81 protein-coding genes and 1 riboswitch (1 of these 82 cut by a window edge) are annotated in these 94,776 nt (G+C 44.7%); of the genes, 47 read left to right on the forward strand and 34 right to left on the reverse strand.

Features of this window, described 5'->3' with window-relative positions:
- From ACVBIO_RS05090 to ACVBIO_RS05120, 7 genes are all read left to right on the forward strand, one after another.
- Window positions 1-1,214, forward strand: the 3' end of a protein-coding gene (locus tag ACVBIO_RS05090) for a YhdP family protein (protein WP_447172128.1). 3,148 nt of this gene lie to the left of the window's left edge; 1,214 of the gene's 4,362 nt are visible here — the last part of the coding sequence; its start codon lies off the left edge, out of view; its stop codon occupies window positions 1,212-1,214.
- A complete protein-coding gene (locus tag ACVBIO_RS05095) occupies window positions 1,138-1,968 on the forward strand; it encodes a carbon-nitrogen hydrolase family protein (RefSeq protein ID WP_447172129.1) in 831 nt (276 codons plus the stop codon). Before ACVBIO_RS05090 ends, ACVBIO_RS05095 begins: the two co-directional genes overlap by 77 nt.
- A gap of 89 nt (window positions 1,969-2,057) precedes the next feature.
- Window positions 2,058-3,506, forward strand: a complete 1,449-nt coding sequence (gene tldD, locus ACVBIO_RS05100; RefSeq protein ID WP_447172130.1) for a metalloprotease TldD — start codon at window positions 2,058-2,060, stop codon at window positions 3,504-3,506.
- A gap of 113 nt (window positions 3,507-3,619) precedes the next feature.
- Window positions 3,620-5,011 (forward strand): TolC family protein, encoded by a 1,392-nt coding sequence (locus tag ACVBIO_RS05105; protein WP_447159755.1) that lies wholly within the window; start codon window positions 3,620-3,622, stop codon window positions 5,009-5,011.
- On the forward strand, window positions 5,001-5,972 hold the full coding sequence (locus ACVBIO_RS05110) for an HlyD family secretion protein (RefSeq protein ID WP_447159754.1): 972 nt from the start codon (window positions 5,001-5,003) through the stop codon (window positions 5,970-5,972). The genes ACVBIO_RS05105 and ACVBIO_RS05110 overlap by 11 nt, the downstream gene beginning before the upstream one ends.
- Window positions 5,973-6,002: 30 nt before the next feature.
- Entirely contained in the window at window positions 6,003-7,166 is a 1,164-nt protein-coding gene (locus ACVBIO_RS05115; protein ID WP_447159753.1) for an ABC transporter permease, read from the forward strand.
- 1 nt (window position 7,167) lies between these two features.
- Window positions 7,168-8,304, forward strand: a complete 1,137-nt coding sequence (locus ACVBIO_RS05120; RefSeq protein WP_447159752.1) for an ABC transporter permease — start codon at window positions 7,168-7,170, stop codon at window positions 8,302-8,304.
- 320 nt (window positions 8,305-8,624) lie between these two features.
- On the opposite strand, the gene ACVBIO_RS05125 is transcribed toward ACVBIO_RS05120, so the two are convergent.
- Both ACVBIO_RS05125 and yjgA read right to left on the reverse strand, forming a co-directional pair.
- Entirely contained in the window at window positions 8,625-11,219 is a 2,595-nt protein-coding gene (locus ACVBIO_RS05125; RefSeq protein WP_447172131.1) for an Ig-like domain-containing protein, read from the reverse strand.
- A gap of 187 nt (window positions 11,220-11,406) precedes the next feature.
- A complete protein-coding gene (gene yjgA / locus ACVBIO_RS05130) occupies window positions 11,407-11,949 on the reverse strand; it encodes a ribosome biogenesis factor YjgA (RefSeq protein ID WP_447159750.1) in 543 nt (180 codons plus the stop codon).
- Between the two features lie 217 nt (window positions 11,950-12,166).
- Here yjgA and pmbA point away from each other — a divergent pair, with 217 nt between their 5' ends.
- The 6 genes from pmbA to ACVBIO_RS05160 all read left to right on the forward strand — a co-directional run bounded on the left by pmbA (window position 12,167) and on the right by ACVBIO_RS05160 (window position 19,510).
- Entirely contained in the window at window positions 12,167-13,507 is a 1,341-nt protein-coding gene (gene pmbA, locus ACVBIO_RS05135; protein ID WP_447159749.1) for a metalloprotease PmbA, read from the forward strand.
- A gap of 214 nt (window positions 13,508-13,721) precedes the next feature.
- Window positions 13,722-14,066: a metalloregulator ArsR/SmtB family transcription factor gene (locus tag ACVBIO_RS05140; protein WP_447159814.1), complete on the forward strand. Its 345-nt coding sequence runs from the start codon at window positions 13,722-13,724 to the stop codon at window positions 14,064-14,066.
- A 58-nt stretch (window positions 14,067-14,124) separates the two neighbouring features.
- Window positions 14,125-15,168, forward strand: a complete 1,044-nt coding sequence (gene arsB, locus ACVBIO_RS05145) for an ACR3 family arsenite efflux transporter (protein WP_447159748.1) — start codon at window positions 14,125-14,127, stop codon at window positions 15,166-15,168.
- A gap of 182 nt (window positions 15,169-15,350) precedes the next feature.
- Window positions 15,351-16,361 carry an ArsJ-associated glyceraldehyde-3-phosphate dehydrogenase gene (locus tag ACVBIO_RS05150; RefSeq protein WP_447159747.1) on the forward strand — a complete coding sequence of 337 codons (1,011 nt, stop codon included), beginning with the start codon at window positions 15,351-15,353 and terminating at the stop codon, window positions 16,359-16,361.
- 249 nt (window positions 16,362-16,610) lie between these two features.
- Entirely contained in the window at window positions 16,611-17,828 is a 1,218-nt protein-coding gene (arsJ, locus tag ACVBIO_RS05155; protein WP_447159746.1) for an organoarsenical effux MFS transporter ArsJ, read from the forward strand.
- Window positions 17,829-18,130: 302 nt separating this feature from the next.
- Window positions 18,131-19,510 (forward strand): alanine/glycine:cation symporter family protein, encoded by a 1,380-nt coding sequence (locus ACVBIO_RS05160; protein ID WP_447159745.1) that lies wholly within the window; start codon window positions 18,131-18,133, stop codon window positions 19,508-19,510.
- A gap of 78 nt (window positions 19,511-19,588) precedes the next feature.
- Here the strand turns inward: ACVBIO_RS05160 and ACVBIO_RS05165 are convergent, their stop codons facing one another.
- The 5 genes from ACVBIO_RS05165 to ACVBIO_RS05185 form a co-directional block, all read right to left on the reverse strand.
- Window positions 19,589-19,768 (reverse strand): PA3496 family putative envelope integrity protein, encoded by a 180-nt coding sequence (locus ACVBIO_RS05165; RefSeq protein ID WP_447159744.1) that lies wholly within the window; start codon window positions 19,766-19,768, stop codon window positions 19,589-19,591.
- 330 nt (window positions 19,769-20,098) lie between these two features.
- The gene (locus ACVBIO_RS05170; protein ID WP_447159743.1) at window positions 20,099-20,791 is read right to left on the reverse strand and encodes a TorF family putative porin; all 693 of its coding nucleotides are present in this window, start codon (window positions 20,789-20,791) and stop codon (window positions 20,099-20,101) included.
- A gap of 241 nt (window positions 20,792-21,032) precedes the next feature.
- Window positions 21,033-21,305, reverse strand: a complete 273-nt coding sequence (locus tag ACVBIO_RS05175) for an HU family DNA-binding protein (protein ID WP_447159742.1) — start codon at window positions 21,303-21,305, stop codon at window positions 21,033-21,035.
- Between the two features lie 136 nt (window positions 21,306-21,441).
- A complete protein-coding gene (locus ACVBIO_RS05180) occupies window positions 21,442-22,239 on the reverse strand; it encodes a response regulator (protein WP_447159741.1) in 798 nt (265 codons plus the stop codon).
- Between the two features lie 120 nt (window positions 22,240-22,359).
- Window positions 22,360-22,752 carry a hypothetical protein gene (locus ACVBIO_RS05185; protein ID WP_447159740.1) on the reverse strand — a complete coding sequence of 131 codons (393 nt, stop codon included), beginning with the start codon at window positions 22,750-22,752 and terminating at the stop codon, window positions 22,360-22,362.
- A gap of 178 nt (window positions 22,753-22,930) precedes the next feature.
- Here ACVBIO_RS05185 and ACVBIO_RS05190 point away from each other — a divergent pair, with 178 nt between their 5' ends.
- Window positions 22,931-23,440, forward strand: a complete 510-nt coding sequence (locus ACVBIO_RS05190) for a DUF4240 domain-containing protein (RefSeq protein ID WP_447159739.1) — start codon at window positions 22,931-22,933, stop codon at window positions 23,438-23,440.
- An 82-nt stretch (window positions 23,441-23,522) separates the two neighbouring features.
- On the opposite strand, the gene ACVBIO_RS05195 is transcribed toward ACVBIO_RS05190, so the two are convergent.
- Together ACVBIO_RS05195 and ACVBIO_RS05200 are read right to left on the reverse strand one after the other, a co-directional pair.
- The gene (locus ACVBIO_RS05195; protein ID WP_447159738.1) at window positions 23,523-23,831 is read right to left on the reverse strand and encodes a hypothetical protein; all 309 of its coding nucleotides are present in this window, start codon (window positions 23,829-23,831) and stop codon (window positions 23,523-23,525) included.
- 402 nt (window positions 23,832-24,233) lie between these two features.
- The gene (locus tag ACVBIO_RS05200; RefSeq protein WP_447159737.1) at window positions 24,234-24,536 is read right to left on the reverse strand and encodes a hypothetical protein; all 303 of its coding nucleotides are present in this window, start codon (window positions 24,534-24,536) and stop codon (window positions 24,234-24,236) included.
- Window positions 24,537-24,827: 291 nt separating this feature from the next.
- Between ACVBIO_RS05200 and ACVBIO_RS05205 the strand changes: the two genes are divergently transcribed.
- Window positions 24,828-25,352: a DUF3016 domain-containing protein gene (locus ACVBIO_RS05205; RefSeq protein WP_447159736.1), complete on the forward strand. Its 525-nt coding sequence runs from the start codon at window positions 24,828-24,830 to the stop codon at window positions 25,350-25,352.
- 71 nt (window positions 25,353-25,423) lie between these two features.
- Here the strand turns inward: ACVBIO_RS05205 and ACVBIO_RS05210 are convergent, their stop codons facing one another.
- On the reverse strand, window positions 25,424-27,166 hold the full coding sequence (locus ACVBIO_RS05210) for an EAL domain-containing protein (RefSeq protein WP_447172132.1): 1,743 nt from the start codon (window positions 27,164-27,166) through the stop codon (window positions 25,424-25,426).
- A gap of 152 nt (window positions 27,167-27,318) precedes the next feature.
- On the reverse strand, window positions 27,319-27,630 hold the full coding sequence (locus tag ACVBIO_RS05215; RefSeq protein ID WP_447159734.1) for a prephenate dehydrogenase: 312 nt from the start codon (window positions 27,628-27,630) through the stop codon (window positions 27,319-27,321).
- A 45-nt stretch (window positions 27,631-27,675) separates the two neighbouring features.
- Between ACVBIO_RS05215 and ACVBIO_RS05220 the strand changes: the two genes are divergently transcribed.
- The 3 genes from ACVBIO_RS05220 to ACVBIO_RS05230 all read left to right on the forward strand — a co-directional run bounded on the left by ACVBIO_RS05220 (window position 27,676) and on the right by ACVBIO_RS05230 (window position 31,506).
- The gene (locus ACVBIO_RS05220; RefSeq protein WP_447159733.1) at window positions 27,676-28,560 is read left to right on the forward strand and encodes a TraB/GumN family protein; all 885 of its coding nucleotides are present in this window, start codon (window positions 27,676-27,678) and stop codon (window positions 28,558-28,560) included.
- Window positions 28,561-28,667: 107 nt separating this feature from the next.
- Window positions 28,668-29,534 (forward strand): MaoC family dehydratase, encoded by an 867-nt coding sequence (locus ACVBIO_RS05225; RefSeq protein ID WP_447159813.1) that lies wholly within the window; start codon window positions 28,668-28,670, stop codon window positions 29,532-29,534.
- A gap of 259 nt (window positions 29,535-29,793) precedes the next feature.
- Window positions 29,794-31,506 (forward strand): formate--tetrahydrofolate ligase, encoded by a 1,713-nt coding sequence (locus tag ACVBIO_RS05230; RefSeq protein WP_447172133.1) that lies wholly within the window; start codon window positions 29,794-29,796, stop codon window positions 31,504-31,506.
- 71 nt (window positions 31,507-31,577) lie between these two features.
- Here ACVBIO_RS05230 and ACVBIO_RS05235 read toward each other — a convergent pair whose 3' ends face one another.
- Window positions 31,578-33,194 carry a mechanosensitive ion channel family protein gene (locus ACVBIO_RS05235; RefSeq protein ID WP_447172134.1) on the reverse strand — a complete coding sequence of 539 codons (1,617 nt, stop codon included), beginning with the start codon at window positions 33,192-33,194 and terminating at the stop codon, window positions 31,578-31,580.
- Window positions 33,195-33,439: 245 nt separating this feature from the next.
- Here ACVBIO_RS05235 and ACVBIO_RS05240 point away from each other — a divergent pair, with 245 nt between their 5' ends.
- Window positions 33,440-33,709: a hypothetical protein gene (locus ACVBIO_RS05240; RefSeq protein ID WP_447172135.1), complete on the forward strand. Its 270-nt coding sequence runs from the start codon at window positions 33,440-33,442 to the stop codon at window positions 33,707-33,709.
- 230 nt (window positions 33,710-33,939) lie between these two features.
- Here the strand turns inward: ACVBIO_RS05240 and ACVBIO_RS05245 are convergent, their stop codons facing one another.
- Window positions 33,940-34,065 carry a hypothetical protein gene (locus tag ACVBIO_RS05245; RefSeq protein ID WP_447159729.1) on the reverse strand — a complete coding sequence of 42 codons (126 nt, stop codon included), beginning with the start codon at window positions 34,063-34,065 and terminating at the stop codon, window positions 33,940-33,942.
- A gap of 231 nt (window positions 34,066-34,296) precedes the next feature.
- On the opposite strand from ACVBIO_RS05245, the gene ACVBIO_RS05250 reads away from it, so the two are divergent.
- The 6 genes from ACVBIO_RS05250 (at window position 34,297) to rraB (ending at window position 39,162) form a co-directional block, all read left to right on the forward strand.
- Window positions 34,297-34,578 carry an ABC-type zinc uptake system zinc chaperone gene (locus tag ACVBIO_RS05250; RefSeq protein WP_447159812.1) on the forward strand — a complete coding sequence of 94 codons (282 nt, stop codon included), beginning with the start codon at window positions 34,297-34,299 and terminating at the stop codon, window positions 34,576-34,578.
- Window positions 34,579-34,655: 77 nt separating this feature from the next.
- Window positions 34,656-35,852 carry a hypothetical protein gene (locus tag ACVBIO_RS05255; RefSeq protein WP_447172136.1) on the forward strand — a complete coding sequence of 399 codons (1,197 nt, stop codon included), beginning with the start codon at window positions 34,656-34,658 and terminating at the stop codon, window positions 35,850-35,852.
- Complete coding sequence (locus tag ACVBIO_RS05260; protein ID WP_447172137.1) at window positions 35,836-36,762, forward strand: metal ABC transporter solute-binding protein, Zn/Mn family; 927 nt, start codon at window positions 35,836-35,838, stop codon at window positions 36,760-36,762. Before ACVBIO_RS05255 ends, ACVBIO_RS05260 begins: the two co-directional genes overlap by 17 nt.
- A 99-nt stretch (window positions 36,763-36,861) precedes the next feature.
- Window positions 36,862-37,665, forward strand: coding sequence for a metal ABC transporter permease (locus ACVBIO_RS05265; protein ID WP_447163269.1), 804 nt, complete (start codon window positions 36,862-36,864; stop codon window positions 37,663-37,665).
- 322 nt (window positions 37,666-37,987) lie between these two features.
- A complete protein-coding gene (locus tag ACVBIO_RS05270) occupies window positions 37,988-38,716 on the forward strand; it encodes a 1-acylglycerol-3-phosphate O-acyltransferase (protein ID WP_447159725.1) in 729 nt (242 codons plus the stop codon).
- Between the two features lie 29 nt (window positions 38,717-38,745).
- Window positions 38,746-39,162, forward strand: coding sequence for a ribonuclease E inhibitor RraB (gene rraB / locus ACVBIO_RS05275; RefSeq protein WP_447159724.1), 417 nt, complete (start codon window positions 38,746-38,748; stop codon window positions 39,160-39,162).
- 78 nt (window positions 39,163-39,240) lie between these two features.
- Here the strand turns inward: rraB and ACVBIO_RS05280 are convergent, their stop codons facing one another.
- Together ACVBIO_RS05280 and ACVBIO_RS05285 are read right to left on the reverse strand one after the other, a co-directional pair.
- Window positions 39,241-40,212 (reverse strand): GGDEF domain-containing protein, encoded by a 972-nt coding sequence (locus ACVBIO_RS05280; protein ID WP_447159723.1) that lies wholly within the window; start codon window positions 40,210-40,212, stop codon window positions 39,241-39,243.
- A gap of 13 nt (window positions 40,213-40,225) precedes the next feature.
- A complete protein-coding gene (locus ACVBIO_RS05285; RefSeq protein WP_447159722.1) occupies window positions 40,226-41,221 on the reverse strand; it encodes a response regulator in 996 nt (331 codons plus the stop codon).
- Between the two features lie 380 nt (window positions 41,222-41,601).
- On the opposite strand from ACVBIO_RS05285, the gene ACVBIO_RS05290 reads away from it, so the two are divergent.
- A complete protein-coding gene (locus ACVBIO_RS05290; RefSeq protein ID WP_447172138.1) occupies window positions 41,602-42,408 on the forward strand; it encodes a crotonase/enoyl-CoA hydratase family protein in 807 nt (268 codons plus the stop codon).
- 172 nt (window positions 42,409-42,580) lie between these two features.
- Window positions 42,581-43,072: a YqhA family protein gene (locus ACVBIO_RS05295; protein ID WP_447172139.1), complete on the forward strand. Its 492-nt coding sequence runs from the start codon at window positions 42,581-42,583 to the stop codon at window positions 43,070-43,072.
- A gap of 86 nt (window positions 43,073-43,158) precedes the next feature.
- On the opposite strand, the gene ACVBIO_RS05300 is transcribed toward ACVBIO_RS05295, so the two are convergent.
- Together ACVBIO_RS05300 and rapA are read right to left on the reverse strand one after the other, a co-directional pair.
- Window positions 43,159-43,965, reverse strand: a complete 807-nt coding sequence (locus tag ACVBIO_RS05300) for a DUF3530 family protein (protein WP_447172140.1) — start codon at window positions 43,963-43,965, stop codon at window positions 43,159-43,161.
- Window positions 43,966-44,192: 227 nt separating this feature from the next.
- Window positions 44,193-47,099: an RNA polymerase-associated protein RapA gene (gene rapA / locus ACVBIO_RS05305; RefSeq protein ID WP_447159718.1), complete on the reverse strand. Its 2,907-nt coding sequence runs from the start codon at window positions 47,097-47,099 to the stop codon at window positions 44,193-44,195.
- A 340-nt stretch (window positions 47,100-47,439) separates the two neighbouring features.
- Here rapA and ACVBIO_RS05310 point away from each other — a divergent pair, with 340 nt between their 5' ends.
- From ACVBIO_RS05310 to ACVBIO_RS05325, 4 genes are all read left to right on the forward strand, one after another.
- A complete protein-coding gene (locus ACVBIO_RS05310; RefSeq protein WP_447159717.1) occupies window positions 47,440-48,834 on the forward strand; it encodes a PhoH family protein in 1,395 nt (464 codons plus the stop codon).
- A gap of 181 nt (window positions 48,835-49,015) precedes the next feature.
- A complete protein-coding gene (locus ACVBIO_RS05315) occupies window positions 49,016-52,720 on the forward strand; it encodes a response regulator (RefSeq protein WP_447159716.1) in 3,705 nt (1,234 codons plus the stop codon).
- 258 nt (window positions 52,721-52,978) lie between these two features.
- Window positions 52,979-55,381 carry a zinc-dependent metalloprotease gene (locus ACVBIO_RS05320; protein ID WP_447163268.1) on the forward strand — a complete coding sequence of 801 codons (2,403 nt, stop codon included), beginning with the start codon at window positions 52,979-52,981 and terminating at the stop codon, window positions 55,379-55,381.
- Window positions 55,382-55,700: 319 nt separating this feature from the next.
- The gene (locus ACVBIO_RS05325) at window positions 55,701-56,012 is read left to right on the forward strand and encodes a hypothetical protein (protein ID WP_447159714.1); all 312 of its coding nucleotides are present in this window, start codon (window positions 55,701-55,703) and stop codon (window positions 56,010-56,012) included.
- A 129-nt stretch (window positions 56,013-56,141) separates the two neighbouring features.
- Here ACVBIO_RS05325 and ACVBIO_RS05330 read toward each other — a convergent pair whose 3' ends face one another.
- From ACVBIO_RS05330 to ACVBIO_RS05350, 5 genes are all read right to left on the reverse strand, one after another.
- Window positions 56,142-56,498, reverse strand: coding sequence for a DUF6677 family protein (locus ACVBIO_RS05330; protein WP_447159713.1), 357 nt, complete (start codon window positions 56,496-56,498; stop codon window positions 56,142-56,144).
- A 61-nt stretch (window positions 56,499-56,559) separates the two neighbouring features.
- Window positions 56,560-56,934, reverse strand: a complete 375-nt coding sequence (locus ACVBIO_RS05335; RefSeq protein WP_447159712.1) for a hypothetical protein — start codon at window positions 56,932-56,934, stop codon at window positions 56,560-56,562.
- Window positions 56,935-57,054: 120 nt separating this feature from the next.
- Window positions 57,055-57,453, reverse strand: coding sequence for a c-type cytochrome domain-containing protein (locus ACVBIO_RS05340; RefSeq protein WP_447159711.1), 399 nt, complete (start codon window positions 57,451-57,453; stop codon window positions 57,055-57,057).
- A gap of 205 nt (window positions 57,454-57,658) precedes the next feature.
- Entirely contained in the window at window positions 57,659-58,315 is a 657-nt protein-coding gene (locus ACVBIO_RS05345) for a Qnr family pentapeptide repeat protein (RefSeq protein ID WP_447172156.1), read from the reverse strand.
- A 66-nt stretch (window positions 58,316-58,381) separates the two neighbouring features.
- Window positions 58,382-59,743, reverse strand: a complete 1,362-nt coding sequence (locus ACVBIO_RS05350; RefSeq protein ID WP_447172141.1) for an MATE family efflux transporter — start codon at window positions 59,741-59,743, stop codon at window positions 58,382-58,384.
- A 246-nt stretch (window positions 59,744-59,989) separates the two neighbouring features.
- On the opposite strand from ACVBIO_RS05350, the gene ACVBIO_RS05355 reads away from it, so the two are divergent.
- From ACVBIO_RS05355 to ACVBIO_RS05365, 3 genes are all read left to right on the forward strand, one after another.
- Window positions 59,990-60,280: a co-chaperone GroES gene (locus tag ACVBIO_RS05355; RefSeq protein ID WP_220782516.1), complete on the forward strand. Its 291-nt coding sequence runs from the start codon at window positions 59,990-59,992 to the stop codon at window positions 60,278-60,280.
- Window positions 60,281-60,376: 96 nt separating this feature from the next.
- The gene (groL, locus tag ACVBIO_RS05360) at window positions 60,377-62,023 is read left to right on the forward strand and encodes a chaperonin GroEL (RefSeq protein WP_447159709.1); all 1,647 of its coding nucleotides are present in this window, start codon (window positions 60,377-60,379) and stop codon (window positions 62,021-62,023) included.
- 630 nt (window positions 62,024-62,653) lie between these two features.
- Complete coding sequence (locus ACVBIO_RS05365) at window positions 62,654-62,890, forward strand: hypothetical protein (protein ID WP_447172142.1); 237 nt, start codon at window positions 62,654-62,656, stop codon at window positions 62,888-62,890.
- A gap of 695 nt (window positions 62,891-63,585) precedes the next feature.
- Here the strand turns inward: ACVBIO_RS05365 and ACVBIO_RS05370 are convergent.
- The gene (locus ACVBIO_RS05370; RefSeq protein ID WP_447159706.1) at window positions 63,586-64,158 is read right to left on the reverse strand and encodes a recombinase family protein; all 573 of its coding nucleotides are present in this window, start codon (window positions 64,156-64,158) and stop codon (window positions 63,586-63,588) included.
- A gap of 506 nt (window positions 64,159-64,664) precedes the next feature.
- Window positions 64,665-66,041, reverse strand: a complete 1,377-nt coding sequence (locus tag ACVBIO_RS05375; protein WP_447172143.1) for a tyrosine-type recombinase/integrase — start codon at window positions 66,039-66,041, stop codon at window positions 64,665-64,667.
- 579 nt (window positions 66,042-66,620) lie between these two features.
- Between ACVBIO_RS05375 and ACVBIO_RS05380 the strand changes: the two genes are divergently transcribed.
- Together ACVBIO_RS05380 and ACVBIO_RS05385 are read left to right on the forward strand one after the other, a co-directional pair.
- Window positions 66,621-66,857 (forward strand): helix-turn-helix domain-containing protein, encoded by a 237-nt coding sequence (locus tag ACVBIO_RS05380; RefSeq protein ID WP_447159703.1) that lies wholly within the window; start codon window positions 66,621-66,623, stop codon window positions 66,855-66,857.
- Between the two features lie 3 nt (window positions 66,858-66,860).
- A complete protein-coding gene (locus ACVBIO_RS05385) occupies window positions 66,861-68,162 on the forward strand; it encodes a HipA domain-containing protein (protein WP_447163266.1) in 1,302 nt (433 codons plus the stop codon).
- A gap of 349 nt (window positions 68,163-68,511) precedes the next feature.
- Here the strand turns inward: ACVBIO_RS05385 and ACVBIO_RS05390 are convergent, their stop codons facing one another.
- A complete protein-coding gene (locus tag ACVBIO_RS05390) occupies window positions 68,512-69,582 on the reverse strand; it encodes a nuclease-related domain-containing protein (RefSeq protein WP_447172144.1) in 1,071 nt (356 codons plus the stop codon).
- A 446-nt stretch (window positions 69,583-70,028) separates the two neighbouring features.
- Window positions 70,029-70,697, reverse strand: a complete 669-nt coding sequence (locus ACVBIO_RS05395) for a hypothetical protein (protein ID WP_447172145.1) — start codon at window positions 70,695-70,697, stop codon at window positions 70,029-70,031.
- Window positions 70,698-71,408: 711 nt separating this feature from the next.
- Between ACVBIO_RS05395 and ACVBIO_RS05400 the strand changes: the two genes are divergently transcribed.
- Window positions 71,409-72,380 (forward strand): transposase, encoded by a 972-nt coding sequence (locus ACVBIO_RS05400; RefSeq protein WP_447159699.1) that lies wholly within the window; start codon window positions 71,409-71,411, stop codon window positions 72,378-72,380.
- Between the two features lie 454 nt (window positions 72,381-72,834).
- Window positions 72,835-73,749 carry a DnaJ C-terminal domain-containing protein gene (locus ACVBIO_RS05405; RefSeq protein ID WP_447172146.1) on the forward strand — a complete coding sequence of 305 codons (915 nt, stop codon included), beginning with the start codon at window positions 72,835-72,837 and terminating at the stop codon, window positions 73,747-73,749.
- A gap of 380 nt (window positions 73,750-74,129) precedes the next feature.
- Here the strand turns inward: ACVBIO_RS05405 and ACVBIO_RS05410 are convergent, their stop codons facing one another.
- The 3 genes from ACVBIO_RS05410 to ACVBIO_RS05420 form a co-directional block, all read right to left on the reverse strand.
- Entirely contained in the window at window positions 74,130-74,933 is an 804-nt protein-coding gene (locus tag ACVBIO_RS05410; protein ID WP_447169372.1) for a hypothetical protein, read from the reverse strand.
- A gap of 415 nt (window positions 74,934-75,348) precedes the next feature.
- Window positions 75,349-76,020, reverse strand: a complete 672-nt coding sequence (locus ACVBIO_RS05415; RefSeq protein ID WP_447172147.1) for an excalibur calcium-binding domain-containing protein — start codon at window positions 76,018-76,020, stop codon at window positions 75,349-75,351.
- A gap of 36 nt (window positions 76,021-76,056) precedes the next feature.
- Window positions 76,057-77,709, reverse strand: coding sequence for a SulP family inorganic anion transporter (locus ACVBIO_RS05420; RefSeq protein WP_447163263.1), 1,653 nt, complete (start codon window positions 77,707-77,709; stop codon window positions 76,057-76,059).
- Between the two features lie 238 nt (window positions 77,710-77,947).
- Between ACVBIO_RS05420 and ACVBIO_RS05425 the strand changes: the two genes are divergently transcribed.
- The 3 genes from ACVBIO_RS05425 to ACVBIO_RS05435 all read left to right on the forward strand — a co-directional run bounded on the left by ACVBIO_RS05425 (window position 77,948) and on the right by ACVBIO_RS05435 (window position 81,382).
- Window positions 77,948-78,325, forward strand: coding sequence for a hypothetical protein (locus tag ACVBIO_RS05425; RefSeq protein ID WP_447159694.1), 378 nt, complete (start codon window positions 77,948-77,950; stop codon window positions 78,323-78,325).
- 440 nt (window positions 78,326-78,765) lie between these two features.
- Window positions 78,766-80,373, forward strand: a complete 1,608-nt coding sequence (locus ACVBIO_RS05430; protein ID WP_447172148.1) for a BCCT family transporter — start codon at window positions 78,766-78,768, stop codon at window positions 80,371-80,373.
- A gap of 280 nt (window positions 80,374-80,653) precedes the next feature.
- Complete coding sequence (locus ACVBIO_RS05435) at window positions 80,654-81,382, forward strand: DUF6445 family protein (RefSeq protein WP_447169369.1); 729 nt, start codon at window positions 80,654-80,656, stop codon at window positions 81,380-81,382.
- A 41-nt stretch (window positions 81,383-81,423) separates the two neighbouring features.
- Here ACVBIO_RS05435 and ACVBIO_RS05440 read toward each other — a convergent pair whose 3' ends face one another.
- On the reverse strand, window positions 81,424-82,587 hold the full coding sequence (locus ACVBIO_RS05440; protein ID WP_447172149.1) for a tetratricopeptide repeat protein: 1,164 nt from the start codon (window positions 82,585-82,587) through the stop codon (window positions 81,424-81,426).
- Between the two features lie 294 nt (window positions 82,588-82,881).
- Here ACVBIO_RS05440 and ACVBIO_RS05445 point away from each other — a divergent pair, with 294 nt between their 5' ends.
- Window positions 82,882-83,868 (forward strand): tetratricopeptide repeat protein, encoded by a 987-nt coding sequence (locus ACVBIO_RS05445; RefSeq protein WP_447172150.1) that lies wholly within the window; start codon window positions 82,882-82,884, stop codon window positions 83,866-83,868.
- A gap of 153 nt (window positions 83,869-84,021) precedes the next feature.
- Entirely contained in the window at window positions 84,022-84,426 is a 405-nt protein-coding gene (locus ACVBIO_RS05450) for a hypothetical protein (protein ID WP_447163259.1), read from the forward strand.
- A gap of 118 nt (window positions 84,427-84,544) precedes the next feature.
- Here the strand turns inward: ACVBIO_RS05450 and ppnP are convergent, their stop codons facing one another.
- Both ppnP and ACVBIO_RS05460 read right to left on the reverse strand, forming a co-directional pair.
- Entirely contained in the window at window positions 84,545-84,826 is a 282-nt protein-coding gene (gene ppnP / locus ACVBIO_RS05455) for a pyrimidine/purine nucleoside phosphorylase (protein ID WP_447159688.1), read from the reverse strand.
- Between the two features lie 402 nt (window positions 84,827-85,228).
- Window positions 85,229-85,501, reverse strand: coding sequence for a DNA polymerase III subunit epsilon (locus ACVBIO_RS05460; RefSeq protein ID WP_447159687.1), 273 nt, complete (start codon window positions 85,499-85,501; stop codon window positions 85,229-85,231).
- Between the two features lie 280 nt (window positions 85,502-85,781).
- Here ACVBIO_RS05460 and ACVBIO_RS05465 point away from each other — a divergent pair, with 280 nt between their 5' ends.
- From ACVBIO_RS05465 to ACVBIO_RS05475, 3 genes are all read left to right on the forward strand, one after another.
- Window positions 85,782-89,030 (forward strand): HD domain-containing phosphohydrolase, encoded by a 3,249-nt coding sequence (locus tag ACVBIO_RS05465; protein WP_447172151.1) that lies wholly within the window; start codon window positions 85,782-85,784, stop codon window positions 89,028-89,030.
- A gap of 241 nt (window positions 89,031-89,271) precedes the next feature.
- Window positions 89,272-90,438: a BamA/TamA family outer membrane protein gene (locus ACVBIO_RS05470; protein ID WP_447172152.1), complete on the forward strand. Its 1,167-nt coding sequence runs from the start codon at window positions 89,272-89,274 to the stop codon at window positions 90,436-90,438.
- Between the two features lie 101 nt (window positions 90,439-90,539).
- Window positions 90,540-91,196, forward strand: coding sequence for a hypothetical protein (locus tag ACVBIO_RS05475; protein ID WP_447172157.1), 657 nt, complete (start codon window positions 90,540-90,542; stop codon window positions 91,194-91,196).
- 152 nt (window positions 91,197-91,348) lie between these two features.
- On the opposite strand, the gene ACVBIO_RS05480 is transcribed toward ACVBIO_RS05475, so the two are convergent.
- Together ACVBIO_RS05480 and ACVBIO_RS05485 are read right to left on the reverse strand one after the other, a co-directional pair.
- Complete coding sequence (locus ACVBIO_RS05480; protein ID WP_447172153.1) at window positions 91,349-92,719, reverse strand: NCS2 family permease; 1,371 nt, start codon at window positions 92,717-92,719, stop codon at window positions 91,349-91,351.
- A gap of 137 nt (window positions 92,720-92,856) precedes the next feature.
- Window positions 92,857-92,956: riboswitch (purine riboswitch) on the reverse strand.
- Between the two features lie 154 nt (window positions 92,957-93,110).
- The gene (locus ACVBIO_RS05485; RefSeq protein WP_447165758.1) at window positions 93,111-94,007 is read right to left on the reverse strand and encodes a DMT family transporter; all 897 of its coding nucleotides are present in this window, start codon (window positions 94,005-94,007) and stop codon (window positions 93,111-93,113) included.
- A gap of 161 nt (window positions 94,008-94,168) precedes the next feature.
- Between ACVBIO_RS05485 and ACVBIO_RS05490 the strand changes: the two genes are divergently transcribed.
- A complete protein-coding gene (locus tag ACVBIO_RS05490; RefSeq protein ID WP_447172154.1) occupies window positions 94,169-94,675 on the forward strand; it encodes a MarR family winged helix-turn-helix transcriptional regulator in 507 nt (168 codons plus the stop codon).
- Window positions 94,676-94,776 lie beyond the last annotated feature (101 nt).

Raw genomic sequence — 94,776 nt, forward strand, 5'->3', positions numbered from 1 at the left:
GAGCGTCATATGAGATCCAAACCGTCTCAATTACCACGCCCAACGTGCAGCTAAAAGGCCGTGGTGACTGGGATATGAATCAAGGCAAAAACCTCACCTCATTCAAGTTAACTTTGGATGCCACAAAATTTGATTATCTGTCAGAGAAACTGGGGATCGACCCCGGGCTTAAGAATGCACCGACAGCCGTTACCGCAGATATTTCATGGACAGGGGCGCCTTATGCGTTTTCGTTAGAGACGCTTAATGGTGACGTCAGTTTTGAGTTAGGCAAAGGGCATTTATCTGAGGTCAGCGACAAAGGCGCACGCATCTTCTCGTTGTTTAGCTTAGACTCCTTGCTGCGCAAATTATCGTTAGATTTTTCAGATGTTTTTGGTAAGGGGCTCTATTTTGACTCCTTTAACGGTACGCTAAAGCTTGATGACGGCGTGGTTAAAACGACCGACACTGAGATGAACGCCGTTGCTGGAAACATGCGAGTGCGTGGCTATACCGATTTAATGACCGAAAGCCTCAATTATGATATTCGCTTTGTGCCGCAATTGGCATCGAGTGTTCCGACTGTCGTGCTGTTGAGCACGGGCTGGACATTTGGATTAGGGGCGTTTGCACTGACTAAAGTGCTTGAGCCTGTGATTGAGGTGATTTCAGAGATCCGCTTTAGACTGACGGGCACTATGTCAGAGCCTAAGCTTGAAGAGCTTGAGCGCAAGAGCAAAGAGATAGAAATTCCGGAGTCTATTTTACGCAAGCAATCACCGCAGCCGGATGTTCAAGGTCAGCAAACATTGCCTGAAGCCAATGCAGTAATAGTTGGGGTCACTGAAACCCCAGCTCCTGTTGAGGGGAGCCACCAGAAAAGTGCTGCAGCAAGTACTGTTACGGCGTCAGGTAGCCAGTTATCGTCGGTGACAGCGCCAAATATTCAATTTAATAGCGCTGAGGTTGCCAATACTAACAAGCATACCAGCAACAGTAACAGCAAGGCTGATATCAAGCTTCCAGCACTTAAGGTTATTGAATCCAAGCCTGAAACCGCTCATGATGAGCAGGGCGAATCATCAGATTTACCGCAGCAAGATCTATCGAACGGCAGTTTGTTTGAGTCAGATAGCCGCCAACAGGGAGAGTTAGATGCAAGTCAGCCTACTGCAATGTCAAAGCAGTCGCAGCGTATCCGAGAATCTACAGTTTATCGAGTCGCAGCTTAAATCATTACCTCAAAAGGCCAATGAATCACAGTTGGTGGTATTGCCTGAGTGTTGCCTGTTGTTTGGCGGCGAAGAAAGTCAGCAACTGCAGTATGCGATGCCTACTGAAGATAGCAAACTCAAGCAAGATTTAGCTAAGCTAGCAGCACAATATAGGGTCGTTATGGTTGCGGGCAGTATCCCGATTTTAGCCGAAGATGATCGCGTTTATAATCGCTGCTATGTGTTTGATGTCGATGGCTGTGTCTTAGGCCAATACGATAAGTTGCATCTGTTCGATGTTGAGGTGACTGATGGCACTAAGCAATATCGAGAAAGTGATGCGTTTTGTCCAGGCAAGCACATTAGCGTGGTTGATACGCCAGTGGGTAAGTTAGGATTAGTGATCTGTTATGATCTTCGTTTTCCCGATCTGTTTAGAGCGATGCGAGAGGCGGGAGCCGAGCTTATTGCTGTGCCAGCGGCATTCACCAAAGTCACTGGTGAAGCTCATTGGCAGGTGCTGTTACAGGCTCGAGCTATCGAAACCCAATGTTTTGTCTTAGGTGCTGCGCAGTGGGGACAACATAATCAGGGTAGCCGAGAGACCTGGGGGCAAAGTATGATAGTCAGTCCCTGGGGAGAGATCCTTGCCCAAAAAGCACAAGGGACTGGCTGGGTTCAAGCTGAGGTTGATCTGCAAGGCTTGCAAGCGCTTCGGGCAAAAATGCCGGTGATGGCCCATAATCGATTTGTGTCACCACAGCTTAAATAGCTCAATAAATTTAGGGCGAACAGAAACTTGCTGTGAGCGAGATTCGGTTTGCCGACGTATTTTATCGAATTAATATAAAGAGAGAATAGATGTCATTTTTAACCCAAGTTGGACAAAGCTTATTACAAGATGGGCTAGCAATCGATGATCTACAAAGCTATTTAAAGCGTATTCATGAACATCAAATTGATTTCTCAGATCTTTATTTTCAAGGTAGTCGTCACGAGTCTTGGGTATTAGAAGATGGCATTGTTAAAGACGGCAGTTTTCATATTGAACGAGGTGTAGGTGTTCGTGCTATTAGTGGTGAAAAAACCGGTTTCGCCTATGCCGATGAAATTACACCTGCAGCATTAGAAGCGGCGGCAACCGCGGCGCGTGGAATCGCGACATCGGGCGGTAATGCTCAAGTTAACGCTTGGCAGCAGCAACAGAGTAAGGCGCTGTATATCAGTTCCGATCCGATTGCTGCGATGGAAGAAGTGAAAAAGATTGAGCTGCTTAAGCAAGCTGATGCCTATATCCGCAGCTTAGATAGCCGTATTATTCAAGTTGTAGTGAGCCTGTCTGGTGTTCACGAAGAAATTTTAGTGGCAGCGAGTGACGGTACTCTTGCTGCTGATATCCGCCCGTTAGTGCGCTTTAACTGTAGCGTTATTTTAGAAGAGAACGGCAAGCGCGAGCGCGGCGGCTCTGGTGGCGGTGGACGTCATGATTACAGCGTGCTATTAGAAGATGATAGCGACGGCTTACCTTATTGCTTTGGTTTTGCTCGAGAAGCGGTACGTCAAGCTCAGGTAAACCTGCACGCAATTGATGCGCCTGCAGGCGAGATGCCTGTGGTACTTGGCGCAGGTTGGCCTGGCGTGTTATTGCACGAGGCTGTGGGCCATGGCCTTGAAGGTGACTTTAACCGCAAGGGTAGCAGTGCCTTCAGTGGCAAAGTGGGCCAGCAAGTGGCGTCAGAATTAGTAACGGTAGTCGATGATGGCACTATGACTAATCGCCGTGGTTCACTGAGTATTGATGACGAAGGGGTGCCGACTCAAAAGACTGTGTTGATTGAGGACGGGATCTTAAAAGGCTACATGCAGGACAAACTTAATGCGCGCCTAATGGGCGAGCAGTCAACCGGTAATGGTCGCCGCGAGTCATATGCACATCTGCCTATGCCACGTATGACAAATACATATATGGAAGCGGGTGAGTCAGATCCTGCCGAAATCATTAAATCGGTTAAGAAAGGGGTCTACGCGCCTAACTTTGGTGGCGGCCAGGTGGATATTACCTCGGGTAAGTTTGTGTTCTCGGCATCAGAAGCCTATCTCATTGAAAATGGTGAAATCACCCAAGCCATTAAGGGCGCAACCTTAATTGGTAATGGTCCTGAGTCGATGAGCCAGATCTCAATGGTTGGTAACGATTTAGCGCTGGATAAAGGCGTGGGCGTATGTGGTAAAGATGGTCAAAGTGTTCCTGTTGGTGTTGGCCAGCCGACATTGAAGTTAGACAAGTTGACCGTTGGTGGCACCGCATAAAAGTTCATAAGCTAGGATTTAGCGAGTAAATAATCGACTAAGTCCTAGCAGGCAAGATGATGCAATGATAGTATCGACCCATTAAAAATAGAGTAAATACTCTAGAGGTGCTAATGAAACGTTCGCTGTGTGCTCTTTTGCTAGTGTTGCCGCTAACGGCCCAAGCTAAAACCATGGCCTTTGACGAGGCGTGGCAACAGCTAATTAAGGTCAGCGATAAGCTCCAGGCGGGGGCTCAAGAAGTTAACCGCGCTGAAGCTGAACGAAGAGCGGGTGAAGATATGAACCTGCCTTCTATCGACTTAAGGGGCAGCTATACTCGCTTGGAAAAACCGATAGAGCTAGATCTGCGCGATCTTAATCCTCTTGCATCTCTTGACCCTGCCACATTGCCTCCGGCTCTTGGCGGTGCGCTTGCGGGTATTCCAGGCTCGTTATTTGTCACTCCTTTCACCGAACAAGATATTTTCCGCTCAAGCCTACAGGCCATGTGGCCTATCTACACTGGCGGTAAGATCACGGCAGCACAGGCCATTCATGAAGCTGAAGTTGCCGAGAAAGAGCAAGAGCTCAAACTGACGACTCGCGATCTATTTCTACAATTAGTCGATCGCTATTATGCCGTTGCGGTTACCGAAGCCCTAACCAGTACGCAATCTGAGTTAGTTGATTCGCTGACCTTGCATGCATCACATGCTGAGAAACTTGAGCAGCAAGGCCAGATTGCCAAGGTCGAGCGCCTTAATGCGCAAGTTGCACTTGAAAATGCTCGGGTGAATTATGGCCGTGCTAAGCGTCAGTCAGAGATGGCAATGATCGCCTTATCTATGATGCTGCATGAGCGAAAAGTGGATACCACCTCGCCACTATTTATGTTGCACCAATCACCCTCTTTGCCGCAGTTAACCCAGTTGACCCTTAATCAACATCCAGCTTTAAAGCTGCTTGAAGCGAAAGAAGCGCAAGCACAGGGGTTGGTTGATGTAGAGAAGGGCAGCTACTTACCAACGGTATTTTTATATGGTAATTACACTCTTTATGAAGACGACAGTTTGTTTTCACAGATAGAACCAGACTGGATGCTAGGCATCGGGGTCAGCGTGCCTTTATTGAGCCGAGACGGACGCAGCGGAAAAGTCGAGGCTGCTAAGAGCGCACTACTACAGGCTAGATATACCAAAGCGCAGACTCAACAGGATTTGAACTTATTACTCGACCAGAGCTATCGCCAGTTGCTACAGGCACAAGAAGAGGTGGTGTCGTTAAACACTTCAATGAGCTTGGCTGAAGAGAATAAACGTCTTAGAGACATTGCGTTTAAGCAGGGGTTATCAACCTCAATCGAAAAAGTGGACGCAGAGCTTAAGCTCAATGCGGTTGCGACCCAACAGTTGGGCGCGCAATATCGCTACGTTCAATCCTATGCAAGACTGATGGCGATAAGCGGTCAGCTAGATGAATTTATTGGAAGAAGTATTAAGCAAGGGGACACCAATGCGCACTAACCGTATCTTAGCCGCCGCGGCATTTATCGTATTAATAGGTGCCTTGGTATACGGCTTAATCCTTGCTTACACACCGAAACCACAGCTACTACAAGGGCAGATAGAGGCGCGCGAATACAACGTTTCCTCAAAAGTCCCTGGTCGAGTTGAAGAGGTGTTAGTAAGACGAGGTGATCTTGTGACCGAGGGAGACCTGCTTTTCGCTATCAATAGCCCAGAGTTAAAAGCTAAATTGATGCAAGCAGAGGGCGGACGTGATGCCGCAGTTGCTATGCAAAAAGAGGCTGACAATGGTGCGCGTAAGCAGCAAATTTCAGCCGCAAGAGAAGAGTGGTTAAAAGCGCAAGCGGCAGCCAAGTTATATCGCACGACCTATGAGCGCTTAGAAGTGCTGTTCAACGAAGGGGTACTGGCAAGACAGAAGCGAGATGAAGCCTTTACTCAGTGGCAAGCGGCCAAATATACCGAGCAAGCGGCACTGGCTATGTACCAGATGACTGATGAAGGTGCGCGAGTTGAAACTAAAGCGGCTGCAGCAGGTAATACTCGAATGGCTGAAGGTGCAGTGAATGAAGTCTCTGCAATCTTGCTTGATAGTCAAATGCGCTCTCCAAAAAATGGTGAAATTAGCGAAGTCTTGCTCCAAGCGGGCGAGTTAGCACCCAGTGGCTTTCCTGTCGTCAGTTTGATCGATATGAAAGATGCTTGGGCGGTATTCCAGGTACGAGAAGATCTACTTAAACAGTTTAAACAAGGTGATGTGCTAAAACTGACGATTCCGGCGCTTGAGCGAGATGTTGAGTTTACCGTAACCAATATTGCGGTAATGGGCGATTTCGCAACTTGGCGAGCCACAGAAAGTGGTCATGACTTTGATATGCGTACATTCGAAGTGGAGCTGCGCCCGAATGAGACGATAAAAGATCTAAGGGTTGGGATGTCGGTGCTATTCACCTTATAGGTTAGCTGGAACGGATAAGAGGTTAAGTCTTTGATTAAGGCACTCAAAAGAGAGTTCTCAGCTCTGCAAGATGATCCATGGCAGTTGGCGTTGATAAGCTATATTCCGCTGCTGAGTATTATTGGGCTGTGGTTGCTGTTTAGTGCAGGCTTGCCAAGGCAGTTACCGGTTGCAGTGGTTGATTTAGACAATAGCCAAGTTAGCCGGGCCTTAGCGCGTCAACTACAAGCTAACCCCGTCACTAAGCCAATTAGTTATGCAGGCTTACCGAGCGCGGTTGAGGCGATGAAGCAGGGGGAGGTTTATGCCTTACTTGTGCTGCCTTACGGGCTCAATCGTGATCTGCTGACAGCAAAAACACCCATTATCGATATCCGTTATAACAGCCAGTTTTTGCTGGTCGGAAAATTATTATCGAGCCAATTAATGGCGACGATGGCAGAGGGGCTTAAGCCGTTAGGTGAGCTCAAAATGCTCGCGGCAGGTGTGCCTATGGAGCAGGTTGCGGTTAACTTAAGCCCAATCAGCGCTCAGACTACGGCATTGTTTAACCGCAATACCAACTATGTAGGTTTCCTTGTGCCTCCAGTGCTTATTGCGCTACTGCAGTTGTTGGCGATGATGGTCTTTGCTAACAGTCTTAACCGTGAGCTTCGTTGGAATACGACTGAGCAATGGTCAGAGCTTGGACTATGGAAAGTGATAGGGGCAAAGGTGTTATTTTACACCCCGCTAGTATTGCTCCACGGTAGCTTTATCTTAGCCCTTGTCTATCTTTTTCTAGAGTTACCCATCGCCGGCAGTATTGCAGTGATATTGCTCGCTCAAACGGTGATGTTATTAGCGGTGTGGTTAATGGTGTTAACCATCTTTTTTGCCCTACAAGACAGCGCCCGAGTTATTAGCTTTTGTACCGCAATGTTCGCGCCCGCGTTTGCATTTATGGGGGTGACATTCCCCGTGCATGAGATGCCCGCCCTTGCTCAGTGGTGGCGAGTGATTATGCCCACCAGCCATTATATTGAAACTCATATTGCGGTGGTAAGTTATGGCCAAGGCTTGATGGCGAGTTTATCGCAAATGACCAGTTATTGGGGATTCCTGTTGTTACTTATTCCAATCAGCATCTTGGCGAAAAGAGATTTTTCTGTGACTGAAGATCCAGTGCTAATCGCTACGGTTAAGGATCAATAACATGAGCTTCTTAGCGCTTATTTGGTCAGAGTTAAAAGCGGTTCTTGCCGATAAAACCATTGTTATTACTGTTTTTGGTGGTGTGCTGTTTTACTCGATTCTTTACCCTTTGCCTTATCTCAATGAAGTTCCGACAGAGCAGCAAGTGGTGGTGATCGATCATGACCACTCATCACTCAGCCGGAAACTTATCCGTGATGCTAATGCTAGCCCTAAAATTGAGGTGATAGCAGAGGTGGGCTCAATCGATGAGGCTAAGCGCTGGATTGAAACTGGCCGGGCCCATGGTTTGCTCGTGATCCCCGCTGACTTTAGGCAAGATCTGTTATTAGGCAAGGGGGTTACCTTAAGCTACGGCGGTGATGCCAGTTACTTCTTGATCTACTCCGCCGTCGTTGAAGGTTTGGTCTCGGCAGGTTTAGATATCAGCAAAGATATTCAGCGTATGGGGTTATTAGCGAAAGGGGGGAATGCTACAGCGGTAAAACAGAGCCTTAATGTGGTCAAACTCAATAGTATTCCAGCTTTTAACCCCAGTTTAGGTTATACGCCTTATGTGGTACCGGGATTGTTCTTATTGATATTGCACCAGACGTTGCTGATTGGCATAGGTATTTTGGGCGCAAGCCAATGGAAGCAACAAGGCTATTGGCGCGAGGTTAGTCCGCTTAAACTTATCTGTGGCCGTATGGTCGCCTTTATGTTGATTTATACCTTATTAAGCAGTTACTACGTTGGTTACTGTTACTATTGGTATGACGTTAGCTTACAGGCAAGTTTGGGGAAAGTCGCTCTGCTGATGTTACCTTTTTTATTGGCAACGTGTGCGGCAGGCATCGCCTTTAGTAGTTTGTTTACTCGGCGGGATTTACCGACTCAAGTATTACTATTGGTTTCTATGCCTATCCTGTTTGTTTCTGGCTTTGTGTGGCCAACAGCACTTATTCCTGAGGCAGTTGTAGCAGTATCACAAGTTGTGCCAGCGGTTCCCGCGATTATGGCCATGTTAGAGCTAAATCAAATGGGCGCATCGTGGCAGAGCATTATGCCGCAGTGGTTACAGTTATGGGCTATGGTAGCGGTTTACTTTGGCTTGGCTTATTGGGGCGCATCTAAGCGGTTAAAGCGGGCAGCTTAGCTCTAGGTTAATTTGAGTACGCTGTTAATTTGGATGCGATGTTAATTCTGATTATTAGCATCGCATTAATTAACGGCTCATCTTGATATTGACTCCGCAAGACGCCGTGAACTCATCAATGAGGGCTTAACCGTAGCATTTAAGCTGCAGAGACTTGCTCCCTCAATACCAAGCTGATCTTCATTGGACTGTAAGATTCATCGTGTATTTAATTAAATTGCAATTAGTTGATAGAATCGACGAACTACTGATAAATAAAAAGCCCGCTGTAACTTAAGTTACAGCGGGCTTTTTATTTGTGTGTTGAAAGTGGCTGGTTTTTAGGTGCCGCTTAACTCAACAATTAATGATATGCCTGACTTTACTGCTTTAGGAGTTTCTACATCGATAGAAATAGAGCTGCTCTTGGCGGCTTCGCCTGTGCTTGCAGGATCGATATCATTGGTCAGAGTGAAGCTGGTTGTAGTGCCACCAATGCTATTGGTGTTGGGGACTTCATAGTTTGAAGCATCTAATTCACCTTCACTGGCCGTAGTCGTCAGAGTGGTGCCAAATGGCATAATTTGATTAGCGCTATCGAAGAATTGAATATTGAAAGTCATCGATGCACCAGGATCGATAGTGAGAACATCCATGGACTGTTTGCCATTCTCAAAAATTGTTCTATTACCTTGAGTGATTTTAAAGTACGCCTTTGAGCCTGACATGGTCATGATCAAGGCTTTACGGATATAGGTTTTGTTGGCTTGATTTTCAACTTTGCCACATAAACCATTTTCATAATCTGATGTTTGGCATTGAGGACCATTAAATTTATTATCGCCACAGGTAGCATCAGTTGATTCATCTAAACAGATAAACTCAGAGGTGGAAGCTGTATTAAAGTAGGGTTCACCTTTGTCATATGTGCCACTTTCATTGTCATCACGATAGGCATCGCTTAGATCGATGAAGCCTTCCGAGTGATAAGTATCGATATCCATACCGTTGCCAGAGCAGACTTTCGCTTTACCATCTGCGCCTAAACACGCTGCGAAAATTTTACCTCCGTCATCAAGCTTAACTGGATCGGTTACCTTGTTATCAAACACGTTATTACCGTTGGTATCGAAGAAGGTTTCATGACCTAAGGCATAAGCCAGCACTGTGATGCGATGATCGGGTACGCGTGGGCTAGTTGACGTCCATTCAACGCTACAACTGCCATTTACTGTTACGCAGCTTGGCTCAATTTGACCACCTTCGGCTGTAAAGTTAATGGTGGTGTCATTCGGCGCTGGGTTACCAAAGCTGTCTGATGCGTAAGCCGTAATAGAGGCTGTCTCACCATTGTGATTACCCGCTTCTGGATTAAGTATGCTGCTTGATAAACTAAAGCCTAACTGCTGTGGCAAACCTGTATTGATGGTGAGCTGCTCAGATTGTGTCGTTACAGATCCGTCATCGCTGTTTTTAGCTGTAGCTAGCACACGCACAGGTGTCGGCATGGTGCCAGACAGTACAGTAGCGCTAACCAGACCGGCTGAGTTACTGGTATTGCTGGTGGTATTACTATCATTAGCGAACGTAATATCGCCAACTGTGGTATCTAGCGAGAAATCCACGTTTTGCTGGGCAATAGGTTGGCCATTAGCATCAGCCACTTTAAAGGTGATAAGTGATGATTCACTCGAACCAGTGCCGCCAGCACCTTTAATGCGAATTGATGTCGGCTCAGCAGAGATAAAGCTCAAATTAGCTAAGGTTTGGCTTTCCAGTGAAAAATCGAGCTCTGCTGTTAGGGTTTGGTTACCCGCAACAACTGATGCGATAATTTGGTCGTTACGCTGGCTATTGCCGCTACAGCTCGTGTTCTCAAAGGTTGAACTTGCAGTACCTGATAGTGTCGTTACTGGCGAGTCGATACTGGCATCGTTACTGAGTACGCAGCTAGAGCTAAAGCTGACGCTGGTGGGTGTTTGTAAAGGGGTGTAGGTGCCATCATCGTTTTTGGTCGCTACATCAGCAGTCACCCCAAATGTCCCGCCGGCACTGACAATATATTTATCCGCTTCAAGTGGTAGGGTGGTAGCTAGTTTATTTTCTGTAAACGTGCTGCGGTCTGCTGAGAAATGACCGATGACGATAATGCCATCGTCACTGACCGCATCTTTGGCTAGCACTTCATACAGACCTGAGCTTTGATAAGTTTTACCGTCATCATCTAAGGTTACAGATAAGTTGGCGGCGCCAAGTTCTGTGTCACTGGGGGTGTAGCTGACTTGGGCAATACCATTTTCTTTCGTGAGGGCAGAGCTTGGATTAAGACTGGCGCTGCCTGCGGTAAAACTAGCTAACTTACCAGCGACTCCTTGGCCCTGCTCATTGAGGAATGTAGCTTGCAGTTGTACGGTTTCACCCGCCTTAAACTGGGTCACAACGGCAGTGCCGTTGATAATGGCGCTATTTAGGCTGAATTTAGGCTCTGATGGCGCAGTTGTCGAAGTGAACTCAAAGTTGCGGTTGGCGTTGGCGCTGCTTTCACCTTCAGTGAAGCTTGCGGTTAATGTTCCCGCGCCTTCTGCACCTGCGGAGTTACTGACGATGATTTCGGCTTGTCCATTGGAGTTAGTTAGCTTGTTGGTAACAGAAAGCTCGCCAAAGGTTGCTGAGAAAGAGATGAGCTGGCCACTACGGTCGCGATTATCTTGCTTAAGATGCGTAACGGCGCAAAAAGCGCTATTAGCGGCAAAACTCAATGAATTGGTTGGCTCGGCACAGGCGCCATCAACAACGGTCTTATAACTTAGAGAGAGGCTGTAGGTACCACCATTGTCGGTATCACTATTATCATCCGATGCACCATTACAGCCACCGAGTAAAGAAAGACACATTAAAGACAGAGGGAGGGTAGCCAGTTTTGCGGTCAGGCGCATTTGCATATTCCTTTTGCTACAAATTTTTGCTGAATATAGTACCGATGGGTAACTTATATTAACCAATCAAAGGCGCGCTCTGCAGTATAAGCCTAAAAATAGACCCATAAAAAAGCTCCCTAAGTATGGTTAATACTAAGGGAGCTATTGTGTAGCTATATAGCGATGATGTCTATATATGTAACGATTAATCTTTGATCTCGTTACGTAAATATTTACTTAATTCTTTCGCTGTCTTTGACGCTTCAATATCAGGGTTTTTCGTTAGCTCTTTTTTAGTCTGACGAATGTACTGACGAAGTTTTTGTCTATCAAATTCAGGGTGCTGCTCAATTAAGGCTTGTACCGCTGAGTCGCCTTCAGCGAGTAGCTGATCACGCGTCTTATCAGCCATATTGGTTTTAGCACTTTCGTTGCTGTTTTGGTTCAGCACGTTCTTAATCGCGACATCTAACTCTTCGAGATCAACATAACGCATTAGTTTACCAATGTACTGAATGTGACGACGGTGCGCTTCGGTATTAATTTTGATTGTTTTGGCTTTCAAAATATTATCATAAAGCGTTTCATCAAGATTTAGCTTCTGTACTTGGGTCTTACTAAGTGCAACTAATCTATTGCCATATTCTTGATAGATAGCGATTTCGCGTTTAGCGTCCGCTCTACTTTCGTAGTTCTCATCTTTGTCATAGGGCTGGTGGAAGTGTTCTGAGTCACCGACAATCTTCATATCTACAATCTCTTACAAATTCTGTGCTAATAATAACATCTAAACTTGCTTATTTCCTTTCCTATTTTTGAGGCTGTAGACCTTTCTTAGTTCATTTAGTCGATATTTTTATTCTTGAGAAGCGAGCGATTGAGCCTCACATGGCAGGATTATTTAATGTGATTGGGTTTTGGGTTTGTTATGCTATCGCTATTGCCGACAAATAAAGAGTAGATCTGTGTCTTCACCTAGCATTGATATTGAATTGGATTCCTTGAAAGATGCCGTTTCGATGGCGCTGGAATATGCAAAAACATTAGGCACTTCTGGTGCAGAAGTTGCGATCAGTAAGCAACAAGGTTTGTCTGTTTCAACGCGAATGAAAGAAGTTGAAACCGTTGAGTTTAATAAAGATGGCGCTCTGGGCATTACCGTTTTTAGAGATGGATGCAAGGGGAGCTCATCGACTTCAGATTTAAGTCAAGCTGCGATTCAGCGAGCGGTGAAAGCGGCTGATGATATTGCTCGCTTTACCTCTGCTGATCCATTTAATGGTTTGGCTGAAAAGTCATTAATGGCGACTCGGTTCCCCGATCTTGATCTGTACCACCCAGAAGATATCTCTCCAGAGGAGTTAACTCGCCTTGCGGTATTAGCCGAAGAAGCGGCATTAGACACCGATAAGCGAGTGAAAACGTCTGATGGTGCGAGTGCAAATGCCCACTCTAGCGTTAAAGTGTATGGCAATAGCCATGGATTTTTGCATGGTTATTGCAGCTCACGTTACAGCCTAAGTTGTGTAGCTATTGGTGAGCTTGAAGGCAGTATGCAGCGCGACTATGACTATACCGTCGCTCGCAAATTTAGCGAGATGACGGCACCAGAAATTATCGGTAAGAAAGCGGCTGAAAAAACGGCTGGCCGATTAGGTGGACGTAAAATCGCAACCACTCAGCTTCCGGTGCTGTTTTCACCTGAAATAGCTACAGGCTTGATGGGGCACTTAGTTGGCGCTATCAGTGGTGGCAGCTTATACCGTAAGTCGAGCTTCCTGCTAGACGCTATCGATACACAAGTGTTCCCAGATTGGTTTAGCATTCATGAAGACCCATTAATGGTCGGTGCTTTAGCAAGCTCGGCATACGATAGTGAAGGCGTTGCCACTCAGGCGCGCGATATTATCGACAATGGGCGCTTAGCAACCTACCTATTAACCAGTTACTCGGCGCGAAAGCTTGGGTTGACCAATACTGGCCATGCGGGCGGTATCTATAACTGGACCTTATCAACCACAGGGCAAACTTTTGACCAGTTGGTTAAAGAGATGGGCACTGGTCTTATCGTGACTGAAGTGATGGGCCAAGGGGTGAATACCGTTACGGGTGATTACTCTCGTGGTGCGGCAGGTTTCTATGTTGAGAACGGCGTTATTCTGTACCCAGTAGAAGAGATCACCATTGCGGGTAACCTTAAAGATATGTACCAGAATATCGTCGCAGTGGCTAAAGACAGAGATCTGCGCTCATCGATCCGCACTGGCGGGATCTTAATGGATAAGATGAAGATCGCGGGTAACTAATACCCCATATACCTAACGCCTTATATACTTATCGTTACTTGCGGTATTAGGCTTAGCTGCAATCGACTCTTAAAAAAGGTTTCCAATAGGAAGCCTTTTTTATGGCTGTTTTTATTCCAAATAAAAAATGAAAACTTGAATATATGAAAAAACATATATATTATTTTCCATATGTACGGTGTTTCGTGCATAACCGCTGATTAGAGACATGATGATGACACCTTTACAGTTTTTTAAGGCGTTGGCCGATGACACAAGACTGCGTAGCTTGCTGCTGATCCAAGCGGAAACCGAGCTGTGTGTTTGTGAGTTAATGACCGCACTTGATGAGATCCAGCCTAAGATCTCACGACACTTAGCACAGTTACGTAAACTGGGTTTGTTAGTTGATAGGCGCCAGGGGCAGTGGATTTTCTATTGTATTAACCCTGAACTACCAACATGGGCTAACGACATATTACACACTTTGGCTAAGGATCAGGCCGAGCTAATAGGCAGTAATCTAGCCAATCTTATGCAGATGGGTGACCGTCCAGAAAGAGTTAAAAACTGCTGTTAACCATCAAATACTGACTTAGCTTGGTATGGGTAAGAATTTTATTATTAGGTCAAATATTATGGGTATTTTTGAACGTTATTTAAGTGTTTGGGTGGGGCTGGCTATTTTAGCGGGTGTTTTTCTTGGTAATTTAACCCCTGATACCTTTGCTGTGGTTGCAGGGCTTGAGTATGCCCATGTCAACTTAGTGATAGCAGTCCTTATTTGGGTAATGATCTACCCGATGATGGTGCAAATCGATTTCTCTGCCGTGAAAGATGTAGGTAAAAGCCCTAAAGGTCTGGTACTGACACTGGTGATCAACTGGCTGATTAAGCCGTTCACTATGGCGGCATTGGGCTGGTTATTCTTTAAGGTGTTTTTTGTTGATTGGGTTGACCCTCAGACTGCGAATGAATATATCGCAGGTATGATCTTGCTAGGCGTAGCACCATGTACAGCTATGGTATTCGTGTGGAGTCAACTGACTAAAGGCGATCCTAACTACACCTTAGTGCAAGTGTCGGTAAACGATCTCATTATGGTGGTCGCATTTGCACCGATTACGGCGCTGCTACTTGGGGTGAGCGATATCCAAGTCCCCTGGGCGACACTGTTATCTTCTGTGGGTTTATACGTCGTCTTGCCTTTAGTGGCTGGTGCTATAACAAGGCATTTTCTGCAGCAAAAGGGTGATGACACTAAGCTCAATACCTTTGTGGCGACATTAAAGCCGTGGTCTATGGTGGGCTTGCTGGCAACCGTTGTTTTACTGTTTGGTTTTCAAGCTGAAACCATAATTGCCCAGCCTCAAAACATTGTACTTATTGCGATACCATTATTAATTCAGACTTATGGCATCTTTTTTATTGCGTTTTATGCGGCAAAAAAAATGAAGCTTACCCATAAGATAGCTGCGCCAGCATGCATGATTGCCACCTCTAACTTTTTTGAGCTAGCAGTTGCAGTGGCCATCTCGCTGTTTGGCCTGCACTCGGGCGCCGCGCTTGCGACAGTTGTCGGGGTGTTGGTTGAAGTACCCGTGATGTTATCGCTCGTGGCAATTGCTAATCGCAGTCGTCACCTATTTGCTGATGATGAGGCTGCAGAGCCATCAAGGTAAATTTGGGTTATGGGGCCTATTGATAGGCTCGAGTGATATTGCCAAGATAGATAGATAGATAGAATTTAATAAAATATTCTAGTTCTGGGCTAGCTTAATTAAGTTAGGCAAGAGCAAAGTCGCGCAAGAATTTGAACAAGATCTATACCTTACACCATTCAATAACAGGTTAAGAAACGACTATGACAATCAAAATAGGTATCAACGGCTTCGGTAGAATGGGGCGTTTAGCACTGAGATCGGCTTGGAATAATAGTAATGTTGAGTTTGTACACATTAACGACCCTGCAGGTGATGCCACGACCTTAGCGCACTTGTTAACGTTCGATTCTGTACATGGTCGTTGGTCTGAAGAGGCCACCGCTGATGGCGACATTATTAACATTGGTGAACGTCGCATTGCAACGACACGTAACAAAGCCATTGCTGATACTGACTGGTCAGGCTGTGATGTGGTTATTGAAGCCTCTGGGGTGATGAAAACCAAGGCGTTATTGCAAGCTTATCTAGATCAAGGCGTTAAAAGAGTGGTTGTGACGGCGCCAGTGAAAGAAGAAGGTGTATTGAATGTGGTAATGGGTGTGAACCATGATCTTTATGATAAAGATATTCACCCTATCGTGACTGCAGCGTCGTGTACCACTAACTGCTTAGCGCCAGTAGTCAAAGTGCTCCATGAAAAAATAGGCATCAAGCATGGCTCAATGACAACGATTCATGACATTACTAATACTCAAACGATCTTGGATGCACCCCATAAAGATCTGCGTCGTGCCCGAGCCTGTGGTTTAAGCCTTATTCCAACCACCACTGGCAGCGCCACGGCAATTACCCATATCTTCCCTGAGCTTAAAGGAAAGCTTAACGGCCATGCAGTGCGCGTACCGTTAGCTAATGCATCGCTAACTGACTGTGTCTTTGAGTTAAACCGCGATACGACAGAAGCTGAGGTGAATCAGTTATTACGCGAGGCAGCAGAGGGTGAGCTTAAAGGTATATTAGGATACGAAGAGCGTCCACTTGTGTCTGTGGATTATAAAACTGACCCTCGTTCAAGCATTATTGATGCACCATCGACTATGGTCGTTAACGGTACTCAGGTAAAACTGTATGTCTGGTATGACAATGAGTGGGGCTATGCCAATCGCACCGCCGAGCTTGCGATTATGGTCGGACGAGCGGATCAGGCTTAAATAGAAGGTGCTAGGTGCTAGGTGCTAGGTTCTAGGAAAAGTAGGGCGCTTCGCTTCTAGGTTCTAGGTTCTAGGTCCTAGGAAAAACAGGAAAAGCCGGGCAGAGCTGCGATGGTTTAAGCTAAGACGGTGATAGTCTGAGTCAGCCTGCTGTTTTAGTTTTTGCCTTTGCTTTCCTAGCAGCGCAGCGTTCTAGTCGTGGCGCAGCCACGTCCTCGTATCCTAGTTCCTTTTTTAAAGGTGGTAAGCGTGTTAGCTAAATATCGTTCTTTGCCAGATAGCATTAAGCAATATCTATTGGTCACCGGTAACTACTGGGCATTTACCCTTACCGATGGTGCCTTGCGTATGTTGGTGGTGCTGCACTTTTATGACCTAGGTTACACGCCGTTGGCGATTGCTATGCTGTTCCTGTTTTATGAAATCTTTGGTGTGATCACTAACCTTGTCGGCGGCTGGCTAGGGGCGAGGCTTGGGCTGAATCGCACCATGAATATCGGTTTAGGTTTGCAAATTGTCGCGCTAGGTATGTTATTGCTGCCAGCAGCGATGCTCACAGTGCCTTGGGTGATGGCGGCGCAGGCGCTGTCAGGGATCGCTAAAGATCTGAATAAGATGAGTGCTAAGAGTGCGATAAAAACCTTAGTGCCCAAAGATGCTGAAGATAAGCTTTATCGTTGGGTGGCGATGCTGACAGGCTCTAAGAATGCCCTGAAAGGGGCTGGCTTTTTTCTTGGCGGGCTATTGTTATCGCTTACCGGTTTTACGGGGGCGATAGCCATTATGGCAGCGGCTCTTTGTGTCGTTTGGCTTGGCAGTATAGTTAGATTGAAAGCTGATTTAGGCAAAGCGAAATCTAAGCCTAAATTTACCCAGATATTTTCTAAGAGCGAGAGCGTTAATATTCTTTCCGCCGCGCGGCTGTTTCTGTTCGCCGCTAGAGACGTGTGGTTTGTGATTGCATTACCTGTGTTTCTTGCCAGCCAACTGGGTTGGGAGCACAGTAGCGTTGGTGCTTTTCTTGCGCTGTGGGTTATTGGCTATGGCATGGTTCAATCTATTGCGCCATCTTTAACGGCAAGAAAGGCGACGCCAGATGGACAGGTTGCCACGCGTTGGGCGGGGTTACTAACCTTAGTCACCTTGGTGCTCGCGGTGCTGCTCTTTACTGACTGGGTAGCCCCTCAAATCGCGCTTATTGCTGGCTTAATGGTGTTTGGTGGCGTCTTTGCCATCAACTCTTCACTGCACAGTTACTTGATTGTGAGCTATGCAAGCGATGATGGTGTATCGCTTGATATTGGCTTTTATTATATGGCTAATGCGCTTGGAAGGTTACTGGGCACGATTCTATCGGGTTGGGTGTATCAAGAGGCTGGGTTGTCTGCTTGCTTGTTTATTTCGGCGGCCATGCTGTTTGTGACCTTTGTTATTTCCTTTAAATTACCTCGAATACAGCTTAGATAAAGGCCTTCCTACAGCTAGTAATGACCACAATCGATTATTGTCGTAGCGCCGTTGTGCGCTACGGCAAACCTCGTTAGTTTATTTTTCAGTCTTTCCAAAGGTTAACAATTCGTTGTACTCTGTTTGAAAGTTTGAGTGTTTTTATCTTTTGGGTGTGAGCGTTCGCTTTATTAGGACCTTTTGATCTTGCTAATCTAATTCAAGATAAAAAATGACAGATCAAAAAGCCCTAAATACATGATTTTAAATATAAGTATAAATATAAATAATAACGATAAATTCTCTGTATCGACGAGGTTTGAATGGAAGCTATTACTGATTTTGTAGGCATGGTCAACGGCGTGGTCTGGGGGACACCAATGTTGGTTATGATTCTGGGAGTGGGCTTGTTCTTAACGGTGGGTTTGCGCTTGATGCCTATCCTAAAATTAGGCACAGGTTTTAAATTATTGTGGTCGGGTCGCATCCCTGACAAAGATAAAAACATGAAGGGGGAAATTAGCCCTTTTAATGCCTTAATGACCTCTCTGTCGGCCACCATAGGTACAGGTAATATTGCAGGTGTTGCCACCGCGATTTTTATTGGTGGACCCGGTGCACTATTTTGGATGTGGTGTACGGCGTTGGTCGGTATGGCAACAAAGTTTGCCGAAGCTGTATTAGCGGTTAAATACCGTGAAGTGGATGACAATGGTAACCACGTTGGTGGCCCAATGTACTACATTAAAAATGGTCTAGGTTCGAAGTGGGCCTGGTTAGGTACTGCTTTTGCACTGTTTGGCTCGCTAGCAGGTTTTGGTATTGGTAATACTGTGCAGGCTAATTCAGTTGCCGATGCGCTTAGCAGTAACTTTGGTGTGCCTAATTGGGTTACCGGCGTTGTGCTTATGGTATTGGTTGGTGCGGTGTTAATGGGTGGCATTAAGCGCATTGCTGATGTTGCAGGCAAATTAGTACCAATGATGACAGTATTTTATATTGCCGCAGGTATTGCTGTATTGGTGGTCTATGCCGCAGAGATCCCAGCAGCCATTGAGTTGATTTTATACAGCGCATTTAACCCCGTGGCGGCTCAAGGCGGCTTTGCCGGCGCAGCAGTTTGGGCCGCGATTCGCTTTGGTGTTGCTCGTGGTGTGTTCTCCAATGAGGCTGGTCTAGGTAGTGCGCCTATCGCGCATGCGGCGGCGCAAACTAATAATCCAGTTGCTCAAGGTTTAGTGGCGATGCTAGGTACATTTATTGATACCTTGATTGTCTGTAGCATTACGGGTTTGGCCATTATCGTATCGGGCGCTTGGACCTCAGGTGAAAACGGCGCGGCGTTGACCTCGTTTGCCTTTTCTCATGCATTCCCGCTTGGAAACTATGTGGTGGCGATTGCACTAACGGTATTTGCATTTACGACCATCTTAGGTTGGAGCTTTTACTGTGAGAAGTGTGTGCAGTTCCTATTTGGTGTGAAAGCGATTAAGCCATTTAGAATTGTTTGGACCTTAGTAGTGCCATTAGGTGCGGTGAGTTCACTGGAGTTTATCTGGCTACTTGCTGATACGCTCAACGCTATGATGGCGATCCCTAACTTGATTGCCTTAGCACTGCTAAGCCCTGTGGTATTTGCGTTAACTAGAGAGTATTTTCTGAAGAAGCGTGAGACTGATTTGGAATCACAAAAAGCGAAATAGTCGCTCATTGAGCGCTTAAAAACTAAAAAAGCTCCTGGATAATATCTCAGGAGCTTTTTTTATCACATGATTTTAAGCCTATGCCCAAAAGTCATCTTCACTTAAATCACGTTTTAATTGCGCTCTTTCAAGGTAGGCTTCGAGGCGTTTTTTTACCTCTTTTTTGTGCGCTAACTCGTCAGCGGCTTGCTGATTTTTAGGCGTTGTATACGCCTCCATCTCTACATCGTTGGGCACAAAATCAATAGTCTGAGCCATCACGAATTCCTCTTAGCTAGGTATCCATTGTTCCGAATCGCTTGCATAGCGTTAAAAGGGAATACTCTCGATACCATCGGGTTAATAACTAAACAATGTCTGCACTCATTGGCTTACTTGATTAAATCTATTAGTAAGTGCTTAATTTGGAATTTAGCAGGGTGTGATTTAAAAATATGCGATCCATGTAACAAAATTACATTTATAGTTGTTTTTTTATTATTTTGAATGGTTTTTAGCTACTTAATGAAATTAAGCAACACTTGTGGGGTTACGCATTATTGGCCATTTACTCTTAATTAATGAGTAAATGGCCTTTATTGCAGTGAGTTATAGAGCAAAACTGTAGCTGTAACCGAGTAAAACCTTGGCGTCGTCATTTTTAAGATCTGTGTCACTGACAGTAAAAGAGACACTGCCCAAATCGGTATCTTTACTCAGCGCAATGGAATAGTCGGCATAGTTGTTAGTGTCAAACCAAGCGGTGACGACATCGCCTGTAGAGTAGCCATAATGAGCGGAGATCGATAGCGTATCTGATAGTGGATAAGTCAGGGTCGTTTGAATGTAACCCATGTCGGTATTATCAAGATCTGCGGCGGTTACATCGTTGCCAGCATTGACTAAGTGAGAGTAACTCACGGCTATCCATCTCCAGCTCACCGCTGCGGTTATTTCGCCTAAGTCTATACTGGCATCGGCATCAGGATAAGCGTAATAGAGGTAGCTTAAGTCATACTCAAATTCATCGCCGATGGTCCCCGCAAAGCCTGCATAAAAATCAACTTCATAGCTCGTCTCATCGCCAAAATCGACATTCGATGCCCAAGTACCTGCATAGAAGCCTGAATCGTGGCTGTAATCGATTCCACCTTGCACGGCTACAGCATCATCTGTTTGTGTTACACCGCGCCATAGGTAGTTGGAAGTGGCGCCTATATTGGCCTCCACCGCGGCATGTGCAGTGGTGCTCAGTAGTGATGTAAGAAGGATTGCGGTGCTGTTAATTAGTAACTTGTTCATTCTATTCCCCTTTGCAGAAACATTATTGTGTTTTTTATGCTCACAATTTATTTAGCAAAGTCTAAGCCAAAGTTTTTAGTCATTTAAAACAGTTGGTTAAATATGTTGGTTCCGATGCTGATAGTCAGATTGAATCAAACTGGGGCAGGTAGCACCGTGATAGGGCAGAGGAGGGAGCAATGATACAGGCATAAAAAAACCTCCGTAAGGAGGTTTAGTTATCAACTGCGGAAACAGTGATTTAGTTAACGCTATCTTTAAGCGTCTTACCAGCTTTGAACTTCGGAACTGTAGCTGCTGGGATTTGGATCTCTTTACCTGTCTGTGGGTTACGGCCAGTACGCGCTGCGCGTTCTGTCGTTTCAAAAGAGCCAAAACCAACGATAGAGATTTTCTCTCCATTCTTCATTGCTTCTGCAACAGTTTCTTCAAAAGATTTTAAGGCGCGAGCGGCTTCAGCTTTAGTTAGTTCTGCAGATTCAGCCATTTTTGCAACAAGTTCAGTCTTATTCATTTGAATAGTCTCTTCTTTCCGTAGATTTATTTGTTAGTAGCGTTATGTAACATGCCACAAGCATTTGCATTTGAAAAGCGCTTTAACCCCATGAAATAAGCATTAAAGTCAAAAATAGGGGCAATTTCTCAGTTTTTTACTCTTCAAGCAGCTGATAAAGGATCTGTTTGACGACATTGGGCTCAAAAGGTTTGTCGCAAAGCGCATTCACTCCGGCTTGAGACACGTTACTTAAATGAGTTTCATTCGCTTCAGATGACACCATTAAAATCGGAATATGGGATTGTTGGCTGTCGTTACGAATAAACTGAGTCAGGGCTAAACCATCTACGCTGGGCATGTTGTAATCGGTAATCACCAAATCAAACATCTGCTGTTGCATCAGCTCAATAGCTTCTTGGCCATCTTGGGCCTCAGTGATCATCCTTAAGCCGAGATTGGTAATAGTACGCTTAATAATATTACGGGCCATTTTACTGTCATCGACCACTAACACTCGCAGATCTTGTACATCAAAATGAGTTAAATCTAATTCATCATGAGTTAGTAGATCGATGGTGGCATTGAGCGCCTTACCTAAATGCTCGCTAGAAAAAGGTTTAGGCAATATCGCAACGACCCCCGATTGACGATAGTGTTCTAACTGCTCGCGTCGACACTCACTTGAAACCAACATAAATTGGATTTCGTTAAAGTGAACCGATGCTTTAAGTTGCTGCAGTAATTCTAAAGCGGTTCCGTCTTCAAAGTGCATGGCACTGGCGACAAGATCTGGCTGGTGACGGTTGATAATATGCAGAGCTTCAGCAAGCGTGGTGGCTGTTTGTATGTTGCTAACACCTTCTTGCATTAAGCGCTGGCTGATAATTTTTCTTTGGGTATCTGAAGGCTCAACCAGCAAGATTGATAGTTCGCTGGGCTGTAAATGACTCATAAATTTATTACCGATCTTATTGCTATTATGGCGTTAACGTACGTTAAGCATTGTTGCTTATCAAGTAAGTAACAGGCTGTGTGCTTGGCTTAGTCTGAGATCTTGTTCGTCATTGCGCTGTTAACTCACAAGGTTGGGCTTTAAGTATTGTCGTGTCTTTGCACTAAAAGCGACCCAGTATTGGAATGTCATAGCGATGATTGCAGCAATGACGATGCCAATAATAGGAATATTCTGGCCGTTATATACGACTTTTACATCCTCAGGGGTAATTTGGTAGGCGATAACGGCAGCGGTTGCTAATGCAAGTAAGGCAACGGTTTGAATGGCTAGGTAGATTTTAAGTACCACACCGGCCCAAAATTGGCGCATGATTAAGCCATAAAGCACAGGAAATACACCTAAAGTTAATAGATCGAAGGCTTGGGTGGTAAAGGTTCGCCAGAGCGCGGCAACTGCGAGTAGAGCGTAGAAAAACATTAAAATGGCTAATAATGGGTGAGGTTTGGTCATGGGATATTTCAAGCCGTTATATTTTTATAGGTTTGTTGCTCGAAGTTTAAGAAAAACCGCTGTCCGCGTCTACAGCGCGTTGTTAATTGGCCAAGTCGATGAATGATATTGTTTAGCTAAGATGGCGAGTAATGCGATAGAATAGCGACTATCACAGCGTACAATTTTAGAGAATCCGATGACAGAGTCTGAGTTTTGGGAATTAGTCACCCGAACATCACCACAACAAGAGCAAACTGAACTTGCAGAAGCGCTTAAGCAAAAGCTGAGCCCGTTAACGAATGAAGAGTTGCGTGACTTTGACAAGATATTTGGTCAACAGATGCGTCGTTCATACTCTTGGTCAGTGTGGGGCGCGGCTTATATTATTACCGGCTGTGATTCTGAGTATGCCTTTGCTGAGTTTCGTTGCTTCTTAATTTCATTAGGTAAAGACTGGTACGACAAAGTGATTGAGTCGCCTGATGCGTTAGGCTCTCTAACGCTTTGGCCTGAAAAAGATGGCTCTGCCTATCCTTTCCTCGATGAATACGATCTTATTGCTGGCCAGCTTTATGAAGATCGTAGCGATGACGAGCTACCTTATGTGCCATCGGGCCAGGCTAACCCAGCAGGTAAGAAATTTTCTCATAAGAAAAAACAGCTTAAGGCTGCTTATCCACTATTGAGTGCCGCATTTCCTTTCTAAAGCAATCTCGTCGGCGCTAACAGCAATAAAAACGAGGCATGGCCTCGTTTTTATTGGGGATTCAATCTAATACCGATTGCTATTACTCGTAGCAAACTTCAGTTTCACTGTCGAAGTCTAGTCCGTAAGCTGTGCAAGTTAACTCCATAAACTCCTGTTCAGACTCCTGCACCTGCTCATCAAACTCAGATTGTAACTTAGACTCTAATGCTTGATCTGACTTAGCTTGATGTTGGTCTAAGATTTCATAGTGGCCTGCGATCGCTGCTTTCTCTTTGGCAGTAAACTCCTCTGCGCTGGCTTGGCCGATGAAGCTGAAAGAGATCAATATTGCAGCGATAAATGCCATGCGGCCAGAAAACGGAATGTTGGTAATATTCGAATAGTTCATAGTGACTCCAAACAATTAAATAGATGACCCAATTTAGGAACCGTTTGCTCTTAGCTGCACATTTGCTCTTATTAGCATTAGTGGCAAGCTTGCGAGTATTCCTCTGTGGTGCGTGTTAACTTGATACGTATGTTAGCGAATGCAACATGTACACAGGCTGAACAAAAAACGAACTACCGGCTTTTACATGTTAAGTTGCTAATCTAGGTGCTAATTCAGGTGCGAGTTAAGGCCTGGAGGTTGTTTTGCTGAAGGGGAGGTGTGTCAGACGGCTAATGATAGTGGTCTTAGTGATCCTAGTGATCTTATTGAGAAGCAAGTCTTAGTGAACTTATTGAAGAACAAGGTTTAAAAGTCTTCGATAATAAGGATTACCTTTTATTCATTCGTCAGGATTACATACTATTCATTTGTCATCGTTTCACAATGAAAGCCTTGACGCATTGAATCAAAACGACAGTTTAAGCCGCACTCCCAGGCTACACCGCCCAGTTTATCAGATGCTTGCTGAGCGTATGCTTTACAGCTTGGATAGCTGTCAAAGTCATCTTTCTTGTCATATTTACCAGAGTTGTATCCATTTTTATAGATAAAAGCTGACCATGTTTCAGACTCTGATGTCTCGGATTGGTTGATACTAAAAATGGCTGCAGCTAGGCCGGCAAATAATATTATGACAAACAAAATTGGAGTGAACTTCTGCATGGACTCGTTTCCAATAACTGGTTGGTAGTAATTGCACTGTAATAGCTTAATACTTAGTCTTTGTAGCTTAGTCTTTGTAGCTTATGAGCTGTGCCAAACAAAGCAAATCATAAGCTGATAAATGATGCTTTAATAGGGGAACACTGCAATTAACGCAACAAAGTGGCTTATCGCATTGTCTACTAATATTATCGTGGTAACGGTAAAGTGCAGAATTAAGCTTAGGTACAGGTGCTACATTGTATAGTTTACTTATTAATCATCCAGTCACGCTCGACTGTGGAGGCACATATGAAGGTTAAACATATACTGATCGCGGGGATACTTGCATCTAGCTCTGCTTGGGCCGCAGATGAAGCGATTGAAAACCCTATAACTGAAGATGGTGTTGTCAAAATTGAGTGGCAAGATCCCAACAGCTTTAGAGACATAAGATCGAGCGGAGAAATTCAATCTCGTTTTGAAAAACGCACCTTCGAACAACTGACTAAAAGCTTAAACAAGGAAGCGGTGAAGGTTCTCAAGCCTGAACAGAAACTAGAGATGGTTGTTACCGATCTCGATTTAGCTGGTGACGTTAGGCCCACATTTGGCGCGACTACTCACGACCTTCGGGTGGTAAAAAATATCTATCCACCACGTATTACCTTCAGCTACAAAATTCTACAAGATGATAAAGTGATTATGGCGGGTGACGAGAAGCTAACAGATATGAACTTTATGTATTCGGTTAATGCTAGGAATGACAAGCCCTATCGCTACGAAAACACAATGTTAGCCTCCTGGCTTAAAAAAACGGTAAAGCCTAACCTTTAACGCGTTTTATTATTAAAATATTAAATTTCAATTGGTTAAGCAGTTTTGCGGCTAAGTGTGAACGGCCAGTATTACGAACTCATTGCCGCTTCTTGTGTAAATAGGCTAAGTGAGCTTTCAGCTTGCTTCGCCTGTTTTTTTGCTTGAGCGCTGTAAAGAGACAGTTGATGCTCATTGCAGCCAAAGGTGATTGAGGGGGGAAGTATACCCGCCGTGAGTGAGATCAGCCCATGATAGCACTGAACACCATTTCTATCTTCAGCCAGCATCTGCTTATCTTGCCAATGTCGCTTTGAATAAAAAGAAGATTTTACGGTATCGAACTCGTCAATAATTTCTTTAGCCTGACGCTCTATATCAACACAAGTGCTGATTATCACAAAGTCATCGCCCCCTATGTGGCCGATAAAGTTACTGCTTGTTTGCTGGCATAAAAGTAACCGAGAAACCTCCATAATCACTTCATCACCACGACAAAAGCCATAGATATCGTTGTAAGGTTTAAAGTGAGACAGGTCAAAGTAGGCGAGATAAAAACGTTTTTTTTGTAGTCGTAGTCTTCGCAGCTCTTCTTGGATCGGAATATTGCCAGGTAACCCGGTTAGTGGGTTCGCATGCCTTGCGATTGCAATTTTTTGCTCAGTGATTTTAGCTAACAGCTCTTTGGTATGGCCGATACCTAAGAGCTTACCTTGCTTGAGAATAATAAATTGCTGGACCACTAAATCGGTCGACTCCATAGTCAGCCGTTGGCTGACTTGAGAAATGGGCATTTCGGCTTCAATACTAATGAGCTCGGTTGTGAGCACTTCATCTACAGCTCTATGTTCGTGCAATGCCCGTCCGTAAGGAGTGCTGAACAGCTCGATTACCTGACTTCTTTGTACCATGCCAATCACTTGTTCGCCGCGCATCACAACGATGGCTTGTAGGTTTGAGTGCTGGTTAAATGTCTCACCAATTAGCTTGAGTTTGTTATCGAACTGGCAGGTTATAGCCTTGCTAGACAGGCTTTCTGCCGATTCAGCAAAACGCACTCTGGGGATTACGGGTTCGATAGAGGGGCTAAATGGAATATGGCGGTTGGGGGTTGGTTCTGGTCGGCCGAGTAAAAATCCCTGACAATAAACAATCCCTAGCTGCTTTAGCACAGCTAACTCTGATTGGGTTTCTATCCCCTCGGCTATCACCTTACAACTAAGATTTTGACAAAGGGAGATGATGGAGCGAACAAACTCCTGTTTTACTGATGAGGTGTCTATCGACTCAATAAAATGCCGATCAATTTTTACATAATCTGGAGCCAGTTCGGACCATAGCCTTAAACCTGAATAGCCTGCTCCTAGATCATCAATCGCAGTCAGAAACCCCTGGCTTCGATAGTGGTTTAAGCAGGACTTTAACAGATCGATATCATCGGCAGGATACTGCTCTGAAAGCTCTATCACCACCTGGGATGGGTGTAAGCCTAATTCCTGTACTAGGCTCAGAGTGAGGCCTTTAGCGTGGTTAGGCTCTAAAAGTGCTTTAGGAGAAATATTTAAAAATAGTTTGCCGGGAAGTTGAGTATGTTTAAATTGTTGAATGGAAATTCGTCGGCATAAACTTTCGAGTTCTGAGAGACGTCCTTCATAGGCAGCGGTCTTAAATAATGGAACCGGTGAAAATAGTGGACTATGCTCAGGTCCTCGGCTTAAGGCTTCAAAGCCGTGAATTTGGTGAGTCGTTATATTGCATATGGGCTGAAAGACCGCTTTAATTTTTTCATTATCGATGATCTTTGATAGTTCATGTTGTAGATCAATTGCAGACATCTTTCCCAGCCAAATATGGATTATAAGAAAGAGTCTATGACATAGGTATTACATTGATATGACAGGTCGTTGGGGCGGAGTAGTAGAGGCTGTTTTTAAGCTAAATCAAGCACTAAAAAACACCCTCTCCTAATAACAAGCGGGCAGATAAACTATTTTGCGTTTGATTTAAACGCCAGCATGGTTTGCAGTAGCAAGCCAAGTTTTGGGATATAGCTTTCTAACGCCTTTGCAAGCGTCTCTGGCTCTTGAATAAACCCTTCCATATCGGCAGCAAGTTCTTGCACATATGGCGTGAAACGGTTGCTTGTGGTTGTAAATCCTTCTGATTCACTAAAGATGGCATCAAACTTTACGTGACCGGATTTTTTCAGTTCGTCCAGTCTAGCATCTGCATCAATGGCTTGGCGGTAGGCGGTTTGCAAACTGGCTTTTAGTTGCTCGATAACCTGTGTGTGTGGCATAACAGCCTCTCAATTTTAAATTTTGCTGAATTATAAGGGGCAAGCATGATAGCAACAAGTGTCGCTAGACGTTTATTCTCACTACTGGGGCTTAGTCTGTTATTTGTGTCAGTAACAATTCAAGCTGCACCGGATGATAAACCGCCGTTTTATCAAATATCTTATCAAGGTAAAACCGCTTATCTTCTAGGCTCTATCCATATTGGCCAGCAGAGCTTTTTCCCACTAGCAAAGCAAGTTGAGCAGGCGTTTCAAAAGTCGGCGGCGCTAGTTGTCGAGGCCGATGTGAGAGATGCGAATGTGCCAGCATTGTTGGCTAAATATGGCTCTGAGAAAATACCGATAGATGCACAGACCGAGAAGGTATTGACTCAGTATTGCCAAGATAAGCAGCAATTTTGTACCGCGATTGAAAACTATGCCCCCTGGTTACAGTCTATGCAGCTTAGTATTGGGCGTTATACCGCACTTGGCTATAGCGGTCTTTATGGCGTGGATTCGGTGTTAGTGAGTCAGGCTGGAAATCGACCCGTCTATGAGTTAGAAAGTACGGAGTTTCAATTTGAACTGCTATCCTCTTTTGACGCTGATACGCAGTGGAATATGGTCAGAGAGGCTATTGAAGCTCCCGATTCTGATATGCTCAAATTAATTTCAGCGTGGCGTAGCGGCGATGAAACAGAGCTTGCCGATCTCATGGAAGGTGAGATGCTGCGTGACGGTGAAACGCAAATGGTTGAGAAGATGCTCTGGGATCGCAATAAAACTATGGCTCAGGGAATTGTTGACTTGATGCAATCGCCCAATACATTACAGCCACTATTTGTCATCGTCGGTGCCGGACATTTAGTAGGACAAAAAAGTGTTCAATCTTACTTGCTCCCTTTGGGTGTTAAGGCTAAAAACTGTTGGCAACAAACCTGTAGCTAAGGTGTATCGAATCCGGTCGGTTAGGGCGATTATCGGGTTTGGGAGTTTTGATGTATAATAAGCCGCTTGTTTTGGCTCACTGTGTTACTGCAAAAGGTTCTATCGGTTTGAATAAAGAATACTGTATCGATTTAAAGGCGTTGCCTTCGCTATTCACCCTTTATCGCAAAATATTTTTTGGACGCAAGCCCGGTTGGGACCAGCAGCCATTGCCGATGGTCAAGGTGACGAGCCCGAATGTATCGATTTCGCCAGATAAAGTAGTCCAATATGCGAAAGTATGTGGCTTTGATTTTGACGGTAAAACGCTACCGCCGACCTATCTGTATGTGATGGCATTTCGATTACATGCGGTGATTTTTACCCATGAAGCGATCACCTTCCCACTGCTTGGCATGATCCATTTAAAAAACAGCATCACTGTGCACCGTAGTGCTCGCGTAGATGAAAAGTTCGAAATTCAATGCGCGTTAACCACGAGTTGTATGACTGACTCAGGCCTTGAGTTCGAGTTAGTTTCTAAAGCGTATGTAGGTAGTGAGCTAGTTTGGGAATCATTGTCGACTTATCTATACCGCATCGAAGGTAAGGCGAAGCGAATTCGTCCACCTAAAGCCAATGATATGACTTGGCAAGAGCCAATAAGCTGGAGCTTAGCCGAAGACTTAGGTCGTCGCTATGCTAAAGCCTCTGGTGACTATAATTTGATCCACTTACATCCCGTGATGTCTAAACGCTTTGGTTTTGATCGTGTATTGGCTCATGGCATGTGGTCAAAAGGGCGCTGTATTGCACAGTTAATGCCTAATATTGGCGATCGCGCCTGCCAGATTGATGTGGCATTTAAGCTACCGTTATTTATGCCAAGCAATGTGAGCTTTTCAGCTGAGGAGCAGGACGATAAAACGGTATTTGAATTGAGAGATCAAAAAGGCCGTCGTCCCCATTTAAGCGGTGAAATCACCTTTTTATAATCGTTTATTGTTGAATAATTAAAGGCGCTGAAAGCGCCTTTTTTGTTGCTAGAATCTAATGCAAACACGGTATTTTTGGCATTATAAAAAAGCCTTATATTGTAAAGTTGAACGTTAAATCGACAAAAAAATGACCAGTTTGTTGACGTAGATTACAAAAAGCTAAAATAACATCGGATTGTTATTTTCTAGCTATCAGAGATCACCTATATTGCAGCGGTAATTACCCTACATAATAATAGATTGTGGAGCCATAAGCATGCAGTCAGATATTGAAATTTCACGCCAACATACCTGTTTACCCATCACCAAGATCGCAAACGATCTCGGACTGAACCCAGATGAGTTTTCCCCTTGTGGCGTTAACAAAGCTAAAGTTTCCTTGTCCGTAGCTAAAAGGTTAGCTGATAAACCCAATGCCAAGTTAGTGATTGTAACAGCCGTTACGCCTACACCTTTTGGGGAAGGTAAAACCGTGACCACAATTGGCCTCACTCAAGCGATGAATCTCAATGGTGTTAAAGCTTGTGCCTGTATTCGTCAGCCGAGCATGGGACCGGTTTTTGGTACTAAAGGTGGCGCTGCAGGTGGCGGTTTTGCACAAGTCGTACCTATGGAAGAATTGAACCTGCACTTGACCGGTGATATCCATGCCGTGAGTAGCGCCCATAACTTAGCTGCGGCAGCAATCGATGCGCGTTTATTCCATGAAACTCGTTTAGGCGCTGCTGACTTTACTAAAGAGTCAGGCTTACCGGCGCTCAATATCGATGCGGATAATATCCTCTGGCGCCGAGTGGTGGATCACAATGAGCGTAGTCTACGACAGATAAAAGTAGGCTATGGCGCGATGAATGGCCCAGTGCATGAGTCTGGATTTGATATTACAGCGGCATCAGAGCTGATGGCTATCTTGGCGTTAAGCCAAGATCTAAAAGATCTTCGACAGCGTATTGGCCGTTTAGTATTAGCACTTAACACTCAAGGTGAGCCGATTACCGCAGAGAACTTAGGTGTTGCTGGTGCAATGACGGTGATTATGATTGATGCGATTGAGCCGACTTTGATGCAAACCTTATCTGGTGATCCTTGCTTTATTCATGCGGGTCCTTTTGCCAATATCGCCCATGGTAACTCTTCGATTACTGCCGATACGATTGCGGCCAAGTTGGCTGATGTTGTCGTCACCGAAGCGGGCTTTGGCTCCGATATGGGCTTTGAAAAGTTCAGTAATATTAAAGTCAGAGAGTCTGGTTATGCACCAAGTGCGTCGGTTGTTGTCGTGACGCTTAAAGCACTTAAGGCTAACAGCGGTATCGAGTCAGATATCGATATCAACCAGCCAGATATGGAGCGACTACAAGCCGGTTTTGCTAATCTAGAATGGCATATCAATAACGTTAGCCAGTATGGCGTGCCAGTTGTGGTGGCGATTAATCGCTTTCCAACGGATACCGACGAGGAACTTGAGTGGCTGAGCCAGCGTATTAAGCAAACTAAGGCTTTTGGTAGCGAGATCAGTGAAGCCTTTGGCAAAGGCGCAGAAGGCGCAAGCAAACTCGCTGATATGGTGTACCGCGCCACACAAACACCGTCAGACTTTAAGCTACTTTATCAAAGTGATACAAGTTTAGAGGCTAAGTTGATGACCTTAGCTGAGGTCGGATACGGCGCATCGAGTGTGACGTTATCGGATAAAGCGAGATCGCAGCTAAACTGGCTAACTAAGCATGACTATGCTGGTTTACCTATCTGCGTGGCTAAAACACCGATGTCGATAAGTCATGACCCTAATATTAAAGGGATCCCAACAGGGTTTGAATTGCCAATCACCGAGCTAAGGCTGAATGCCGGAGCGGGTTTTGTTACGGCATTCGTCGGACAAGTGATGACCATGCCGGGTCTTGGGGTTAAGCCGGGTTACCTTAATGTCGATATTAATGATGCTGGTGAGATCATTGGTCTGGCTTAAGGGCGATTATAAAATGAAAAAAGCCCCGACAACTTAGGTTGTCGGGGCTTTTTTCATTTTATCTTTGTAGCTTATTTTTCTACAGCTGTTTGATAAATATGTACATCGCGCTGCGGAAACGGAATGCTAATACCTTCAGCGTCAAAGCGCATTTTAACGGTACGAGTAATATCCCAGTAAACATCCCAGTAATCTTCTGGCTTAGTCCAAGGACGAACAATAAAGTCGACTGAAGACTCGCCAAGCGTGTGCAGTTTAATCGTAGGCTCTGGATCTTTTAATACTAAAGGATGCGCCATTACGATATCGCGTAACACTTTTTCAGCATGCTCAATATCATCGCCATAACCAATACCAAAAGTCAGATCAACACGGCGTTGATGCTCAACGGTGATGTTGTTGATGGTGTCACCCCAGATCTTATTGTTTGGAACGATAAGTCTTTGGTTATCTAAGGTCTTAATCGTAGTCGATACCAAGCTCATGTGGCTTACACGGCCAGTAACACCACCGGCATTGATCAGATCACCCACATCGAATGGGCGGTAAATCAAAATCATCATCCCAGAAGCGAAGTTTGATAGGGTATCTTGCAGAGCAAAACCGATAATCACACCAGCGATACCGAAACCAGCAAGCAGTGGCGCAAGCTCGAACCCAAGTTGCGATAAGGCAATCAGTAAACCAAGCGCAAATACCACTTTACCGGAAAGAGAGATAAAGAAGTCTTGCAGTAGCATGCTGAATTTAAGCTTTGAGTTGCTGACGGCTTTTTCTACTACACGCTTAACTATTTTGCCGACTAGGCTCGACAGGATAAGGATTAAGCAGAAAATGATCAGTTTAAACATGATCCCCGCACCATTTTCCATGGCTTGAGTTTTTGCAATCGTCATCCATTCAGTTAACAAGTTACTCGCAACATCAAAGTTCAACACGTCTTGAGTGATGTCACCCGATACGCTAAACAGAGTTTGCTTGTAAAGTGCAGTATCTTGGCCTAGATGATCCAATAGGCCAATCGTGGTTGAAAGGCTAGTAGAGCTTTGATCTAGGCGTTCTTTTAACTCAACGACCAAAGACTTTTGCTCTGCGCTAACATCAGCTCCAGCAATTTGCACATCTGCAACGGCTTGGTTTAGGCGTTCTTGGTTGTAGTAAACAAAACTGTTTAAGTCATCGGCACGAGTGATTAACGTCGAGATAAACACTTTCGTTTTTTCATCAACATTAATGCCTACGGCTTTTGCCCAAGTCAGCAGTTCACTTTCTGAACTAAATAACTTGTCTTGCTCGCGCTGGATCTGCATTAGATCGAGCATGATCTCTCGATCACCCTTGCTACCCACTTCACCCATGAGCGTCGCTTTTTGTTTGGCAAAATAAGCTTCAACTGCATCAGTAAAAGCAAGTTGCTTAACAATATAAGGCTTTAGATACGGAAGATCAGGCTCCGTCTTATCCATCTGTTCTTGTAACGTTTCTTGCAACAAGCTGGCATTGCGTCCAATACGATATTCAAGAAATGTCTTAATTTCGCCCTTAGCATGAGGCAGTGCATTTACATCGCTGTCGATTAAGCTTTGGAGTTTATTTAGATTGTTAGTTAATTCAGTATTTTGCGCATTTACTACAAATGAGCAAAAACACAAAACAAGCATCAAAATTTTGGGGAGCATTTTATGCATTTGGTATGTCCGTTAGTTCCCAGGATCTGGTAATAATATTACGCCTTTGGAAAACTGTCGATTTGTTATTGTGATAGTGATAAGCATGATAGCGAATACACGGCTAAATCTGCTAAACTTCGGCACCTTAATATTAGGCGAAAACTGCGCCAATATGCAGCTAAAGAGAGATAAGCTTAGTGATATGCGCCCATTGTTCAAAATCATTTGCGATAGATAAAATTGAAAACCAAAGAGGCAAAGGGTTGAGCACCGAGATCCAATGTCCGTTTTGTCAGGCTTGGTTAGGTAAAAGTGTTGTTTTATCTTGGGTCAAAATCGTTAGCTTTTATGCTGGGGTAGGGCTATTTGTGTGGAGCTATTTTGATAGCGATATTCGCTCGTTTGGTATTCCGCTCGCTATTTTTTCCGTCATGGTGATGTTAGTGACTCATCTAATGGATAATCTGAAAGTCATTGAAGCGCCCGAAGTTGAGCTGGTGGATAATAGCGAGCATCTTAAAAAGTATCGCTAATCCCGCCGTACGAGTTGTGCAAAAGACGTTTTTGATGAGTGACTGCAAAAGGTTTATCGCAGAGATAAACATCGCAGGGATAAACCTGGGCGAGCGCTTGTTAAGACTGTTTACGATAAACGTTTCAACGATATCCTAGATTCTCAACAGAACCGATACACTCCGATGGTATTTGGCCACCAGAGTGTTACTGAGCCGTGACTAAATAAATTGCTTAGTCGATAACTTAGTTAGTCAACAACCTGAACTTGCGCTTCTAACGCAGCTTCTACGTAGTAAATCCCGCCAAGTATTGCGACAAAAAATAGCGTAGTCATGATGATCAATTTTAGGTTTGAGCGAAGAACTTCAAGCATGATAGTTGCGCCTTTTAATGGGTCAAATCTTGTTAAATATCACTATGGATACCATTTCACGCTAGCAATATTAGTTGTTAGAGCTTAAGTCAGTATTAATTAGCATTCAAGCCAATGTGATCTGCCTCACAAACACTTTTTAACGCTTTGCCTGCATCAATACTTGACTTCAACTGTCAGCGCAATAAACTTGGTCACGTTTTAACACATAAGGTTAACACTGTGATTCGAATGAGTAGCGTAAAGCAGAAACTGGTAATAGGGCTTGTTGCCGTATTCCTGTGCCTGTCGTTTGCGGCGTCCGCTCATAGTCTGAGTCATTTGGACGATGGCGCTAAAAACCATTGTACTCTGTGTTATCACCAACACCAGGTCAATAACCTGCTGCCCAGTTGTGAACTTAAGCTTGCTATTGAGCGTCAGGGAATTGAAAGCCAAGAGTACATCCTGCCACCTTCATACTCACGTCATGTGAGTTTCTTTAATAGCCGCGCCCCTCCAGCTTCAGCGTAATTCTTCATACCAAACAATAACTAAGAATTTTTTAAAGTATTCCCACAGGGAAGGCTTAGCTGTATTTCGGAGAAAAGATGACTATTTCAACTATGCGCCTAACTGGCGTAGCAGCAGCGTGCGCACTATTTTCAACTCAAGCTTTAGCAAGCGATCCCAGTTTAACTAACCCGGCGATCAGTGCAGTACTTGATGGCTATTATCAAAGCGCCGAGCGACCGATGTCAGAGCGTGTTGAAGGGTTTGGCTTAGGCCATACTGAGGTCGCAATGAGCGCCAACATTGACGATATGTTTTACGGTAAATTAACGGCTGTCGTCGAGATGCATGACGGTGAAACTGAGCTGGGTTTAGAGGAAGCCTTTATTCAAACTCTGGCGATGCCCGCTGGTTTTTCGGTGCGAGCGGGTCGTTTTCTGTCTGACATTGGTTACTTGAACAATCAACATGTACATACGGATGCGTTCTCAGATAGACCCGCGGTTTATCGTGCTTTCTTGGGCAGCCACTATTTTGATGATGGTGTGCGCTTGAACTATGTTGCACCAACAGATCTCTACTGGACCATGGGAGTCGAGAGCTTTAAGGGTGACAAAATGCGCGCTGCTGATGAGCATGGCGAGCGCGATTATAAAAACCTTGGGGTTTACACCGCCTTCACCAAATTAGGTGGCGATGTGGGTGATAACGGTTCTTGGCAAGCAGGATTAAGTTACCTACGTAATGAAAATGGCCGTATGACAGCGGATGAACATGAGCACGTTGAAGTGCAAGATGACCATGGCCATGATCACAGCCATAACGCCCAATACACCGGAGAGAACACTTACATTGCAGACTTTGTCTATAAGTGGGCTCCTAATGGTAACTATAAGTACCAACACCTAACGTTAAGTGGTGAGTATTTCCGTGTCACCGATTTTGCCCCACTTGAAGAGCATCATGACGAGCATGAAGAACCGGGTCACGATGATTCAGGCAAAGATTATCAAGATGGATGGTACTTGAGCAGTGTTTTTCAATTCTCACCTCGTTGGTCTGCCGGGCTACGTTATGGCCAGATCGACACTCAAATGATGCATAGCGATCATTTTGACTCACAAAAATTGAAAGAAACTGAAGTGAGTCTAGCTTGGCATCATAGTCACTTCTCTACTGTGCGCTTGCAGTACACCAACCAGCAGGGGACAAACTTTGATGGGATCGAAGATGACAACGTCATCACTTTACAATATGTCATGACTCTGGGGGCTCACGGTGCGCATCAATTCTAAGCCGTTTTTATCAAAAGGGGTTCAAGCCCTAACATTAGCACTGGCATTAGGTGTGAGTAACAATGCCGTTGCTGCGTTAAACATTTTTGCTTGTGAGCCTGAATATGCCGCATTAGCGAAAGAGCTGGCGCCCGGTGCAAAGATCTACTCTGCCACGACGGCGATGCAAGATCCGCATCAAGTGCAGGCGCGTCCAAGTTTGATCGCTAAAATGCGTCAAGCCGATCTGGCAGTCTGTGCCGGTGCGGATCTTGAGGTTGGCTGGTTGCCAATGTTGCAGATGAAGTCTGCCAACGCGAAAGTGCGATCGACCGATCAGGGGTTGTTCTTCGCATCTGAGCAGATCGATACGCTAGATCAGCTCGAATCGGTGGATCGCTCTATGGGTGATGTGCACGCAAAGGGCAACCCGCATCTACATTTCGATCCTAATCGTTTAGTGGGCGTTGCCAGTGGCCTAACCCATAAGCTTATCCAGCTCGATCCCGATGGCAAAGCTGATTATGAAGCGGCCTTGGCCAGTTTTACTAAGCGTTGGCAAGCGGCTATCCCTAAGTGGGAGGCGAAAGCCAAATCGCTTCAGGACAGTAAAGTGATCGCTTACCACTCTAGTTTCAAATATCTGTTTAACTGGTTAGGGCTAGAACAGGTGGCGGATCTTGAGCCAAAGCCTGGGATCCCGCCTAGTAGCTCGCATTTAGCCAGCTTACTTAATCGTGCTAAGCAAGGTGATATTTTAGCGATCATTATCGCGTCATATCAGAGCGAGCGTGGGGCAGAGTGGTTATCGGAGCGATCGGATCTACCTGTGCTGATATTACCTATGTCAGTTGGGGGCAATGATCAGAGTGTCGATCTGTTTAGCCTTTACGATAGTGCCATCGATCTCTTGTTGAGTGCTAAGCGTTAACGTCTATAGCTTGATATTGATTATTGTTACTGAGTGAATAAGGCGGATCGTGCTTGAGCGATCCGCCTTAGGTTTATCTATTATGATAAGAGTCTAACTATGTTTGATCTCGATCTACTTTCAATTTTATTCCCCGCTTTTGTGGCGGGCGTCTTGGTACTGTCGACTCACGTTGTCTTGGGGCAACAAGTATTAAAGCGCGGCATTATCTTTATCGATCTGGCTATCGCGCAAGTCGCAGCGTTAGGCGCCATTGTTGGCCACCTTAATCATGATATCGAGGCGCTGCCTTTTTCACATGTGTGGATGCCAGCGCTGTTTGCTATAGCTGGTGCAGGATTTATCGCGTGGCTTTCTAAGCGAATGGCCGATGAGCTAGAAGCTATTATCGGTTGTTTCTATGTGCTGGCGGCAGTGGCTGCCATGTTACTGTTATCAAATGATCCCCACGGCGCCGAGATGCTAAAAGAGCTGATGTCTGGGCAGATCCTGTGGGTGAGTTGGAGTCAGTTAATTTTGCCTGCCAGTGTGTATTTGGCAATCTTACTGGTATTGTTTTATAAGCCAGACTTGCTGAGTGGCCGCGCTTTTTATCTTATTTTTGCCATCGTGATAACCCTTTCTGTAGAGCTTGTTGGGGTGTATTTGGTATTTAGTAGTTTGATATTGCCAGCGCTGGCCGTTAACCACTTCTATGGCCGATTTAAACTATTTTGGGCTTATATGGTAGGGCTTCTAGGATACATATCGGGGCTCGTCTTGTCGGCTAGCTTAGACTTACCTAGTGGTGCTGCGATCGTATCGACCTTAGCCTTGAGTGCTATCGCCTTTAGGTTGGTACTTAAGCTTAAAGGAAAATCAAAGCAGTCTGTGAGCGGCGAGACTCGATACGAGCACTCTTAGTCGATGACGGGTAGCCGATAACAGATAGCAGAAGCGCTGTCGCAATATGGCCAATAACAGTGACTTGATCAGAGCTCGTTAAGCATAAACGTGGCAGGTCAGACCTTAAGGGGTGGGGAACTAAGCTAAAATCTTCCAAAATATTTGAGCATGGTTAAAGTTCGCTTAAGCCGTTTACGCTAAAGTAGCATCCCTTGAATTTGCTATCATGCATATTCAGGCTACACGTGTAAACTAATGTTCATTAACATAAGTTGTATTTATATTGAGTCGCACTTAGTTGGTGGCTATACTGGCGCCAATTAAATCGCGGGAGATTATAGTGCTGTTAATCCTTAGATGTTTGATCTTGTCTGTCATGCTGTTATTAGCCTTTGTTATCGGTGGCTTAGCTTGTATTTTACGTCCTCGGCATCGAGATAACGTACATATGTTCGCCAAAGTCTTTTCTTGGGCGGCACCAGTACTTGGTATCAAAGTCATTGTGCGTAACTCACAACAGCAAGGCGATAAGCCGTGCATTTTCCTGGCAAACCACCAGAATAACTTCGATATGTTCACTCATACGGCCGTCGTACCCAAAGGCACGGTGAGTTTAGGTAAAAAGAGTCTTGCCTGGATGCCGTTATTTGGACAAATTTACTGGCTGTCTGGCAATATTCTGATTGATCGGAAAAACCGTAACAAAGCATTTGATACCATGGCAGCAACAGCCCGCAAGATAAAAGACAAATGCTTGTCTGTGTGGATCTTCCCTGAAGGCACACGTTCTCGTGGTAAAGGCTTACTGCCATTTAAAGCTGGTGCTTTTTATACGGCAATAGCTGCGGGTGTACCTATGGTACCTGTATTAGCCTCAAACCAGTGTCATATTAAGTTGAACCGTTGGAACAATGGTGTGGTGATCATCGAAATGATGGATCCAATTGAAACCGCAGGTTTTGATAAAACACAGGTGAAAGAACTTTCTAAGCGCATTCACACTATGATGTCTGAAAAGTTATCTCAGTTGAACCAAGAAGCTTCTGCATTAATGACGAAAGCGGTATAATCGGTCGCGAAATTTTTGAGGAGTTATCGATGTCTATTGAACGCCAGTTAAAAGAACAGAAACAAGAAAATAGTGAGATCGTTGAAGCGATCCTTGCAGATGGTTCATTGGCCGATGCCGACTACACCATTGAGCATCACTTCTCATCAACTAACTTTGATCGTTTAGAAAAAGCGGCTGTTGACGCATTTAAGCTAGGTTATGAAGTTAACGATGCTGAAGAGATGGAGTTAGAAGATGGCTCAGTGATCTATTGTTTCGATGCTGTCGCTAGCCATGAGCTAAAGACCGACCTGTTAGATGAAGCCTGCGAAAAAATGATTAACATCGCGGCTAAACAGAAGATTGATTACGACGGTTGGGGCACGTATTTCATCGACGAAAATGGCGAAGAAGTCCGAGATGACGATGAATATGACGACGAAGACGAAGAGCCTGTGCACTAATTGGTGCGCTTAGCGTTAAAAATAATGCCCATCTAGTGATGGGCATTTTTGTGTCTGTTTTATACTGATGGGTATAGGCTACTCATGAGTGATACAGCAGTTACGTCCTGCTTCTTTCGCTTGATAAAGTGCTTGGTCGGCTTGAGATAACCAAGTCTCACAGTCGTTTACCTCTGGCTTAATTTCACAGATGCCGATGCTGATAGTGACCTTGATAAGCTGTTCTTCGTAGGCAATTTGCAACTGCTCAACTTTCTTGCGCAGACGCTCTGCAAAAAAGCGGGCATTGACCGCAGGAGTATTGGCCAGCACCACTGCAAACTCTTCACCACCATAGCGTCCTGCGCAGTCGGTTTCTCGCAGTGATTTTCGAATGGTATGAGAGACATTTTGGATGACTCGATCGCCGGCTTGGTGGCCATAGGTATCGTTAATTACTTTAAAGTGGTCGATATCTATCATCACTAGGCTGGTTTCACTGCCATATCGAGTATGGCGATCGAACTCTTTCTGTAAGCATAACTCCCAATGACGACGGTTAAATAGCTGGCTAAGACCATCAATTTGGCTTAAGTATTCTAAGCGTTCATTAGCCGACTTTAGTTGTAATTTATTGATGGCGACGTCAGTGACATCGTAAACAATCATACTAATATGAGTCACTTCACCTGAGAGTGATGATAACGGCAGCAAGGTGACATTCTGGTACATGAAGTCAGCTCTGCCTGTAATAGGCCGATAATTTTTAAATTCGAATATAAAAGGGCGTTGTTCCCAGCTGATAAAAGCGCGGTTCTTTAATAGATAGACCGACTCCATTTTTTGCTTTAACCATTGTGCGGGTAGGTATTCAAACTGCTCAAATAGATTCTTATCTTTGATTGAATTGGGGGTTACACCGCTGTGGTTTTCCATGAAACCATTCCACAGTTGAATGTTGTAATCACGATCGAGTACCACTAAGCCTACCTCTATGGTCTGTACCATATCGATTAGCCAGTGGAGTTCGTTCATTGCACTGTTGTCTACAGCTTTCTGATCTGTTGCCATCCTAATATCCATTTCAATCGAGCAAGTAGCCGAGCTTATAGTTGAGCGTTGGCAGTGAGTCTTCGGTAAACAGTAACAGCAGATCACATTGAATATCATGATCTTCAATACGGTAGTTAATTTCCATCGCCAATGTACGGCTCCATTTATCCGCGTTTTCACTAATCAGGCTGTTAACGCTGCAGTGTCTGCCAAGAACGACGGGGTGACTTTGGCTAAACTTCATGTGTAACTGCTCTGATATGCCGTTGAGGAAGGCACCAATCAACACATTACCCGTGTCTATCATGACTTCGAGTTCGGTGTGTTCATCTTCTGGGTGTTCAAGCTTCATCAGCTTAGCCATATCTTTAAATGAAGAGTCATGGAAAAGTAATAGGGCTTCTCCTGCGACACCTGCACCAATAAAGCCTTGGCATAACGCCGATACCGTGCTGTATTCTTCAGTGGCCTTAAGTGTCATGGTCAGTTCACTGACCTCAAGTACGTTCACATTAGGAATAGGCAACTTTACAAATACGTTGAGTAACTTAGATAAGAGATCGGCCGCGCGCCCCATGGCAACGTTGGCGACTTCTTGGCAGGCATCGCGCAGATCGACCTGGATCATCGGCGCTTGATTTTCACCACCGCTTTGGGCCAACTCTAAAATACCGTACTCTTGCAAAATATGGCTAATTGAGCCGGCACTCACAGGCTTTTGAATAAAATCGAGTGCGCCTAAGCTTTTAACGCGTTCGTGAGCCTTAATTTGAATATCACCAGAAACCACAATAACTAATGCTGGAAGATCTTCTTTTTGAATGGCTTCTAAGACTTGATAACCATCCATTACGGGCATGTTGAGATCCAGAAACACGACTTCGCCTTTGCCTTCGCGAATGGCCTCTATTCCTTCTAAGCCATTGGTGGCATAGGTTATTTCAATATCCCAGTCTTTTGGGAGTGTGCGAGCCATCTGTTTTCTGGCTAGCGCAGAGTCATCACAAATGAGTATGGGGAGCGGCATTATTATTATTTTTCCTATTATCCATCAACAGCTTTTTTGTGATTTTAATTAGTCTATTGCCCCGTTCATGAAGCCTCTGTCATTTTTTGGGATCAATAACTCGCCACTGTAATACAATAAATTGCATTTCAGCGGTGCATCCTTGGCTTATGCCTTCGAAGAGAAATGGTTCTCGGTAGCTTCCATAACATTGTCCCTTATGAGAAGGGCATGCGCTACGGCCAGATTATTAATTATCAACTAATTAATAGAAAGGCTTATTTTATGACAATAAAATGACGTTTGTCATAATTCAAACACATGTTATAGCTATTAACGAAATAATCCAAATGTGTTAACTTGCCAATCTGGACAGACCACTTGCCAAGAAAGGCCCCAAGATGACTTATGATTTATTACGTTTGACCCAAAAAAATGGCATAGCTTATGTGAGCCTTAATCGACCAGAAAAATATAATGCACTGAGTTATAAGCTTTTTACTGAGATAGAACACTGTATAAAAACCTTGTCGAAAGACCGTTCGCTTACCGCTGTGGTGCTGTTCGGTGAAGGCGGTAATTTTAGCTCAGGTTTAGATGTAAAAAGTGTGATGAACTCGCCGTTAGACGCCGTTAAGTTATTATTTAAGTGGTTGCCAGGTAATGCAAATTTGGCGCAGAGGGTTTCTATTGGTTGGCGCAGATTACCGGTACCCGTTATCGCGGTGCTTGAGGGTGTGTGTTACGGTGGCGGCATGCAAATCGTTCTCGGGGCGGATTTTAGAATTGCGGCTCCCGATTGCAAAATGTCAATTATGGAAGCCAAGTGGGGTTTAGTACCCGATATGGCTGGACTTGCAGGTTTACGAGAGTTGATGCCAAAAGATCAGGCACTTATGTTGACGATGACGGCGGATGTGTTAACTGCAGAGCAGGCGTTAGCAAGCAATTTGGTCACCGCAGTCGCTGATGACCCGATGGCCGCAGCGACTGCGCTAGCGACTAAATTATCGCAAACCTCGCCCGATGCTAATGCCGCTATCAAGCGAAGTATTAACAAGAATTGGTCGGCTTCTGTTCGTCAATTACTCAGGCGTGAGTCTTGGTATCAGCTACGATTACTGCTGGGGAAAAATCGAATCATTGCCGCATTAAGACAAACTAAAAGCCCTGAAAAAGCCTATCGAAACCGAGATTCAGGTTGGTAATTTTGGGTAAAACGATGAAGTGTGATCAGATTCACGAATTGCTATGAATTTTATGTAGTAGGCAGTGGCTTCTTTTACACTCCTCGCTAATTCACCGCTTTGTTTGCTCGCTTAGGTTTGGCAGCGATTTAGCGAAACCATATTCCATTCAACCAATTGGAACTCTTTACTCATGCGCGAACTTTTTGAACGTTTTTTATGGAGCAGTCGTCTTTCTGTGATGTTTGGTGTGCTTTCCTGCATCATTGCTGCTTTCGTTGTTTTTGCTATGGGGCTCAGAGATGTGGTGCATATGATTGAGCTTATTCTCGGTTATATATTCAGCGGCAGCCATGCGGTACGTAATGTTCTGGTGATGGTTGTGGTTGAGATCTTAGACACCTTCCTATTAGGTGCTGTACTGCTTATTTTTGCATTTGGTCTGTATGAACTGTTTATTAGCAACCTTAAGCATGCCAGCCAAAGTGAGGCGGGCGGTAAGATCCTCATCATTAGTAGTATCGATTCGCTCAAGAGTAAGCTCGGCAAAGTGATCTTAATGATGCTGATCATCAAGGTGTTCTCTTTCTTTACCGATATGAAGCCTACATCTATGTTAGATCTGCTGTATATGGGGATAACGGTGTTACTCATTGCCGGAGCGCTCAAGCTCAGTAAAGACTAATATCGAGCGCGTAAGTCCATCATTAAAACGATGGCTGAGCCTGCGGTATGACTAGCGGTTTGACTAGCTGTTTGATTAGATAAAGCCTATCCATTTGGATAGGCTTTATTGATCCTACTGGCAAAACCTTCAATAAACTTAAGGCTATTATTCCAAGAGACTTGCAGTGATAGATCCAGTGATAACAACTGCTGGCTATATCGTGTTGGTGCGTTGGCTGGTGATAATACGCGTCGCTGCGTTTGGGTCGCGAGCGAAGCCGAGCCGCCATCGTTTGATTGTATATCGAGTACCGGTATCGATAGCGCAGCCAGCTTTTGTGGTAGTGCATTATTAACTGTGGCTATATCGCTGTATGGGTTTATCACTACCAGTATGTCAGGCATCGGCAGGTGTTTAGCCGCTAACAACTCAATGACCAAATTAGCACTGTCACCGATAGCAATAAGCATACGTTTACCAGCAAAGTCCTTGCCCAAACTATCGAGCTGCGCCATAGCGCTTAGCATAAAGTCTCGCTGCTGCTGTTGAGTTTGAGCCAGTTGTTCGGCGCTAAAGTCAGGTGTTTCTTGGTTAGCTGGTACTGAGCTTTGCTGCTCGCCCGCTTTAATCACTTCTTCGGCGTGAGTGACGAAATATGGCGTCTTACTCAGGCTCGGGGGAGTCAGTGCAAGTGTTGCCCACCCTGAGTGGTTTAACTCGTGTCTAAGATTGCTAACGAAACCAGGTGCATCGGCTCGCTCTGAAAAAGCAGGCACGATAATGGTTAACCTGAGTTGCAGCTTGCCTAACCAAGGACGCAAAAGAGCAGGGACATCTTTACCTTCCACCTGCAGTTGTTTGAGCTCGCTTGGAGGAAGATAGCTGTAATCCACCCGCTCATGTGTGGGCACTGTATCGGCTATACATGAGTTGGCTAGCAGGCAAGTGCTGCAGACTAGGAGCAATAGGGGAGTGGACTTAGAAAAACATCGAGAAAACTTCATCTTGGACTGCAGCCTTTTTACGCTAAAACATCGAAGCGAATAAAATCTTGCGCAGTATATACATAATTGGTCAACATTCGGCAAAAAAAAGCCTCGAATTATCGAGGCCTTATGATACCCATTACTGTGACTTGTTATGCGTGGCTAACTAATACCAGTCTAACCGCATCAAGTTGTAGCTTGCTGCTGTCTAGGTAACGGTTTAATTCGCTCATCTGATCGCTAAGGTGAGTTAGCTCTTCATCACGAATGTTTGGGTTAACTGATTTTAGCGCTTTTAAGCGTTCAAGCTCACCAGACAACTGACTGGTCATCTTCTCGCGAGCACAATCTGTTAGCGTTTGTAGCTCGGCATTGGCAAACGTTTCAGCCTTAGCAAATAGCGGGTGTAAAATCGCCTGTGATGCATTGACTAGCTTGCTGGCAATATGGCGGTTCACCGCGCTTAACTGTTTGTTAAAGCTTTCGTAAGTCACATTGTCAGACAAGTTATTGCCATTCTTATCCAGTAACACACGTACAGGTGTTGGCGGTAGGTAGCGGTATAGCTGGCTTGACTTAGGTGCAGACGCATCGGCTAAGTAGATAAGCTCAAGGAAGACGGTACCTGCTGGCAACGCCTTGTTCTTTAGTACTGCTACGCTAGTGGTTCCGGTTTCTGAAGACGTGATTAAGTCTAGACCCGTTTGTACCAGTGGATGCTCTTGAGTGATCAGCGCAATATCGTCACGAGACAGGGCCATCTCACGATCGAAGGTCACGGTAATACCATCTTCTGGCAGACCAGGATAAGTCGGGAACATCATGTGTTCGCTTGGGTGCAATACAATGGCGTTCTCGCCGCTGTCTTCTTGCTCGACACCAATAATATCCCAAAGGCGGATCACCGAGCCGATAAGCTGAGTGTCACCATCTTTGTCTGCCAAACTCTGTACTAACTTGTTAGCACGTTCGCCGCCGTGAGAGTTGATCTCAAGCAGTTTGTCGCGCCCTTGTTCCATCGCAAGCTTTAGCTCTTGATAGCGCGCTTTAGTGTTATCCAGTAACGTTTCTAGGCTTGTATCGTCATTATTTAGCAAGGTTTCTAGCAGCTCACCAGAGAACTCGTTAAATAGAATGTGACCACTTGGGCAAGTACACTCAAAAGCGTTTAAGCCCTGGTGATACCACTCGGTCAATCTTTCTTGCGCCGTGTTAGCTAAGTATGGCAAGTGGATCTCAACATCGTTCTTCTGACCGATACGATCGAGACGACCAATACGCTGCTCAAGTAGATCTGGGTTTAACGGTAGATCGAACAATACCAAGTTACTGGCGAACTGGAAGTTACGGCCTTCTGAACCAATCTCACTACAGATAAGCGCCTGTGCGCCACCGGTTTCCTGTGCGAAGTAAGCACCCGCTTTATCGCGCTCGATAATCGACATGCCTTCATGGAAGACCGTTGCCTGAATACCTTCGCGAGTACGTAATGCTTCTTCTAAGCTCAAAGCGGTTTCCGCTTGGCTAGCAATAATCAGTACTTTCTTGCTGCGGTTGGTCTTTAAGAAATCAATGAGCCAATCCACACGCGGGTCGAACTTCCACCAGCTAGCACTGCCGCTATCAAAGTCTTGGTAGATCTTCTCTGGGCTTAATACTTGGCGCACTTTAGCATTGGTGTCTAAATGCTTGTTCATCATCGCGCTAACGCGGTAAGCGGTAACATATTGCTCAGGCATCTTTTGTGGATGCACATGCAGATTACGTTGTGGGAAGCCTTTAACTGACGCGCGGCTATTACGGTAAAGCACGCGGCCTGTACCGTGACGGTCGAGCAGATCTTGTAATAGCTCATCACGCGCCTGGAAGCGAGCGTCGGCATTGGCTGCTTCATCTTGAATAAGGCTAATGGTAGCGCTGATATCTTTTTCACCAAGCAGCTGGGTTAAGCCGTTAATCGACTCATCCGACAGCGCTTCTCCGCTGGCGAGTGCATCGGCTGCGGTTGCGACATCTTTGTAGCTATCTTCTTCTTTTAAGAAGGCTTGATAGTCATAGAAACGATCTGGATCTAATAGACGCAAACGCGCAAAGTGACTCTGGTGACCTAGTTGATCAGGTGTCGCGGTTAGCAGTAGTACGCCAGGCACGACTTCACTTAAGGCTTCAACAATTTGGTAAGCGCGGCTTGGGGCGTCTTCAGACCATTCTAAGTGATGCGCTTCATCGACAACCATTAGATCCCAATCGGCATCTAGCGCTTGCTCTAAACGACGCTTTTTACGCAGCAGCTCCAGTGAGCAAATCACTAACTGTTCAGTGTAGAAAGGGTTGTCGTTATCGGCATAGGCTTCAACGCAGCGGTCTTCATCAAATACAGAGAAACGCAGGTTAAAGCGACGTAGCATTTCAACCAACCACTGGTGACGCAGTGTATCAGGCACAATAACTAAGATACGCTCAGCACGACCAGTCAGTAGTTGCTGATGAATAATTAAACCCGCTTCAATGGTTTTACCTAGACCCACTTCATCGGCTAGCAATACGCGGGGTGCAAAACGCTGACCCACTTCGTGTGCAATCCATTGTTGATGTGGGATCAATCCAACGCGTGGCCCTTGTAGTCCAAGCAGATCAGATGTGGCGAGCTTATTTCTCAATAGCTGACACTGATAGCGCACATTAAACCGATCGAGACGATCGATTTGACCGGCGAATAGACGATCTTGTGGCTTATTGAAACGGATATTGTGATTTAGCAAGGTTTCGCGCAGGCTAACTTGCTCGCCAGTTTCGCTATGAGTGCCGTGGTAAATAATCAGTGAATCTTTTTCTTCAACCTCAGTGACCGTAATGCTCCACTCTTCATGGCTCTCTACAGTGTCGCCTGGGTTGTAAATAACACGTGTTAGCGGGGCTTCGGTTCGAGAAAATAATCTATTCTCGCCAGTTGCAGGGAAAAGAACGGTGACCATACGGCCTTCAACTCCAACAACAGTACCTAAACCTAATTCTGATTCAGTGTCACTGATCCAACGTTGACCTAAGGAAAACGGCATTTAAAACTCTCATATACTGGGTGAATCACAAGGGGCGCGTATGTTATACCAATCGCGAGCATATTGAAAATTGAACCCGCGAATAATCGCCCTAATCGGAAGTAATAGTGTACTAAATAATCAGTTGCACCGAAGTATTTTTTTGTGTCATCGCTCTGTCACATCAGCTCGATATCAATGGTGAGGGCTTAAAAAGCTTAGTTGGCGGCTAAAAACTCACACAGAGCATTGAAGCCGGAACTTATTGGTGGCAGTATGGAATTGTTGTTAACAAATTAGTAACCAACAAAAGGAGCTGCACCGATCTTGTAATTGACACTAATACACAATTGGAGGCGCCATGGAACAAGACGACAGAAAGTTGTTTGTACTGGATACCAACGTATTACTGCATGAACCTTTAGCTATCTATTCATTTAAGGAACATGACGTAGTCGTACCAATGACAGTTCTGGAAGAGCTGGACCTGATTAAGGATAGAAAACGAGACGTCAGCCGTGATGCTCGAGTTGCGATTAGAGCATTAGAAGATATTTTGGGTGGCAAAACCACGCCCGAGCAAATCGTCCAAGGGGTTCCCCTGCCAGGACGTGAAGACCATGCCGATGTCAGTGGCACCTTATCAATTTTCCCCGACCATCAAATCGAGTTTACCACTGGCAGTATGCCAGGTGACAATAACGATAACCGTATCATTAATACTGCGCTGCATCTGCAGGCGTTACATAAACCTCGTAAGGTGGTACTGGTTACCAAAGATATCAATATGCGTCTTAAAGCCAAAGGTGCGGGCATTGAGCAGGTAGAAGATTACCGTACCGATCAGCTTATCGATGATATTCGCTTTTTAACTAAAGGCTTTCATCGCTTCGAAGGGGATTTTTGGCAGCAGACCGATGAGGTGAAAACCCAGAGTGATGGTCGCCATACTGTGCATAGTGTACCGATCGATAAGCTCGGCGATGATCTGTTTTACACCAATCAATATTTACTCGATGAAAGTAGTGAGTTTTGTGGACGCATTGTCGAGAAGACTCCTACTGATCTTAAATTTTTAGACTTAGGTCAAGAAAGGCTGATGAACCTCGAAGCTTGGGGAATTAAGCCTAAAAATATTTACCAAGGTATGGCGATGCAAGCATTGCTGGATCCAGATATCGATCTGGTGATCTTAACGGGCCCAGCAGGTTGTGGTAAAACCTTGCTCGCGATGGCTGCAGCGTTAGAGTTGGTGGTTGAACGTGGTAAATATGAAAAAATCATCGTGACCCGTAATACGCCTGAAATTGCCGAGTCTATTGGTTTCTTACCCGGCACCGAAGAGGAAAAAATGACCCCTTGGTTGGCAGCAATCACCGATACTTTAGAGGTGCTGCATAAGAATGATGTCAACCCGAGTGGCAGCATGAACTACATCATGGATAAAGCCAATATCCAGTTTAAGTCGATTAACTTTATGCGCGGCCGTTCGATTCAAAATTCGGTCGTTATCCTCGATGAGTGCCAAAATTTAACGGCTTCACAGATCAAAACCATGATCACTCGAATGGGTGAAGGCACTAAGCTGATTTGTAGTGGTAACCTTGCGCAAATAGATTCTAATTATTTAACTGCTGTGACCTCAGGTTTAACTTATATTGTCGAACGTTTTAAAGACTTCGATGGCAGTGCAAACATCTACCTCAATGGCGTTGTACGCTCACGTCTTGCTGAGTTTGCCGAAGAAAACCTGTAACCCGCTCTGTTTTGGTTGATAAATGGATTAGGCCTCACACTTGTTGAGGCCTTTTTAACTTCTAAGTTACACTTTTAAGCTATTATTGAAAGCTATCTTACTGATATTATTAACGCCAAAGTCCTGTCTTTAAAATGGGCGCATTTGAATAATCTCGTAAAGAGTATACCAAGGGTTGTAAATGAAACGGATTGAGCCGACTCTTCAGCTAAAGTCAACGATTCAGAAAAACTATAATAGAGCCGTTTTTTACACCTATATCGGCGTAATCATCATGGCTTTGGGAACCGCTTGGATTTCATTCGACAATCAGAAGGCCCAGTTAATCGCCCAAACCGAAGAGTTAGTTGAACGTCACGTGCTACAGGTGGACTTGCTGCTGGAGTCGAGTATTCGTGCGGTTAAGAGTCTACGCAACGTTGCCGTCGATCATTTACGATTAGGGGAGCTGGTGCGTAAGGACCGCTTACCTCAGTATGAAAAATTTAACGAGAGTGGCCAGTTCTTTACCTTAGAGCCCAGCTACGCCAAAAGTGGTGATCCTTTCACCAACATGGGACGCATCACTGGTGCGGGTTCGCTTAATGGTCGCAGCGAACAGTTTTATCAAGAACTGGAGATGCTGTTTGAGCTTTCGCTGTCTTTTCCGGTTGCAAACGAAGCCGCGCCTAAAGCCTCTTCTATCTATTACATCTCTAAACGCCGCATCATGTCTTATTTTCCGTGGCCGTCAGATGAGCAACGCTTTCGTGATGAACTGCTTAACAAGAAACAGTTTCAGTTAGTCACTCCCTCGAATAACCCGCAGCGCAGCTTTGCCTGGAGCCCCGCTTATGTTGAAGCGACCGGTAAAGGCCTATTAACTACGCTTGGGGTACCCATATATCTCGAAGATGAGTTTATCGGATCGATCAACTTAGACATGACGCTGGCCTCGCTGAGAAAGCAGATCCGCTTGTACTTTAAAATGCCCGGCACGGTTATTTTGCTGGATCAAAATAATAATATTTTGACCCATAGCGATATCGACAACTCTGATATCAATCGTGTTTATCATATTAGCCAGAAGATCCCGTCTGAGCTGCACTCGATCCCAGAGTCGGAGCTGTTTGATGCCCACGAAGGCATTATCCGAAACGGTTATTATATTCACTCTGTTGCGTTACATAACGCACCGTGGCGCCTACTGTATCTGCAAGATGTCGACGACCTGTTTAAAGACTCATGGGAAAAGCTGGAGATGACATTCGTGTTAGTTGTCTTAGCATTATCGATTTTGGTGACCATAGTACACTGGCAGACTCGCCGCTCATTCGTTAACCCGGCATCTCGATTGCTGACTCACCTAGAGGAGTGTTCGGCGGAACCTATCAAACCTCCCGAGAAAATTACCGTGGGATGGGCGCCCTGGTTCCAGTTGGTGAGCCGGATTTTTGAAGAGAACAAACAATATACCCGGCATTTGGCAGAGCAAAATCGGCGACTCGATAAGCTGGTGGCGCAGCGCACCGAGCGACTAAAAGAGACCACTGAGCGCCGCGAACAAGAATATGCGTTGCTACGTTCACTGCTCGACTCGATCCCCGAAGCGATTGTGTTTAAGGACAAAGAGGGTCGTTACCTAGGTTGTAACAAGTCAGCTGAGCGTATGCTGGGCTTTAGCGAGAGTGAAATTATTGGCCAGTTCTCAGATGCACTGACACCTGACGAGCAGTCGTTGCGTATTCGCGCCGAAGATGAGCGGGTACTCACAGATAGAACGCCGCTACGTTATCAGGAAAAGGTAGAGCTTGCGGGTAAACCTGTGCTACTCGATACCTTAAAAATCCCTTTCTATAACCGCCGTGGTGAGCTGTTAGGCCTTATTGCCGTATGGCGTGATGTGACGCGAGAATATGAGTCGGCGGAGCAGCTGCGTTTATCGGAAGAGCGTTATCACTTAGCCATGGACGCGGTGGAAGATGGTCTATGGGATTGGTATTTAGACTCTGAGCAGATTATTTGTAACCCAGCCTACTATTCAATGCTTGGTTATAAGGTCAATGAGTTCCCAGCCTTAGCATCAACCATTGATGAGCTGATCCATCCGGACGATCGCATTCGTGTGCAAGAGTATCGCGAGCAATACCTTGCCAATCCTGTTGGTGCCTTCGATATCGAATTTAGAATGCTTGGCAAGAGCGGTGAATATCACTGGTTATTGTCTCGTGGCCGAGTGGTAGAGTTCACCCCGAATAATCAGCCAAAGCGTATGGTGGGGACTCACAAAGATATTACTCGCCATAAGCGTAACGAAGTTTCGATGCTAGAAGCTAAACAAGACGCGGAAATGGCTAACCTGTACAAGAGTGAATTTTTGGCCAATATGAGTCATGAAATTCGTACGCCAATGAACGCCATTATCGGTATGTTGCAGTTGGCGCAGCGCACTTCGCTCACGCCAAAGCAAAAAGATTACCTTGAGAAAGCCGGCTTCTCGGCGCACTCGCTGCTGCGGATCATCAATGACATCCTCGATTTCTCTAAGATTGAAGCAGGTAAGCTAGAGCTCGAACGCGTCGCCTTCCCGCTAGATAAGGTATTAGATCATGCGCTTGATCTAAATGGACTTAAGGCACAAGAAAAGGGAGTCGAGCTGCTCTTGTATGCACCTGTTACCGCTGGACTTATTTTAGAAGGTGATCCACTGCGTTTAGGGCAGATCCTGATTAATATGCTGTCTAATGCGGTTAAGTTTACTCAGTCGGGTGAGATTGAGCTTGGCTGTGAAGATGTGGGCGAGCGCGATCACCGCATTACCCTTAAATTCTGGGTACGTGATACCGGTATTGGTATTAGTAAAGAACAGCAGGCGACCCTGTTTGATGCCTTTGCTCAGGCTGACGGGTCCACTACCCGCAAGTATGGTGGTACAGGTCTTGGGCTCTCAATCAGTAAACACTTAGTGTCGATGATGGGCGGTACCATGCAGGTTGAAAGTGAAATGGGGGTTGGCAGTACCTTTAGCTTCACCATTAGCTTTGAGATTGCCGAGGAGGCTGAGGTATTGCCGCTTGTCGTGCCTGAAACCTTAGGTAACCTTCAAACCTTAGTTATTGATGATAACCCAACGGCGCTGCAGATTTATTCGAGCGTACTAAGGGATTTCCATTTCAATGTCGACACGGCAGCAAGTGGGCCAGAAGGCCTATATAAGCTAAGTAAAAAACCTATCGATCTACTGTTGCTCGACTGGATGATGCCTGAGATGGATGGTCTTGAGGTGATTAAAGAGATCGATGCCATGGTGGCGGATGGTCGATTGGACAAGCGGCCGATCATTATCATGATGACCGCATACACTGCAGAGCCGATGCAAAAAGATGTCGCCGACGCGAACGTGTATGCCTTGCTGCAAAAGCCATTTAAAGCATCATCTTTATTCGATGAGATTATCTCAGCCTTTGCCGATGAGCCAAGTCTGAACCCTCTGCCAGATGTGATTGAAGAGGTGGGCGAACAAGACTCTGGTTATATTTTGCTGGTTGAAGATAACTTTATTAATCAGCAAGTGGCTACCGAGTTACTTAAGAGCGCGGGCTACACGGTCGATGTTGCCGAAAACGGGCAGATCGCCTTAGATATGATCGACAAAGCCAATTACGATGCGGTATTAATGGATATTCAGATGCCGGTGATGGATGGTCTTACGGCGACTAAAGAGTTACGTAAACGCTACTCAACCGAACAGTTACCGGTGATCGCTATGACGGCACATGCCATGTCTGGTGATAGGGAAAAGAGCTTAGCGGCGGGGATGAATGCCCATATTACCAAGCCGATAGTGCTCAATGAGCTGTTCGATACCTTGAGCCATTGGATAGCTGTGTGTGGCAGGAAGTCCTAAAGGCGAATGCCATAAGCACTGATGCTATAAACCCTGATGTGATAAACACTGATGTGACAAACACTGATGTGACAAACACTGATGTGACAAACACTGATGTGACAAACATAGTCGCTTAAGTGATAGTTACTCAAATAGAACAAGATAGGCTTGCTAAAGTGCAAGCCTATTTATTAAGCTAATCAATCTTAATAATAAAAATAAAGATTATTGTATTTAACCGAATGCGATAGCGATCAACAAGATCAAGGAGATCGAATGAGACCCTACAAACTCGCGCTGGCAATTGCACTCGCCGTAGTGCCTATGACCAGTGCAGTGGCTGCCACTACAAACACTGCAACACTGATTAAAAAAAGCCAGGCAGCAACAGGTTTCATTAATCTGTTTTATGACGCATCATCAGGGGATCTTTACCTCGAAGCCAATAAGCTCAACCAGCCATTTTTAATGCTAACCAGCCTCCCCCATGGCGTAGGCTCTAATGATATTGGTCTAGACAGAGGCCAGCTTGGTCGAACTCGCATGGTGCAATTTGAGCGCCATGGCCCTTACCTTATTTTAAAGCAGCTCAATACAGCCTATCGCGCTAACACTGACAACGTCGCCGAGCAGCGCGCCGTTAAAGAAGCTTTTGCCGAGTCAGTGTTGTGGCGTGGCAAGTTGGTTACGGGGAAGCGTAATCTTGTTGCGATCAACGATTTAGTGCTTAACGATCTACACGGGATCAGTGACGTATTAGAGCAAACCAAGCAAGGCAGTTATCAGCTCGACAAGAGCAAGTCACTTATTTTGCCTGAAGGGGTTAAATCCTTTGAACGTAACAGCGATATCGATGTGTTACTCACCTTCGACGCTGCCAAAGGCGGTGATTATGTTGCCCAGGTCACCCCTGATGCTAAGCACCTTTCGGTACGCCTGCGTTATTCATTTATCGCGCTACCAGAAGAGGGTTATCAAGCACGCGCTTATCACCCTTTAAGTGGTTACCTGTCTGATGAGTATTTAGATTATGGTACTCGTGTTGATGAAGATATTCGTCAGCGCTTTTTATTGCGCCACCGTTTAGAAAAAGTCACCCCTGGCAGTGCACCGAGTCAGGTGGTTAAACCTATTACTTATTATCTCGACCCTGGCGTTCCAGAGCCAATTAGAACGGCACTGTTAGAAGGGGCGAGCTGGTGGGAAGATGCATTTACTCATGCAGGCTTTATTAATGGCTTCAAAGTTGAGTTGCTACCAGAAGATGCCGATCCACAGGATGTGCGTTATAACATGATCCAGTGGGTTCACCGCGCAACCCGCGGCTGGTCTTATGGTTCAGCGGTTACCGATCCTCGCACCGGTGAGATCATTAAAGGTCATGTCACCTTAGGCAGTCAGCGCGTACGACAAGATCACCTTATTGCCCGTGGTTTAACCGCGGGTTGGGAAGACAGAGCCGCCGCCGGCGATGCGGCAATGGCGTTAGCGCTGGCACGTATTCGTCAGCTGTCAGCTCATGAGGTGGGTCACACCTTAGGGCTCGATCATAACTTTGCCGCCTCAAGTAACAGTAATGCCTCGGTGATGGATTACCCGCACCCTATGGTGGCAATCAATGGTGATAAAATCGATATCAGTAAACCCTACGACGAAGGTATTGGAGCGTGGGATAAATACACCGTGGCTTATGGTTACGGTGAATTTGCCGATGGCAGCGAGGCTCAAGGGCTTAGCAAGCTACGTGATGATGTGGCTAAACAAGGCCTAAGGTATATCGGCGAGGCAGACTCCCGTACAGCGGGAGCGAGTAATGCCTATGCTAGCCTTTGGGACAATGGTAATGATCCCGTTGCCGAATTAACGCGGCTTGCAGCAGTGCGCACCAAGGCAATTAATGATTTCTCTGCCGAGGCGCTACTTGCTGAGCAGCCTCAAGGCGAGCTTCAAGACGCATTTGTGCCTATCTACTTGCTGACCCGTTTCCAGATTGCTGCAGCAGCCAAAATGATCGGTGGCACCACATACAGTTATGGCGATGGTATCGATGGACAAACGTGGCACTATGTTGCGCCAGCGATTCAGCAACAAGCGCTAGAAGTCTTGCTAGCAAGCTTGTCACCAGAAGCGTTAGTTGTGTCTGAAAAGCTGCAAGAAGTATTGGTGCCTAAGGCGGGTAACTATTACAAAACTCGTGAGAGCTTCGACTCAGGTCTAGGGGTGATTACCGATCCTGTGGGAATGGCTGAAGTACTGAGCCGCTTGACCGTGTCACAGATTTACACTCCAGAGCGACTCAACCGCGTCAATCAGGCGTATTTGAGCGATAAAGAGCAGTTATCAGTGACCAAGCTGACCGACAAGGTGCTTGCTGCAACCTTGTTTAGCGATATCCCTACAGGACCAGAGCTAGGGGTGTGGATGCGCGTTAATGCTGTCACGCTTGATAGCTTACTTAGTGCTTATCATAACGACAAAACCCGCCCTGAAGTCAAAGCGCAGTTAGCAGAGCGCCTAACTTATACGGTTAAGCAGCTTAAACGCAAAGCTAAGCGTGTGAGTGCTTATGAATCGGCGCACTTTGCATGGTTGCAGCATGGTGTCGAGAAGGGACTAACCGATGCTAAGGCTAAGTTAATCACTAAGCCGTTGGCATTGCCGCCTGGCTCACCGATTTAAGGCTGACTATAAGGTTAAAGCCTAAGATTCTGCTCTCAGGTTAAGGCTTAAAATTAAAAGACGCGAATTATCGCGTCTTTTTTATTGCTAAGCCAAAACTGTCAATGAGCAAGCGAGTTATACCAACCCAGTCATAAAAAGTTAATTACCTCAGAAGGTTATAAAGTCATCCTATCTGATAAAAGCTGAACTCAGATTTAGCCTTTTATGTTTCATTTGTATCAAAATGCAATATTTGCCTCTTTTTTGTTCTCTAAAACAGTCGGATCACGTAGACTGATTGTTAATCGAGTGTAGGCAAATAAGATTGGAGTTGTAAATGAATAAGTTAACCAGCGTAGCCTTAACAGTAGCGATTAGCTGTATTTCCACCTCAGCAATGGCTGAGCGACCAGATTTCTCAAAAACAATAGCGGCAAGTGCCGATTATGATTTTTCAAAGAATATTCCAGCTAACCAAAAAAATAATATTCAGCGTGGCTCAACGCGTCATGACTTTTCAAAGCCACTAGCGGCAATGAATGAATATGATTTCGATAAGAATCCATATGCTAAAGTGACTCAGCATAAGCACTCATCGAGTCAGCATGACTTCTCTAAAACAGAGGCATTGCTAGACCGGACGCTGTAAGCGTTAGGCTTAACAGCAATGAAAAGGGCTACTGAACAGTAGCCCTTTTTTGTGGCTGAGTTTTAGCCGAGGCTCAGCTCTTGATACTGCTTAGTATTTGCTACTTATTTCTTACTTATTTCTTACTGATTAGTGCTTATGTTCTGCATCATCGAGCTGTTTGCCAAGACGGTAGGAGTCAATAATCCCAATGACCCATGCCAGAATAAATCCCATGGTAGCAATATTGATATAAAGCGCTTCATTACCAAGGGGCGCCTGGGTTACCGCACTGTAGATCGCATTAAGCTCAAGTGGGATCTCGCCATTTAATATTTGCTGAGAGATGATCTGCGCGCGTTGATAAGCGTGCCAGAGTAAAAAACATAGACTGGTTACAGTGGTGACCAGTAACACTTTACCCATGGCGTATTTCTTAAGATAAAAATGGCCACTGCCAGGGCAAATAAAGGCAGATAGAAGTGCAGCTTTTATGGATGTTTTCATGATGTATCTTGTCTGTTTCGTCGTGTTTTGAACAGGACTTAATGGATGAGCCCAATAGCGATCATTCTAGATCGATACGGCGGATCGCTTGCTGCAAAAAGTCGACTCTCTGTTGCAGCTTAGCTTTATGCATATCCTCTTTGCGATTGGCTGCTAACTGACTGTTGGCCCCTTGCAGCTCTTGAACTAACCAACCACGGATCATGACATAGTAACGCGAATCTGTGCCGTATTGGCTAATCAATTCTAGAGCGTCGGCTGAGGGATGTTGTATGGCGTTATCGAGGGATTTTACCATCACGCCAATGGCATACTCTTCAGACTGCAACGGCTCACTGGCCATCGTTGGGGTGGCTATGACTGCAACTAAGACTGTAACTATGACAGGGACCCGCATTACTTTAATTACGAGTGAAAATAAGGCTGTAACATTCATTTTATGAGCGCTCTTTCTTATCGTGATGGGCATAAACAGTAACAGTAACAGGCAATAGCAGGGAACACCCATAAATTTTTGTTTATGGGTGTTGCATCAATAACGGCTGGCACAGGGTGTTTAATTATCCATGGCGCCTTGTTCAATCCAATCTTTAATCACTTTAATCTGCTCGCTGGTCAGGGGTTTCCTTTGACCTTGGCTGGCGTGATCTTCATGATGCGGTGGCATCTGGATAGACGAGTCGAGCTGATGATCGATTGCGAGATAGAGCGTGCTCGATGTAGGGCTGTTAGCCACAACCACAGGCCCTTTGTTTGTACCTAGCATTAGGCTCGCGTAGCTATCGAGTATTAATCCTGAGCTTTGTGTGCCTTCACCCGTGGCTGAGTGACACTCAATACAAGATGCTTGGAAGATAGGTTGCACTTGATGTTTAAAGCTGACATTAGGAGTCAGGCCTAAAAAAAACACCAGAAAAATTAATGCAGACAGTAAGAGGATTTTGAGGGCGGTCATAATGACCTCCTTAAATACAAAAGTAATATAAAGCCGACTCACAGCCGAGTTTACAGTTACCTTAACTATAGTTGTTACTGCTAAATAACGTGTGTTAAGCGAAGGGGAACTGGAGCGGTAGCAGGCTTTATTGCGCTCAAGTTGATGCAGAATAATTTTTGCTGTGCAGCGATATGCCAGGCTAGTTGTTGTGAGCGACGACTGCCTAATCGGGCGTCACAATCAGGCCTAACGGCGCAAGTAGCTGCTCCTGTTGCCACTGATTAATCATGACACCTTCAAGGCTCACTACGCGCAGATCGAGTCCATCGAGTTCAACTCGGGTGATATTCGCACCTTGTAACTCAAAGCTGCCCCATTGTTCTGGCGAGAACTCGCCGCCGCTTAAATCGCTGCCTTTCATCGATGCGCCAGTTAAATTAGCGCCACGCCAGCGATTATCAAATAGCTCACACTCTTCCAGTAACATGCCGCCAAAATCGGCATAGGCTAAGTTACAGTTGGTGATATAGGCCGAGCAGAAATAGCTTTTAGAGGTAATGTAATTAGCAAAACTAGCGCGGCTAAAGTCGCTACCTTGTAGGTTAGACTCACGCATCTCAAGGCCGTAACAACGGGCCCCTTTAAAGATCGCCATACTCAAATTACAGTGTTTAAAGCTGGCATTGGTCAGGGTGGCGTAACTAAAGTCACAGCCCTTATCCTCACCTGGCACAATAAACTTACAGTGGATAAACTGGGCATCAGTTAAGTCGCTATGATTAAAGCGGCATTGATAAAAGCTGCAGCGCTCAAAGCGCGCATCTTGCAAGTCCTGATCAGAGAAGTCTTCATCATTAAAGATTTGGTCAACGGCGTGCATGAGCTGTTCCTTAGCGGTAAACGTTGCATTAACGATAGCCTCTGCAATTGGCATTTAGCATTAGCGTTAAGCTTGGCTAACAGTGATATCGGTTTTCTCTGGCTCCGAGATCCGTGTCGCCAAAATATAACAGGCAATACCCATAATCGCGTTAGTAATAGGTAGCGCTAAGAGCAAACCTTTCACTCCACCTAAATATGAGCCCAGCGCCGCTAACGGCAGCATGATTAAAAACAGACGGCACACGTTTAAGATAAGTGAGCTCATCGGCCTGTGATAGGCATTAAGTGAGGTCGCCACTAAAATCACCACCCCAAGCGGACCATAAGCAGCTGGCATAACTAAAATATAGAAACTGAGCCATTCAATCACCTGCGGGTCGCTACTAAACAGCTCTGCCAATGGTCTGGCTAAAAACAGCAGTGGTAAATACAGCAAGGTTTGGAACACCAATACAAATTTAAGTGACAGCAATAGCGCGCTACGGGCACGCTGGGGTTGCCCCGCGCCCAGGTTTTGCGCCACAAATGGCACTAGGCTAGATGACAACGCCATCACAGCAATCAGCATCACTGACTCTAAGCGAGTTCCGGCACCAAAGGCGGCCACCGCGCTATGGTCGATACGCGCCAGCATCGCCATAATAATGGCATTGGCTAGCGGGTTAAGTAAGTTCATCATCGCTGCAGGTTGAGCAATATGCGCCAGCTGCTTCCAGTTGCATTTCAGGCGAGTTATGTTGAGTTCAACAAAGCCGACTAAGTGGCGCTTAAAAATCAACAGATGAGTCGACAGTGACAGCGCCACCACCCAAGAGATCACGGTCGCAATCGCCGCACCTTCAATCTCTAAGCGTGGGAATGGCCCAATACCAAAAATCAGCAATGGGTCGAGAATAAGGTTGATTAATGCCGCGAGCATCATGATTTTTGCTGGAGAACGAGTATCCCCTGTGGCGCGCAGGCCTTGGTTACCCACCATTAGCAGCACCAGTAGTGGCGCCCCTAAGTACCAGATAAACATATAGTCATGAATAAGCGGTAAGCTGGACTGGTTGGCACCAAGCAGGCTAAATAGCGGGTCGATACACAGGCTGCCGAGTAGAGCGATAAAGGCAATAAGCAAGAAGGTCAGCATTAATGCATCGTGTAAAAACACCTTTGCCTTATCTGCATGTCCGCCGCCAATCAAGCGCCCTAGGTTAGTCGATACTCCAGCGCCAATACCGATAGCAATACTTGAAATAATCAAGGTCACGGGAAAGGTAAAACTGATCGCCGCTAAGGCTTCGGTGCCTAATTGGCTGATAAAAAAAGTGTCAACGAGGCTGAACCCGAGAATGGTTAAAATACCAATCAGGTTTGGAAGGCTCATATTTAGCAGTACACGACCAATTGGCTGAGATAGCAGCCCGTGTCTGTCTTTCATAGGGAACTCTTGCCTAGTCTTTACTCGGAGGGCGAATTCTATCAGGATTGCCACAAATTTTATCCGGCTGGGTCAAAAAAATCGGATTTATTTTGTAAATGGGGCTTGGAACCGAGCACATTAACCCCCATGTATCGAACATCAAGCGACAGTTTTGGTTTTACTTAAGTGAAATCGAGTAAAGTCGTTACTATCTTTAAAAGCCTGCAGATAAGTTAGGCATAAAAACAATTGGAGTATCCATCGATGAATATTCGTCCATTACATGATCGTGTCATAGTTAAGCGTTCAGAAGTTGAATCAAAGTCAGCGGGTGGCATCGTGCTAACAGGCAGCGCAGCAGAGCAATCTAGCCGCGGTGAAGTTCTTGCTGTAGGCAACGGACGTATTCTTGAAAACGGTACTGTTCAGCCACTTGACGTTAAAGTTGGCGACATCGTTATCTTCAACGAAGGTTACGGCGTAAAGAAAGAAAAAATTGATGGTGAAGAAGTGCTAATCCTTTCTGAATCAGATCTAATGGCTGTAGTGAGCTAATTCACTCTATTTAGACATTTTCCAATACTGATGCGTGATCGAGCGACTGGCCAACAACGCATTAGTCATTTCAAAAGAATTTAAAGGACATTAAAGATGGCAGCTAAAGAAGTATTATTTGGTAATGACGCACGCGTAAAAATGCTAGCAGGCGTTAACGTTCTAGCTAACGCAGTTAAAGTTACCCTAGGCCCAAAAGGTCGTAACGTTGTACTAGACAAGAGCTTTGGTGCTCCACTTATCACTAAAGATGGTGTGTCAGTAGCAAAAGAGATCGAACTAGAAGATAAGTTCGAAAACATGGGCGCACAAATGGTTAAAGAAGTTGCTTCTAAAGCCAACGATGCAGCCGGTGACGGTACTACAACTGCAACAGTACTTGCGCAAGCAATCGTAACTGAAGGCCTAAAAGCCGTTGCAGCAGGCATGAACCCAATGGATCTTAAGCGCGGTATCGACAAAGCGGTAATCGCTGCTGTTGCCGAGCTTAAAAACCTATCTCAAGAGTGTTCAGACACTAAAGCGATTGCTCAAGTTGGTACCATCTCTGCTAACTCAGACGAGTCAATTGGTGAAATCATCGCAACTGCGATGGAGCGCGTAGGTAAAGAAGGCGTTATCACTGTTGAAGAAGGTCAAGCACTAGAGAACGAGCTAGACGTAGTTGAAGGTATGCAGTTTGACCGCGGTTACCTATCTCCATACTTCATCAACAAGCCAGAAACTGGCAGCGTTGAACTAGAAAGCCCATTCATCCTTCTAGTAGACAAAAAAGTATCTAACATCCGTGAATTGCTACCAATCCTTGAAGGTCTAGCTAAAACAGGTAAGCCACTGCTTATCGTTGCTGAAGACGTTGAAGGTGAAGCACTAGCAACACTAGTAGTAAACAACATGCGCGGTATCGTTAAAGTTGCTGCTGTTAAGGCACCAGGTTTTGGCGATCGTCGTAAAGCAATGCTACAAGATATCGCTATCCTAACTGGCGGTACTGTTATTGCCGAAGAGATTGGTCTAGAGCTTGAAAAAGCCACTCTAGAAGATCTAGGTACTGCTAAGCGCGTTATCATCACTAAAGATGACACAACCATTATCGACGGTAACGGTGAAGAGGCTCAAATCAAGTCTCGCGTAGCACAGATCAAAATCCAGGCTGAAGAATCAACTTCAGATTACGACAAAGAGAAGCTTCAAGAGCGTATGGCTAAACTTGCAGGCGGCGTAGCCGTAATCAAGGTTGGCGCAGCGACTGAAGTTGAAATGAAAGAAAAGAAAGCACGCGTAGAAGACGCACTACACGCAACTCGCGCAGCGGTTGAAGAAGGTGTGGTTGCTGGTGGTGGTGTTGCACTAGTACGCGTAGCAAGCAAAATTGGTGAAGTAGAAGTACTTAACGAAGACCAGAAGCACGGTGTGATCATCGCACTACGTGCAATGGAAGCGCCACTACGTCAAATCGCTACTAACGCGGGTGAAGAAGGTTCAGTTGTTGCTAACAATGTGAAGAACGGCACGGGTAACTACGGTTACAACGCAGGTAACGACACATATGGTGACATGCTAGAGATGGGTATTCTTGACCCAACTAAAGTAACTCGTAGCGCGCTACAGTTCGCCTCTTCAATTGCCGGTCTAATGATCACAACCGAGTGTATGGTTGCTGAAGTTAAAGACGATGCAGCTGATATGGGCGGCATGGGCGGTATGGGTGGTATGGGCGGTATGGGCGGCATGGGCATGTAAGCCTTTGTGTACTCAAGCCCTTTAAAATCAAAGGTTTACATAAGTGTGTTATACGCTAATGTTATACAGTTGATTGCTACAAAAAGTTATACACCAAGAGGGGAGTCGTAAGGCTCCCTTTTTGTTGCCTGTATCTTGGTGGGCTTAGAACTTAGAGTCTCCGCCTCTGAAGCGGAGACTAGTAAGGTGTGCTCTGATCGAGAGCATACCCAAGTCTGAAAGGCTTCAGCTTGAGGTAAGTCAGAGCGTAGGGATAGACGATAGACATCCGACTCAGGGATACTGCAACTGGGGGCTGGGTCTTAGCGTCACATAAGGTGTCGTATGAATCGTATGACACTTCTTTTTTTGGTTATGCTCATTTTGTTAGAACAATGGGTGGTGATAGTCCGGCTCATAACTTTACGGGGCAAACTTGGAGTCTAGTAAGGTGTGCACTGATCGAGTGCATACCTCATGTTTCTTCATAATCCAGATTTGTTTTCTGAGTTCGATCAGGAGTTGATCAGTTGAGTCGGCATTAAGTGACTGTTGTCACAAGAAAAAGTCTCATGTACGAGACTATCGAGACAAGAAGTATTGTCTATGGTTATCCTCCGCGCCTCAAATAACACAGGAGATATTTAAGCCATGCTAATAGATACTATTCAACCAATCCCGACAACTTATCAAGCACAAATAGACAGCACATGTGACGCTCTGGCTATGGTCATGACTGATGAGGTACACAACGCCACCTCAGAGGATGCACTTGAGATTTATTGGGATGTCCATCAGACACCAGAGGCGGCAAACAGCGCATTACTATCAGGTCTCCCTTGTATCATCAGTCCGACCTTAAGTCTCTATGCGGTCGCGGCCAGATAAGGCACTAAACAGGGTCTGAGAGACGCAAGCCTTTAAACCCTAGACCTTATACAGATGAGTCGATAAGTCCTTGCTGAGGATCAAATAGGAGCCTTGTCGACCATCCAGATAATGACTGCTGTAACGTCTAATCGCCTCATCTTGTCGTCATCAGTGAGAGGCTAAAGTTTACTCAATCAGACAGCAAAAAAGACCATCAACACAATAATTACTTGTGGCAAAGGCTGATTTATGGTACTTGACCACGCAATCTTAAGGTAGTCTTTAGGTGTCATAGGTAGATAGGATTTATTATCTTGATAGGTATTTCTTACTTAAGGTATTCTCTGAGGATGTCTTGTAGTAGAGAGACGGGACCAGATTAATCTTATAGGCTAGAGGCTCAAGGGGTATCCACAGGAGAGGCTCAGGTTAGACTTGAGGTAGAGAGGTCATCAACAGATCGACTCTTCTTCCATAGTCCGCTTTGAGGGTCCACTTTTACCACTTGAATGTAACTACTTGATTTACCTAATAACGCAAAATCTTCACTGCTCATCCTTCGCTGCGTTCTAGCTTGGGTCGACAAAAACAGGTAACCACAGACAGACGGACATTTAAAGACGCTAAAGCGATCCTGAGTGGCTCAATAAGATCTCATGGCTACCATTGTACTAAGTCAGGCCTAACGTGCCTCTACGGATCATTTAGAGGGCTTACAGCTCCTTGTTCCAGTGTCTCTTGATGGTCGCCAATGATAGACCGAGCACTTGAGCTACCTTGGCTTGGGATAGACCATCGGCTCTAGCTTTGAGCACTGATTGAGTCGTACCTTTTGCTACTGGTCGGCCTAAGGTTTTACCCTCGGCTTTAGCTCTCGCAAGACCCTCTTGTGTCCTCTCGACAATCCTAGACTTCTCGAACTCAGCAAAGGCAGTCATAAGGCTAAGCATCAGCTTTCCCTCTGGAGTGCTAAGGTCAGATACAGGCAGGTCTAGCGATTGTACTGAGACGCCTTTCTCTGTCAGCATCTTAATGGTTTGAAGTACATCAATAGCGTCTCGTCCTAAGCGGTCAAGCTTCAAGACTACCAATCTGTCCCCAGACTCAAGCTTGTGGTCGACTAGTTCCTTAAAGGCTGGACGAGCCATAGCAGCGACACCACCAGATATAGATTCACTTATGATGCGCGTATCCAATAGGTCAGCGACCCTCTCCTTAAGCTGGTGGGCTTGTGTTGCAGCGTTCTGCTCAACGGTAGATACACGACAGTATGCAAAGGTTCTCATTAGATTGGTCTCATGGGCTAGGGTCATAAACGGTGTCAACAATAGTGAGTGGGTTCATCAATGTCAATGGGTAATTTGTTGATACGAGCTATGGGTCACTTTTGATGGGGTCATCTAACGATGGTTTGTTGAGCCTACGTGTATAGAACTCTAAGCCTTAGCGATAGGAATAATAGTGTAGGGTGTCAGTAGCAAGGCTAGTAAAGAAAACAGATGATCTCTATAGCAAGCTTGGGTGGGGTACGGGGGAAATAGGCTTACGACTCTTTATTAAAAGACCTCAGACAATTTTGTGACAAATTGAAATGTATTCTCAAAAACTATTGGCTCTATACAACATGTCCTTATAAGGAAACTAATTGGGCAGCTTTCCCTCTGTATTATATCCGACTCTGGAAGTCATGGTTGAAAGGCCTGCTTTATAGTGCTCCTACGTGAAATCTGAAATAGCCACCAAGGTGTTGACCACTAGATTTCACGTAGCTTCACGCTATAACGTATGATATTTAGTCGATAGCCTCAGAGACTGAAGCCGCTAGCAACTCGATAGCCTCCTTGTACGGTCTCAGGTCTGGGTTCTGCTTGGCATAGTAGGCGTATGACATGGTCTGCCCGTTGCTGTGGCCTAGTAGTGTCGAGGTTATGTGCTCTGGTATGTTTTGAGCCTGACACCAAGTCGCTGCATGGACACGTAACGAATGGAACGCCTTGGTTCTCTTGTCTGTGACCCTCTTCTTCACTCGGCTAAACTTAGCTCCTATGCCTTGTGCCGCACGACCATCCTGTCTATCGTTTGAAATCGTGTCGCAGAAAAGGTACTGGCTACCTGAGGCGGATGCTATGTCGTACTGTGCTCTCAGTAGCTCAAGGACATTGTCAGCAACAGGCACTGAACGGTACTTAGGAGTCACACCTGTCTTCTGTTTACCTGTCTTGATAAGCAGGTAGGGGATGTCGGTATCTAGAATAACCTGAGTCAGCTCTAAGCCACCTAGCTCCGATAGTCGCGCCCCTGTATGGAGGCCAAGCTTGAAGTGTAGGTTTACTTCGGCCGACTGCAGCTCAATCAGTTCATTTAGTTGACGCAACTCAGCGTACTCGAACAACTGGTACTTCTGATGACTGCCATTAGCATTGATGGTCTGACCCTCGAACACATTGTTACCGATCATGTCTCCTCGATTGATGAGCCACTTATAGACGCTACGCATATGACTCAGGTGAGCAAATACCGTGTTGCTTGAATAGCTGGTCTCTAGATGACGAAGCCAGTCATAGGCTTGACGACGTTCTAGGCTGTCAGCTAACAGGTCTTTCTTACCTAGGAAGCTTAAGAGTAACTCAGCGCTACGCTTAGTCTTGGTTAGTGTCGTTGGCGTGACTTGGCCTTTACGGTCTGAGCAATACTCATCGACAGCTTCAAGCAGCGTTATAGAGAACTCTGGGCTATGGTCTCGTCCTGAGGTAACGGCCTTGAATGCCTCGACATACGCCTTATCATCCTCTTTGCCTATATAGTCTGGTGATAGGACTCGATCCCATACAGGTGCATTGGCGGGGATTTCTTGCTCCTGCGCTAGTTCCTGCTGGTTAAGGGTCGAAAGGAACCTATTGTATTGCTTTTCATCCTGCATCTTGATGGCTTTAAGCTCTTTCATGTGATGCTTGAACATGCTTCTTTGGCTACTCATAGAGGACAGAGACAGCTTCTGCATCTCACCTATGAGGACATCTCTCTTGGCTCTAGCGACACGAATGTCTGAGGTGTTTAAAGACCCTTGGATGCGAGAGCAATCTGGGTAGATATGCTTTAGGTTTTGAGGCACACGCCTTACGAACCACCATATGTTCCCACGTTGAACCAAATGTTTATTGTCTGCCACCTGATGACCTCATTCTAACAGGATTGTTATGCGGCGATGTTATACACCTATGTGTAAAGCAAAGCTACTAGTATCAGGGGTTTCGAGACTGGTTGCGGGTTGTGGAGGTGCTTGAGGCACATTGGGCATGTAATCTAACTGGTTAAAATCGTTTATAGCTGCGTTACCTTGCCACTCGTTTAAGAAAGCTAAACGTCGTGGCAAGAAGCCTTGCTCTAAAGCGATTTTTCCTGCGTTAGAACGTAAAGCCTATGTTGGTCTATAGCCTAAAAACTTAAAGCCACTTCTTGTAAAAGAATAGAAAAACCCGAGACTGGCAACAGTGTCGGGTTTTTTAATGCATGAAATTTAGCAGGATAAGCTATCGGGCGAGGTTAAGCAGAAAAGTGTAGTCAGTTACACTTTTAGGGTGTTTGATGGCAAGCCTTGCTCAATAGTGTATGAAACTACACCTTTGGTGTTGTTCGATGTATAAACCTGATTAAAGTGTATGTTGTTACACTTCTATATTGAATAATCGAACATTCAGGGCTAAAGTGTAGCAAGGTACACTTTTAGTTAGCATTACGGAATTTAGTTATGGGCTCTTCACTCGATCAACACTCATTGGGCTTACAGGTTAAACAAAGCCGTAAGCAAGCGGGGCTGACTCAAGAGGTGGCGGCCATGTTGTGTGGTGTCACTAAAAAGACCTTTATCCGAGTAGAAAAAGGTGAAGATGTTTATATCTCTACAGTGTTTAAAATCCTCGATGGTTTAGGTATTGCGATTGTTGCGAAGCAAAACAGTAGTGACAACGCGAGTGGGTGGTACTAACAGATGGCCACGGCTAACAAGCTTGTTTTAGACATGCACCTTGGTGAGCAAATTATCGGTGAGTTGTCGTTCGATACCGCAACTGAGGTATTTTCGGTTAGCTACAGTAATGCTTGGCAACAAGATGGCTTTCCAATTTCCCCAATGATCCCACTTAATGGCACAGGCAGCAGTAATCAAATCTCAATGTTCTTGGTTAACTTGCTGCCCGAGAACAAAGGGCTCGACTATCTGGTTGAATCGCTAGGTGTGTCTAGGGGCAACACCTTTGCGCTTATTCGTGGCATTGGTTTAGATACCGCAGGTGCAATTGCCTTTTCCCTCAAAGGAACATTACTACCTCAGACGTCATTCAGAGAGATAAGCGATGCTGAAGTCATTAAGCGCCTCGAAGATCCAGATGTTTGGCCAATGGAAGTGTGGGATGGTAAGCCAAGGTTGTCGGTCGCTGGTGTGCAGTCAAAACTGAATCTGTTCTATAACGGTGAGGCATTCGGCTTTGCTGATGGCGCGCTTTCGTCTACGCACATTTTGAAGTTTGAAAAGCATCAGCATTTAGTCATTAATGAATTTCTGACCATGCGCTTAGCTAAAGCTATATCGATGAATGTAGCCAATGTTGATATCAGTTACTTTGGCCAATATAAAGCGCTATGTGTTGAGCGTTTTGATCGCCGCTATTTGCCAGATGAGCAAAAAGTGCTGAGACGGCATATTATTGATAGCTGCCAAACACTCGGCTTTAGCGTTAACAAAAAGTATGAGCGTAACTTCGGTACTGGCCGTGATGTAAAAGATATCCGTGAGGGCGTTAGCTTTGCAAGGTTATTTGGTTTAGCGAGTCAGTGCAGTAATCCTGCGGCTGCTAAACAAGATATGCTGCAATGGACGTTATTTAACTTACTTACCGGCAATGCCGATGCTCACGGTAAAAACTACTCATTCTTTATGACGCCCACAGGCTTAGAGCCTACACCATGGTACGACTTGGTGTGTGTCGCGCTATACGATGAATTTGAGCAAGAGTTAGCAATGGCGATCGATGATGAATTCGATCCAAATAAGATCTATGCCTATCAGTTAGCCTCGTTTATCGAAGATATAGGTTTGCCAAGAGCGCTGTTGGTCAACAACCTAACTCAAATGGCCACCAAGATAACCCAAACCATAGATGAGGTTATCGCTATGCTGCCAGCGCTTGATATAGATGAAACAGCATTTGTCGATGCTTATAGAAAGCAGCTATTGGCAAGGTGTGAACGCTATTTAGCTATGGCGCCTGAAATCAAAGAGATTGAGTTGTAGTTCGCCTTGCTCTAACACGGTTTATCAGGCGTAAAATTAGCCAAAATGTCTGCTGGTCTATAGCTGAAAACCTTAAAGCCGAATTTCTTGAAAAAGAATAATAAAAGTCTCGATATCTAACGATATCGAGACTTTTATTATTCTGGTTGTTAATTACATAGCTGTTCTGTCGATGATTTTAGCTGGAGCCTAAGTTTAGTTTTAGTTACCTCTAGCTTAAGGCTATGACTTATCACCAAGGTTACTATTGCAGATGAAACCTACTAGTTGCATCAATATTACTGCGCTAGAAAGACGACTAGCGTCACAGAATCTAAAAACGGGGGGCAGAGAAAACTTCCTCTAAGCCCTAAATCACCTGTTGGCCGCAACCGCACTCATTGCAGCTCAAGGTGTAGGTTTCTTTGCTTTTCTTCACTCTTGTATTCTTGCTACTGCACTGTGGGCAGGCTTGTTTCATCGGCATGTTTTTAGTGCATTGTTTGCAATGTATGTAATAGCCGAATTTGCCATACATTGGGGTGTAATTCGTTGATTCTCCGCAATGTTTACAGCGCAAAACTACCTGTATTGCTTGGCTGTTTTCGGTAGGAGCGGGTTGAGCTGGCTCTGCAATCGTTTGTTGCGCTAGCTTTGCGATAGCGGCTGACTCCGTTGGTGCGCTTGCAAGTGAAGTTGTAGCTGGTGGCACTGTACTTTCGCTTGTGGCAACTTTGTTTTTTTCTGTGTTTGCTTTTGTGGCAGTCGATTTAGGTGCGATATGTTGTTTGATAAGAAATGAAGCGACAGATTCTAGTTCTTGTTGATTGAAGTCTGGGCGTGTATCGCTAGCGTGTATAAATCTGGCAAACTTAGATTTTAGGTTCATCACCTTGTCGAGTTTCTCTACTAGAAACTCGGATTTTATCAGCTTGTCTGATACCGCTTTGGGCATGGATTTTCTATCGATAATGGCGTCACTCGATACCGCGCATAGATGATCCCAGCATCGACCTTTGAAGCCTTGCTGCTTAAAGCCGAGTAACTTGCCTAGTATGTCACTACGATGATGCATTAATAATTCGAGTAACAAGGCTTGCTGTAGTTCAACTTGTTTGATTGGTGAGGGCATGCCTTGCCACTTATCAGTCTTACCTTGATTAGTACTTAGGCTGCGCGTCCATTCCTGTTGCTGGTTGACCTTTACCTGTCCTCTGATGCTCTTCGACTCTACCAAGATAAAACCGTAGCTATACACTATGAGGTGGTCTATCTGCGCGACTTCGTCGTTAAAGCGAAATTTGAAGTCGTTGATGACCAGCACTTGTGGGTGATCTTTATAGGCGCGGCGCAGAAAAAATGCCACGTTTTGCTCTTGTTGCTGGCCTGCAATCGCTTGTGCTGATTGCGCATTTTGTAAGGATTTAGTTTTCAGAATCATTTATCAATAGCGTCCGTTCTACTGCCTAGCGATAACCGATTAGCTAGCAGTTTGATAATTGTGCCGCTCATTTTATCTGCTGTTTGACTGAAAAAGCTACTGAAATTAATATAAAGTGGGGCAGAGTAAACGTTCTCTATTCCCCTAAATTACTGGTTTGCTACACCCACACTCTTTGCAGTTTAAGGTGTAGGGTTCTTTGCGTTAATGCGATTAATCGAGTGAATAATTAGTAAGGGTAGTCAGTTGGTCTATAGTTTAAAAACTAAAGCCAAAAGGTCTTGAAAAGAAGAATAAAAGCCCTGATACCTTGCGGTATTGGGGCTTTTAAATGCCTGAAATAGCGTAAAATATCCGTTGGCCTACTAGGGACAATTAATCTGGCCTATTTACTTTTTTAGGCTAGTGAAGATATTTTTCTGATGTTAGCTCAAGAAAAACCAAAACTATAACTTGCTATTATCACCTTTAGTGGCTGTAACAGTCGTTTCATCGATAAATGCACCTTTCCATTTTTTTGGAATATAACTATCTACGACTCTCGTCTCATAGTTCTCTTCTGAAAGTGCTATTTCAATACGCTTCATGGTTCTAGGAATTATTTGGCTAGTGTCCCCAACAAGAGAGCGAGCAAGTGAAGCACTCATTGCATCAATAGAAATACCACCGCTACTTTGATTGAATGTGGTGTATATATCAACATGATATCCTTGCTGGTACTGTACTACACAGATAAAGAAAGAGGTTGATTCTCCGAAACCTTCTGTTGAGTCATCAGACTTCATAGTCAAGATTGGATCTTGGCAAGTTGGAATCATCACCATGCCGCCATGAGATTGAACTAGTGCTCCAATTCCAGAATTTCCATATGGATTGACGAGCTTAAATCTTGTTGGTTTTTCTGGAAGTTCAAAAGGAGGGATACCGCGACTAACGGTTAAGGTATCCATGCTTTGTTGGACAGTTTCGACTACCGTATCAAGGACATTCTCTCTAATAGAGGAGTCTCCTTTTATATCAATAATCATATATGCCTGTTCAGTTGAGTTTTTTTGCGTAGATGAACAACCTGCTAATGTAAGCAAGCCTAATGCAAATAATGCGCAAGATTTCATGTAGTTCTTAATTCCCTATAAGTAAAATGTTATAAATTGCTATTTATTAAGCCGTGAAATAGTTACATCTGCAATCCTGTTTTGCAACGCTTTGATAACTATTTGGAAGGTTGTTCTGTAGTATTTTAGTTTTTAGTTTTTTGTTTGTTAATTTACGCTTTTGAAGATTATTACGGTATACGGTTGTACTGCAAACTCATCAGGTATGAAGTCTTTTTGTATAAATCGAAGTCAGTAGGGGGCCTCCTGGGTGAGAGTAAACTTTCTTAACTCATCAGCCCCAATTTTCCGCTTGCCTAACCCGGTGCAGACGCGGCTGAGGCCGTCGAAAACAAGGTGAGAGATAACGTAGTTATCGAGCTTTCGAACGAGAGGTATGGATGCCGAACTGGCCTTTAAACAAGGATGTTGTTTGTTTTTGTTGAGCATACATGGCCAATTCTGTTCCAAAGCCAATCCATAGACACCCATCTTTAACAAAGCCAATCCATAGACACCCATCTTTAATGCTTTTTGTCTATTAGTGGCCAACCTCTCTAAATAGTGTACTAAGTTACACTTTTTATATTGTTCGCAGACTAAACTCGATAAAAGTGTATGTTGTTATACTTCTATGTTGAATAATAACAGCCAATCGTAGACACCCATTCTTAATGGCATGTTTTGCAGCCTCTTACTAGGCTTTAGGTATTGCTTAAGTAGGAGGTTGTTATGCCCCGTGCAAGAAGTACCTTAATTAGTCTTGAAGATACGCCTTATTATCATTGTTGTAGCCGAGTTGTTCGCCGTGCCTACCTGTGTGGTGAGGATAAATATACAGGTAAGAATTATGACCATCGTCGTGGTTGGGTTGAAGCGCAAATACTCAAGTTAACGGAGGTTTTTGCGATAGATGTTGCGGCCTATGCAGTGATGAGTAACCATCTGCATGTAGTGCTTTATATTGACCTTGAAATGGTGAACAGTTGGTCAGATAGAGAGGTCGTTGAGCAGTGGCACAAACTGTTTAATGGTACTGATTTAACACAGAAGTTTGCTAAAGGTGATGTGATAGAGGAGTGCATGGTAGCCGCACTCAAACACCTTATCGCGACTTATCGCTCACGTCTGAGTGATATCAGCTGGTTTATGCGCTGCCTCAACGAACCTATCGCTAGACAAGCCAACTTCGAAGACAATTGCACTGGGCATTTCTGGGAAGGACGATTTAAGAGCCAAGCCTTATTGGATGAGGCTGCTGTGCTAGCTTGTATGGCTTATGTAGAACTCAATCCTATTCGGGCCAAAATGGCGAGGAGCCCGGAAGAGTCTGATTACACCAGCTTGCAGTTAAGAGTTAATGCTGCTCTTAAAGGAAAACAACCCGATAAGTTATTGTCGTTTATTGGTAATGAGAGGGAGCGCCAACCAAAAGGCATTCATTTCTCGCTGCAAGATTATTTAATGCTTGTAGATGAGACTGGCCGAATCATTCGTGATGATAAACCCGGTGCTATTTCTCCTAGTGCTGAAAGGCTATTGAATAGACTTAATATTCCAAGTGAGAACTGGGTCAAGCTTGCTACAGATTTTGGTAAGTTGTTCCATGGGCCAGTTGGTTCGTTACAGGAGTTAACTGACTACTGTGAACATCTCGAAAAAAGGCGACGGCACTTTGTCGGAAGTTGTTACGACCTCAGATAAGTAAATCCGTTAAACTCAGCAATTCCATGTTATTAGCAGCCTAATATTCTATGTTGTCTTTCTTCGTCCAAATTTCATCATTTTAGCGACTAAACAATAACTTTTAAGACTTTTCACCCATTTTATCTGAATCAGATGACAACTGACTTGCCCTGCAAGTAGCATTTTTAGGACGGTTAACTATGTTATTGATTAATAATGGGTGGCAGGGTTTTAGCACAAAGTAGAAGTTATTGGTTACTTATGGGTGGCGATGACTTTTTGCATTATTGATTATTAATGTGTGGCAATGGCTTTTGGGATTACAATAGCGGCGCAAGACAAGGTTGGACTAAATAGTCACTTATGCTCATATTCTCAGGTTGTTTGGGTATAGATACATAAGCTTGTTAATTTTTAGGGCGTAGATAAACTCATGGCCCTTTTTTGAGATATACATTAGTGAGGGTTTAGCATGTCTAAACAAGATTATTACAGCGTGCTAGGTGTTTCAAAGGCCTCCTCAAATCAAGAGATAAAAAAAGCCTATAAAAAGTTAGCGATGAAGTACCATCCCGATAAAAACCCTGATGATGCTACAGCAGAAGTAAAATTTAAAAGTGCTAAAGAAGCGTATGAAGTACTGACCGACACAGATAAGCGTCGCAAATATGATCAATTTGGTCATGCCGGGCTTGAAAACAGTGGCCAGGGTGGGCGTCATTACAGTCAAGATGGATTTAACGACATGTTTGGTGGCGGATTTAGTCAGCGTGAACGTGGATTTGGTGGCCAAAGCTTTGATGGCTTTGATTTTGAAGATATGTTTTCTCAATCAAGAGGCGGACAAAGTCGAGTTCAAAAAGGCCAAGATAAAGAGTTTGTGTTCACTGTAGACTTTGTTGATGCGGTGCAAGGTGTTGAGAAAGTCGTTGAATTACCGGTTAATGGCGAAACTAAAAAGATAAAGGTTAAGATCCCTGCTGGTATTAAAGACGGTGAAAAAATACGTTTCACCGGCAAAGGTAGTGCTGGTCTGCATGGTGGGCCCGCTGGTGATCTATTGCTGACTATAGCAACCCGCGAACATGCGTTTCTTGAGCGCGAAAACAACGATCTAATTTATACCGCTAGCGTCGATATGGTGATGGCGGCATTGGGTGGCGAGCTTGAAGTTAACGTATTAGATAAGCGTTTTAAGCTTAAAGTGCCTGCAGGGACTCAACCGGGACGTAAGTTCAAGATAAAGGGGAAAGGTGTTACGGATCGTAAGGGGGCGACTGGTGATTTGTTTGTGAAAATTAAAGTTGAAATCCCGCAGGGTCTAACTGAACAGCAGCGTTCATTACTGGAACAATTTAAAGCGTTAACGGAAGTGAGTACACTTTAAATTGGTTGCGCACTGAGCCATATTACATAAGTGCATAAGCCTAAATTTGAGCATGTCAAACCCTCTACTTATCGCTAAGTAGGGGGCTTAGTTTAATCATAACTTTTAAGCTAATTTAAATATTGGTAATAAATATTGGTAATAAATATTGGTAATAATAGGGGCAGAGTAAATCGCCTCGTCTCTAACGCACTCGTTATCCACACTCACAACCACACTCACACTTACAACTACAACCGCAACTACAACTAGAACCAGAACCACACTCGTATTCATGGTAATTGAAGGTGGCGCTGTCTTTACTTTCTGTACCTTTTACGCTGCAATCGGCTGATAATACTTGGCTGATATTTAACGGCTATTGCTCGGTTGTTAGTGTGCTAATGATTTAGCGACTGACATAAGCGGGTTGCTTGTTGGTAAAACCATTGCGTTTTAGTGCTATCAACGGTGCTTTGCCAGGCAGGCATTTTGGATATGTTATCTAACACTTTGTACACCGATTGCAATTGTTCATCATCAAGAGGATGTTTCTTATTGCCAATTTTAAAAGATATCTCGGCTATTACCGGTGTGTTTTCGGGAGGACGACTCCAGATGGTAAGGCTAAATTTCAGCTTGTGTTTACCAAGTTTAAGCTTGAGTCCTTCGTACACGGCTTGCTGCGTTTGTTGCTGGCTTAGTGGTTTTAACTCCAGCGCACCTAATACTTCAAACTGAGGCCGCTGAGCTAAGGCTGGGAATAATTGGGCTAGTAAATTGAGGTTGTTGGGCACCGCGTTAATAGCCTTAGAAGAGGCGATGCTATAGATAGTACGTAGCTTTGGTTTCGCTATGACATCAGCTTGAAATTCACCAGCCATCATTAATGGCGATTGATAGAGTGATTGTTCGTTGTTACTGCGGAGTTTTAAGGTTAACTGCCACTGTTCATGATGACGACGGTGGCGCAGTATTAGCCCATTTTGCTTCAAGTGACACCCTTTAGTATCATAAAAATTGATGAGTCCATGATCGCTAAGGGCTAGTTGACCTGATACCTCTCCAAAGGAGGTGAGCAGTGAGATTAACGCTTGCTGGTAATCCAGTATTGCCTTGGGGGATTTAAAAGCAGATGCAGGCAATAATTGCTTAAATTCATAAGATGCCGGTACGGGATCGTTAGCATAAGAGTTGAAAGCCATAAGGCAAGTTGCAAGCGACAGTATCAAGCGTTGGAATAGTCTCATGAGCGTTAGTGGTGTCCGTATTCTTGATTCTTGGTGGGTACTCTGGTCTAACCTATTTAAGACATAGTGAATGACTTTTATTATAGATAAACAGGTAAGGGTAAACTTGCTATAAGCGCTAAATAACCCCTCTGTCCGCCGTCACTGTTAGCTATTCAGTACCTAGGCGGTGTTACGTTTCTTCAGCCGCGTATTCTTACTATAGCTTTCTATTTCGGCATAGTTGCTAGGCTTGTGTCATTGGCGTGTTTTTAGTGCACCGCTTACTGTTGAAGCGCCTATCTCTTGAGAGTATAGATTTGCCATGTTGTGCATGGCAGTATAATTGTCTGATTCACCGCACTGGCTACAACGCAAGCTTATCTAGCTATCACCAGCTGCAATGTTGTCTTTCACAAGGAACGCCATCATTATCGCCATCCATTTGAGTGCCGGGACAGTTTTTAATGTAAAACGTGGCTTCAGCACATGAGCGCATCTGGCTGCAATGGGTTTTACCTGTTTCACAGCGAAACTGTGGCTGGCTGATAACTTTATTTTCAGCAGCACTTACTCTAGTGCTTAGTCCAGTGCTCGATGGTTTTGCGGGTAACTCCCACTGCATGTTTTCAATATCATCATTGGTGAGCACTATGGTTTCATTCATCTGCTGATACTTACTGTAACCGACAGCTGCTACAACGATAATGAGTGGGATAGCTAGCTTGCTCAAAAAGCAGGGTTTAATTGGGCGTTGGTTTTGCTGTGGCGAGTGGCTTCTATGAGTGTTGTACTGATTATGCTGGTTATTAATAGGCTTGTTAGCTGATTTGCTCGCAACGATAGCCACGCCTTCAATATTGGCTTTTACAGCTTTGATTTTTCCGTCGCGCTGCCACTCTGAGACATAGTTGATTTGGTCGCCCACAATGGGCTTGCGCGCCATATGCTTTAATACCGATATATGAATAAATATATCGTGAGCACTGGCGCTCTCTGGCTTGATGAAACCAAAATCTTTCTCTTCATTCCAACGAACAAGCGTGCCTCTGTCCATGAGCATTTTGTGTTGCTTCCTTTTTTTTACATCAAGTTATCGTTAGCTATTTCTCTGCACATGTTTGAGTGCAGCTTGTAAGGCTTCATAACGGAATAAGAAGGTATTGGCGTTTGGCAGCGAATCAATCACATGAAACTTATTAAGCTGCTCTTGTGTTTGCGGGTTAGGGCACAGTAGAAACACTTCACAATTAGCGTCTTGCGCATCTTTAATCGCATTTTCCAGTGCTAGCCCTACGGTGACATCTATCATAGGGACGTCGGTTAGATCGAGGATCATGGCCTGGTAATCACCAATACTGGCATGTTGACGCGAAATGGCCTTTGAAACACTAAAAATCATTGGGCCTGATAAGTATAAAAACAGCAGTTTATTATTGGCTTGATCAAGTAAATCGCGTTCACTTGGCGTGAGGGGGACATCATTTTGGTCGGCATCACTTATGGCTTTAACTTGGCGGGCTTGCTCTTGGCTTAAGCGCTCAATGATCAGAATATTAGAGATAAACACGCCTAATCCCACTGCCACAATCAAGTCGACAAATACGGTCAATAACATCACGCCGTACATGATCGCCATGCCCTGCATACTGACTTTGTGAGCGCGCTGAATGAAGCTCCAATCGAGAATATTAAAGCCGACATAAACGGCAATACCCGCCAATACCGCCATGGGAATAGGCTCTGTTAGGCTGCCTGCGACCAGTACTACTAAGGCTAATACTGCTGCACGGGTCATGCCTGATAGCGGTGAGCGTGCACCGACTTGAATATTTGTCACGGTTCCCATTGTTGCACCAGCACCTGGCAGCGCACCGAACAAACCTGAAATCATATTTGCTAACCCTTGACCACGTAACTCTTTGTCTGAGTCGTGCTCTTTACGGGTTAGTGAATCACCGATAACGGCGGTGAGTAAGGTATCGATGCTGCCGAGCGTGCCAAGCACTAACGCATCAATCACCATGGTCATAAAGATGTCTGAATTGATGTGAGGCAGGACTAAAGAGGGTAAGCCCGCTGGGATTTCACCAATGCGGCGAATGCTATCTGTGTCGAATAATATTATTGATAATAAGGTGACCGCGACTAAAGCAACAAGCTGTGCAGGGACGTATTTGCGATATTTTTTTGGAAAAAAGAATAAGGTTGCTAGGGTCAGTACACCTAAAAATAGTTCGCTGAATTTGACGTTGGCTAAGGTGGTCGGCAGCGATGTGAGTGTGCCTATCACTCCGCCAGTAGGAGCGGCGTGTCCAAGCAGTGGTGATAGCTGCAAGATAATTAAAATAACGCCAATGCCAGACATAAAACCAGAAATGACGCTGTAAGGCATTAAGGTGACGTACTTGCCTAATTTAAGGGTGCCGATCAAAAACTGAAATGCCCCGGCCATCATGACGACGGTAAAAGATATCGCCATCCCTGATTCAGGATATTTTGCCACCATACTGGTTAACACGGCAGTCATTATGACCGTCATTGGACCGGTAGGCTCAGAGATTAAGGTTGATGAACCGCCAAATAAGGCTGCAAAGAAGCCAACTAAAATTGCCCCCCACAGGCCTGCTTCTGCACCCGCTCCTGAGGCAACACCAAACGCCAAGGCCAAAGGTAACGAGATAATCGCTGTGGTTACACCACCAAATAGATCTCCTTTAACACTAACATCCTTAAAGCGCTCTCTAAACAAGACTGTAACCTCTTAAGCTGATAATTCGCGTGACTTTAACAAATAGTGAACCCTTTTGCATAGTACAAAGTGGGCGAATGGTTAGCAGAGTGGGGCCGGGTTTGACTCTCAATATAAGATTTTTATTAAGCTCCTTAGCTCGGGAGCCAACAGCCTAGCGCTGCGAGTGATTGGGAAATATTCTTATAGTGCGTCATACTCTTTAAGTTAGGCTTTTATCTTCATTTAGGACTCAGTAATGGCTAAGTTATTATCATCACAAATACATGATGTTGTTATGAAATTCATCCCTAAATCGATTCAAGAAAATATTTTCATTAAATCCCTGCTTGCTGGTGCCACGGCAATTGGTATTTTACTATCGGTGCCAGCTTTTGCTCCTATTGGTACGGTTGGTGCTACGGGGTGGATTATTGTGTATGCGGTGACTGGAGGTACCTTCTCCTATGAAGCGATATCTAAAGCCTGGGAAGCTTGGAAACATAAGTCTGAAAGTGAAAGAAAAGAAGCCGATGATAAACTTAAGAAGCTTAAGCAGTTGCTCGATGACGCTATGATTACCGAAGATGAGTACAAGGAGCGGGCGAAAGCATTAATTGACGATCTCATTGACTAAAAGCGGTCGTGGCAGAGTCACCCTTCTATCAACTGGCATAATCCAAAGTCAATTAACCCAGAGATATATTAACCAGGATAGATTAACTAAGCTTATTAGCTTGGACGCATTATGTCATCGGAACGTTGATATTATCCTTAATCGCCGTGTCGTTCGAGGGGCTTGCTTGTTATTCACAAATACAGATTAACTGCTTGAAATCACTTTCAAATTGAAATAATTCACTATTGCCTAATACTTACTGCTACTTTCCTATTACTTGTCTCGATTTTATTCCTACTTTCGTATGTGTTAAAATATCGCCCCTTTTACAGCCTCAACCTTTACAAAGTCGCTATAAGTCTTTGCAATAGCCGAGGAAAATTCACCGAATCAGCTTAAAATAGGCCGCACTCAACGGTGCTCATTTAATGGCTGACGACGATAAAAGTGAACACTACATGTCGAATTTGACACAATCTGTCGATCGAAAATCAACAGATGAAAATTACCTTGCAGCTCATCCACCTGAGCGCAGTGTTTCATCTACTTCTAACGCCTTTGCCAGCCCAGTACTCTGGTTAAGTGGCGGTTTTCTCGTTCTGTTCGTACTGCTTGCTGTTTTCGATACCTCAGCTCTATCCAGCATTATTCAAGTTGGATTCTCAAAAGTGACTCAATGGTTTGGCCCGTTTTGGCAAATTTTATTGCTGGCTAACTTTATTATTGGTCTGTACTTAGCTTTCGCCAGAACTGGCGACGTCAAGCTCGGTAATCGCAACACCCCAGAAATTGATACCTTCAAATGGTTGGCCATTGTTCTATGTACCTTATTAGCGGGTGGCGGTGTATTTTGGGCGGCAGCAGAGCCGATTGCCCACTTTGTTTCTTCGCCACCTTTTTATGGTGAAGCACAAGGTCGCACATTAGCAATCAATGCGTTATCACAATCATTCCTCCATTGGGGCTTCTTAGCGTGGGCGATACTCGGCAGCTTAGCGGCGATCGTGTTGATGCACTTGCACTACGACAAAGGCTTGCCATTGCAACCGCGTACTTTGCTGTACCCCATTTTTGGTGACAAAGCGCTTAATGGTTGGATCGGTACCTTAACCGATACATTTTGTATTATTGCTGTGGCTGCGGGCACGATTGGCCCAATTGGCTTTCTTGGCCTGCAAATTAGCTATGCGCTCAATGCACTTTTTGGTGTGCAAGATACCTTAATCACTCAAAGTCTAGTGGTACTGTTTGCCATCGCCATGTATACCTTGTCGGCATTAAGTGGCCTAAGCCGCGGCATTCAACTTATCAGCCGCTACAATATTTTACTTTCTGTTGCACTGATCATCTTCATTCTATTATTTGGCCCTACCAGCTTCATCATTGATGGTTACATGCAGGGCATGGCGAGAATGGTGAATAACTTTGTGCCTATGTCTCTCTACCGAGGCGATGCTAACTGGCTCAGTTGGTGGACGGTGTTTTTCTGGGGCTGGTTCATTGGCTATGGTCCTATGATGGCAATCTTCATTGCACGAATTTCTCGCGGACGAACCATACGTCAATTGATCCTTTCTATATCGGTTATTGCACCGCTTATCACCTGTTTCTGGTTTAGTGTTGTGGGGGGCTCTGGCCTTGCGTTTGAGCTGACTAACCCAGGGGTTATTGCGAATGCTTTTGAAGGTTTTAACTTACCGGGCGTGTTGCTAGCGATTACTTCGCAGTTACCGATGCCAACGCTGATTGCGATTTTGTTTTTGATCTTAACCACTACCTTTATTGTCACCACGGGTGACTCGATGACTTATACCATTAGTGTGGTTGTTACGGGGTCTACCGAGCCGAGTGGCGCGATGCGTGCATTTTGGGGGATATTGATGGGACTCGTTGCTATCGCATTGATTTCAATGGGAGCTGGTGGAATTTCTGCCTTGCAATCGTTTATTGTGATCACCGCCGTTCCGGTGTCATTTGTCTTGTTACCTTCGCTGTGGCAAGCACCCAAAATGGCTAAAGCGATGGCGGAGCAACAATTTGGTAAAGCACCACTAAGCTCTCGCTAATCATGCACCAATAAAGTCATTCGCAAAAATGCGGCAAAGTCAGCCTGAGTCAATTTTTACTTTAAAGCCCGATGCTTAATAGTGTCGGGCTTTTTTTATCGCGAAATTGAAAATCGATAGTGTAATATGTTGCTGTTTCAGAGGAAGGAGTCGAATATTTAGCCGTAAGCAGGTATATTTTATGTTGGTAAGTGGGTATGTTGTTGATTTGTTTAGAAGGCAACAGGCTCTCTAGCGATTGAAGCTAGTTTAAATATTGATGTAAAGGAACGATATCACTATGGCTGTAATCTCAGAAATCAACAAGATGGTAATCAACCCGGACGCGCACATTCAGGTGCTGCAGTTAGCAGACTCTGAGCATTTGATTTGGGTTATTGATGATTTTATCGCTGATTTTGAGTCCTTAGTCGATTACTGCGAGAACAAAGCATATTTTAACCCGCAGGGCGCCGACGGAACGCTGTTTCCTGGTGTGCGTGATGAAATGCCCGCTAGCTATTATCAATCTTTATCAGCTCTACTAGAATTGTTGGCGCTGCAACCTCAAGGTGAGTGTTTTAAGCAACACCAGATTGCTAAATGCTGGCTATCTAAAGTCACTTTGACTCCGCAGCAATTAACCTCAAAGCAAAAGATGCCTCATTTTGATTCTTTGGCTGATCATTCAATGGCGGCGGTACATTACCTCAAAGGTAACCATCTGGGGGGAACGAGTTTTTACCGCTATAAACATAGCGAAAAACTAAATCTCTCATTTGATGATAAAGAGATGATTTTGGACATGGTGGAGAAGGTGGAGCAATCAGCTGCTGCGCGTTCGGGCTATATTAATGAGTCTGATGAACTGTTTGAAAAGGTGTTTTCTGTTGAGGCTAAATCTAATCGGTTAGTGATCTATTCTGGCAATATTCTCCATAGCGCAAATATCACAGACCAAGTTGAGTTTGATAAAAATGCGCTTAATAATCGAACCTCAGTAAACTCATTTTTTAACGTCAGCGCGTAGAGCTTCTACCTCTTGCCTAAACCTAGTTTGCTTAGATAAAACTACTTCTGCTTGAGCCAGTTTAACTTTGCTAGATATTGCTGCTGGTTTTGCGGCAACTCGGCATACTCTAAAGCGAGCTTGATAGAGTTTTTGGCCGACACGTTTTGGCCTAACGCATATTGCGCTTTTGCTAAGTCAAAATAGGCTTTGTGGTAATACGGAGTGTTCTTTAAAAACTTACGGAGATAAATTTCCGCACTTTTAAAGTCGTCATTGGCAAGTGCATCTTGCCCTATCAGGTACCAGTCATAAGGCGAAGAGTCTTGTAGGCTCAACAGCTGTTGTTTTACATTCCTTGCTTGTTCAGTATTTCCCTGTTTTGAAAGCAGATAATGATAATTGCTGAGCAAGCTTATTTTTGAGTCAGACACAGCGAGCCCATAACGATAAAGTGCATCAGATGTTACTACATCTCCCTTACGGCGATGTACAATCGCCATCATATTGATCAAGGGAGCATATTTATCATCATATTTAATTCCTTCGCTTAATAAGCTATAGGCTAAATCAAGATCACTATCGAGTAAGGCGTCTGCCGCGAGGTTCCGATAAAGCATCGCTATAAATTGACTGTTATTGGCAATTTTACCGACGCGATCATAACGACCTGGGAAATAGTCCAGTATTAGGTAGTTTCTAGTCGAAAAATAAAAGCCCTTATTTTCTTTTTCGCTGCCACTCTTTTCATAAAGAAAAGTGCGTACATGATTCGATGTTACAGCGAAATCAGCGGTAATATCTAACAGTAGTGGCTCGGTATGCATAACTTGAAATACAGTCTCTACACCAAGCTCTTTTGCTACGGCGTAACTCAATAAAGCTAATGACATGCAATTTCCACCCACCTTATCCATGGCATTTCTGGCGGGATAGTTAGCACCTTGGTAATTAAAATTAACTAACCTTTTAGATAGATATTCTGATACCTGCTTATGTCTGGGAAGCATGGCGATAGCTTTTTGACTCACGAATTGATGAATGTCATCAACTTGTATTTTTGTCAGTGACACTAGATCTTCATATGTTGGGACGCTATGGCCCGATACGTTAAAAAGCTGATGATTGGTTTGTGGCAACTCAGGCAGTTTTTGCGAATGCTGTGGCGGAACACTTGAGCAAGCAGATAGTAAGTATAATATTGCTACAGTGAAAATCCATCTCATGGTACAGCTCCATTGTTTTTGGTATCGACAGTAACTGGCTATTGCGCTAGGTCAATTTAACACCACTATAGCCATTATTGGCGATATAAACGACAGCTATCGTTCCTATGGGGGCTTTTAGGCGAAAAAAACACTCTTGGTTGAGTCATTACATGGATTAGCGCTTGTAAGGCATGGCTATTTTATGCAAAAGCAAACGGTAAGCTGCGGCTTGTTGTATCATCACTGGCCAAAATAATGCGCTTTAGTTGCAGCACTATTTACAATCATAAATTCAGATTTCAGGTCTTCCCTATGCGTATATTATTGACTATTTTAGTCGCAAACCTTGCTCTGGCTGGTTGCGGTAGCCAGCAACAAACTCAGTTAGCTGCAAAGATATTTGACCCTTGGTGTGAATATGCCGTGGCGGGGCAGGCTGATGCTGTATCACCTGAATGCACTGAAAATGCAGCTAAGGGGGGCGTCGATGCTGCGACTAATCTAGGATATTTGTACGCCAAGGGAATGCTAGTAAAGGCCGACATTAACCGCGCAATGGCTCTTTATCGGGTGGCGGCGGAGCAAGGCTCACTGGGGGCGCAGTATTCTTTGGCTGAGTTGTATCGAGGCGGGGCATCAAGTCGCGCAAAGCCGCAATTGGCACGCTATTGGTACGAACAAGTGGCGAATCAAAGCCACTCTTTACAACATCAGCAGCAGAGTCAGCAACAGCCTAGATATCAAGCAGAGGCGCAGTTTATGTTGGGTCTTATGTACATGGAGGGCAATGGCGGCGAGAAAGATCTCACTATTGCTGAGCGTTGGCTAAAGCTAAGTAGTGATAATCGCCACAACGAAGCGCCATTTGTGCTTGGTAATCTCTATTTAGATGAATACGCTAATCCACAGCAAGCCGTCGATTGGTATCGACTCAGTGCTGAACGCGGTTATATTCCTGCTATGCATCGGCTCGGTATGGTTTATATCGAGGGCAGGTTGGGAGCCGTCGATACGTTAAAAGCGAAACAATGGTTATGGCAAGCGGCGACTCAGGGCTCACCAGAGGCGCAAGTCGATTTGGCGACTCTGGAGTATAACGGTAATAATGGCGAGTCTGATTTAGTACAGGTTTATGTCTGGTTAGATGCGGCGAGCTTTCAAGGTAATGATCTTGCTAAGCAGCGGCTTAAACAGATGGTGGCTAAACTCAATGAGCAGCAATTACAGCAAGCACAGATTAACAGTCAACGCTGTATTCAAAGTCAGTTTCAAAACTGTAAGGTTAATCAGTCATTGTAGTAAAATAGCCAGCTTACCAAGCAGCTAACAGCGCATGAACCCCAGATTTTCCCGAGCAAAACTATCTGCAAATTTTAAGATCCGCCTCAGGTTAGTTGATTACAATGGGTGACTTTATTTTGTATTTCAATCGTTAAAAGAAGGATTTGTACCTTGGATACACATAATACAAACTCAACTCGTCGTAAGCCTTGGATTGCTTTGGGGGTAATCGCTTCCATAGTGGTGTTGTTTGCCGTGCTAGTCATGGTCATGCCTAAAGGGTTTAAGGCAACACATGAGCAGATCGGCAGCGGTAAACCTACAGTCGTGTTTGTTTACGACAATGGCCTTGCTGTGAGTAATAGTCAGACCGAGCAAATGAATGACGCGCGTGACCAGCTTGGTGACCAAGCGTACTTTTTGATTGCGACTACCGGCAGCCCTGAAGGAGAGTTATTGATAGCCAAGCATCGCGCTGATTCAGCAGAGCTGTTACTTTTTGATCCATCTGGTCGCTTGGTAAAAAGGCAGTATGCGTTGAAAACGGCTGATGAACTTGTGCGGTGGATTCAATAAAATAAGCAAAAAACCATCCAGTTTGAGCTGTTCAACAGCGTCGTTATGGAACAGTCAGTGGATGGTTTGCTTGTTTAACGGCTACACTTTTTGAATGGTTATTTTGACCAGCTCTGAGTTAGCCGTAGATGCACAGGTAGGCAGTTTGGGTCTCGACTTTAACTTGGAACTTGGCATTACCGATAACATTAAACTGTTCACCGGCGTTAAATGTTTGCCACTGGGTTTGGCCTGGCAGCATTACCGTTAGCGCACCAGAGATCACTTGCATAACTTCAGGCGCCGCAGTACCAAATTCATACTCACCAGCCTCCATTACGCCAACAGATGCAGGTTTGTCGGCACCTTCAAAAGAGATAGACTTAACCTGACCTGCAAAATATTCATTAACAGCTAGCATTATAATTCCTCGTGATTAGTGTGTTGGTTACTCTGAGAATCTAAGGCTAATCAACCTAAGTTTGGGGCTGAGTGACTCAACGGCGGGATAATATATCAATTGTATAAGTACCAAAATATAATCTGCCTGAGTTTATCGATTAAATGTGAGCGGCGTTTTAATTAGGGCTATCTATCAGTGCTATCTATTAGTGCGGGCTAATACCAATTGGTATAAGTCTTAATGAACGCAATTACTTTATCGAAGAGAACAAAGGTTGGGTGAGCACTTAGGCGAGAAGTATCGATGTCAATTTGGCTGTTTGCAGCATAAGTGCAAATATAAGTCCCAATAAAATCGGCTTTTTTTTGTGTGTGGGGAGGGGGGAGAACAGCCACAGTGATTATGGCTGTTCATCGGGCTCTACTGTTCAGTAAATGCCGCTTCAATCTTTTCTAATTCTTGCTGCTCTTTCAGCTTATATTCTTGTGTCGCTTTTGTATTCGCTTCTTCCAGAAGCGCAGCTTGTCTTTGTTTAAGGCTGTGTTTTTCTGATTTAGTCAGAAACTTAAAGGCTTTTTTATTGGCAAGCGCGTACGCAACCACATCTTCGCCTTTCACTCTACGCTCATCTACTCGTTGCGCGAAACGTTCGTTATCTCGTGCTTTACGCTCTTCAGCATTTAGCTTGCTCATATCTTGTATCCTCATCAGTTAATCACGGTAGGCTTTACTACGTTCAGTTACACAAATGAGAGTTGCTGCACATTCATAAAGCTGATCAGCTATTTTAGCATAATATGGGCTAATAACCCCATGCAATCAGTGCTTGCTCAAGGTTTAGACTATTCTCTAGCTTGCTTTAATTTAGTCACATGGAGTGAGTGGGAACTTTGTTTTCATTTCAAGCTGTTTATTTGTTACAGCCTTGTTGTAAGATGTTGATTCAAGGATTGGATGACAGAGTTAGGATACTATGGGCGACTTAGCCAAGATGAGTAATAAACGGTTTACCATTCGTGTTACCGTGGTTGGGATCTTTATCTTAGCCACTATTCTAACCGCCGCGATTGCCATTAGTTTGCAATATTACTTTAGTAAAAACATGGCTACAGATGCCGCTGTTAAGCTCTACAATCTTACCGCTAAAAATACCAGTAGCTACCTTACTCAAGTCGATAATCGCGCGATTAATACCACTCACTTACTGTCAAACTTTGATACGCCTGTGATAGATGGTGCCTTTAATCCTGAAGTCAGGCAGGCGTTTGCTGACGTCATGCAAATTAACCCATTGTTTTATGGCATTTATGTAGGCATGCCTAATGGGGATTTTTATGAGCTGATTAATTTGGATGCACACCCAATAATAAGAAAGCAGCTTAATGCATCCCATCTAGATCGTTGGGTGATGATTACCATCAGTGGTGGGGGGACATTACGGCGAAAAGAGCAGTCCTATTTCGATGAGCAGTTTAATTTACGCGTGATGCAAACAGAGCCCAGTGAGTATGACGCTAGAGTTAGGCCTTGGTTTGTTGATGCTCATACTCATGCAGTTTCTAAAACAGAGCCTTATCTGTTTCAGCATTTGCAATCTCCGGGGCAAACTTATTCGATAAAGCTCGCAGACTCCGAAATCGTGCTTGCCTTAGATATCGCCCTGTCATCACTTTCAGATTATCTGATTATGCAGGGGGAGAGTGAAAAGGGGATCACGGAGAAAAATATTTATCTCTACAAGCAAAGTGGTGAGCTAATCGCATCGAACCAAGTACAAAAGACGGCGATTGAAATACCTAAGTCTAAAGAGTTAGCTTTGACTGCAAAACAACGCGCCCTGGTAGAAAATACTGAGCCGCTGTTAGTCTCCAATGAAACCGATTGGGCGCCTATTGATTTTGCCATATCAGGCATGCCTCAGGGTTATAGTGTCGATCTACTCAATCTGGTTGCCGATATGACAGGATTAGAGTTGAACTATGTCAATGGTTTTAGCTGGAGTGAATTAACTGAAAGCTATAAAGATCATGAACTAGACATGCTGCACTCTGTGATTAAAACCGATGAGACACGTTTATTAGGAAAGTTTAGCGAGCCTTTTCTTGAGCTTCCCTACGCGATAGCAACCCAGCAAGGAACGCCAGAGATCACGCATATCGAGCAACTCAATGGTAAGCAGGTTGCGATACCGACTGGTTGGTCGATTATTGAGGTTATTAAGCAAAATTATCCGCAGATTGAGATAGTCGAGATGCCTTCCACCTATGCCATATTGCATGCGGTTGAACAGGGGGAGATTTTTGCTGCGCTCGATAGCAACATCATATTGCATTACACAGCTAATCAGTTTTTTGTTAAGCACATCCAATATCATCAGCAGCTAGATTTCTCTCCGATAAAACTGAATACCGGTTTACACGTTGTGATGCCTGCTCACAGAGCAGATATTATTGAAATCATTAATCAGGCTTTAGCTAATATCACCCCGGCTCAAATCAAAGCTCTGAGGGCTAAGTGGTTTGGTGAAGGAGTAAAGCAGACTTTATTAACGCAAGGGACAGTGCCTTTTGAAGCCCTTATTGATCTAGCGGCTGAGCCGGAAAACCAACAAAACTTAATTCGTCGTGAGTTAAATGGGGTTGAGGAGTTTGTTTATGTAACCCCTTTTGGTGATGCATCGGCTGGAAGTGAAGAGCCTTCAGCTGGGAATCAAGAGTATTTTGCGATTGTGGTGCCAATGGAGCAGTTACTTGCGACCAGTATTGAGAAAGTACAGCAATCTATTTTGCTCACCAGCATCTGCTTATTGATTATCTTGCCCGTATCCTGGCTGTTTTCATCTCCTATTATTCGACCTATTAAATTATTGGCGATTGAAAATGACAAGATTAAAAACCGTCAATATGATGCAGTGAAGCGAGTTGAGTCAAGCATCACCGAGCTTGATGAATTGGCGCACTCTATGATGGATATGTCGAGTGCGATTAAGGCGCATGAGGAGAATCAAAAGGAGTTAATGGAGTCTTTTATCAAACTCATAGCGCAAGCTATTGATGATAAATCTCCTTACACCGCAGGACACTGTAATCGAGTGCCAGAGCTTGGCCTGATGTTGGCTCAGGCTGCAGAAAACTCAGAACTAGCCCCTTTTAAGGACTTTAAATTTAACTCCGATGATGAGCAGCGCGAGTTTAGAATCGCCGCTTGGCTGCATGATTGCGGCAAGATCACCACCCCAGAATATATCGTCGATAAGGGCAGTAAGCTTGAAGCCGTTTATAACCGTATTCATGAGGTTAGGATGCGCTTTGAGGTGTTGTGGCGAGACGCCGAGATTGAATATCTAAAGCAAACGATATTGTGTAAGCAAGACGCTAAGCAGTCGGGCGAGCAGTCAGAAGAACTGCTTCTTGCAGAGCTCCATCAGCAGCGATCGCAATTGCTAGAGGACTTTAAATTTATCGCCAAGGCCAATGTTGGCGGCGAGTTTATGGATCAAGAGTCGACAGATCGCCTAGCACAACTGGCTAAAATCAGCTGGCAGCGTCATTTTGACGATAGGCTCGGGCTGTCACCAGTCGAAGAACTTAATCTTAGTGAGCGAGAAGGCGAGGACGTTTATCCGGTCACAGAGCCGTTGCTGCGCGATAAACCTGAACATATTATCAAGCGGATCAATAAGGTGGAGTTTGATCCTAAGTTTGGTATTAAAATGGCGATCCCTGAATATCAATATAACTTAGGTGAGCTGTATAATCTTTCTATCTCACGAGGCACTTTGACCACTGAAGACAGGTTTAAAATTAATGAGCATGTCACCAGTACCATTAAGATGCTAGAGAACCTACCGTTCCCCCCAGAGCTTGCGCGCGTACCGCGCTACGCCTCTACTCACCATGAAACCTTAAAAGGCACGGGTTACCCACGTAAGCTCAGCGCTGAAGACTTATCGATCCCCGAGCGGATCTTAGTGGTTGCCGATATATTCGAAGCGCTAACCGCTGCAGATAGACCTTATAAAAAGGCTAAGCCACTCAGCGTTGCTATCGATATCTTGTATAAGATGGCATTGGATGATCACTTAGATATGGATATCTTTAAGCTATTTTTATCGAGCGGGATCTATCTTGAATATGCGCATAAATTTTTGGACTCGGCTCAGATAAATGAGATCGATATCGCTAAGTATCTACAGCCAGAGTCGTTAAATAAAAGTGCTTAAACGATTATTGCTGTAGCGACAACTAAGCTCTACCAGTTATGGAGCTTGGTTGTTTTTATAACTAAATAAATACGTTATCGGAAATTATTGGCTGATTAATCCTTAAGCAAAAAAAGTCATTGTTGAATGTGGCTGTAGTGGTAGAATGCGCGCTCGGCGAATCGCGACCAGAGTCATCACGTTTCTTTCACAGCATATCGCCTATAAACGTCTATTTTCTTCACTATTAATTCGAGTATTTATGAAACGGATTTTGCTGTTAACCCTGCTGGCCTTATCTCATCAAGCTGTCGCTGTAGAACCTTTATTTGAAACGCCTAAAGATATGGAGCCGACTTGGGTCGACGATATCTTGTCTGTGTTTGGTGCTGACGGTGAGTTTGATCAGAGTAAGCCTATCGATATGAGCTACTTGCCTACGGCCTATTACACGCCTGAGAAGAAATTTGGTGTGGGTTTGCTGATGGTGGGCTTATATAAAACAGACGGCGCATCGAGTGATGAGCAGCCATCATCCTTAGTACTAAACTCATTTGTGTCGATGAACAACTCTTATGGTGTTGAAGTTGAAAATATGACCTTTTTCAACGGTGGTAAGCAGCGTTTACAGCTGGGGCTAGAGCTACATAACGAAGCGGCTGTTTATTATGGACAGGGTATCGAACAAGGTAATATCGACGCTAATCACCATGAGTTTGAAGAGCAAGTTTATAGTTTTAAACCACGCTGGATGACGGAAATTGCCGATAACTACTTTCTAGGTGTGGGCGCAGATTTCACTTACGCCAGTGCTGAAAAATTAGAGCTGGTCGAAACAGAGATGCCAGTAGATTCAGATACACTTCTGCCAAATAATTTTAGCTCGGGAGTGGTGGTAACCAGTATCTATGATTCGCGTGATTACCGCTTAAATGCCACTAAAGGTTGGTTATTCCAAATCGATGCCGGTCTGTATCAAAACAGCGAATATTCGACGTTCTCGACTTACAATCTTGAGTTAGCAAATTATATCGACTTGAGCTCAACCTCTTTGCTGAGTTCGGCGCCAGGTCTTATCGCTTGGCAGGTACAGGGGCATTTCACCAATGGCGATGTGCCTTGGAACATGTTGCCAGACCTCGGTGGCTCAGGAGCGATGCGTGGCTATATCAAAGGCCGTTACCGTGACGAGCAGATGATGATGGGCCAAGTTGAATACCGTTTACCTATTTTTCAGCGTTATGGCATGGTGTTTTGGGGTGGAGTCGGTAGCGTAGCATCAAAGGTGAGCGATCTTAATGAAGAGTTAATGACTTCATACGGCACTGGTTTCCGCTTTAAAATCAAAGACAATATTAATTTACGCCTAGATATTGGTGTGGGCGAGAACGAAACTAACTTCTACCTTAATGTGAACGAAGTCTTTTAATCATGAGTCGTAGCCTTGCCATCATGATAAGCCTGTACGGACTCTTTGGTGTCGCTAGCACTAATGTTTTTGCTAGTGATGCAGCAGCAAAAGACGCAGTAATGGCCGCAGAGCCTAAGCTGTGTAGCCGTAACGCTAAATACGATATTTACGTCAGTGGCATCCATACAGGCACGATGGATCGTACGGAGAATTGGCAAGGCCAAACCGCGCAGGTGATTACTAAAAGTGAGGCCAGTATTCTAGGTATTGGTACTCAATACCATCAAACTGCAACGCTTGCTTGGTCGAACCTAACCCGTCAGTGGCTTACCAGCCAGTTTCATCAAAAAGTGACCGGGTTTCGCGCCCGAGATATGCGCGCCAGCTTTAGCGCTAATGGCCTGAGCTCTCAGGTGGATATTGATGGTGATATCGAGCGTTACGACTCTACTGATATTCCGCTCCGCGATGTCGATACCTTGGCCATTCAGATGCGTGAGTTTTTGCTACAAGGGCGACAACAATTTCGCTTAATCAGGCAGGCATCCGATGCAATAGAGCCGTATCAATATTATGTACAAGAACCGCTGACAACAAATATTGCCCATTGGGGTGAGTTAAGCGTCATTCCGGTTAAGCAAACGGGCAGCGAAGAGGTGACTTATTACTTTGCACCTTCTATGGATTATCAATTGGTTAAAGCCCGCTATCACGGCATTATATTACGTGGCCTTATTGAGCTTAATCACTACAGCTCTACTTGCGATAAGTCCTAAGGTTGACGCTTCATTTTTGCGTTTATAGCTAAATAACAAGCACTCTTTTTAGAGTGCTTTTTATTTATGTGCTTTTTATTTAAGTGTGTTGCAGCAAGGATAAAAGGCCATAGCTTAATTGCACAGGCCTTTCTATTCTTGCAGGTGTTAGCTTAGAGCATCACCAGATAAGCGATAAAAATGATCGATAAAACATAGATAATCGGATGCACTTCACGGCCTTTACCTGCAACTACCATGGAGAACGCATAGCTGATAAAGCCCATCGCCATGCCGTTGGCTGGTGAGAAGCTTAAAATCGTGAACATGATGGTAAAGAAGGCTGCAATGCATGATGGCTTATGATCCCAATTAATTTTGCCTAAACGTCCCACCATGTAAATACCGACAACAATCATCGCAGGGGCAACAATTGCGGTTGAGAACATTGAAAATACCGGATAACAGAAGAGTGCCAATAGGAATAAACACGCAGTAGCAACCGCAGCTAGCCCCGTCTTCGCCCCTTGAGCCGAGGCGATGCCTGACTCTGAAAAAGCGGTAATGGAAGTGGTGCCTAATACACTGCCAATGACGGTGCCGCCAGCATCAGCCACTAATGCGGCGCGAGCGTTAGGTACTTTACCGTCTTTATCGATAATACCTGCATCTTTACCCACACCGACAATGGTCGATAAACCATCGAAGAAATCAACGATAAAAAAGATGATCACGATAAACAGCAGATCAAATAACTTGTCAGCGGTTAGAAACTCAAAATTAAACACCTTACCAAAGCTGGGCTCTATGCTTGGTGGTGCGCTAAACCAGGTTTCGGGGATCGGGGCGTACTGAGTACCGAGCACGGCATCACTGATGAGAGTGAGCGTAATCGAGGCGATAAAGGCGACAAAAGTGGCCAGCTTGATGTTTCTCACCATACAACCTACCGCGACAAAAAGGCTGATAAAGGCTATTGCAACTTGAGGCTGAGTAATGTCTCCCATACTGACGAGCACGGCTGGGTGGGCGACAATAATGCCTGCATTTTTTAAGCCGAGAAAAGCGATAAATAATCCCAATGAAACCGTGATTGCGAGCTTAAGATCTTCTGGGATCGATTCGATCATCTGTTTGCGGATCTTAGTCATGGAAAAGATCAGATAGACGATGCCGGACAGAAAAATACCGAACAGGGCTTCGTGCCAAATTAGCCCAACTGAGCTCGACGCTAACATGCCCTTAAAGAAGCTGTTCATGCTCATGCCGGGCGCTAACATGACTGGGTAGTTACCGAAAAAACCCATTATCAAGGTGGCTAACGCGGCAGCTAAGGCGGTGGCGGTAAAGATCGCGCCTTTATCCATTCCCTCTATGCTGCCCAAGATCGCCGGATTCACCGCCAAAATATAACTCATGGCTAAAAAGGTGATAAAACCGGCGTAGAGCTCGGTGCCAACATTGGCATTGCGCTGTGAAAGTTGGAACGTCGATTCCATAAAACGGGACTGCCCCGTACGTAGAAGTAAGCTAGAGATCGCCACAGTGATGCCTTATTTTATTGATGCGTTATTAATGCGTTCTTCATACATGAGGCTCTATGCAGCGCTCACGTATTCTTCTTACATTAGAAATTCAATAAATTTATTGGCAGATACCACTGGGCTGCCAAGTGTTTGGCAACGGACGGTGATTGGGCTGTAGTCACAAGATTAGGTCTTGTGGTAGAGACTTCTGGACCAAATTTCCAGCGATATACAGCACAATAAATTGTTGGCGCGGATTGTACGCAGCTGCTGGTGGGGCGCAAGCAAGACGGGGGGAAATGTGCAATAGATCATGCTTTTTTGCAAAAACAGCTATAACAATAAGAGCGATAACAAAAACAACAGTAATAAGGTCAGCGGCAAAGGCTGAGCTTATTGCTTGGTAGCCTTACTTATTCGTTGTCGATGCCAGCGTAAAGCGTCGCCTAAGCATTTGGATTAACGCGGGGGAAACTGAAGCTAGTATCATCCCTGCCATCAGTAGATATTGATGTGAGTTATAAGATTCATTGACTAACAAAATGCCACTGATAATCCCTGCTATTGGATTCGCAATACTGCCAAAGGTAAAATCAACCACACTCATACGCTGTAATAACCATACATATAAGCCGTAACCGAGCACTGTGTTTAGCAGCACAATCCAGCCAATCCCAAAGCTATTCATTAGACTAAATCCAGAGGCTATAGCTAGATACTTATCTGCTGAGAATAAAGCCTCAATGCCTGAGACCAAAAGTAGCAAGGTGCCGCCAATAATGAGCTGCCACGTCAGTACCGTCCACCAATGAATACGTGTGCCGAGTTCTTTAGTCATGGTGCTGCCAACAATAATGCAGCTTATTGCGGCCAACATAGCGAACAGCCCGACAGGGTTTAAACTGATGGAGCTTGGGTCAAACAGCTGCCAAGCCAAGATCACAATAACGAGACCGGATATAGCTTGTAGTAGATTAGGGCGTTTTTTATTAATCAGCCAATGAAATAGCATGGCAAATACGGGCACCGAAACCATACCTACACCTGATAATGCCGAGGGCAGTGTCAAAGCCATTACAAAAATGAGGCTGAAGAAGATGGCAATATTGATGGCACCGAGTTTAACTAAAATTGGCCAGTCAGCTCTATTCGGTAGGCTAGGTTTAATTGCCAGTAAAATTAATCCAGCAGGCAAGGCACGAATCGCTCCTAGTAGCAGTGGCGGCCAGTCGGGCAGAGTAAGCTGCGTCATGGCGTAGGTTGTGCCCCAAAAAAATGCCGGGATCATGGCAATAAACACATTCATAAACTACCTTTATATTAAGTGTCTTTGCGTGAAGATATATTTTATTGTGGACCGATAATTTATTTTTGTAAAGTCTCTTCTTGTAAAGTATCTTTGTGTGAAGTATCTAAGCGTTAAGTTTATTAATGGTGTGCCTGCTTGACGCAAATTAAAGGTGAAAAATGGAAGATATCGATAAGGTTATAGCACAGTGGGCCAAAGAGAAGCCGCATTTAGATACGCTGCCGATGGCTATTTTCGGGCGTATTATGTGTTTGCAAAAACACATCGAGGCTGAGATTGCAGCTTGTCATAAACAATACGGCCTGACCATGGGCGAGTTCGATGTCTTAGCGACATTAAGGCGCTCAGGAGAACCGTTTAATCTCACACCATCAGCCTTGTTGTCATCGATGATGCTCACCTCGGGAGCCATGACCAACCGTTTAGATAAGCTTGAAACCAAAGGCTTAATAGAGCGAGTGCACAGTAAAAAAGATCGCCGCAGTGTATCGGTGGGCTTAACTGAAAAAGGCTTTAACACCATAGATAAAGCCATTGAAGACCATGTGCGGATCCAACACAAATTAGTTGAACAGTTGTCAGGTGCTGAACAACCCGCGCTAAACCTACTGTTGAAAACCTGGTTAGCAGGGTTTGAAGGCGCTGGAGAGGGGGTAACCAATTAGATTTAATGCCTTAGATTTATTCTCAGGAGGGTGTAACAGATTCTGTGTAACTGCAGTTTTAGTTAATATGTTTCACAAGTCTGTCTTCAAACTCAATAATA

It is taken from the genome of Shewanella sp. 0m-8 (genome assembly GCF_052977265.1).

Coding starts and splice junctions, on each gene's coding strand:
- ACVBIO_RS05095 (WP_447172129.1), top strand. CDS start 1,138: ATGCAAGTCAGCCTACTGCAATGTCAAAGCAGTCGCAGCGTATCCGAG.
- tldD (WP_447172130.1), top strand. CDS start 2,058: ATGTCATTTTTAACCCAAGTTGGACAAAGCTTATTACAAGATGGGCTA.
- ACVBIO_RS05105 (WP_447159755.1), top strand. CDS start 3,620: ATGAAACGTTCGCTGTGTGCTCTTTTGCTAGTGTTGCCGCTAACGGCC.
- ACVBIO_RS05110 (WP_447159754.1), top strand. CDS start 5,001: ATGCGCACTAACCGTATCTTAGCCGCCGCGGCATTTATCGTATTAATA.
- ACVBIO_RS05120 (WP_447159752.1), top strand. CDS start 7,168: ATGAGCTTCTTAGCGCTTATTTGGTCAGAGTTAAAAGCGGTTCTTGCC.
- ACVBIO_RS05125 (WP_447172131.1), bottom strand. CDS start 11,219: ATGCGCCTGACCGCAAAACTGGCTACCCTCCCTCTGTCTTTAATGTGT.
- yjgA (WP_447159750.1), bottom strand. CDS start 11,949: ATGAAGATTGTCGGTGACTCAGAACACTTCCACCAGCCCTATGACAAA.
- ACVBIO_RS05140 (WP_447159814.1), top strand. CDS start 13,722: ATGACACCTTTACAGTTTTTTAAGGCGTTGGCCGATGACACAAGACTG.
- arsB (WP_447159748.1), top strand. CDS start 14,125: ATGGGTATTTTTGAACGTTATTTAAGTGTTTGGGTGGGGCTGGCTATT.
- ACVBIO_RS05150 (WP_447159747.1), top strand. CDS start 15,351: ATGACAATCAAAATAGGTATCAACGGCTTCGGTAGAATGGGGCGTTTA.
- ACVBIO_RS05160 (WP_447159745.1), top strand. CDS start 18,131: ATGGAAGCTATTACTGATTTTGTAGGCATGGTCAACGGCGTGGTCTGG.
- ACVBIO_RS05165 (WP_447159744.1), bottom strand. CDS start 19,768: ATGGCTCAGACTATTGATTTTGTGCCCAACGATGTAGAGATGGAGGCG.
- ACVBIO_RS05170 (WP_447159743.1), bottom strand. CDS start 20,791: ATGAACAAGTTACTAATTAACAGCACCGCAATCCTTCTTACATCACTA.
- ACVBIO_RS05175 (WP_447159742.1), bottom strand. CDS start 21,305: ATGAATAAGACTGAACTTGTTGCAAAAATGGCTGAATCTGCAGAACTA.
- ACVBIO_RS05180 (WP_447159741.1), bottom strand. CDS start 22,239: ATGAGTCATTTACAGCCCAGCGAACTATCAATCTTGCTGGTTGAGCCT.
- ACVBIO_RS05185 (WP_447159740.1), bottom strand. CDS start 22,752: ATGACCAAACCTCACCCATTATTAGCCATTTTAATGTTTTTCTACGCT.
- ACVBIO_RS05190 (WP_447159739.1), top strand. CDS start 22,931: ATGACAGAGTCTGAGTTTTGGGAATTAGTCACCCGAACATCACCACAA.
- ACVBIO_RS05195 (WP_447159738.1), bottom strand. CDS start 23,831: ATGAACTATTCGAATATTACCAACATTCCGTTTTCTGGCCGCATGGCA.
- ACVBIO_RS05200 (WP_447159737.1), bottom strand. CDS start 24,536: ATGCAGAAGTTCACTCCAATTTTGTTTGTCATAATATTATTTGCCGGC.
- ACVBIO_RS05205 (WP_447159736.1), top strand. CDS start 24,828: ATGAAGGTTAAACATATACTGATCGCGGGGATACTTGCATCTAGCTCT.
- ACVBIO_RS05210 (WP_447172132.1), bottom strand. CDS start 27,166: ATGTCTGCAATTGATCTACAACATGAACTATCAAAGATCATCGATAAT.
- ACVBIO_RS05215 (WP_447159734.1), bottom strand. CDS start 27,630: ATGCCACACACACAGGTTATCGAGCAACTAAAAGCCAGTTTGCAAACC.
- ACVBIO_RS05220 (WP_447159733.1), top strand. CDS start 27,676: ATGATAGCAACAAGTGTCGCTAGACGTTTATTCTCACTACTGGGGCTT.
- ACVBIO_RS05230 (WP_447172133.1), top strand. CDS start 29,794: ATGCAGTCAGATATTGAAATTTCACGCCAACATACCTGTTTACCCATC.
- ACVBIO_RS05235 (WP_447172134.1), bottom strand. CDS start 33,194: ATGCATAAAATGCTCCCCAAAATTTTGATGCTTGTTTTGTGTTTTTGC.
- ACVBIO_RS05245 (WP_447159729.1), bottom strand. CDS start 34,065: ATGCTTGAAGTTCTTCGCTCAAACCTAAAATTGATCATCATGACTACG.
- ACVBIO_RS05250 (WP_447159812.1), top strand. CDS start 34,297: ATGAGTAGCGTAAAGCAGAAACTGGTAATAGGGCTTGTTGCCGTATTC.
- ACVBIO_RS05255 (WP_447172136.1), top strand. CDS start 34,656: ATGACTATTTCAACTATGCGCCTAACTGGCGTAGCAGCAGCGTGCGCA.
- ACVBIO_RS05265 (WP_447163269.1), top strand. CDS start 36,862: ATGTTTGATCTCGATCTACTTTCAATTTTATTCCCCGCTTTTGTGGCG.
- rraB (WP_447159724.1), top strand. CDS start 38,746: ATGTCTATTGAACGCCAGTTAAAAGAACAGAAACAAGAAAATAGTGAG.
- ACVBIO_RS05280 (WP_447159723.1), bottom strand. CDS start 40,212: ATGGCAACAGATCAGAAAGCTGTAGACAACAGTGCAATGAACGAACTC.
- ACVBIO_RS05285 (WP_447159722.1), bottom strand. CDS start 41,221: ATGCCGCTCCCCATACTCATTTGTGATGACTCTGCGCTAGCCAGAAAA.
- ACVBIO_RS05290 (WP_447172138.1), top strand. CDS start 41,602: ATGACTTATGATTTATTACGTTTGACCCAAAAAAATGGCATAGCTTAT.
- ACVBIO_RS05295 (WP_447172139.1), top strand. CDS start 42,581: ATGCGCGAACTTTTTGAACGTTTTTTATGGAGCAGTCGTCTTTCTGTG.
- rapA (WP_447159718.1), bottom strand. CDS start 47,099: ATGCCGTTTTCCTTAGGTCAACGTTGGATCAGTGACACTGAATCAGAA.
- ACVBIO_RS05310 (WP_447159717.1), top strand. CDS start 47,440: ATGGAACAAGACGACAGAAAGTTGTTTGTACTGGATACCAACGTATTA.
- ACVBIO_RS05315 (WP_447159716.1), top strand. CDS start 49,016: ATGAAACGGATTGAGCCGACTCTTCAGCTAAAGTCAACGATTCAGAAA.
- ACVBIO_RS05320 (WP_447163268.1), top strand. CDS start 52,979: ATGAGACCCTACAAACTCGCGCTGGCAATTGCACTCGCCGTAGTGCCT.
- ACVBIO_RS05325 (WP_447159714.1), top strand. CDS start 55,701: ATGAATAAGTTAACCAGCGTAGCCTTAACAGTAGCGATTAGCTGTATT.
- ACVBIO_RS05330 (WP_447159713.1), bottom strand. CDS start 56,498: ATGAAAACATCCATAAAAGCTGCACTTCTATCTGCCTTTATTTGCCCT.
- ACVBIO_RS05335 (WP_447159712.1), bottom strand. CDS start 56,934: ATGAATGTTACAGCCTTATTTTCACTCGTAATTAAAGTAATGCGGGTC.
- ACVBIO_RS05340 (WP_447159711.1), bottom strand. CDS start 57,453: ATGACCGCCCTCAAAATCCTCTTACTGTCTGCATTAATTTTTCTGGTG.
- ACVBIO_RS05345 (WP_447172156.1), bottom strand. CDS start 58,315: ATGCACGCCGTTGACCAAATCTTTAATGATGAAGACTTCTCTGATCAG.
- ACVBIO_RS05350 (WP_447172141.1), bottom strand. CDS start 59,743: ATGAAAGACAGACACGGGCTGCTATCTCAGCCAATTGGTCGTGTACTG.
- ACVBIO_RS05355 (WP_220782516.1), top strand. CDS start 59,990: ATGAATATTCGTCCATTACATGATCGTGTCATAGTTAAGCGTTCAGAA.
- groL (WP_447159709.1), top strand. CDS start 60,377: ATGGCAGCTAAAGAAGTATTATTTGGTAATGACGCACGCGTAAAAATG.
- ACVBIO_RS05365 (WP_447172142.1), top strand. CDS start 62,654: ATGCTAATAGATACTATTCAACCAATCCCGACAACTTATCAAGCACAA.
- ACVBIO_RS05370 (WP_447159706.1), bottom strand. CDS start 64,158: ATGAGAACCTTTGCATACTGTCGTGTATCTACCGTTGAGCAGAACGCT.
- ACVBIO_RS05380 (WP_447159703.1), top strand. CDS start 66,621: ATGGGCTCTTCACTCGATCAACACTCATTGGGCTTACAGGTTAAACAA.
- ACVBIO_RS05385 (WP_447163266.1), top strand. CDS start 66,861: ATGGCCACGGCTAACAAGCTTGTTTTAGACATGCACCTTGGTGAGCAA.
- ACVBIO_RS05390 (WP_447172144.1), bottom strand. CDS start 69,582: ATGATTCTGAAAACTAAATCCTTACAAAATGCGCAATCAGCACAAGCG.
- ACVBIO_RS05395 (WP_447172145.1), bottom strand. CDS start 70,697: ATGAAATCTTGCGCATTATTTGCATTAGGCTTGCTTACATTAGCAGGT.
- ACVBIO_RS05400 (WP_447159699.1), top strand. CDS start 71,409: ATGCCCCGTGCAAGAAGTACCTTAATTAGTCTTGAAGATACGCCTTAT.
- ACVBIO_RS05405 (WP_447172146.1), top strand. CDS start 72,835: ATGTCTAAACAAGATTATTACAGCGTGCTAGGTGTTTCAAAGGCCTCC.
- ACVBIO_RS05410 (WP_447169372.1), bottom strand. CDS start 74,933: ATGGCTTTCAACTCTTATGCTAACGATCCCGTACCGGCATCTTATGAA.
- ACVBIO_RS05415 (WP_447172147.1), bottom strand. CDS start 76,020: ATGCTCATGGACAGAGGCACGCTTGTTCGTTGGAATGAAGAGAAAGAT.
- ACVBIO_RS05425 (WP_447159694.1), top strand. CDS start 77,948: ATGGCTAAGTTATTATCATCACAAATACATGATGTTGTTATGAAATTC.
- ACVBIO_RS05430 (WP_447172148.1), top strand. CDS start 78,766: ATGTCGAATTTGACACAATCTGTCGATCGAAAATCAACAGATGAAAAT.
- ACVBIO_RS05435 (WP_447169369.1), top strand. CDS start 80,654: ATGGCTGTAATCTCAGAAATCAACAAGATGGTAATCAACCCGGACGCG.
- ACVBIO_RS05440 (WP_447172149.1), bottom strand. CDS start 82,587: ATGAGATGGATTTTCACTGTAGCAATATTATACTTACTATCTGCTTGC.
- ACVBIO_RS05445 (WP_447172150.1), top strand. CDS start 82,882: ATGCGTATATTATTGACTATTTTAGTCGCAAACCTTGCTCTGGCTGGT.
- ppnP (WP_447159688.1), bottom strand. CDS start 84,826: ATGCTAGCTGTTAATGAATATTTTGCAGGTCAGGTTAAGTCTATCTCT.
- ACVBIO_RS05460 (WP_447159687.1), bottom strand. CDS start 85,501: ATGAGCAAGCTAAATGCTGAAGAGCGTAAAGCACGAGATAACGAACGT.
- ACVBIO_RS05465 (WP_447172151.1), top strand. CDS start 85,782: ATGGGCGACTTAGCCAAGATGAGTAATAAACGGTTTACCATTCGTGTT.
- ACVBIO_RS05470 (WP_447172152.1), top strand. CDS start 89,272: ATGAAACGGATTTTGCTGTTAACCCTGCTGGCCTTATCTCATCAAGCT.
- ACVBIO_RS05475 (WP_447172157.1), top strand. CDS start 90,540: ATGGCCGCAGAGCCTAAGCTGTGTAGCCGTAACGCTAAATACGATATT.
- ACVBIO_RS05485 (WP_447165758.1), bottom strand. CDS start 94,007: ATGAATGTGTTTATTGCCATGATCCCGGCATTTTTTTGGGGCACAACC.
- ACVBIO_RS05490 (WP_447172154.1), top strand. CDS start 94,169: ATGGAAGATATCGATAAGGTTATAGCACAGTGGGCCAAAGAGAAGCCG.